Origin of the sequence: Shewanella sp. SM74, assembly GCF_025653725.1 — a bacterium.
In the GTDB taxonomy this organism is placed as follows: Bacteria; Pseudomonadota; Gammaproteobacteria; order Enterobacterales; family Shewanellaceae; genus Shewanella; species Shewanella oncorhynchi.
In genome coordinates, this window is sequence record NZ_JAKKRZ010000006.1 from 115,343 (window position 1) to 208,937 (window position 93,595).

The window sequence follows — 93,595 nt, forward strand, 5'->3', positions numbered from 1 at the left end:
TAGCGACTTCTAAATAGTCTTTACCATCGGCGGTCAGTTCACCGTCGGCCAGTGGATAACGCAGATGCCACATGTGGCCCTGTTTTTCTTTGCTTTCCACTTCTAAATCAGAGATAGCTGTGTGCAGCTTTGGATCCCAGTTGACCAAACGCTTACCGCGATAAATCAACTCGTCTTCGTACAGACGTACAAATACTTCTTGCACGGCCTTGGACAAGCCTTCGTCCATAGTGAAACGCTCGCGGTCCCAATCAACAGAAGCGCCCATACGACGTAGCTGCTTAGTGATAGTGCCGCCCGATTGCGCTTTCCATTCCCACACTTTATCCATAAAGGCATCGCGACCTAGGTCATGACGATTTTTGCCTTCTTCGGCTTCAAGCTTACGCTCAACCAACATTTGGGTGGCGATACCCGCATGGTCAGTACCGACTTGCCATAGGGTATTTTTGCCTTTCATCCGTTGGTAACGGGTCAAAGTATCCATAATGGTGTCTTGGAAGGCGTGGCCCATGTGCAAGCTGCCCGTCACGTTTGGTGGCGGGATCATGATGCAATAATTGCCTTGGGATTCATCGCCGTGTGGCTTGAAGTAACCTTGCTCTTCCCAATTTTGGTAAAGCGTTTGCTCGATGGACTGCGGATCGTATGTTTTTTCCATGGGAACGTGTCTGTCTCAAACTAATTAAGTGGATGTGTTGCTAAGTCTTGGGTCTGTAAATTGACCCCTAAGCCGCGATACTGTCGATAACGTTCGCGAGCGACCGCTTTATGCTGATCGTCATTGGCAACAAAATCGATAATGTGGCCAAAGTTTACCGCAAATGGGGGCGCTTGGTCTGCAAGATTAATCAGAACTTGGCGACTTTTGTTGGCGCCGAGGCGATCAAAACCGATTTCAACCGGCGATCCCGTCATCGGGCCTTCACCTTTGAGGTTATGGGGTACAAAGGCACTTGGCTCAAACTGCCATAAAAGTTCATCAATTGCATGGGCTTGCTGTTTATCTTGGCAATGGATATAGACCCATTGTTGCTTCACAAAAGCCTGCTGCGCCAGTTGGCATGCCAGAAGATGCATCTCGCAAAGTGCAGGGTTCGCATTCGCGGTTGCAACAGGTGAATCAGCCTTGGTTTTGGCAGGCGATGCCACTGGCGGCATAAGATAAAACAGCACTTGAGTCATGATTTCAATGCCTTGCTTCACTTGTTTTAGTGGCGAACGAGAGCAGCAGTTTACACTAAAAGTCAGTATGGGTTAATGCTTAGGGCAAACCTTACGGTGAGGTTTTATCTATCACTGTCTGGCGGGACTTAATGGGATGCTTTCAAACCGTTGGAGATGAAGAGGGTAGAACTATAACTCTTTGAAAAATGATTCTAAAACCATTAGTTGTTCAGTTTTTTTATTTTCTTAATTTATTCAGGAAATCGATTTTCTGATTAAATTAAGAAAATAAAAAAGGCGAAGATTTTCATCTTCGCCTTTCATTTATCGAGCCTTTAACACACTAAGGCCGGATAGTTGGTTATTCGCCGAGTTCGACGCCAGCACGATTGATCAGGAACTGAGTCAATAGTGGCACTGGACGGCCCGTAGAACCTTTGTTAGCACCGCTATTCCAAGCTGTGCCTGCAACGTCTAAGTGAGCCCAGTTGTACTTTTTAGCAAAGCGCGAAAGGAAACATGCTGCAGTGATAGCTCCAGCAGGACGGCCACCTAAGTTGGTCATGTCAGCAAATGGGCTGTCGAGCATATCTTGATACTCATCCCACAATGGCATGCGCCATGCGCGGTCACCACTTTGCTCACCGGCACTTAATAGCTCGTGTGCCAGAGGGTTATGCGATGAGAACAGACCCGATGCGTGTTTACCAAGGGCAATCACACACGCGCCAGTCAGGGTTGCAGTATCGATAACTAATTCAGGATCGAAACGCTCAACATAGGTTAATACGTCACATAGGACTAGACGGCCTTCCGCATCGGTATTTAACACTTCAACGGTTTGACCTGACATAGTGGTCAGAATGTCACCTGGACGGTAAGCATTACCCGATGGCATGTTTTCACAGCCAGCCAGAATACCCACAACGTTGATAGGTAACTTCATATCACAGATGGCTTTCATGGTGCCGATAACACCTGCTGCGCCGCCCATGTCGTACTTCATTTCGTCCATGGCTTCGCCAGGCTTCAATGAAATACCACCCGAGTCGAAGGTTAACCCTTTACCGACTAATACGATGGGTTTTTCTGTGCTATCGACAGCGCCCTTGTATTCCATCACCGTCATGATGGATTCATTGGCACTGGCGCGACCGACTGCAAGGTATGAGTTCATGCCCAGTTTGGCCATTTGCTCTTCACCGATAGTGGTGACATGCAGAGTGTCGTGTATTTCAGCCATTTGGCGAGCTTGAGAAGCTAAATAGGCTGGATTACAGATGTTCGGTGGCATGTTTGCTACATCGCGACATAAATGCATGCCAGCAGATACTGCCATACCATGCTCGATGGCGCGCTCACCTAAGGTTAATTCACGGCGAGTCGGGACATTGAATACTAATTTACGCAGTGGACGGCGAGTTTCACCTTTGCGGGTCTTCAGGGCATCAAAGCTATAAAGACTGCTATTAGTGGTTTCAACCGCTTGACGTACTTTCCAATACGTATCGCGTCCTTTCACGTGCAGTTCAGTTAAGAAGCAAACGGCTTCCATTGAACCCGTTTCGTTAAGGGTGTTGATTGTCTTAGTGATGATTTGTTTGTATTGGCGTTCGTCTAATTCTCGTTCTTTGCCACAACCTACTAATAATACACGTTCACTCAATACGTTAGGAACATGGTGCAGCAATAACATCTGGCCAGGTTTACCTTCCAGATCGCCGCGACGCAGTAGGTTACTGATATAACCTTCGCTAATTTTATCTAATTGCTCCGCGATACCCGACAGACGACGGGGTTCATAAACACCGACCACGATACAGGCTGAGCGTTGTTTTTCGGGGCTACCGCTCTTTACGCTAAACTCCATGAGCACTCCTAGATTCTTAAAGACAAATTTTTATATTTATTGGATAATGTCTGCTTGTCCCGAAAAGGGCCTAAGTTATTACTCCAAAGGTGATTTATTCTCGGCGCTTGAGTCACGCATTTCGTGACGTTAAGTTTACCAAGAACCCCTGAAGCTGGTCAGAAAACTATCAAAAGTAAACAGTTTACATGAAAGTTAGTCTGTTACCAGCAAAAAGATAAGTTTAGAGACCGGATCCTGCCTGTGATTGTATTTAAATACCTTATTCGAGAAGTTTTAAAGGCACAAATTGCGGTACTTTTAGTGCTGTTAACTATTTTTATTAGCCAGCATTTCGTGCGTATACTGGCCGATGCCTCCGACGGCGATTTTCCCGCCTCTTTAATCATGACTCTGATTGGGCTTAACTTGCCTTATCTGGTGATCTTAGTGCTGCCGCTAAGTTTGTTCTTGGGTATTTTACTGGCCCACGGCCGTATGTATTCCGAAAATGAAATGGTCATTCTCCACGGTGTTGGGGTTAGTGAGTGGTATGTCACCCGCGTGACGCTGATCCTCGCCGTGATCAATATGCTGTTTACTGGCTATTTATCGCTTTATGTTGCCCCCTGGGCAGAAGAACAGCAAAACCAAGTGCTCGAAAAAGCCCAGTCCGAAGCGGGTCTTGCTGCCTTAATCCAAGGGCGTTTTCAGGCGAGTCCCAATGGTCGCGCGGTATTATTTGTTGAGCGTATTGGTAAAGATAACGAGTTAGATAAAGTGTTTGTAGCCCAGTTGCCAGATCCTGATGATGAAACTGGCGTGACCAATGTCGTGGTGGCTAAAGGTGGACGAGTACAGGAAGATAGTTCAGGTGCTCAACAATTGAACTTGAATGACGGCGTGCGTTATCAAGGCAGCCCGAAGGCAAAGGACTACCAAATGATCGAATTTGGTGGTTATAAAATGCAAATTAAAGAGCAGCAAGTTGATGAGCGTCGCCGTAAGTTATCTGCACTGCCCGTTGATGAACTCGTGAAAATTGAAGGTGCTGAAGCCGCGGCTGAATTCCATTGGCGTCTTGCTATCCCACTCGCGATTCCAATTATGACACTGATTGCTGTGCCGTTAGCGCGGGTGAATGTGCGCCAAGGTAAGTTTGCTAAGATGTTCCCGGCAGTTCTTTTGTACCTTGGCTATTTTGGACTAATGGTCGCGGGACGTAAGGCATTGCAAGATGGGATTATTCCACTGTATTTAGGTATGTGGTGGATCCATGTTTCTGCGCTCTTGATGGGGTTATTCTTGCTCGGCAAAGATAGGCCTATTTTCAGTCGTATATCGTCCTTGTTTGCCAATAAGAAGGTGGCAGCATGAAGATATTAGACCTTTATATCGCCAGAATATTGTTAAGCACTTCAGCGCTTTGTTTGCTGGTGTTGACTGGTTTATCAGGGATTATCAAATGGGTTGATCAGCTGCGTTTAGTTGGCCGTGGCACCTACAGCATGATGGATGCTGGCATCTATGTTTTATTTTTAGTGCCACGGGATATTGAAATGTTTTTCCCTATGGCCGTCTTGCTAGGCGCTTTGATTGGTATGGGAATGTTGGCATCGAATTCCGAACTTGTGGTGATGCAAGCTTCTGGCATGTCACGTTTGCAGATCACTATGTCGGCGATGAAAACTGCTGTGCCTTTGATGTTATTGGTGATGGTTTTAGGGGAGTGGGGCGCACCGATTGCTGAGCAAAAAGCGAATGAGTTACAAGCTGTTAAACTCTCTGGCGGGAGTTTAATTAAGTCCCATCGTGGAATTTGGGCAAAGGATGGTGATTTGTTCGTTAATATTGGTGAAGTTGAAAACATCAATAAACTCAGCAATATCACGCTTTATAAATTCAATAGCGAACTTAAGCTCACCAACGTGGTTCACGCAGACCGAGCGGTATTTTCCCAAGATCGCTGGCGTTTATTTGACGTTAAACGTACTGATTTAAGCTATGAAAAAGTCGTGCTTGAGTATCTTGAAGAAGACCAATGGCAGTCGAGTTTAACGCCAGATAAGCTCAGTGTGGTTTCGATTAAACCCGAGGCGTTATCTATACGTGGTCTGGTCGGTTATCTTGATTACCTTAAAACTAACAGTCAAGATCCCAGCCGTTATGAGCTTGCTTTATGGCGCAAGGTGATGCAACCCGTGACGGTCGCAGTGATGATGTTAGTGGCACTGTCGTTTGTATTTGGTCCGCTGCGGACTGTGACTATGGGCGCGCGCGTATTACTTGGGGTCGTAGCAGGTTTTAGCTTTTATATCAGTAATGAGATTTTTGGCCCCATGAGTATAGTGTATGAGCTACCCGCTTATGTGGGGGCTGTTGCGCCAAGCTTGTTGTTTACTGGCGTTGCCTTCTACTTTATCCGGCGATGATACGCAGCTTATTACTCCTTACTCCGGATTCCGTCAATTAAAAATAGCCCATAAAAAACGACGCTGTTGCGTCGTTTTTTGTATTTCGGATTTACTTAAGAATAAACTTATGCCCCATGCCAGTTACGCATTTGGTTGGCTTCTTTAGACAGCACGACCACTTCTGAGCGAGTCATCATATCCTGCAGTGCGCGTTTATCATCATTGATTAAAATCCATAAATTGCCAATGCCGAGCAGTGACCAAATGATGCGAGCATAGGCAGTGATCAGGCTTAAGTTTTGGCCATTAGGATGTTGAATTTTAAGCCGCCAAGCGCGCATCCCTAAGGTTTGACCGCCCTTACTCCAGAATAATGCGTAGAAAGTGCCGACACACAAGGCAAGCCAGAGTTGATAAATTCCCTGATAAACCGGCGTGCCATTGAGTGCATCTGAGACATGCTCAAAGCCATTCATGCCAGCCAGTCCTGAAGCTGTGAGGCCGTAGAAAATCCCAAAGCCCATTGCGCCAGCAACCATATAGACGGCCACTGCTAACATCGAATCGTAAACTGCAGCGCCTAGGCGGCGGAAGAATCCTGCGCGGGGGAAGTTAGCATGTTCGGTATTGAGCATTACAGTGTCCTGTTATTGAAGTGCTTACAGCTAATACAAAAAACAATTAATACATTAGCCTAGGCTTCAGGTTCTTCATCTCTGACAAAGTGGATATTGCTAAAACCAAAGCGGGCAAACTCTACTTTCCTGAATTCTTTTTCAGCCTTAGCACCTTTACGAGATGTCATGGCGACTTGTTGTTCCATTGCCAAAAATTTGGTCAGATCTATGCCTTCGGCTTCGGCCACAGCTTCATATAAATCATGGTGTTTGTCGTAGCTAAAGGCGATAGTTTTAGTCTTACCTTTGAAGGTATAAGTGACTTGACGGGCCATGGGGAGCTCTCCTGAAATAAGTCTGAAATTAATTAAATTCACTTCTAAAAATAAAATACACAGCACCTAAGATGCACAGTCCTGCCCACAGATAATCGAGCTTCAATGGTTCTTTCATATAGAAATAGGCAAAGGGGACAAACAAACTTAAGGTGATGACTTCTTGTAAAATTTTTAACTGGCCGACATTCATTACTGTGTAGCCGATACGGTTAGCAGGCACTTGCAGCAAGTATTCAAATAGGGCGATACCCCAGCTCACTAAGGCCGCAATAATCCAAGGTTTTGAGCCTAGCGTTTTCAAATGCCCGTACCAAGCAAAGGTCATAAAAATATTACTTAAGCAAAGTAAACCGATAGTGGTTAGGGTTGGATTCATTTTTCATCTCTATGATTAAATTTATAAATCATATACATAGCATCGTCAGTATAGCTGCCAAGACATTTATCGATTGCCTTAGGTTTAAAACCCATTTTAAGCCAATAGCTGTCGGCACCTTGTACGGCTACGAGGGATAAGGAATTGAGATTATAGCGATCCGCCAATAGTGTTAGGCGGGTCAGCGCCTTAGCGCCAGCGCCTAAACCTTGGGCTTTAGCCGAAATCGCAATATCGTGTAGGTATAAGGTATCAGCCTTGGGTAAATGGGTGATGGGCTGATATAGCGCGGGCGGCATATTGGCGGTCCATGGGTGAGCCAAGCAATAACCGACAACCGACTTATCCACTTCGAACACAAAACAGGACTGAGGTGATACCTGCCATTTACTTTGCAGTACGTGCAGTGGCTCAGGATCCAGTTGTGAGTAACACTCGTCTTGGATCGCTAAAATGGCATCCCAATCCTCTGGGGTGATTGCACGCAGTAACATGGCCGACATTTATCCTGTTTCAAGAGTCCTGTTGAAGGAACTCCGTGGAAAGAGTCCTGATTCAAATAAGCTCGGCATTATAACCTCAAGCGGCTTCAAAATGCAGGCTCCAGCGGCAATATAAAGCGCTTTAAAAACCCGTATAAACTGAGCTTTCAGCGCTTGTATACCCAAACAACCTGAAGATACAGGATTCAGCGGGAATTTAACGCACTTTAGGCAAGGCGGTTATTTGCAGACCTAGCGGGCTAAGTTAAAAATAACCAACACAGCATAAAGTGCGTTAAAACCCGCCGGGACGGAGCGCCTAGGGCACTCCACTTCCGTGTTGCATCAATTCAAAAGGTGGCCGACATTCTGTCATTGATGCGCCTTGAATTGAAGCACCCTAGGCGTTCTGAAACTCGACTCTTCAGGTAGCTTGGGTATAAGCATTAGCAGCGGTTAAATGCCCAGATATCGTTGGCGCAGGTGACGCTCAAGATATTGACCATTTAGGGTTTCGCCCGTTGCTTGGCGGATCAGTTCATCGGTGGTGAGCAAGGATCCCTTAGACCAAATGTGCTCGCGCAGCCATTGGAATACCGAGTCCAACTTGCCTGCATCGATTAGGGCTTCAATCGGTCCTAAGGCTTTTTCCATCGCAAAACGACATTGAGCGGCATACATGGCACCTAAGGTGTAACTTGGGAAATACCCTAGTTCACCAACGGCCCAATGAATATCCTGCATGCAACCGTCTCGGTAGTTGCCATCGGTATTAATCCCCAGTAGTTGTTGCATCTGCGTCGACCAAAAATCAGGCAAATCCTCTACGGTTAAGCTGCCGTCGATAAAGGCTTTTTCTGCCTCAAAGCGCAGTAAAATATGGCAAGGATAGGTGACTTCATCGGCATCGACGCGGATAAGTCCGGGCGCTACGCGGGTGTAATGCTGTGCTAATTCTTGGGCGCTAAAATGACAATTAAGATGTTGCGCAATTTTAGGCTGCAATTGGCGTAAAAATGCCGGATTTGCCCCGAGTTGCATTTCGCAGAATAGACTCTGGCTCTCGTGGATACCCATAGAACGCGCCAGTCCCGCAGGTTGTCCACGCCACGCTTTAGGTAAACCTTGCTCATATCTGGCATGGCCTGTTTCATGAACTATGCCCATGATTGCACTACTGAAATCAGCCTCATTGTAGCGAGTCGTTATCCGCACATCGCTTGGCACGCCGCCACAGAATGGATGGCTGCTGATATCCAGCCTACCGTGGTTAAAGTCAAACCCCAGAAAATCCATTACGTCTCGGCCAAGGGCTTGCTGCGCGCTAACATCGAAGGGACCATTTAGCGTTAACTTAGGCTCGTTTGCCTGTTTAGCCAGCACTTCTTGGATAAGTGTCGGTAGCCAATCTTTCAGTCCGCCAAAGGTTTGCTCTAGCTTTGCCGAGGTCATTCCCGGCTCAAATTTATTGAGCAGGGCATCATAGGGGGAAATATTCTGGGCTTCGCCGCGGATCTGCGCTTCTTCCTTGGCAAGTGCAATTACGGCTTTGAGGTTTGGTTTAAAGCCTTGCCAGTCATTATTTTTACGTTGTTCACGCCACGCATTCTCACATTGATAGGCCATTTTAGTTTTGGCTTGCACGAGAGCGCCGGGCACTAAATTTGCCTGTTGATATTGGTACTGCATTTCCCGCAGGTTGGCTTGTTGTTCCGTTGTGAGAGATTCGTCCGTCGCGCCGTGTAAGTGTTCGGCTAAGACGGTTGAGGTTTTGAGTGTGTGGATATGTCGCGCCAGTTCAGCCATTGCATCGCCGCGAACGCTATTACCGCCCATAGGCATCATAGCTGCTTGATCCCAGTCACCTAGAGCGCTGAAATGTTCAAAGTGAGAAATTTTTTGAAAATGTGCTGTCAGTTTATCGTAACTTGGTGTTGGTACTTTGCTCTTGGGTGAGTCCATGGAATTTCCCTTCTGGCGCATCAAATCCTGCGCGAATAAATAACAATAACAGGATGATAATACAATGACGTCAACAGTATACTCAAACAACCTAAAGATGCAGGACTCAGTGGGCTGACCTTAACGCGATAGTAATGCACTTGAGGCAAGGCCATTTATTGCTCCTGAATAAATGGCATCCACGCCATATATGGCGATTGCGGCTATTTGCAGCGCTAGCGCTAAGCTAAAAAGGGAGTTGTAGTGTTAAAGTGGTTTTCTATAGGGAACTAGTAGCGAAGATGGTCACGCGATTTTGGCGCAGCAGAGCGATAGTCAAAATCCGTTTTAGGGACAATTTTTAGTTTGGAAATTGTGCTTGCCTTGCTATTCTGTTGTGGTTAAGTCGATAATTACAGTGAAATAAATGGAATGCTGTATTGTTCAAGGAGATGATTATGTGGGCGTTTTTAGTTGAACAGCCTAATTTACCTTACACCATAGCTTTTGCCTGCGTACTGGCCCTTGGTGTGTTTGAAGTCTTCGCATTATTCATAGGTTTAAGCATGTTAAGTGCGTTAGACCAATGGGTGCCTGCTGATGTGGAATATGATGCTGATGTGGGCGCGGGTGGACTCACGGGCATTGCCGGTTGGCTGTGTCTAAATAGACTCCCATTACTTATTTGGTTTGTGCTTGCGCTGACCAGTTTTGCGATTGCGGGTTATATCGTCAATTTTATTAGTGTTAGTCTTGCCGGTTTTTTACTGCCGCAACTGTTCACTTTACCCATTGCTATTGTCGCTAGTGCATTTTCTTGCCGTTATTTTGGTCGAGTGCTTGCAGATCATTTGCCTAAAAATGAATCGAGTGCGATCTCGCTAGATGATCTTAGCGGCTATGTCGGCACTATCACCTTAGGTTGCGCAATTAAAGGCATGCCCTCTGAAGCCGTCGTTCGCGATAAACATCAACAAAAACATTATGTTTTAGTCGAGCCCGAAACTTCGGATATCGAGTTTGCCTCAGGCACTCAAGTCGTGCTGCTTAAGCGAGAAGGCCGAGTCTGGTCTGCTACGCGTTTTGATAATTAATCTTCCCAAGCCATAAATCAATTGAAAGGAAATCAAATGGATGTGTTAACAAACGTAGGTTCATCCGGTAGTTTTATTTTGCTCGTTGCGGGTATGGTGCTACTCGGCCTCATTGTGATCGGGTTAATTTTCGCCAAGCTATATAAACGTGCAACCAAAGAAATGGCCTTTGTGCGTACCGGCTTTGGTGGTGAGAAAATCATTAAAGATGGCGGCGCTATTGTGTTGCCTGTATTACATGAAACCATCTCGGTAAACATGAACACTCTGCGTATCGAAGTGGAGAAAACCCAGAAAGATGCGCTAATCACTAAGGACAGAATGCGTGTCGATGTGAAGGCCGATTTCTACTTGCGTGTCGCCCCACATTCCGATGGTATTTCAATGGCAGCGCAAACCTTAGGCACGCGTACAAACCGCGTTGAAGAGCTTAAAAAGCTGATGGAGTCTAAGTTTGTTGACGTGCTGCGTGCCGTGGCCGCCGAAATGACCATGACAGAAATGCATGAGCAGCGTGCCGATTTTGTGCAACGGGTGCAAAATAACGTCGCCAACGATCTGGAGAAAAACGGTCTCGAACTCGAATCGGTTTCATTAACGGGTTTCGATCAAACTGATTTGCAGTTTTTTAATGAAAACAACGCATTTGACGCCGAAGGTCGTGCGCGTCTGGCGAAGATTATCGAAGAGAAACGCAAAGAAACCAACGATATTCAGCAGGAAAACCGCATTAAGATCGAGCAGCGTAACCTTGAAGCTGAAAAGGAATCCTTAGAGATTGAAAAGTCGGAAGAAGAAGCGCGCCTGATCCAGCAACAGTCGTTAGAATTTAAACGCGCCGATCAAAAAGCGGAGATTATTAAGCAGAAAGAAAACAAGGCCCGTGAAGAACGCGAAGCCGAGATTGCCAAAGAGCGCGCCATTGAAACCGCTGAAATCGAAAAGACCAAAGATATCGAAACCCGTGAGATTGAAAAGTATAAGTCGATTGAGCAATCGCGCATTCAACAGCAAAGGGATATTGAAGTTTCTGAGCAGGAAAAACGCATTGCGGTTGCGGCCAAATCTGAAGAAGAATCAGCTGCCCGTGCTCGTGCAGCTGAAGCCGAAAAACTGAAAGTTGAAAAAGAAGAAGCGGTAATCACAGCGCGCCAAGTGGCAGAAGCTAATCGTCGCAAAGAGATTGAAGTGATTGATGCTCGTAAGGAAGCTGAGCGTGATGCTGTCGGCGTAACAGTGCAGGCCGAAGCTGAGAAACGTGCCGCTGAAGACAGATCGAGTGCTATTCTGATTGAAGCGCGCGCCAGTGCCGATGCGAAAAAACTGCAGGCTGAAGCGGATGAAAAAGTCTATGCCGTTGAAGCTGCAGGTAAACAAGCACTTTATGAAGCAGAAAACGTCTTGAGTGATGAGCAGATCGCCCTGCAAAAATCCCTCGCCATTTTGAAGGCCTTGCCTGAAATCGTGGCTCAAGCGGTTAAGCCGTTAGAAAATATCGAAGGTATTAAGATTCTTCAGGGTTATGGTGCAGGTCATCAATTTGCTGTGGGTGGCGAAGGTGCTCACCATCAAGGTGGCATCGCAGAGCAAGTGACCAGTGCAGCGTTAAACTATCGCGCCAATGCGCCTGTTATCGATGCCATGCTCAGGGAGTTAGGGTTAGTGAATGGCGACTCTGGAACTTTGAATGATTTATTGAACGGTAATAACACCTTAACCGCCGAAGCCTTAAGTGGTGTTACCTTGCCGAACTCTAGACCTAAGGACTATAGCCAAACGCAGGTAGTAGAGAGCCAAAGTGTGCTCAAGCCTTAATCTCAACGACATTAAACTAAGTCAAATCAAGTAAAGCGCTCGCCGTTGCTCTTTTGAGCCTTATGCGGATAAAAGATTGATAAATAGGACGAATGAAATAAAACCGCTCACCATTATGGTGAGCGGTTTTTTTTTGGGGCATTAAATCAAATCTAACGGCTTATTTGTGTACCTTGTCGACCCCCGATGAGCGACCTTCGGCATGACAGGTTGCGCATGATTCCTGTCCTGATTGGTAAATTCGACCACCGCTGGCATCACTTTGGTAAACCCCGCCAAAGCTGCGTGCATGGACGACTAAACTATCGATAAGTGTGTGACAAGCCGTGCAGGTTGCTAAGGTCGGTGAGTACTCGGCAATTTGCCCTATGTTGGCTGCATCGGGTGTCGCAACTAACAGGGATTGCTGTGCACTTAGCCCCTCGAGACTGAGCTGTCCTGTGTTATGACAAACACTGCAGTTATTTTTTGCATTAGGGTAAGTGAGTTCGGGACGTGGGTTATCAAAACCCACTACAGTGCGGGTTCCCGCATGCAGTGAATGCACCATTTCCCTGTAGCTCAAAGTATTGTTGATGGTGCGATAGGGCTTGATTTGGCTGGCCCCAGGAGTATGCATCACATTGGCATTGAGATACATAATCGCATCATTACTGTGGCAACTTTGACATTGCCCATCGGTTAGTGCGGTGGCCGTTTGCGGTGCATGACAGGTGCCACAGCTGCTATTGGGTTCAAAAATTCCTTTCATTTGATGCGCCGACAGAACTCTATCTTCTAATCCTTGATCATGACATTGGCGACAGGCCTGTTCATCGACCTTAGCTTTTGCAGTAACAGCTTGACCTTGCAGGCTTAGCAAATTAATGGCACTGAGACTCACTTCTTGATTTGCGATATTACAGTTAACGGCAAAGCCGGTATTTTTATCGGCACAGAGCACTAGTTTACTGTAGAGTTTTGACTGACTCAGATCGCCAAAATCGGCAGCCGACAGGTTAGATATAGTGACTGTTAGCTGATTGGGTGCGGTAATTTTTAAGGCGACGTCGCTCGTGTTTACTAATAAATCCCACACTTTACGCTGGCCGTTATTGATTGGCATGTTCGCGCTATTTGTTTCACCTGTGGCAATCAACCAGAAGGATTTTATCATAGGCTGACTGGCGGGCAGTTGCTCCATTTGCTGCACTTGCAATGTCACCGCAAGGGTTTTAGCTTCAACGCTTAGCTGCGAACTCAGTAACTTAACTTGGAAATCGCTCACCAGCTTAGTGGCTGTTTTCACGGCGGCATTGTGGAAAAGCCCAACACCTTCAGGATTAGTGCTATCAGGGTGGCAGCCGCTACAGCCCAGTGTCCATGGGTTGGCAAAAATTTCCCTATTGTGGAATAACCCCGCTACAGTGCCATTCCAATCTGCGGGAATTTGCGCTTTGTGACAGTCAAGACACGCGGTTTTACTGGGGATATTACTATTGCCACTTTGCGCCGTTGCGCCGGGAATATGGCATTGCTGACATTGGGTCATATCACCGGGAAAGGTCACATTGGCGTAGTCATATAGCTGTCCCTTGTAACCGACAATTTGATATTTGGCTTGGTGGATCTGGTGTGTCAATGTCGCCATATCAAGGCTATTACCCGTTTCAGGATCGCCAGAGTAAGTCGTGTGACAGACAACGCAGCCCTCAAAGGCAAAACGTTTATTGCCGTGCATCAAAAGGCGAGTATCGGTATTGGCTAAGTCTGGGTTGTGGCATCGAAAACAGGCTTGTTCCGGCGCGATCACTTTACGGCCCATATCCGCCGCGACTGTCTGTCCTGTGGCGGGCACAAAATCGTACACGCTGTTGATCAACTGAGTGTCGATTGGGCTATTTGCGAACGGTTTTAACTCTAGGTAAATTCTGTGGGTGAGCTCAGGCGAGTACTGGGTATCTATCCCCGTAAATTGGGAGTAACCCGTGAGTGGTTTACTCAAAGTGTAACGGTATTGGCCCGCGCCTAAGGAGGTTAGACACGCCGTTTTACAGTTGCTTTCAATGCCTGCTTGCCACTGAGTCTGTGCATTCGCTTGGGCATTTGTGGCAGGTTCTACTTGATTATTGATGTAACTGGTCCATTGCAACGCAGCATCTGTCGCGCTTGCTGCAGAGTTAGTGACTTCTGTGCCAGTTGTTGCCATAGCATTCGCCGCGGCTTGGGTGATTTGATAGTGCTCCTGCGGCGGTGCTAATTTGGCAATACCGACACCTAAGGTATCTAGCTCCTTCAGGTTTTCTAGCCCTGTGACCGCAATACCATTGGCATTGCTGAGGAAGAAATCGACCTGCACATGAGTTTGTGCATCGATAACCACATTTTCTATTGTCGCTTTGAGTGTATCCGCTTGTTCAATGCTGATACTCACAATCCCTGGTGGACCTTCTTTCCCATCGTCACCATCGGAACAGGCTGTCATCAGACAGACTGCGACTGCCATTGGCGTAAAGATTTTCCATTGAGAACGGGTATTCGTTTTCATCATTTTCCATTCCTTTTTAATTAGATTCTGTCGGGACTCTAATCGGAATGTATGCGGTATAGATATTAACTTAGTTATGAGTCGAGTTGCACTTAATTAACCAAATTTAAAAGTTATTTGTTAATTATATTAAGGTAATTTGAAGTGAGGCATTATTTAAATTTGCTAGATGTTGAATTGTTAATTCTTGAAAACGTTACTCTGATGCATGTCGTGTAACTTGATCTAATAATGCCCCAATATGGGTAATTGTGACGCAGGTTAAAAATCAAAGACATAATTACTTTAGCATAAATTGTCGGGAATCAAAGTGTATGCATATTTTAATTATATTGCTTTGACTAATAAAGGATCAAATATGATTACCAGAAGAGGAATGCTTAAAGGCGGTATGGGCGTTGCTGTCGGTACAGTTTATAGCGGAACATTAATAAGTTTTCTGACCGGTTGTGGCAGTGACAGTAATAGCCAAGAGATAGTAGAAGTCATGCCTGGTGGACTCATGGTGGTGAACCCTACGGTTTGTGTTAGCTGCAGACGCTGTGAAATTGCCTGTGGTTGGAACCATGAAGGGGATAGCAGTCCGACACTTGCCCGCGTCAAAGTAGAAAGAAATATGAACTATGGCCCACATGGTGTGCAATTTGACTATGAAATACAACGAGGAGAATGCGGCGATAAAACCGTTGTTCCTTCCACTTGTCGCCACTGCGAAGTTTGCACTGAAGTTTGTCCACAGCAAGCTATTTCAACGAACGAACAAACTGGCGCCAAAGTGATTGATGAAGAACGTTGTGTCGGATGTGGTTATTGTGCAGATAAGTGTCCTCAACAAGTCATTAAAGTTGTTCGCAGTAAAATGAAAGCCGTCAAATGTGATTTATGTAACGGTAAACCTGCCTGCGCGCAAGTTTGTCCTACAGGTGCAATTAAATTTTATAACTGGGAAGAGGCTGAAGCTGCATTAGAACAATACGAAAAATATACCGGCTTAGTTTCTTAAATTCAGGAGAAATAATATGAGTGATAAAATAGGTGGTTGGGCGGGTAAAGTCCTCAGAGTTAATTTAACAACTAATCATATATGGTATGAGCCAATCAATAAATATTATGACTATATCGGTGGTATGGGGATTGGTTATAAAATATTGTGGGATGATCATAAGGATAATATTACAGCAATCGACCCAGATAATATTATTGTCTTTTCTGCGGGGCCATTAACGGGTTCAGGCGTTATTTGTACTGGACGAACAACCATTACTTCCCGTAGTCCCGTAATTGAAAAACATCTGATTGCCGATGGTCACTTTGGTGGGCATTTTTCACCCGCAATGAAATTTGCGGGTTTCGATGCTATTGCGATAGAAGGCAAAGCGAGCAGCCCTGTGTGGCTTAAAATTGTGGATGATAAGGTCACGATTGAACCTGCTGACGCCCTATGGGGCAAAGGTATATTTGATACCCACGCTATGATCGCGCAAATGATGGGACCCAATGCACAAGTCGCTGCGATTGGCCAAGCGGGTGAAAACCAAGTGCCTCTTTCTGTGATTATGACTCAGGGCGGGCACTCAGCAGGTGGTCATGGCTCGGTAATGGGGTCCAAAAATTGTAAAGGGATCGGCATTATCGGCACTGGCGCCGTTAAAATCGCCGCCAATAATGAAAAGATGCGTGCCTTAGATGACCATATTTTAGGTATTATCGGTGCCAACAATAATGGTGTCGTTCCTTCAACGCCGCAATCTTGGGCTGAGTACTCAGCACCCATCAGCCGCTGGAAATCTCGGCCCGGTTTGAAGTGGGGCGCTGCCGATCAAGAAATTGATTTAGGCGAAGTGCCATGGAATGAACGCAATCGTATTGGGTTTCGAACTTCAATGGCAGAAAGCTACATAGGTGTGGAATATGCCAATAAGTGGATGAAGCGTACGGGAGGCTGTCATTCATGCCCAATACGTTGCTTCTGCGAGCTAAAAGTCCCTGAATTGAAAAGCAAATACGGTCGTAAAACCGAACATATATCTAACGTCTGTATGGGATTCCTCGTACCACAGTATTTAATGGGCACCAAAAATGGTACAGAAGCACACGCGATGGCGGGCGCTTTAGGGGCTCATATTCTCGATGACTATGGTATTTGGTGTAACTATGGCTCCATTTCTCATCTATTTAAATTCCTAAAAACAAAGGATATGTTTAAGCATTTATTACCTGAAGATGAATTTAACAGTATTCCTTGGGCGCTTTGGGATAATCAAGATCCCGCTTTCTTACTTGATTTTTATCGCCGAGTGGCGTTTAAAGAAGGTGAAATTTCCCATATGGCCGACGGCTTATATGATTTGATCAAGCGCTGGGGTTTAGATGGAACCAATCCCAAGTTAGGTAATTGGGATATTCATAAAGAAAGTGCCACTAAGGTATTCAACAAGAAAACCAATGCTGCCGTGCACCATGCCAGTGAAACCGCGGGTCAGGTGGGTACGTTAATCAACGTGGTCTTTAACCGTGATGCTCAGTGCCATTCCCACATCAACATAGTTAACAGTGGGTTGCCACACGATATGACAGTGGCGATTGCCGAGAAAAAATGGGGTGAAGGTGCATTCGATAAGGTGAATTGGTATACCCCAATCAATGCGGCTAAGATCCGTTTTGCAAAATGGTCGCTGGTGAAAAACGTATTACATGACTCTCTGACACTGTGTAATTGGATGTTCCCACTACTGGCATCACCGGATAAAAATCGTAACTATGAAGGCGATAGCACCATTGAATCGCAGATGTTCAGTTTAGTGACTGGGATTGAAACCACAGAAACGGAATTGGACTTTAAGGCGGAAAGAGTGCTGCATTTACACCGTGCCTTAACCGTATTGCAAATGAATGAAAGCAATATGCGCGAAGAGCATGATGTGCTCAGTGACTGGGTTTATGATTTGAATCCAGATAAAAACTTCGGTCAAGAGGGCACCATCAAGATGGACCGCGCTGACATGCAAACGGCGCTGGACATGTTCTATGAAGCCTTTGGTTGGGATATTCAAACTGGTGCGCCAACTCGGGCCACGCTCGACAAGTTTAGCCTAGGTTTTGTTGCCGATAGATTGGCGGCGCGAGGCCTGTTACCCAGTTGAACACTATAGTTGGACACTATGATTGAACTTGTCGGTTATATCAGGGTATTTAGCCAACACGGACGCTTAGTCACGGCGGAGCAAATCGCCGCCGTGGCAGGGCTCGAGTGGGATAGTGAGCAAACGGTTAACAGTTATATTCGCCTGATCCTCAATGAGGCTTACAAGGATGTGCAGATGCGTTTGTCGGATAAGCGGTGTTTCTTCTATTCCGACAGAAGCATAGTTGAACGTTACGCTGAGCAATGGTTAGCGTTGGAGCGGGGTGAAGCGTTTGAGGCGATTATTGTCCAGATTCGTCGCAATAGTTGCCGCCATACTGAGGTCTATCTGGAGAGTGTACTGACGTTTGCCCCCTATCTTTATGATGAGCCTACATTAGCCAATGTGCGTGAGCAATTACCACAACAGCTTGGGGCCGAGGATATCCATTATGCAGTGGACAATCAGGGGAAAGGTTATTACTACTCTACTCTGGGATTGAGTCACAGCTATGCGGCCGTCCTCGCTAATTATGATCCTTGTGAATGGTCAAACTGAGATTCTGCGACCTCATTGATATTGATTAAGCGCCTTCGGGCGCTTTTTATCGCAAATATCTCATATAGCTAGCGTGAGATTAGCTTGCCAGCGTTTGAGTGTACTTTTTGATGATTTCGTCAATTTTACCATTGGCCTTCAGTGTCGCTATGGCTTGATTGATGGCAGGAAGCAAATCGGCATGTTCTTTTCGCAACCTAAACACTAAGTCACCATCAGAATGCACTGCCGCCAGTGCGACAGGGATCCGCAACTGAGTCGACCAATACAACGCCGGGTAATTACCAGCAATAACAGCGTTGACTCTGTGTTTATCTAAGGCTTTGATCAGCTCTTGCTCTGAGGTAAAGTCTGCGCGGATAAAATCTTTATCGTCGTGATATAAATAACCGCGCACTGTACCTATTTCTTGGCCTTTTATCTGGCTGATATCTTTATATTTACTGACATTCTCTGGTAATGTGACCACATATTCAGTGATTTGCATTATGGGGGCCGATTTGACAAACAGCGGCCCTAAATCCTGCTTTTCAAACCAACTGGGGCTGACGATATCAAAGTCGAGTTGACCGGTTTCTAGCGCATTATTGGTGCGCTTGGGCGGCAGGGCGAGGATTTCACCTTTGATTTCAGCCATAGATAAAATCATCGGAATAAGCTCAGTGATCATCCCCGGCGCATCGGCTTGATCACCGATAAAATACGGATACCAAGAATAGGAGCCAGTGATATTGTATTTGAGCTGTTCCGCAAAGGCGTGCTGTTGAGTCAAGCAAAGGGTGAACAAGGCAAATCGAACTAAGTGTTTATACTGCAAACATCGCTTAACCATATTGCTTTTATCCTTGTTATCTCTGCTTTAGCTAAGACCTATCCGATGGTCATTCTATCTAAACTGTGTGAATGAATTGTTTATTGGATCACAATCAGTCACATCCGCCATATTTAAGCTATTTTCTGCTTTTCGCTATTACACCTTAAGCCAATAGCTGACACAAAGCTGGCTGCTGATTATTAGGGAAAATTTGATAGGTTTTATGGTGCTTAATCAAACTGGTTTTCTTGTTGCCTTGGCTGAGCAATAACCCATGGGACAGGGCGATACGCGTTAGTGTCTGTTCATCGGCGCGGACATATAAGTTGATTGGCTTGATCAGCTGATTGTCTTTAATATGTTGATTAAATTCTTTGGCATCAATCACTAAGCTAGATTGACCATCACCATCGAGTTTCAGCTTGGCACTGATTTCAGTGTCAGTAAAGACCAACCATTCGGCTTGCTTTAAGGTTGCTATCATGGCATTTAATGCCGTACCTAAAGCTTGCTCTGATGTCTCAACTGTTTGATATTGATGCACAATCCTTTCTAGCAAACGCTTGAGTTCGGCGCCCGCACCTTGGCTGCGAGCCAAACGTATCCAAGCCGTGAGATCCTCGGCTACCAGTTTAGAAAAGCGTTTTTCCTTTAAGGACTCGACCATCCAATTACACAAAAAATGACTTTCCTGCGCAGAAGTGCGCTGGGCTTTCTTGGTCTGTGCTGAAGCGGTTAAATCGGCAAGACCCGCAAGGGCGAGTTCGAGCACAGCTTGGTTATAGGTTTGAGAATTCATTATGACTCCGCCGCGGGCTGAAGTGATGTTATCTATTTGAACTTGGACGATATTGATTGCGGCGGAGCTAGTTTAGCAAAGCGGTCGATAAACCGATATTTATTCTTGCGATCCCACCAAACTCGCGGCGGTTAAAATCAGCTTTGGCGCGGGCCTCACTTTGTAGTTAGGGTTGATATATTGAAAATGAATCAATCCTTTGTCGTCGCTGATATAAATGGCGGGTACAGGTAAGACTAAACGTTTGGCACCTTCAGGGGTGATCCATAAAGGATTCTCGAGCTTAAGGCGTGCGGTATAGGTTTCAGTCACTTTTTCGCTAGTGTAAAAAGCTAAACCAAAGGCTTGGGATGCCAGCATTTTTTCATCGGAAAGCAGCAGATATTTAAGTTCATTTTTTGCCGCCGAAGCCTTAAGTTGAGCAGGCGTATCGGGTGAAATCCCCACTAACTGAAAGCCCATTTTTAATAACTCAGGCTCAATCGCTTTTAGTTGCCCCATTTGATTGTTACAAAATGGGCACCAGCCACCGCGGTAAAAGAAAAAGATGGTCGGTTTTTGCTGGGTTAATTCTGCTAAATCGACCGTTTTGTCATTGATATCTTGTAAGTTTACCTTAGGGATTTGCTGACCATTAAGTAGCGGACTGATGGAAAACTCATCCTTAGCAATGGGTTGCGCCATAGCCGTTAGACTTGTTAGTAGTAAGATGGTTGTGCAGTAAAACCTGTTTAACATCGAAGCGGTTTGCATATAAAGTCCTTAATTTGGTTTTGTTTTCTTCGTTTTTTAAGTCGTTGTTGTTAATATTTCCCTCGTTTTAGACAAAGAGATATTGCGTAAATCTGTATTTTTTATGTCTTACTTGCTTAAGAGTGGTTCGAGTTAGCACTAAACGGGTATGAGCATTAAAAGAGCGGCAATTGCCGAACATTCTTACAAGCCAATGCAGATGATTGCACCAATGTGACACCGATGGGGTTGGTTGGTGAGGTATTTATAACGGTAACCATTTGGATTTTATCGCGATTACAGCGTAGTGTTGGAGTGGTTAAAACGAGTGAACGACAAGCTGATGGGGCAAGCCTTAATTGATGCAGTGGTAAAACACGATATTATTACCGTAAAACAGTTGATCAAACAGGGTGTTGATGTCGAATATGTCGACTCACAAAATATGACGGCTTTATTGCATTGCTGCCAACTTCAATTACTCGATATTCTCATGTTACTGTTTGAAGCTGGAGCCGATGTCAACCATGCCAATAACTTAGGTCACCTTCCTGTTGAACTGGCCCATTGGCATGGCGAATTTCATATGGGGAGTTATACCGCCACGAGTCAAAAAATGGTGAAGTATTTGGAGCGCTATGGTGGCGTTTAACGTGGTCATCGATAAATTGTATTGTACTTCAATATTCAATCACGGGAGCTGTAAATGGATAAGGGATTATTTAAAATATTAAAGAAAATCTATTTTAAAAAGTCTTATATCAAAGACGAAAATGGATATATGCAAAGAATAGATAATGGGGACCAGTTTGATTGTGAGTCTGGGACTACACACTATTCTAATGACGGTTTATCTAATGCAGAAATACTAACACTTGAACAAAGTGGTTATCCTGTCAATCAGATAATCAAATATAATCATGATGAATGTATTAATGCTTATAAAATGTTGCTTGAGCATCCTCACTTATCGATTGAGAATTTGATTTCGGCATATATATGTGGCTTTTCAAGTTTTCCAAGAGGAAGACAACCCATATTAAGTTATTTGTTCGCTCAAGCGGTTCCCGAACATAAAATGGTCAGCGAAGGAGATGTTTGTCCCGTTTGCTCTATAAGAAGAAATGTTTGGATAGAAAAAGGACATAAAATATTCAGTTGCTATGCCGGGAGTGTATGGAATGAAAGGTGGTGTGGTAATCTTTTTGAATTAGAAGAATTTACTGCCATTGCACCTTGTACTCCTACACCAGAGGATATCAGTATATTGATATCGTTAATCGATATGATCCGTCAAGCTCCTCAAGATGAAACACCCGGAAAATTAGAACAGCGCATCAAGAAAGCTAAAATTATTCCTAACTATGAAAAATATAGTTTTCGCGGACAATTACTGGTATTGGCTGAATTGGGGATTATGCCAAATCCTTATGTAAAACCTTTATATGATGGATTCACCCATTTTACCGATATCTGTAGTGTGAAATACCCTGGAAGTACTCGATCGGATATTATGCTTCCTCTCGCGGGGTGGCGAGGCGAAAATAGTATAAATGAAACAAGGCTTCAAGCGTTATTGGGTAACATAATACGGTGAGATAAAGGTTACCAAGGTTATTATTGAGTAAGTATAAAAAAGCGTCCGGTTATGGACGCTTTAAAATCGCTGTTTTATCAATATTGACAAACACTGATAATATCAATCAACGGATAATTACTTAAGTTTTTTGGCCTTGCTAGGAGCTTGACCTACTTTGACTTTTACGCGGCGACCTTGCATGTTTTTCTCTGCCGCAACTTGAGCGCCGACGTTGTCGGTTCTTTGTTGCTTTTTGGCAAAACTGCGGCGGGTTTGCAATTGCTTTAATAGCAATTCGCGGCTGCCAACTTCATAACCTGGCACAGTGACGCGGCGAATCTGTTGGCCAATCAATTTTTCGATATCGGCTAACGTGCGCTCTTCTTCGCGGCTCACAAATGAAATGGCTACGCCTGTTTTTCCTGCACGGCCTGTACGACCGATACGGTGTACATAATCTTCTGCGAGGAAAGGTAAGTCATAGTTGACTACGTATTCAAGGCTTGGAATATCCAGACCACGGGCGGCGACTTCGGTGGCAACTAGCACCCGTACATCACCCGCCACAAACTCACGCAGTGCTCGGCGACGACTGCCTTGGCCTTTTTCACCGTGGACCACTTCAGATGGGATACCATCTAAGTTTAATTCTTTGACTAGCGTATCGGCGGCTTCACGGGTCGCAGTAAATACCAACACTTGTTGCCAGTTTTTCTTGCCGATAAGCTCAGAAAGCAGTTCGCGTTTACGGCGTTGTTCAACCGGATAAACTACTTGGCTAACGGTGTCGGCTGTAGTGTTTTGTTTATCAACGCTGATTACTTGCGGTTTAACCATCATGTCGTTGGCGAGTTTTTTCACCGCACTTGAGAAAGTGGCCGAGAATAACAAGTTTTGACGTTTCTTATTTACCGCTTGAAGGATTTTTTGGATATCGGCGCTAAAGCCCATGTCGAGCATTCGATCGGCTTCGTCTAGCACTAAAAAGTCGACGTTCGACAGGCTTAAGTTACAGGCGGTAAGGTGCTCAAGTAAGCGACCTGGGGTGGCAACAATCACATCGGCGCCGCGTTTCAGCTTTTGCGCTTGAGTCTCAATCTTTACGCCGCCGTAAATGGTTAAGACGCTGAAGTTTAAGTATTTGCAGTAAGCCGTAACGTTGTCAGCCACTTGAGCGGCAAGCTCACGGGTTGGCGTAAGGATTAATACGCGGGCATTCGACTTTAGCGTTTCGCTTGGCTTTTCAACCATCTTTTGCAGGATCGGCAGCGCGAAAGCGGCGGTTTTACCCGTACCGGTTTGGGCACTGGCTAAGACATCTTGGCCGCGGCGGATAGCAGGTATCGCTTGCTGCTGAATAGGCGTCATTTGTTGATAACCGCAATCTGAGATAGCGCGCAAAATCTCGGGGGAAAAACTAAAAGATTCAAATCTCATTTTGGATTCCTATCGTTCACTTATTCAAACATTCAAGCGCCACTAGCCTCTTTATCACTCGTCTAAAGGAGAGAGGTGTACCGGCTGGCTCATTCTTCCACACAGATTTTATAAGAAAAATGGCGGGCGCGGAGTATAGCAAAAATTTCGGTTAAAACCTGTACTTTTTAGTGTTTTGGCATTTTATCTGCATCATTTCATCAGGAGGGGATAAAGGGCTTGGCACTGGTTCAGGTGGGTAAGGTCTTATTGATCTATACAAGGGTTGAGTAAAATATGGACTCAACAATAAGGATTAAAGCTCGCTATATTAGAGAATACCGCAACCTAGGCTGCGGTATTTTGGATCTTTTACTTATTGTTCAGCCGAAGGTGCGCCTCAGGCCAAGGGCTTTTTCGGCATTGTGTTTAAGAAGATGGGCTGCATCACCAATCAGATGGGTTGCGGCTAAGTTCTCGGCGCTGGCATGGGTGATGGAGTGAATATTACTGGCGATCTCATTGACCACTTGACGCTGTTGATCGGCTGCCACTGCATTTTGTTGGGCAAAGGTGTGGATATCACTCACTTCTTGGTAAATGGTGTTTACATTGTCGGCGGACAGTTGAATATCGCTGGCACAACGCTCCGCGTGTTGGCGGCTTTGTTCCATTTCTTTGGCCCATGCGTTGAGCATAGTGAACATCTTATCGACACTCTTAGAAATACTGTTGGTTGATAGCTGGGTTCTGCTCGATAGGGCGCGAACCTCATCGGCGACCACGGCAAACCCACGGCCTTGTTCACCCGCACGGGCAGCTTCAATCGCGGCATTGAGGGCGAGGAGATTAGTTTGCTCGGCAATAGAGTCAATTTCGCCCATCGCATTAGCGACTTGCTCGGCTTCTTTATTTAATTGATGGGCATTGTTGGTTGCATCGGCAACAGACTTTGCCAGTTGCTCCATTTTTTGAGTGTTGGCCTTCATGTTGGCACTGCTTTTAAGGCAAAGATCATAGGCGGTATTGATGCTGGTGGACGTGAGATGGGTATTCTGCGCCACTTCTGTGATGGTTGAACTCATTTCTTCCATCGCGCCAGATAGCTGTTCTAGCTGACTTTTCTCTTGATCTAGGCTGACATAGGTTTGCTCGGTCGCGACCACTAATTGATCGGCAATTGCATGTAATTGATTGGCTTGATCTTGGGTGCGCCCAAGTACGCCATTCATTTTAGCCTGCAGCATGATGAGCTGGAAATCGAGGATAGAAGAGGTATCTGCACCCGAGTAAATGTAACGACTGATAGAGTCATATTTGGTTTGCATTTCAATCAGTTTAGCGGGAATACGAAAGGCCTCATCGTAGAAAATGGCGAGGTTTAAACTCATCAGAATTGCCCCTGCGATAATTACGCCCCAGCCCCAAAAGTAGCCAGCGATCAGTAAACCTGTGGAGGCTACAACCGCAGATACGATACGTTTTTGCATTAAACTTAAGGGTTTAGGAATGGATCTGTCTAATTTGAGTCTTTGGTAAATCTCATTAGCTTTCGTGACGTAGGCGGCTTGAGGCTGAATGCGCACCGATTGGTAACCGATAATAGTGCCGTTTTCAAACAAGGGCGAAACAAAGGCATCAACCCAATAGAAGCCACCATTCTTACAGCGGTTCTTGACTATGCCGCGCCAAGATTGGCCTGACTTAAGTTTTTCCCACATTTCTTTAAAGGCGGCGCTCGGCATATCCGGATGGCGCACCATATTGTGTGCACTGCCAATCAATTCTTGATCGCTATAGCCTGATACTTCGGCAAAGCGGGCATTGACGTAAGTGATGATACCGCGAGTATCAGTGGTGGAAATGAGTTCATCTTGTGGTGTTAAGCGGATTTCTTGATCTGATCTCTGTGTATTAACTATTTTATTCGCTGAGGCGTTACTCTGGCTCATTTAGTGTGTCCATTCAGGGCCGATGTGGTTCATTAGGGTTCAGGACGCGGTGTTAGGCGCGAATTTTCTTGTGCTGACTCTCATCGGAGTAAGCTTGTTATGTGATAAGAGTATCATTTTTGTGTGGGTATAGGAGAGCGGTTTCTCATGGCTGACTGGTGAAAATCAATCGTTCGTCGTATTTATAAGCTATTGCAATATATAAAGTTTTTAAGTAGCGAGAATGTGGAGTTAAACGAGCGTTTATCCTGTTAAATCGTTAATTCTAGTATTTTGTATAGGGTTATTCTTTTATGTCTTGAGTGGGTATTTGTCATTCATCTTAAATATAAATTATGTTCGATGATATTGGACTAATGTCCTTGATTCGGCTTGATATCGCAGTATTCATGGAGCGCTTTATTGGGCTTAGTCTATTCTTTAATGGGCAACAAAAGATGGCTTATTTTTCCTTGCTTCAGTGGTGTATCTTGATTTTGCTCTTTTAGTTTATTAGCTCACAGCGGGAATGCTACATAAGAGGAACTTCCCATGGCGATATCACTTAGGCGTGGTGTAACTAAATTAGCCACAGTGTCCTTGGGAACAGCGGCGGCACTGCCACATTGGCGACGTTTGATTTTTGAACGTTTATTTGGCTTTCTAGCGATTCTCTGCGTGCCTGTATACATCACTAGTGTGTATTTATGCGTCATCGCCGAACTCTGGTTTATGGTGGTATTTGATACGCTGGCTTATCTATTTTTACTGCTTTTACTGTTTTTTCCTAAGCTTGCTGATAGTACGCGTTTTGGCTGTGGCTGCTTGCTAGGTTTTGCTATTGGCATCGGTTTTTTAATTGCGATTGGCCCTTCGGGAGCTGGTTTTTTCTGGTTATTTATTTTCCCGCCGTTAGTCGGTATTTTTTTAGGAAATCGAGCCAGCTTATATGCCCAGTGTTTGAATGGGCTAAGTTTGGTATTGATTGGTTTTGCCTATCATTTTAATTGGCTCAATTGGCCTGAAACCCAAGGTTATAGCATCGGTATTTGGGCCGTTGTGGTGGTCAATTTTATCGTGACCAATGCCATGTTGACGTTAACTATTACTTATTTATTAGGTAAGTTGGCTGACGCACTCGATTCAACCTTAGCATCACGCCAAGCTACCGTATTAGGCTTAGCTAAACTCGCCGAATACAGAGATAACGAAACAGGCGCGCATTTGCTACGTATGCGGCAGTATTCGAAAATGCTCGCGTCGCAGCGACTACTGGCCGCCAATCCTCCTGCAGAATTGAACGAAGATTATATTCAAGACATTAGTTTGTCGGCCATTTTGCACGATATAGGTAAAGTCGGTATTGCCGATGCGATTTTGCTTAAACCGGGTAAATTAACGCCGCAGGAGTTTGAGCAAATTAAAGCTCATCCTGTGATCGGTGGACAAGTGCTATGCAGTTTGTTGGAATATGCGCCCCAATGTACTTTTATTCAGATGGGCCGCGATATTGCTTCGGGTCACCATGAAAAGTGGGATGGTAGTGGTTATCCCCTTGGTTTGAAAGGTGAAGATATTCCGCTTTCGGCAAGGATAGTGGCCCTAGTTGATGTTTATGACGCGCTGACTTCTCCCCGATGTTATAAGCGGCCCTTTAGCCACCAAGAGGCTATCGACTTAATTATTGAAGGCAAAGGTCAGCATTTCGACCCTGAATTAGTCGATTGTTTTATGGCAATTCATCAGGACTTTGAAGTGTTGTCTAAAGCATCGCTGGATGATGCTTACCAGCCGATGGCACAACCTACTATGGTTTAGCGATTCATGTTTTTAAATCGTGTTTTGAAATCATGGTTTTGAAATAAGACGTGGGTTTTAAAACACACTGATAGCGCTAAAAAAACGCCCAATGCTAATTGCCTTGGGCGTTCTATTTTATAGCGCGTAAGTGACTAAAATAACGACTTAAATTGCTACTTATCAGCGGAGTGCTAAATTGCTTTAGTCACTTGAGTTAACCAAGCCAATTCATCCCCTGACATCAACGGAGAAAGTGTATTGAATACTTGCTGATGATAAGCATTAAACCAGTCTATTTCCCCTTGCGTTAACAGGCTCTTATCAATAAGGCGTGCATCCATAGGGATCATAGTCAGTGCATCGAACTCATATATCTCACGCTCAGCCCCTTTAAGTGCTTCACAGTGTTGCACTACGACGAGGTTTTCTAGGCGAATACCGAAATCGTCGGCGCGGTAGTAACCCGGCTCGTTGGAAAGCACCATGCCTGGCATCAGGGCAATAGCGTTAACATTCTTGCCTATGCGCTGCGGACCTTCGTGCACACTTAAAAAATGACCCACACCATGGCCTGTACCGTGATCGTAATCAAAACCATGTTGCCATAAATATTGGCGGGCGAAGGCGTCGAGCTGCTGGCCTGAAGTACCTTTTGGGAAGCGAGCTTGGTCTAGCGCGATATGACCTTTTAGCACCAGCGTGACCATTTTTTTATGCTCATCGGTCACTTCACCAATCGCAATAGTACGGGTCACATCTGTGGTGCCGTCAATATACTGAGCGCCAGAATCCACTAAGTAGATGCTGTCCATTGTCATCATGGCTGGTGTGCCATTGTTGTGATTGTAATGGCACATAGCGGCATTAGGACCGGCAGCTGAAATCGTGTCGAAACTTGGCTCGCGGTAACGCTCATCTTCTAGGCGAAAGCTTTCCAATTTATCCGCAAGGGTGCCTTCATTGTGCATGCGATTGGCTGCCACTTCGGCATCGAGCCATGCAAGGAATCGACTCACGGCGACGCCATCGCGGATATGGCAGGCACGCATGCCGGCCAGTTCTGCGGCGTTTTTCTGCGCTTTAGGTAAAGCGACAGGATCGATTCCAGCTATCAATTTTGCTCCTGCCTCACGGGCAATGTTTTGTGCCCAAGCGTTTGCAGAATTCGGATCGGCAAGTAGTTTTACGTCCTGCATGCTGGCGAGTGTATCGGCAAGAGATGCCTCGCCCTTAAAGCTTACGCCAGCACCAACATGCTCCTCAATGCCCTCTGGGAGTTTGCTTAAATCGGTGAAAAGCTGCATATCGCCATTGGCGTGGAGCAGGGCACTGCCGAGTACAACGGGCAGGCGCGGTACATCATTGCCGCGAATGTTGAGTAGCCAGCAGAAAGAATCTAACGCGGCGATTAAGGCGACATCACCACCGGCTTTTTTTACTAATGCACCAATTTCAATGCGTTTTTGCAGGCTGGTTTTACCTGCACTCTCGTTGCTAAACAAAGTGATAGGCGCATTCGACTGTGCTGGGCGATTCTGCCAATGCAAATCGATAGGGTTTTGCTCAACTGCAACTAATTCGATTTGGGATTTATTTAAAGTTGCTTTGGCATTTTCATACCAAGCTAAGGTGTGTAAGCGCGCATCGAAGCCGACGCGTGACCCCGCTGGTAGCGTGTCACATAACCACTCAATTTGTGGTGTATCGGTTAGGCTTTCATAACTGAAAAGTGTGGCATCGACTTGCAAACGAACTTGAACCGTATAGCGGCCATCGGTAAATATTGCGGCTTTATCTTTCAATACGATAGCCATACCCGCCGAACCGGTAAAGTTGGTTGCCCAGTGCAAACGTTCGTTATGTGCTGGCACATATTCGCCCAGATATTCGTCGGCACGGGGAATAATAAAAGCATCGAGATTAGCAGATGTTAATTCGTTACGAATAGCACCGAGACGGTTAGCGATTGATTGTGACATAAGGGCTCCAATTGAGACTGGCATGCTATGCGAGTCGGTAGGCGAAGATCACCTAAGGATGAATGGTTTATACCCAAACAACCTGAAGATGCAGGATTCAGCGGTAATTTAACGCACTTTAGGCAAGGCGGTTATTTGCAGACCTAGTGGGCTAAGTTAAAAATAACCAACGCAGTATAAAGTGCGTTAAAAACCGCCGGGACGGAGCGTCTAGGGCACTTCACTTCCGTGTTGCATCAATTCAAAAGGTAGCCGACATTCTGTCATTGATACGCCTTGAATTGAAGCACCCTAGGCGCTCTGAAACTCGTATCTTCAGGTAGCTTGGGTATATGTTGATTTGAGTTTTAACCGGCTCGGATTATCGCAAGTCTAGCGCGCTAGATGCAAGGGTAGCGAATAAAGGATTTTGTATACAATCGTGAATTTGTGCAGGTAAGACGCTTGAGATTATGGGGTTTGTTGTTAATTTATTTATGTGATTTTGAGCATGAAAAGTGAATTAAATAAAAGGTTGGTCATGTTTTAATTAGGACTTGTTCCTTAAAAATTAGCAACTTAAGTTTTATTCAATCGCTAACATTTGGACCCTATGCTAACATTTGCCATCTCTACTCGGGGTCAGAGTGGGGCACATGTATCAGTGGAGTAAGCGATGCAAATACTAACAATAGATGTGGGCGGTACCAAAGCCCTGTTCGAACTTCAGCTCGCGGGGCATACAGAACAATATAAAATCCCCACAGGTGAAGGTTTTAAAATTGAAGAGTTAAATAATCAAATTGCGGCGTTTGAACGTGATTATGATTTACAGCATTACCAACTAGCGATTGCCGTACCTGGACTGGTACAAAATAATCGTTTGGTTTCTTGTAAATCTTTACCCGGACTCAATGGATTGAGCTTCGATACAGTCAAAACCCAGGGTGAGCTTAAGTTTATCTGCAACGATATCGATGCGGGTATGCAAGCGACTTGTGATGCCAAATATGCCTGTGAGTTATTGGTCATGTGCGGCACTGGGATCGGTATGTCTATTGCTTTTAATGGACAAGTCTTTACGGGAGCGACGGGCGTGGCGGGGGAGTTGGGGCCTTGTCGCGTGATGACAGAATCTGGTGAGTTTAGTTTAGAGCAACTGGCCAGTGGCGATTCAGTGCGCAGCCGCAAAATCTCCACTCAGGATGATTTATATCGCGCGGGCAGTTATCTCGGCATGGGATTAGCGTGGGCGGTTAATTTATTTAATCCCAATCGAATTTGGCTTGCTGGCGGTATGATGAATAGCGCTCCTTACTACAAAGGCTGCCTCGAAAGCTTAAAGCAAATGGCATTGAGCGCGCCCTTAGCTGAGATGAAAATCAATCGTGTCGATGATATGGAAACCTTGGTTTGCCGCGGTTTATCTGTGATGCTCGCAAGGGACTATCCTCGTGCATAAGGATCATAAATAACCCCGTGTATAAGGATCATAAATGCCCCGCGCATAAGGATCATCATGTTGCTCGACAATGGTTTGCGCCATGAATGTTTAGTGATTGGGTTTTAGCTGCATAAGTGACGTAAATTGTGAAATATAAAGCAGGACTTGTGATGCCTTTGGCATATCGAGTCCTGTTTTTTATTCTTAAAGTATTCAGATAATCCTCATTACCCAAAGTAAATATTAGCGATAGTTTAATTTGCATAATTCCTTTCTTATCAGATGACTAGTTCTATTTACGATTTTAGCCAATAACGCAGTTGATAATATTTTGTTGCAATTTTATTGCGCTTACGCTTATGCTGATATTTACAATGACAACGTTGTCATTGTGTGTAAAAGGCAAACCAGTTGAAAAACTGGGACGCAAAGCCTCCGGTCTAAGGGTTCGTCTGTACCTATGATAGCGGGGATACCACAGGTTTTTCTTCGTGCAGTTGTCAGTCGTTTTGCATGGTTTTAAGAGAGTGCTGTTTCCTGTCTACGCTTTGTTTGCCTTATTGATTCATATAAAAATTCAATAGGGATATCTCATGTTCAAGACTCAAATTTCAACATCAGCCTTGCTAGTGGCATCAGCGCTGGCATCTACCATCAGTGCCAGTGTTTTTGCAGCGGCGCCCGGTAAACCGACTTTAGGTTGGGGCGAAACTAAGTTCGCTATTATTGAAGTGAATCAAGCGGCTACCGCTTACAATCAATTAGTTACGGTGAAAGATGCCGCCGATGTCTCCGTCAGTTGGAACCTTTGGAGTGGCGATGTGGGCAATAGAGCCCAAGTGTTACTCAACGGCAATGTAGTTTGGGAAGGCCCATCTGGCGCGTCGGGAACCGCTAACTTTAAGGTGAACAAGGGCGGCCGTTATCAGATACAAGTACAACTGTGTAACAGCGATGGCTGTACGGCGAGCGATGCTAAACAAATCCTCGTGGCTGATACCGACGGCAGCCATTTAGTGCCACTCAATGCTCCCCTAAAAGAAAACAACCGTCCCTATGCTAATAAATCAGGCAAAGTGGTGGGCGGTTACTTTGTCGAATGGGGCGTATACGGTCGTAAATTCCCGGTCGATAAGATACCTGCACAAAACTTAACCCATATTTTATATGGCTTTACCCCAATTTGTGGTGGTGATGGCATCAATGATAGCTTGAAAGAAATCGAAGGTAGTTTCGAAGCGTTGCAACGTGCCTGTAGTGGTCGTGGTGATTTTAAAGTTGCGATTCACGATCCTTGGGCAGCGATTCAAATACCGCAGGCGGGAGTGAGTGAGCATTCAGATCCTTACAAAGGTAACTTCGGTCAATTGATGGCACTTAAGCAAGCACATCCAGATTTGAAGATTTTACCTTCGGTCGGTGGTTGGACCCTCTCGGATCCCTTCTTTTTCTTCGGTGATAAAACCAAGCGCGATATCTTTGTCGCTTCGGTGAAAGAGTTTCTACAGACATGGAAATTCTTCGATGGCGTGGATATCGACTGGGAATTTCCAGGGGGAAATGGCGCTAACCCAAATTTAGGTAATGCCAATGACGGTGAAACCTATGTGACTCTGATGCGTGAACTGCGGGCTATGCTTGATGAACTAAGCGCCGAAACGGGTCGTACCTATGAGCTGACCTCAGCTATTAGCGCTGGTGACGATAAAATTCAAAAAGTCGATTATCAGGCTGCTCAGCAGTACATGGATTACATCTTCTTGATGAGTTACGACTTTAATGGTGGTTGGACTAATACTGAACTCGGCCATCAAACCAATCTGTATGAAGCGAGTTGGGATCCCAATACCCGTTACACCACAGCTAATGGCGTTAATGCGCTGTTAGGCCAAGGTGTGACCCCAGGGAAAATTGTGGTCGGTGCCGCTATGTATGGCCGCGGTTGGACAGGTGTCAATGGCTACAGTGGTAATAATCCTTTCACGGGGACGGCAACGGGCAAAGTAAAAGGTACTTGGGAAGCTGGTGTGGTGGATTATCGTCAGATAGCGAACGATTACATGGGAAGTGGTTGGACTTACAGCTATGACGAAACGGCCGAGGCGCCATCTTTGTTCAAGGCATCTACTGGCGATTTAATCACTTTCGATGATGCTCGTTCAGTTAAAGCCAAGGGGCAATATGTGCTTTCTAATCAACTTGGTGGGCTTTTTGCGTGGGAACTTGATGCCGATAATGGTGACATTCTGAATGCCATGCACGAAGGTTTAGGTCATGGTGAAGGCACCACTCCGCCAGTGAATAAAGCGCCCATTGCCAATGCGGGCGCGGATGTGAATGTCACCGGTCCCGCCGATGTTACGCTCAATGGTAGCGGTTCGCGCGATCCTGAAAACGCTGCCTTAAGCTATCTCTGGACTCAAGTCTCTGGGCCAAGTGTTGCCATCGCGAATGCGGATATGGCGAATGCGACTATTCAACTGGGAGCAACCCAAACCGATGTCGCCTATGGTTTTAGCCTTAAAGCCACCGATCCTGAAGGGTTATCTGCCACAGATTCAGTGACAGTAACCAACAAGGCTGATACGCCTAATCAAGCACCTGTAGTGACTCTGGCTCCGACTGCGACAGTTGAAGCGGGTAAAACCGTCAGTATAGTAGCGAGTGCCTCCGATGCAGATGGTGATGCCTTAACCTACGCTTGGACTGTGCCCGCAGGCGTGTCGGCAACCGGGCAAAATAGTGCCACGTTAGTGGTTACTGGCCCCAATGTTACCGAAGCGACCCTCTATGGTTTGAGCGTGCTGGTTTCCGATGGTGCCTTAGATGCAAGCGCATCGACTAATCTGACTGTGACGCCAAAAGTGGTTGGTGGTGGGTGCGATGCAACCGATCCCAATGCCGGTAACTATCCTGCTTGGCAAACCAGTGTGGTGTATAACACGGGCGATACTGTGAGTCATAGTCAGTTGGTATGGAAAGCAAAGTATTGGACGCAGGGTAATACGCCATCTCGCACCGCAGACCAATGGCAGCTACTCAGCCAAGTTGATCTCGGTTGGGATGCGGGTGTGGTGTATAACGGCGGTCAAACTACTAGCTATAACGGTCGTGTGTGGAAGGCGAGTTACTGGACTAAAGGTGATGTACCGGGTGTTGCAGCAGTATGGGTTGATATTGGCGCGGCAACCTGCCAGTAATTATCCCAAATTTTGATATTATTGGTTAAAAAATAAAGCCCTGCGAAGTTTCAGGGCTTTTTTCTTTATTAAGCGTTAGGTTTTTTTATGAATACAGCCGAATGCGTTAAGACAGACTCATTGAAGACTGATTTAATCAATCTTAAGCAGTTCCACATCAAAAATTAACACAGAACCACCACCAATCTTGCCCGTGCTACGGTTACCGTAGGCGAGTTCACTGGGAATAAAAAACCGCATTTTATCGCCAACAACCATAAGCTGTACGCCCTCAGTCCAACCTTTAATCACCCGATTAAGCGGAAATGCGATGGGTTCGCCGCGATCAACCGAACTGTCAAACACAGTACCGTCAATCAAAGTGCCATGGTAATGGACTGTCACTGTATCGCTGGCTTTAGGATGAACTGTGCCATCGCCCTGAGTTAATACTTGATATTGCAAACCTGAAGCTGTGGTGATCACACCTTCTTTGGTTTTGTTTTGTGTTAAAAACTCATTGCCTAAACGGATATTTTCTTGGGCGGCTTTTTGGCCGTTCATCGAGGTAAAGAAGTAAAAAATCACCCCAGCAATCACCACAACGGCAAGTAACATTTTCATATAAAGAGCACCTTAGTTAATTTTTGCCATATTATCAGTTTTTTAGCATCAGATGCTATCGGCACTCGCGTGTGCGTTGAGCTGGATATCTGGTGCTACCAGTTCAAACCGTTAAAAACTCCCTCAAGACTTTATCCTGCTTTAGAGATCGCTTAATCTGTGGGCTTAAGACTCAATAAAAATTCAATAAAAACAAATAAGAACTAGGGCGTGTTGACGTTTTAGTTCAGATAATAAACAAGGAAAGTCTATGTTAAACAAAGCGGCAAAACCTCTGGTCAAACTCGTCGACCGATATCTACCCGATCCTTATATTTTCGTGCTTTTACTTACCTTAGTCGTATTAATTGCTGCTGTGGTTGCCGAACATAAAACCCCGCTGGAAGTCATCAATTATTGGGGCGATGGCTTTTGGACGCTGTTAAGTTTTTCGATGCAGATGCTGTTAGTGCTGGTGGCAGGATTTATGTTGGCAAGCTCGCCGCCGATTAAAAAGCTGCTCGATGCCATTGCTGGATTGGCTAAGTCGGCACCACAAGCCATTATTTTAGTGACTTTGGTGTCACTGGCCGCCAGTTGGATTAACTGGGGTTTTGGGCTAGTGGTGGGCGCGTTATTTGCCAAAGCCTTAGCTCGCAAAGTGAAAGTGGATTATCGATTGCTGGTCGCCAGCGCCTATTCCGGCTTTGTGGTTTGGCATGGTGGGCTTGCGGGTTCGATCCCATTAACCATAGCGACGGTGGGGCATTTCTCTGAATCGCAAATCGGTATCATCCCCACCAGTGACACCATTTTCGCGAGTTATAATTTATTGTTAGTGGCAATTCTGTTTGTGGTCATGCCCTTAGTAAATCGCTTTATGTTGCCAGAAGAAAAAGACAGTGTTTATGTCGACCCAAGCGCCCTTGATGACAAAGACGCTGAACTTGATTCTTCGGCGTTAGAGCTTAACTTTGCAAATATGAGCGAGCGTCAGCCTGAAAGCCGTCCTGCGGATAAGTTAGAAAATAGTCGTTTACTCGGCTGGAGCGTCGGTGGCGCTGGGCTTGTATATTTAGGTTATTACTTTTGGGTGCAGGGCGGTAGCTTAAACCTCAATTTAGTGAACTTCTTATTTTTATTCCTCGCCATACTGTTACATCAAACACCACGCAGTTTATTAACCAGTTTGAATGAGGCCATTAAGGGCGGCGCAGGTATTGTTATCCAATTTCCCTTTTATGCGGGCATTATGGCTGTGATGGTGCAATCGGGTTTAGCTCAAAGTATTTCGGAAGGTTTTGTGGCCATCGCTAGCGCCGAGAGCCTGCCATTTTGGAGCTTTATCAGTGCAGGAATTGTGAATATTTTTGTGCCATCGGGAGGTGGCCAATGGGCCGTGCAGGCGCCGATTATGTTACCCGCCGCACAAGCTTTAGGTGCAGATGTCGCTCGGGTCGCAATGGCCGTTGCTTGGGGAGATGCGTGGACTAATTTGATTCAACCTTTCTGGGCACTGCCCGTGCTGGCGATTGCAGGCTTAAAAGCGCGGGATATTATGGGCTTTTGTTTAATGCAATTGATGATCACTGGCGTGATTATCAGTATCGCATTGAGCTGGTTTTAAAGGCAAAATGACAGCCAATTTTGCATTTTAGAGTAAAGTGTAGGGCAATTTAAAATTGCCCTTTTTTATTGGCGATGAATGATTAAAACCACTTTTGTGGGTATTGCCGGCGGCAAAGTAAGTTGTGATACAGCCAACCAAAAGCCAGAATGAGTGCAACACCACTGGCGACGGGCATATACAGAAAATCCCAGTGCTGCGCCGTGAGCATAACGACCAGAGGATTCGCTCCCGCGGGTGGATGCACTGTATGAGTTAACATCATAACCGCTATGCCTAATCCGACCGCAAGCCCTAAGGCTAGCGGGGATACTCCTAAAGTATTTAGAATGATCAGTCCAACCAAACTCGTGAGTAAGTGGCCGCAGAGAATGTTTCTCGGTTGAGCGAGTGGACTTTCTGGCAAGGCAAACAACAACACCATAGTGGCACCAAAGGGGGCCATCAACCAAATGGTTTGCGGTGTTAGCTGTTCAAGCGTTGCTAAACTACTGATACATAACATGGCTCCACACCCTGCGAGCAAGGCCATCTTTAGATTCTGTGGATTGATTCTTTGCATCTTCTCTCCTATTAATGGCTTGTGTTAAGCCCTTATTTTGATAATGAATTGTGGACGTGAATGTTCAGCAAACCATCGCCGCTAACATGCTGTGGTGTTCCGTGTTCACTCTTGATTTCACTATTAACTTAATTTCGTTACCGAGGTAGACAGATTTGTCTACCGCTGTGAATGTTCTCACGAGTAGACTGACTTGTCTACTCGTGAGACGATAGGACTCATATTTGTTAGCTAAGATTTGCTAACGAATGTTTGCCAAAGAAGAGGAATGAGTTGATGCAGGGCACTGAGATTCAGGCAGGTACGCCATCGGATAAACGGCAGCAATTGGTCACTACCGCATTTAAACTGTTTTATTTTCAAAGTGTGCATGGGGTGGGGATTAACCAGATTTTGCAGGAATCGGCGATCGCCAAAAAAACCCTGTACCACCACTTTGCCAGTAAAGATGAGTTAGTTGAAGCCGTGGTTCGCTATCGTGATGAGGTTTTTTATCAATGGCTTAGCGAGCGAGTGAACGCATCGCCAGCGGGACGAGAGGGCATTGGTGGGTTATTTATCGCGCTCGATGATTGGTTTAATCAAAGAGTGCCGCAACTGTGTGAGTTTCGCGGCTGTTTTTTTATCAATGTCAGCGCCGAATTTACTGAGCCGAGCCATCCTGTGCACCAACTCTGCGCCCTGCATAAACAGCGAGTGGCGAGTTTAATTGAGCAGCAAGTCTCTGCATTGGGCTTGCCTAAAGCTAAGACCCAATTTCTCGTTGCAGCAATAGGTTTACTCAAAGAGGGGGCGATAGTGTCGGCACAATTAAAAGGTGACACTCAGTCTGCACTGTTGGCGTTGTCTGTGGTTGATCAGTTGATCGATACCGCGACTCATGCTGCTTAGAGTGCCACCCTTAGATAGCGATTCTTAGATAAGGCGCCTCATATAAAGGCCTTTGTATAAAAGCCCTTAAATAAGAGCATTAGATAAACATATCTACGGCGCCGGTTTTTATGCCATAACCCAGCACGGCTAAGTTAGCGACAACGGTGAGCCAAAAGACGTTTCTAAATGAGGCTTTAACGGACTTGTGTCTTAACAGGTTTTGGGCAAATAGAGCGCCTGGCCAACCGCCCATGAGGGCGAGCAGATGTAATGTGCTTTCTTTAGTGCGCCATTTGTTACGTTTAGCGGCGGATTTATCGATGGCATAGGCGATAAAGGTGAGCAGGCTTAGTGTGAGGTATATGCCCGCAATCCCGACTGGCAGCATATGTTGCTGCGCTGCGCCGATTAAGCTAGCAAGAAAAATCACCACCAATAACAGCGGCATAAGGCTTGAGCCTGAAGCGGCTGTATTGGATTTTTGAGCGCGACTACTTTGTGTGCGACTGTTCTGAGCGCGACTACTTTGTGTGCGACTGTTCTGAGCGCGACCGCTTTGTGCTCGACTCTTTTGCGGGCGATTGGTTTGAGGTGAAGCGCTGTTGCCCGTTTTAGTAGTTTTTTTGTTCGTCATTATTTGGTATCAATCTCGTGTCAGTGTTTTTAAGCTTGCTTGTGTTCTTGTGATGCCGTGTATTTTTTAAACACGAGGTGGCGCCACAGTTTCTCTAGCGGCCCTTGCTTGAAATAGCGTAAGTACAGGCTGGCTAACAGTAGTTGCACTACTGAATAAACCAGCGCCATGGCCATGTATCCCCATCTATCTAAGCTCAATAGCAATTCGGGAGCTAAGTGTCTAAACACTAACACGCCAATGATGGATTGCAGAATATAGAGACTAAACGCGAGTTTGCCTACATTTTGCAACGAAGTCAGTATATTAGGATTATTCTGGCAAACCTTAACTATAATGTGGATGTAAATCAGCGCCATAGGAATAGCACTTAGCATGATTAACACATCTGAAAACGCAACGAGAATAGTATTTTTCGTTAAACCTAAGATGGTATCAAGCAGTGATAGCGTTACGCTTGCTAGCACTAACTTTACCAGTACCGATTTACTAAAACCTTGCTCAAAAGTCCCTTGTTGATACAAAGCCATTCCGAGCAACATCAAGCCAGCCGTAAACCACATTATGGTAAAAGGGATCACCAGTGCCATATAGCCAACTTGCATCAATTGCAGTAACAGTTGGTCGGCATAGCCAGAGGTCCATGCACTGTATTGCTCTGCAAATAGACTCGATTCTCGAGTGAAAGGTTCATCGCTGCCCGTAAGGCTAACCAGCGTAATGATAACTAAGGCGCTTAAAATAAAAATATTCGCTTTGCGCTTAAGGGCTTCAATACTTAAATCTTTGTAACACAAAGCTAAAAATCCGCTGATGCCATAGGTGAACAAAATATCACCTGACCAAATAAAAATGCCGTGGAGTAGGCCAAATACAATTAACCATTTTAAACGTGTTCGCAGTAGGGGATAAGCTTCTAGGCCTTTGGCGCTAAATCGCTGATATTGAATAAAAAGCCCGACACCAAACAGGATGGAAAATAGACTGATAAAGCGTGCCTCGATGAAAAAGTTACTGAACACTTTGATAATGTGATCCGACAGCGGCTGTGTTTCATGGGGCGCATAGCCAAAAAAAGTAATGCCCATAAAATAGATATTCATAAAAAATATCCCCAACACAGCTAAGCCGCGAATAGCATCGAGGTTGGCATTACGCTGTGCGGGTATAGTCATTACAACAGGCTGCGTGGAGTCTGATCTTGACCAAGGGTCTTTAGGTAAGTTGGCTGACACGTTAGCTGAGTTCCTTTCGCTAGTAGACATGTTCCACTTTTCACTGGAATTTGGGAGGGCTAGCCTAGCAGGCGCTAGCCCCCAATGAAATACAGTCAACACAAAAAGTAAAATACAGGAAAGGTAGAAAGTGAACTAGCGCCAACGTAAAAAGTGAAATACAAAAATGCAGAAACGGATTGAGAAGACTGTCGAACCATTACTCGCCGATATCTTCGTTCCAGAGTGTGGGATTACTGGCGATAAAGTCCTGCATCAATTGTTTGCACTCGGCATTATCGACCACAGTGACATCCACACCGCGGGATTTAACATAGGCTTCAGGCCCTTGGAAGGTAGCGTTTTCACCGACGATGACTTTTGGTATGCCATAAAGTAATACTGCGCCGCTGCACATATCGCAGGGCGATAGGGTGGAATACAAGGTCGCCCTTTGGTACTCGGCGGCGCTAAATCGGCCGGCATTTTCGAGACAATCCATTTCGGCATGCAGTACTGAACTGCCTTTTTGTACCCGTTTATTGTGGCCGCGCCCGACGATTTTACCATCGATCACTAATACCGAACCAATGGGGATGCCGCCCTCGGCGAGTCCTTGTTTGGCTTCTTCAATGGCTGCCGCTAAAAATTCATCCATCTTGATATCCTTAAAATATGAACCCTGAGTATTGCACTCAGCATAGCACTCGTTTGGGAGACAATCTAAATGGTTTTGATTTGTTGCTTCAATAAGTTCCTCAGGCTATCGATAATCGGCAGCGAAGCTATTTCTGGCCGATAAATCAGGCAGATATCGGCGGGGATGGTTTGTTTTAACTTAATAAACTTTACCCTAGGCCAAGGTTGTGAAGCATAACTTTGCGGCACTATGGATACCCTGTTATCGGCAGCGATGATGGCCATCAAGCTATTGGGCTCGACCATTTCCTGTACTAATTGCGGCATAAATTCTGCGGCCTGACAGCTGGCGATAATTAAATCGCTAGAGGCAGAATTGGCACGGCTGAGTAAGGTAAAAGGCTCATCTTTGAGTTCACTCAAGTCGATGCTTTTGCGTCTGGCTAAGGGATGCTTACTTGCCAGTGCTAACACCATAGGTTCGCTGGTGATAGTTTCGGCGAGAAGGTGCGGCAAATTTAAGGTGTCGGCGTAGCGCACTAGGCCAAAATCGATTTCTTGATGTGCTAAGGCGACTTTTTGAGTTTCAGGTGATAACTCTTGAAATATCAGCTCATTATCAGGGCATTGCTTACGAAAGCTTTTCAGTATGTCACCAAATCCCATCCAAAACAGCGAGCTCATGATGCCAATCCGAATATGGTTTCTATCGAGTCGCCCAAGCTGAGCCACTTGTTCCAATGAGGTATTCACCAGTTCGAATATTTGCTCGCACTTCTCTCTTAACAATTGGCCATAGGGAGTGAGCTCGACCTGACGAGTGCTGCGGGTGAATAGCTCAACGCCAAGGAGCGATTCTAACTCTTTGATTTGTGCGCTCAGCGGAGATTTCGATAGATGCAGTTGTTCGGCGGCAGCGGTAAAGTTTTTCACTTCAGCCACTCGATGAAAATACCGCAGCATCTTCAAGGTGACGAGTTCTGATGCGTTTATCGTGCTCATTTTAGGCTCACTATTTTCAGATATTGTCCTTTTTATCAGCACAATAGTGCGGTTAATCGCGATTATTTGCAACCCTAAGCCCGCTTATACTGAGGGTCGTTTACTCTTTCATTCCTTTGCTATGAGGTACCTTGTATGAGCAATGATCCTGTTATTAATGCCCTTGCGACGATTCGTGCCCGTAAACCGAATTTCTCTCCCCGCGCTGCTATGATTTTGGGCTCAGGGCTTGGCGCGTTTGCTGATAATTTAGATAACAAAGTAGTGATCCCCTATGAAGAGTTAGACGGCTTTCCTGTGAGTACCGTCGTTGGCCACTCGGGAGAGCTTGTGCTCGGCAGCTTACATGGCATCGATATAGTGTGCATGAAAGGCCGCGGGCATTTTTACGAGCACCAAAGCATGAAGGTGATGACGACGCCTGTGCGTACTTTCAAACGTTTAGGGTGTGAATTGTTACTCGTGACTAACGCTGCGGGGTCATTACGGCCAGAGCGGATCGGCGTGGGATCATTAGTGATTTTCAGCGATCACATCAACACTATGCCGGGTACGCCCATGACGGGCGCAAATGATGATAGCTACGGCCCACGCTTTTTTAGCCTAGCCAATGCTTATGATAAAGACCTGAGAGCAGAAGCCTTAAGTGTTGCAAAAGCCGCAGGCATTGAAGTGAATCAAGGGGTCTTTGTGTCTTACTCTGGCCCGTGTTTTGAAACCGCGGCTGAAATCCGCATGATGCAAATCATCGGTGGCGATGTAGTGGGAATGTCCGTGGTGCCAGAGGTGATTTCGGCGGCGCATTGTGGTTTGCCCGTGTTGGCTGTGTGCGCCATTACCAATATGGCAGAAGGGTTGGGGGACGTGCAGTTATCCCATGAACAAACCTTAAAATGTGCCAAGCTTGCTGAAGCCGACTTTATCCTTTTAATTGAGCAATTTACCGCAAGCCATTTCGCTTAATATTTTGCATAACTGTGCAGCTATATTGCGATATGGCTGGGATTTTAAGAGCTCGTATCTAACAGTCGTACTTAAACGTGAGCGAGCAAGGCGCCGCGCAATTCAGTTCACCGAATGTTTTTGCGAAATACGGCTGAAGGTTAAAAAGTAAAGGGAGCAAAGCTCCCTTTTTAAATGCTGACATTATAAGTCTTGATTCAAATCGTTTATTTTTGCGGTTTTTCTGAAATCCACAATTTGATATGTCCTTTCACCACAACCACTCCTTGGGTGTCGTAGGCGGTAACGGGGACCAGCATATCGCCAGGAGTCCATTGCTCTGGTGTCACTTCGGCGATACATAAAATATCGCTGCCTGCTTTAGCCGTATAATCCAAACTCATGCCCTTAGGGATCCAACGTAAATGTTTTGGAATAGAGGCTTCGGCCATCACGCCCATGGCCATTTCTAGACCATTACAAATCGCAATCACATGCACAGTTTTTATATGATTATGAACGGCATGGCGTTTTTTAATTAAACAGGCGCAATGATTAAGGCGTAATTCAGTGATCAGTGGTTTGATGGTGCCGAAATAGGGCGCCATGCGTGAAACCATCATTGAAAACAGTTTTTGGCCGAAGGGATAACGGCGAGTCTTATGGTAGAGCGCGAGCACTTTATTAGGTTTTTGTTCTGCAGTGCTAGAAGAGTCTGTCTGGCTCATGGTCATCCTTAATAATGGTGCAAAGGGGTATGGTTAGCTTGAGCCTGTTCCAAGTTGAGCTTGGGTTGCTCTGGTCGGACGAGTGTAACATTAGGATAACAACAAATACCAGTCGGCTTAATTAAGTAAACTTCATTTCGCGGTTTTAAGTGTAACACCGTATAATTGCGGCCAATTTGTCGTGTAGCGGCAATGGCATGTTGATTTAACTACAAGGACTCACAGTGAAATATTTGCTGACGTATTTTAAGGGAATGGCCATGGGCGCTGCTGATGTTGTGCCTGGCGTTTCGGGCGGCACCATAGCGTTTATTACGGGTATTCTCGATACTTTGCTCGATAGTGTAAAACGCATTAATCCTTCCCTTTGGGGCGTAATCAAGTCGCAGGGCATAAAAGGGGCATTTGCCCATATTAATGGTGGCTTTTTAGTGAGTCTGCTGGCGGGGATCCTGACCAGTATTTTTACCTTTGCGAAGCTGATTTCTTGGTTGTTGGCGGTACATCCCATCCCGATATGGTCGTTCTTTTTTGGGCTTATTCTTATCTCTGTCGTGCATATGCTTAAGCAAGTGAGTGGTTTCACTGTGGCACGTTTAGGGTTATTTGCGCTTGGTGTGCTGGCGGCATGGGCGATTACTGTACTGAATCCGGTCGCGGTAGAAGCCAGTTACATGAATATCTTTTTCGGCGGCGCGATTGCGATTTGCGCTATGGTATTGCCGGGAATTTCAGGCAGTTTCATCTTATTATTGTTAGGGTTATATCCTGTGGTTCTCGCAGCCGCTAAAAATATTCAGCTGGATATTTTGGCCTGTTTTGCTGCTGGTGCCGTGATGGGATTACTGACGTTCAGCCATTTATTGTCGGCGCTGCTGCGTAAATACCATGATGCCACTATCGTGTTTCTAACCGGATTAATGTTAGGTACCTTAGGTAAAATTTGGCCATGGAAAGAAATCTTAACTTGGCGGACCAACTCCCACGGCGAACAAGTACCTTTACTGGAGCAAAATATTTCCCCGCTTAATTTTGAGCAAGTAACGGGTCAGCCTTCACAACTGCTGTTCGCCATTGTGTGTATGTTAGCGGCGATTGCACTGGTTTGGGGGTTAGAGAAAGTGGGCAAAAGAGATTAACCCTTTGTTACCTCAACATCATATTCAATAAAAGCAGCGAGATACGCTGCTTTTATTTTTTTGCTCATATGTTCATCTTACTTGAATCAGGTCAGCTTTCGACTTTAGGGCAATGTCATTTTAGCCCTGTTTTGGTTACAATCACAGTTCACATTTAGCGTACTCAGTCGACGTTATGTTCCAGTTTAAACTCAGTGAGAGTTTGCAGTTACGATAAGGATATACTTGTGGATAAAAAACAGGTCTCGTGGGGCGGTGTAGCGCTGGCGATTTTTGCTTTGGGTCATGTGGTTAACTTACTTATAGATAAACAGGATTCTGATATATCGCCCGAATTAAAACAGCAAATTTCTGACACGATCTTGGCTCACAGATCACCATCCACCACGAATAATTCATTAACGTCCATCCCGAGCAATCTTGAGGTGGCCGACGATTCTACCAAAATCCCTATGCCTGCCCAGTTAGCCCAAGTGAGTCAAATCTACAGTAATCTCAGTGCATTTGCGGCACTCAAGCAAGACGGTACTGTGGTGGCATGGGGCGATGCTGAATGTGGTGGCGATATCAATAATGCCGCAGAGCCTCTGGTCAATGTAAAAGAGTTATACGCGGCGGAGAATACCTGTGGTTTTGCGGCCTTAACCCGTGATGACAAACTTATCCCTTGGGGGATGGGGATGAAGCAAGTGCTGACAGGCGTTCGTTCTTTTGTGTTGGCAGAAGGGCTTTATGCGGCCATCAAACAAGATGGTAGTGTAGTCAGTTGGTCTAATCTGGATTCAACACCAGCCGAACTGCTCTCGGGTCAATATGCTGCGCCTGCGATGACCAATATTGATTTTGTGTTGATTAATAAAGGTGCCTTTGCTGCCTTAAAGCAGGGGGGAGCAGTAGTGACTTGGGGCGATGCCGCTTATGGTGGCGATAGTCGCCACGTGGCCTCTGAGCTTAACCATGTCGATCTGCTCTATGCCAACAATAATGCTTTTACCGCGAGGACGGCGACGGGAAAATTAGTGTCTTGGGGCGGGGTCAGCGATGATCAAAAAGGCCGCGAACAACTGGCAAAACTCAGCCAATTAGCGCCTGCCGTGAAAGTTGTCAACACGGATCATGGGTTTGCGGCGCTGCTGGCGGATGGCAGCGTATATACCTGGGGTGAGGGCGAATTGACTGAGTATCATGTCGCGTTTCCAGCGCGTTTATCTACTACAAAACGCGCCAATAAAGTGATTGATATTTATGCAAATCGTGGCGCGTTTGCCGCACTAACCATCAGTCGTCAACTGCACGTATGGGGCAGTAAATTCAATGGTGCCGATACATCAGTCCTACAGGATAAGTTGCAAAAAGTGCACAAGGTTTATCCCTTTGAGGAGGGTTTTGTCGCGTTACGCAGGGATAATACGGCCATTGCTTGGGAAGGTTGGGACTTGGTAGACAAGCAGCCACGTTATCAAGAAGTCACTCAGGTGAGCAAAGTGGTGACCTATGAGCGGGAGTTTGCCTTTTTAAAACAGGATGGCACTGTGGTTGATGGCCACTCTGGACCCAAAACTGAAATTACCCAAGCAACGGATATTTTCCCGACAGGTTTAGGGTTTACGGTTAAACGCCAAGATGGTTCGATTGCGGTGTGGATGGGAGGCGAGGCTGCGTTAACATTAGATAAACAAGCCGTTGATTTGAGCCAAATGCGCGACATTCGCAGCAATTTGCTCGATGCCATTGCCTTAATGGCCGATGGAACAGTGCAGGCATGGAATATGATGGGCTTTAGCGGACAAGCTACGCAATAACAAGCGCAAAACAATAAAACCAAAGGGCTAAGGTTATTTACACCTTAGCCCTTTCTATTTAGGCGAGTTTTTTCTCGCTTTAAGCTTGATTGGCTTTGATTTCCCGCAGATAGCGATAAATCGAATGCACCGAAATCCCCAATCGAGTTGCTGCGACTTGGGCACTGTCCTTGAGTTCGAAAATCCCTAACTCATGCAATTGATTGACGATTTCGCGACTCTTTTGTGAAGTTGAAATCGCGGGATTCGCGCGAACCTCATGGTTCACACTGTCGATAGTGCTATGGAGCGCTTCATCAATATTGCGGGCAAACACTTCGGGCGAGCTGGTCAGTTCGCTGCCAAGGAGTTGCTCTGGCATCATAGTGCGCAGTACTGATTGCAGTGGTGCATCCATGTCGCTGTTAATACACAGTAACCCTATGGGTTGATTTTTACTGTTACGGATCACCGTCGTAATTGATCTTAGCGTTTTACCATTGGCACATTTAGTCAGGTAAGAGTTGGAAATATCCTGACCGGTTTTGAGCTTGAGCAAGGCAAGGTTGGTTATTGGAGCACCCACTTCACGGCCTGTGACATGGCCATTGGCAATTTTGACCACAGACGGATGTTTCGCATCTAGGCTGTGCAATACCACTTCTGTGTGTTGACCATACATGGCAGCGATGCCATCGACGATATTTTCGATGGATTTCAGAATATCCAGATCACTTTGCGTTAAATCTTGCAGTTTCACAATTTCAACCTTTAGTTATTAACCCGCAAATATTCAGCGGGTTAAAATCATCATGCCGACATAATATCGATAATAGTGACATCTGTGGATGACATGCCATTGAGGATCATTTTGCCAATGTTTTTAATGGTTTTCTCTACATCGGTAGCAATAATACCTTGGCCTGAGACATTGTGACTACTGAGCGCCATCAAAAATGAGCGCACGGCCGCACTGGATGAAGTGCTAACCTTCATGGCGCAGGACGCTTTAGCGCCGTCACACACCATTCCAGAGCTGTCGCTGATCACGTTTTGAATCGCGAAACAGGATTGTTCGAACGAGCCACCGGCTAAATACACCATGGCCATAGAAGCGGCTGCGCTGGTGACGGTATTGCCACAAAATGCCGACAGTGGTGGATAATGGGACTTGATATAAATCGCCCCTAGATGGCTCATAATCAAGGCGCGGGCGAGTTTTTCTTCCGAAACCTTATAACATTGTGCCGTCAATACCACAGGAATAGTTGCCGCTATGCCTTGATTACCACTGCCAAGATTACTCATGGCGGGCAAGTTTGCCCCGCCCATGCGAGCATCGGATGCTGCAGCAGTTAACATGACGATTTTATTCAGTAAGTCTTCACCGATAATGCCGGCGGCTATGCCGCTTTTCATGGTGCGGCCGACTTCAAGCCCATAGGGATTCGCCATGCCTTCATCGGATAATTTGCCGTTTAGCTCAGAGGCTTCGAGAATGAATTTGATCTCTTCGAAGGGGACTTCTTCGGCGAAGCGATAAATGGACTCGATAGTGATATCCACGCCTTCACAGATGGAACCAGTGGCTTTAGCTTGCGTGCTATCGACACTGAAGACGGATTCGCCGTTGAGGCGCTTCTCGGCGATCAGTGTATGGCCGCCGCAGATTTTCACTAGGGCTTCGCGGTCGCCTTTTTTCGCGATGACACAACAATAGATAAATTCTGCTGTTTCGGTGCGCTCGACCGTCACCTTGCCCGCATCGATAAGGGCCTGTGCTCTGGCGACTTGTTCTGGCTTGATCACAGCCAATACTTCTAAGCCCGCATCAGGATTACCCGCAATGGCGCCTGCTGCAGCGGCAATTGCCAGACCGATTTTGCCTGTGCCAGGCACAAACACGCCCATAGAGTTTTTATAAAGATTGTCAGACACTTGTACTGCAATTGAATCGGGTTCAACACCCAGCAAGGCGCGGGCGACGGCGGCGGCGTAAGCGGCGGCGATGGGCTCTGTGCAGCCTAATGCGGGCTTAACCACTTGTTTAATGATTTGAATATACTGCTGCCATTGGGGTTTCATGAGCTTACAACCTTATGTTAATGCTTAGATTTTAACGTGTGCTATCGCTTCAACTTCTACTTTAACGCCCAGCGGAAGGTCCTTCACTGCAAAACAGCTACGAGCTGGGCAGTCGGTTTTAAAATAGGTTTTATACACTTCGTTAAAGGCGGCAAAGTCATTGATCTCTGCAAGATAACAAGTGGTTTTAAGAATCGTTTCTAAGCTGCCACCACCCGCTTCGAGTACGTATTTGAGATTCTCTAATGATTGAATCGATTGCTCAGTAATCCCACCGTCAACTACGCTGCCTTTCTTTTTACAAACAGGGAGTTGGCCAGAGGTAAAAATGAGGTTGCCATAGGCTGTGCCATGGGAATAAGGGCCAATGGCCGCGGGAGCGCGTTCTGCGTGAATAATGGTTTTCATAGTCTCTCCAACTTGCAAATAAAATTGAATGCCTAGGTCGGCGTATGTGCAACATTATTTGTATTTTTATGTTTTATTGCAATTATTTTTTAATGAATTTCATTTGTCACTGCAGTTTGTGCGCTATTTATCTCGTTTTCAATCAAGTTGTGAGCTTTAACTCTTTGTTCAACAAAAGTTGAGTATTTTGATTGCTGAGTTTGTTTTGTTCAAATATATTTGCACAAAATAATACCAACTAGGTAAAGGTGAAATGATGGATGCAACAATTACTGCTGCACAGTGGAAAGCAGATACCCGCTTCGATAGTACGGATTGGGGCTGGATTATCATGAGTATCGGAATGGCGATTGGCGCGGGGATCGTATTCTTGCCTGTGCAGGTCGGTTTGATGGGGTTATGGGTTTTCTTACTGTCTGGCATTATTGGCTATCCTGCCATGTATATGTTCCAACGGTTGTTTATCAATACCTTAGCGGAATCTCCAGAATGTAAGGATTACCCGAGTGTGATTTCGGGTTATTTAGGTAAAAACTGGGGTATGTTGTTGGGTGGTTTGTATTTCATCATGCTGGTCATTTGGGTGTTCGTTTATTCAACGGCCATTACAAACGACAGTGCTTCATTTTTGCAAAGTTTTGGGGTCACTAAAGCGTTATTGTCAGAAAATCCTTTCTATGGTTTAGCCTTGATCTGCGGTCTTGTTGCTTTAGCCTCCCGCGGTGAGAATCTTTTGTTTAAGATCTCTACTTTTATGGTACTGACTAAGTTGGGCGTTGTCGCCGTGCTAGGGTTATTGATGGTGGATAAATGGGATATCAATAATATCGGCGCTATCCCAGCAACGGGAGATTGGTTAAAAGATGCGGTCGTTATGCTGCCCTTTACGCTAACATCGATTCTGTTTATTCAAAGTTTAAGCCCTATGGTGATTTCATACCGTTCGCGGGAAAAATCCCTTGCGGTAGCGCGCTTTAAAGCGATGCGCGCCATGAACATTGCCTTTGGCGTCTTGTTTGTCGTGGTGTTCTTTTATGCCGTGTCATTCACCCTAGCAATGGGACATGATCAGGCCGTGCGTGCATCGGAAGAAAATATCTCGGCTCTTGCTATGGTTGCCCAAGGTATGCAGGGACAAACACTGAAATTGCTGAGTTTAACCTTGAATATTTTTGCGGTGATGACGGCTTACTTTGGCGTATATCTCGGTTTTAGGGAAGCTTGCCAAGGATTGACCATGAATATGCTGCGCCGTTATATGCCTGAAGATCGTATCAACAAAAAGCTTGTTGGTTACGGCATTATGATTTTTACCATTCTATTATCTTGGGGCGCGATTGTGTTGAATGCGCCAGTGCTGAGCTTTACGTCGATTTGTAGTCCAATTTTTGGTTTAGTGGGTTGCTTGATCCCCGCTTATTTAGTGTACCAAGTACCTGCATTACATAAGTACAAGGGCGTGTCGCTGTACATCATTATTATCACAGGCTTATTGCTGTGCGTATCCCCCTTCTTAGCGTTTAGTTAACACGGATTAAGTGGTACAAAAAGATAAGCTTTAAGGAATTAAAAAACCGGTATTAAGTGTAAACTCAATACTGGCTTTCTGTGTTGAGCAATTATCTCGATAATGCTCTATGGTCAAAGTTTGAATTGAGATGTGGCGTTTTTTAGTTCATCGGCAAAATCGACTAATCCCTCAGAAACATTGCGAACCTGCGACAGAATTTGCAATGTCTGTTCAAATGAAGCGTTCATATTGACGACGTTATCGACCACTTGAGAAGCGACCGAGGCTTGCTCCTCCGTTGCCGAGGCGATGTGAGTATTCATACTATTGATACTGACAATCTGCTGTTGAATTGATTTCAGTGCACTCCCTGTATTTTGAGCATTGGTTTCATTTTCCGATGACTTCGACATCGCCACATTCATGGTATTGACCGAGGAAATGGCCGCCGTTTTAAGGTTTTGTAACACATGACGAATTTCAGTGGTTGCATCGGCTGTTTTAGAGGCGAGAGCGCGGACCTCATCAGCGACTACGGCAAAGCCTCGTCCTTGCTCACCCGCGCGGGCGGCTTCGATGGCGGCATTAAGTGCCAACAGGTTGGTTTGCTCGGCAATAGAGGTAATCACATTTAAGATAGAAGTGACATTTTCAGTATCTCTGGCGAGCTCGTTGATCGAGTTAGAAGCCGCCTGAATTCCTGTATTTAATTGCTGTGAAATATCGATTGTGCGCTGAACGACTGTCATACCTTGCATCGCTTCTTTCTCCGCGACCTGTGCTGCACTGGCGGCTTGGCGGGCATTTTGTGAGATTTCGATGACAGAGTGACGCATGTCTTCCATTGAGACTTGTACTGCGCTGGCATCATGGCTTTGCCGCTGGGTGGCATGCGTCGCATCTTCCATGCGCTGTTTCAGTGAGCGCGAGCTATCAAGCAAGGGATCGGTAACATTCACCACCCTTCGAATAGAATCTCCGAGCAAGCGAAGAAATCGATTGAAGTTACTTGATACTTGGCCGAGTTCATCACTACCAGATACTTTGAGCTGATGACTAAGATCGCCTTTTCCATCGGCCAGCTCACTCAGTGACTGGGCGACATTACGCGCAGATGAGCTGATAGCACGTGCAATGGCAATAGTGACAATCAACATCACGATCAGCAAAGCGATGCCGATGGAGAGGGTGAGCCACAAACTTTGCGCAGATCTGTCGCCAGCTTCTTTTATCGATTGTTTAAATTCGAGTACTTTGCTTTGTTTGTAATCTTGTATTTCATTAAGTACAGCTTCATAGGCTTGGGATTTTTCTTGGCTGATCTGGCCAATGTTTGCCATATCAATCGTACCCGCCAACATGCCTTTAGCCAGCTTAATCGTCATGTCGTTATAGCGGGTTAATTTAGCGGATAGATTACTGAGTTTATTGGCTTGCGAGGGATCGACACTATCTAATTGTTGTAGGTTTTTACGTAGAGATTCATACATAGTACCTGCATTCGTTAACAGGTCTTCGTCGGCAAAAGAAACCGATTGAGTGTAAAGTTCATCGAGTCGTTGGATAAAAAACACGTTTTGATTGGCGAGTTCAACTCTTTGGTAAACTTGCTGCTCCATATAATTAAGTGTGGTGCGATTTTTATTTATGGAGATGACACTAATGCTTAAGTTTAAAGCGAAAATGATGACAGCTAAAATAAATATCGCGATAACTTTTTTAAAAATAGAAATATCATTAAAGAAATTCATCCCTTGCCCCCAAGTTGTGCCGAGCTTGAGCTCGGCACTCCAATCTAAAACTCGGCAATAACTTTTACCGAATCATTGGCCTCACTACTATCAATATAGCCAATAATATTGGGGTTCGATGCAACTAATTTTATCATCTCCGCCCCACTAGTGACTTCCTTGGGTGGCGTTCCTTTACCTGTAAATACTTTTTGTGACCAATATGACTTAAGTTGGCTGGATGACTTGCCCAGCACTTTAGTATCAAAGGTTTCCCTTAAGGGCATAGCACTGTCAAGATTGACTGGCACGGCCTGCGCTCCACCAGGAAAGGTCTTTGTTTTCCCTAGAAAAATATTTTCAATAACCTTTTGGTCGACAGTGTCAGCATTACTGGGATGAACGATGACAACCACACCAGCAAATAGTGGCATTGAGACTAAGCTGAGTAGGATTAAGCAAAGTAACTTATTCATTTCTCTCTCCTAAAATACTAAGTCAATGCCAAGACTGATGGATTTCGAATCCCCTGCGACTTTCATGCCTGGGCCACCGTCATCTTTAACGTCATCATACTGAATTTTAAAGGCCGCCGAAGGATGGAAATCCCAACGTATACCTGCAGAACTTGTATGGTGAACTTCACCGCCTTCACCATCATTGAAGTCTGAATAGGAAATGTAAGGCATCACTGAATCGATACGATAGCCGAACGAGAGAAGATAAGTATCTAGATTACTCCCATCGAGATCTAAGCGGTTAAGCTCAGATAAAAAAAGGAAATTCTCATAATCTATATTAACGGATAGGCCATAAAACTTACCCGTACGTTGGTTGCTACCATTCCATTCCTGCTGAATACCACCAATATAACGTTCGTTAGTGTATTGCATATGCGTGAGGCGAATATCTAACCAATCTTTATTGAATTGAACAACAATACCGCCTATATCCTTCCATACTTCTCGGGTATTTTCGAGGAAGAAAAAATCAGATAAAAGCTTATTAGGTTCGCTATCTTCGCTACCGTAATAAACTTGTCCAGACATAGTCCAGTCGCCAATTAAATAGTTATATAAGGCGCTGACACCTGTGTAGTTAAATATTTGCCATGTGTAATTATCTGCGGGTGGACGTATCCAAGGATAAGCATATCCCACATCAAAAAAGTCACTGTAATAGTAGAGCGGTAAGCGTTTCTTACCTCCTTGTACTGTCCAATGATCATTGATCTCATAGGACAGATAAGCCCATTCAAAACTTGCCGAAAAGTCATCAGCCCCGCGGGAAACAACCTGTGCAGTGGCAGATAAACCTTCGAGCAAATCCGCTGAGAATTGAATACCAAATAAGGTATCGGGTTTGAAACTAATATCTTCATCATAGGCACCAACGAGTGGATAGTCGGCGAGAAAGGTGGGTCCTAAATCAAACTCTGCAACGCCCGAACCTTCGAGAACTTGACCAGCAACAACTGAAGCAAAACCTGAAATGTTGACTTCTGCATAAGCGGTGGAGCTGAGCAAAAGTGAGCAAAGACCTAATGAAAGCTTATGTTTCATAAAAAAGCCCTTTAAGTGAGTATATTCGTTTTTAAGCCTAGAACAGGTACAAACATACGCAAACTTTTATTAAACATTTTTGCAACATGGTGGTCTGGCTCCCATTTTGAAAGATAAGTTTGATATTTTATGAGTAAAAAGCGTTAGGTAATTCGAGCTAACTTAAGTCAAAACTGTAAGTTCAATATTCTAAATTTGGAATGATTACTCAGCCATACCCATTAAACTGTTCAGGTGAGACTGTGATCTCCCTGAAAACTGTTTCGAAAATTTGCCAAAGAATATTACTGATTTTGCTAAATGAGAGACTCAAAGCTTGAGTGAAAAGTGGTGAGATAATTATCTTTATTAACAACATTAGCCAAAGCTAAATATGGTTGTTACTTAGCCTTTAGATTATAAAAATAACGTAATTGATACTTTTTTATTAAACTAAAATTGTTTTTTTACATAAAAATGCTCTAAATCTATCATTGATTATGCTTGTTAAGTCAACGTCGATATTTATTCCATTTTCATGTGTATGCCAGCGCTGTAGCATATTTTACTGAGTCTTTTTCTCCGATGTAGTGGTTTTATACTGTATGGTTAGCGGCTTGATTGCTGCACAGTGCTATAGCACCTATAATCTTGCTCTCTTATGTTGAGTTTCTCTTCTTCCTAAACATGATCCAATAAAAGGAATGTCATAATGCAAAGACGCAATTTTTTAAAAAGTGCGGCTATTTTGTCGACTGCGGGTTTTATCACGCCGGTACTGGCATCTTCCTCTAAACCGAGTGTCGTTGAACATAGCTCAAGCGATGGACGCCGCCGTTTTATCTTAACCAACACTTACCATCTTGTTGCCCCAGAAGGGTCTGAGGGTGTGGTTAAGTTGTGGATCCCTTTGCCCGAAGACACGCAATTCCAATTGGTGAGTCAGCTGAATTTTACGGGCAGTTTTAAAGACGCCTATATCAGCTCAAACAACAGTTATGGTGCCAAAACCCTGTTTGCGACTTGGCCCGATGCCAAAGCGAACATGACAATAACGGTTGAGCTTGATATTGAAACGATAGATTGGGAACCCGTTAAAAGCGGCGCCTTAACCCATTACCGCACCCCAGAGCAGATACATTATCCTGCAGATGTTGAACGTTATTTGCTGCCGACTAAACACATGCCGATTAATGGTATTGTGAAGCAAACAGCAGATAAGATCGTTGGCAGCGAGACTGAACCACTGAAGCAAGCACGACTGATTTATCTTTGGGTTAGCGCTAATATGTTCCGCGATAATAGCGTGATTGGTTGTGGTACGGGTGATGTAGCAAGTATCCTCGAAAGTGGCAAGTTAGGCGGTAAGTGTACCGATATTAACTCAGTATTTGTGGCGTTAATGCGCGCAGTGGGGATCCCTGCCCGTGAGATGTTTGGGATTCGCTTAGGTCAGGCGATCAAGATGGGCGAATACTCTAAAAAGGCCTTTGGTAGTGCCGATGACAAAGGGGTTGCCGATGTCAGTGGTGGTCAACATTGTCGCGCTATGTTCTATTTAGCGGGTTATGGTTGGTTGCCGGCCGATCCTGCCGATGTGACAAAAATGCGTTTGACGGAGAAAAAAGAACACAGCGATCTCGCAGTTCAGGCCGTGAATGATTACCTCTTTGGCAATTGGGAAATGAACTGGGTTGGCTTTAACTATGGCCGCGACTTTGATTTATTCCCTACAGCCGAACAGACACCACTGAATAATTTTGGCTACCCGTATGCCGAAGTTGATGGCGATCCCGTGAACTATTATGAGCCTAAAGTGTTTGCCTATGACTACCAGTCAACCGAACAACGCTAAGGGCCTCTTCGCGACTATGGCCGCCGCAGTGGTTGCTGCGGTTGTTTCAAGCCTATGCTGTATTGCACCGCTTATTTATCTGGTGTTCGGGGTGTCGGCCGCAAGTCTGTCGGGGATTGAGCAACTGAGCTGGCTGCAAGTGCCCATGTTGATACTGTCGACTGGGCTGATTCTGATGGGATTTTGGCGGCTCTATTTTGCTAAAAAGCCACTGTGTACCGCGACGTTGAGTCGTACTCAGATGCTGTGGCTGTACTGGTTAACTGTACCTGTTGTGCTGGTATTTCAGTCATATCCTTTTGTATTACCTTGGTTATTAGAGATGCTTGAATGAAGTTAGTGTTATTTCTCGCCTTAAGTCTGTGTTCAGCGTCGAGCTGGGCGGCAAACGTGCTGGTCACCTTAGATGTTAAGGGCATGACTTGTCCGCTGTGTGTCACTGTCGTGAATAAAGCCCTGCGTAAAACCGATGGGGTGATTAAGGCCAAAGCTTCGTTAAAAACGGAGCAAGCAATAGTGACTGTGCCAGAGAATTTTAATCTAGATAGTTTGCTTAAGGCCGTCGACGAAACTGGGTATAAGGGCAGTATTAATAAGGTAGAAAAACAATCCTAAGCGTCGGTGTCTTTAGTAACGGATTGAGCGACATTATAAAATATCAGTCTAGCTTCAAATGATTAGACTGATATTTCACCGAGAAAATACACTCTGTATCCCACCTGTTACTTCCTTCACTGCCTACTTTTTCCTTTGCGGGTCATTTCTTCGTTAGCTGTAATACACCTCGGGCTCGATACGACGTTGCCGCTCTTCATTTTTCTCCGATGATTCTTTAATCAGATCCAATTTTTGCGCTTGCAGTAATTCTAGTTGCTTGGCTTTTTGTTCTTCAGATAGATTTTCATCGGCTGCAACCTTCGCCATTTCTTCATCTATCTTATTAATTTTATCCCTATCGACTCCTGTACGGTTATCTAAAATAGCCTGCATGGCTTTGTCCAACCTGTTGATGCTTTTGTCTGGTTCAGGCGTGCCTGCAATGGCTTGCAGATTACCCGTGTAGCCTTGTTTAGCGTTAGGGGCCAGATGGCTATAGGTATCGGCAGTCGTTACCGATGCTGCAGAGGAGAGCGTTACAGTATCTTGGCTTATTGATGATGTTAGATTCGTCGCCGTCATTGAATTTGCACGAGTTCCTAGGCCATTTGTGCTCGGCTCGACTTGCTTGAGTGGCACATTGGCATAACTTTTCGCAAAGGTATTGGTATAACTATTAGGGTTAATTGTGCTCATATCCGACTCCTTTATATATGAATCTGTCCCTTGGCCACCAGCGGTTTAAAATGTTGAGCGGTTAACTAATGGGTGTTGCTGGACGTTTCAATATTATCTGATGACAACTTTGCAATTTGAATTAGCAAGTTATAGGCCAAGTTAGGTTTATTTGTGGTTGATTTATCAGGAGTCACTGTTAAACGATACTTTTAAAAAATATTTATACAAAAACTTGATCCTTGTACAACTATGGTCCGTAATTAAAGGCATAGTGATACAAGGAGTCTACTTATGTACAAGTTTAACCCGCAGCGAATTCAGATTGGGATCAGCGCTTGTCTATTGGGGGAGAAGGTTCGTTTTGATGGCGGACATAAAAATTCGACCTATTGTAATCAAGAGATTAAGCAATTTTTCGATTATGTGCCTATCTGTCCAGAAATAGCGATTGGCTTAGGTGCGCCCCGTAAAAGTATCCGACTAGTCCGTGATGGGGAAACCATCTTAGTTCAGAGTGGTGACGGTAGCTTAGATGTGACCGATAAGCTCAATGAATACAGCGAAAACAAGGTTGAAGAGCTCGATTTCCTCGGAGGATACTTACTTTGCGCTAAGTCGCCAACCTGCGGCATGGAGCGGGTAAAAGAGTATAAAATTGGCACTAACAATGGTTCTAAGTCTGGCATTGGTGTATTTGCTCGCAAGTTGATGGAACGGTATCCACTATTGCCCGTGGAAGAAGAAGGCCGCTTGCATGACATGGTGCTGCGGGAGAACTTTTTCACCCGCGTTTATGCCTATCACGATTGGCACCTGATGAAACATGAAGGGCTGACTAAGCATAAGTTAGTGAAGTTTCATTCCCGCTATAAATACCTATTAATGGCACACAGCCCGACATGGTATCGCGAGCTTGGGCCGATAGTGGCCAATATTGAGGATCTTGAGCAAAGCGCGACCCGCTACTTTGAAGGCTTTATGACGGCGCTGAAAATTAATGCGACCCGTAAAAATCATACCAGTACGCTGCAGCATATTCAGGGTTACTTTAAAAAGCATTTGAGCAAAGAGCAAAAGATAGAACTGTCTGAAGCGATTATGAAATATCGCCAAGGTCTATTGCCGTTATTAGTACCTATCACGCTCATTAACCATTATTTACGCGAATTTCCAACACCTTATATTGAAGAGCAAGTGTACTTAAACCCTCATCCTGAGGCGTTAAAGCTGCGCTATGCCTATTAACGTTTATCTAATCGCATTCAGTTGATTTTAGCTTTTGATTTAGTGAGTTATTACTGAAATATGAAACAAACTATAGAGAACACGGCCCACACAGAACCCAATGGTGAGATATTACTCCCCATCGGTGAAGTGTCGGCCTTAACGGGCGTGAATGCCGTGACCTTAAGGGCATGGCAGCGCCGTTTTGGTTTAGTGATCCCTGCACGTACACCCAAGGGACACAGATTATATACGAGCGAAAATATCCAAGAAATCCATGAGATTAATGCATGGCTAGCTAAAGGTGTTGCGATCAGTAAGGTTAAACCTTTGCTGATGAGTGCTGCTAAATCTTCATTTACAGAAATAGTTCAAACTCAAGCCATTGATTTATGGTGCGAGCAAGTCACTGCGCTCAATACGGCATTATTCGATTTCAATCAGCACAAATTACAGCAGATATTAGATGATGCATTTGGCTTATATCCTTTCCAATTGGTGAAAGAAAAGTTGCTACAACCTTGGCTTAATCAACTCGAGGACTTAGTGAATGAGCGGCTTGATGCCGAGTTAATTATTGCTTGGTTAAAGAGCGAGTTACTTAACCGAGTGGGTGGACGTCATGCCTTTAATGGACAGGCCGTGACGGCGAGAATCGCTGTGGTGAGTCTATCCCGTGGGGTACATACCTCGCTTAATTCCACCCGCACTAACATTTTGTTTTCTCTACTTCTATCGCTCGAGTTAGCGTCGCTGCGGGTATCGGTTATTGATCTTGGCGAGCAAGCCATGGGCAGTTTACCTTTGCTGCGAGGCAGGCTTAACGTCGATGCACTTTTGCTTATTCCCGACTCAAATCATTCGGGTTCTGAACAGACTGAAATGCTGACTGTATTGGAACAAATGACTTTCCCATGCTGGTTTATGGGTCCTTTTGCGCCAACGTTAAGCTCTTTATCTGCTTTTTTGGCGTCTTCGACGACGGACTTGATTGGAAAAATGTCATCTCGTTTAGCGGGGAAGGTGAATAGAAGCCTTAAGTACAGTGGAAAGATGAATACCGTGAATCAAAGCGAGCAGATAAATAGCGAGAAAAACAATGACATTAGCTAACGATTCAATGCCAATAGATTCAATTCCAATAAAAGTGCAGGGCAATAATGCGCTGATGTGGTTTCGCCAAGATTTACGCCTTGCCGATAATCAGGCATTAACCGCCGCTTGCGATTGGGCGCGGGAGAATGGCGTGGCACTTAAGGCCATTTACATTGCTACGCCAGCTCAGTGGCAGCGCCATGACGTTGCGCCCATTCAGTTGGATTTTATCGAACGTCATATCAATTTACTTGCCCAAGGACTGGCGAGTCTTGGTATTGGATTCGAGTTAATTCAGTTAGATACCTTTGCTGATGTACCTGAGTTTATCGGTCACTATTGCCAGCAACTGGGGATTGGTCGAGTGTTTGCTGGTCGCGAGCCTGAGATTAACGAGCAACAGCGCGACCAAGCCTGTATTCAATCGGGGATTCCTCTGGTGTTAACCGATGAGCATTGTTTGCTTAAGCCGGGCACTGTGCTGAATTTGTCCGGCGACATGTACAAGGTTTTCACTCCTTTTAGCCGTAAGTGGCGAGAAATTGCCGCCCGCTATGCCATTTTGCCGCTTCCTGTTCCGGCGCCACTTGGACCTGTGTTGGCCGAGCCAAAGCCGCTTTTGTTTAACAATGTCACTAAAGTGTCGAGTGAACTTTGGGCTGCGGGAGAAGGGCAGGCAAAGCGTTTGCTCTCGGCATTTATTCAGCAGAAAGTGCAGGATTATAAGCAAGATAGGGATTTCCCCGCCATTGATGGTACTAGCTCAATTTCACCTTATCTTGCCATTGGTGTGGTGAGCCCAAGACAATGCGTTGCCGCGCTACTGCATCAATTCCCTGAGGTGATTGTCGACGACACTAGCCCTGCTCGTACTTGGTTAAATGAGCTTACTTGGCGTGAGTTTTACCGTCATTTGCTGGTGGCATTTCCCGATTTATCTAAGAATCACAATTTCAATCGTCAAGCCGACCATGTGCAGTGGCGTAATAACCCGCAGGAGTTTGCTGCTTGGTGTGAAGGTCGTACTGGCTATCCGATTGTGGATGCGGCTATGCGCCAACTCAATCAAACGGGTTGGATGCACAATCGGCTGCGTATGGTGGTGGCGAGTTTCCTGACTAAACATCTGCTGATTGACTGGCGCTGGGGCGAGCGCTATTTCCGCCAAAAACTGATTGATGGTGACTTAGCCGCGAATAATGGCGGCTGGCAGTGGTCTGCGGGTTGTGGCTGCGATGCTCAGCCTTATTTCCGTATTTTTAATCCTATAAGCCAGAGTGAAAAGTTTGATCCAGATGGCAGCTTTATCCGTAAGTATTTACCAGAGCTCGCATCTTGGGGAATTAAGCAATTACATCAACCCAGTACAGCGCAGACACCGTCCTTGTTTGAACCGCCGTTATTCAACACTAAAACGGCTTATCCAAGTGCGATTGTCGAGCACAGTGCAGCAAGAGCAAGGGCATTAACCGTATTAGGCGTATTGAAAAAGGCCACGGCCCAATAAATAGGATCAGGAGCAATAACAAGATGATAAACCAAGCGACGACTGAGACTAATACGCTTGTTGATGATTTTATTCAGCTTTATCAAGCTTTGAATAAAGATAACTTGCATCTGTTAGGTCGGGTTTACGACGACAGTATTAGTTTTACCGATCCTATGCATCAAATCACAGGGCTAGCGTCGTTAACTCAGTACTTCGCGAAGTTATATAAGAATGTTAAGCATATTCAGTTTGAGATCAAAGAAGTGCAGCAGGATGCGAACCAAGCCGCGCTGTTTTGGCAGATGCAATATTGCCACCCTAAGTTGAATAAAGGCGAACTTATCCGTGTTGACGGCATGAGTCAACTTAAGTTCGACGACAAGATTTATTTTCACAGGGATTACTTCGACTTAGGGCAAATGTTGTACGAGCATTTGCCTTGCATGGGCGGGCTTATCCGTTTGCTCAAAGATAGGGCGGCAAAATAATGAGCGCTGTTAAGCCATTGAAAATAAATACCGTGCTGATTACGGGTGCAAGCTCAGGCATTGGGCTGCGACTGGCTCAGGATTATTTAGCCTTAGGTTGGCATGTCATTGCCTGTGGCCGATCGCAAGAAAGGTTAGAGTCGTTAGCCTTGAATGAACTAGTCGGTGCTACGTTGTTTATCTTCGATATATCCCAGCGCGACCAAGTTCAACAAGCTGGCCAAAATGTAGCTGAGCTATTGGCGAAAACAGATTCTCAGCTCGATTTGGTCATTTTGAATGCGGGCAGTTGTGAATATATTGATGATGCTAAGGCTTTCGATGATGTGTTGTTCGAGCGCGTTATCCATACCAATCTAATTGCAATGGGATATTGCCTCGGGGCATTTTTACCTTTAATGCCAAGGGGTTCACGTATTGGCTTAATGAGTTCCAGCGCTATTTATTTACCTTTCCCTCGCGCTGAAGCTTACGGCGCCTCTAAAGCCGGCGTGCAGTATTTAGCCTCGAGTCTTGCGCTCGATCTTGCCAAGAACGACATAGGCGTGAGCTTGATTTGCCCTGGTTTTGTGGCGACACCACTGACCGCAAAAAATGATTTTTCTATGCCAATGCAAGTGAGTGTACAAACCGCTTCTAAGGCGATACGTAATGGGCTGAAAGGTGGCAAGCGCGAGATCCATTTTCCGCGACGCTTTACTTATCTATTGAAGTTGATGTCGTTTTTACCTGCCTTTGTGTGGCAAAAAATGATTGCAAACGATACTCAAGCCAAGCCGCTAAAGGACAATAGTTTATGAAAAATATCGCCATCATCGGCACCGGCATTTCTGGATTAACCTGTGGCCATCTATTAAGTGAGTCGCACAGGGTTACAGTGTTTGAGGCCAATGACTATATCGGCGGCCACACGGCGACAGTCGATGTGGAGCATCAAGGGCAAACCTACGCTATAGACACAGGTTTCATCGTGTTTAATGACAGAACATATCCACGATTTGAACGTTTATTGGCTCGCCTTAATGTCACCATATTACCGACTGAGATGAGTTTTAGCGTGCACAATGCGCTGACTGGGCTTGAATACAACGGCCACAATTTAGGTAGTTTGTTTGCCCAAAAGCGTAACCTCCTGAATCCACGCTTTTGGGCCTTTTTAAAAGAAATTTTGCGCTTCAATAAAGGCTGTAAGGCACTCTATCAACAGGATATTTATCCCGAAGGTAACTTAGGTGATTATTTAGACAATGAACACTTCTCACCATTTTTCGCTGAGCATTACATTTTGCCCATGGGCGCAGCGATTTGGTCTTCGAGCATAGAAGATATGCGCGCGTTTTCGTTGAAGTTTTTTATTCGTTTCTTCCAGCACCATGGTTTATTAAATGTCAGTGATAGACCCCAGTGGTATGTGCTAAAGGGGGGCTCGCGTAGCTATATTCCTGATCTTATTGCGCCCTTTAAAGACAATATCCGCCTTAACTCACCCGTGACAGGTATTGAGCGCCATGGCCATGGGGTGAAGTTACAAGTCCACGGTGAATGGTTGGAATTTGATGAGGTAATTTTAGCCTGTCACAGCGACCAAGCACTGCGGATGTTAAACGATCCTACGCCAACAGAACGCGCCATTTTAGGCGATCTCAGCTACCAGAATAACGATGTGGTGCTGCACATGGATACGCGTATTTTACCTAAGCGAAAAGCAGCCTGGGCGAGTTGGAATTATAGGTTAGATGGTAATCTAAAACGTCCAGCGTCAGTGACTTACAACATGAACATACTGCAACAGTTGCCAGCCAATGCGCCGACCTTTTGTGTCACCTTGAATCAGTCAGAGTTGATTGATGAGTCGAAAGTGATACGCCGCTTCAATTATGCCCACCCAGTGTTTAACGAAGCCAGTCTTAAGGCTCAGGGCCGCCGTGAGGAAATATCTGGGCAAAATCATACCCATTTTGCTGGCGCCTATTGGCACAATGGTTTCCATGAAGATGGCGTTCGCAGTGCACTTGATGTGTGTGCCCATTTTGGTGTCAGCCTATGACAGGTTTAAATGTGACAGGTCTAAATATGACAGAGCTCAATAGCGGTATTTATTACGGTACTGTATCCCACAGCCGTTTTACACCGATTAAACATAGCTTTAGTTATGCCATGGCGCTGTTGGCGATTGATTTAGATGAAGTCGATAAGATCAGTGCCATGGGGCGAGTTTTTGCCAGCCAGCGCCGCGCTTTACTGAGATTCAATCCTAAAGACTATTTAACTTCTTTTACGACTAAATCCAATGACAGCGGTGAAGTGGCTGTTGTCGATCCGAGCGCAGCTGCACTCAAGAGTCGCGTATTGACTCAAGTGGCAGCGTTAGGCGCAGATAAACTGTGCGATCGAGTTTTGTTTGTGGGTCAGATCCGTCATTTTGGCGTGTATTTTAGCCCAGTAAATTTCTACTTTTGTTATCAAGATCAAACGCCTTTATACATGTTGGCCGAGGTGAGTAACACGCCTTGGGATCAGCGCCATTGCTATTTAGTCGATTTAGCCGCGCCCAAACCTTCTGACAAAGTGTTTCACGTGTCTCCCTTTATGACTCTCGATATGCGTTATCTCTGGCATGTGTCTGCGCCGAGTGAAGACTTAAACATTGGTATTGAAAACAAGTCGATGCAAGAGAATGGCAAAAAACTGTTTAATGCCAATTTAGTGATGAAACGCCAACCGATCACGGCGGCCAATTTACGGACGCTTTTGTTTCGCTTCCCTTTTATGACTCTCAAGATCTTCTTCGGGATTTATTGGCAAGCGCTAAAACTCTTTTTTAAACGTGTGCCCTTTGTGCCGCATCCAGCTCAGATGGAGAAATAACATGGAAAATACGGCTTCGCAAACCTCAGTCACCACAGGGAAACTGCCCGACAGTATTGCGCGTAAAGTCTTGCTTAAGGCGCTGGAAAGTCTCCCACATGGCTGCTTGACCTTGGTTGAGGGCGACAAGAGTTATCGTTTTGGTGAGAGTCATACCGACTTGCACGCTACGCTTGTGGTTAAACACCCGAGTTTTTATCGTCAAATAATGCTTTCAGGCTCCATTGGTGCGGGTGAAGGTTATATTCAAGGCCATTGGACGAGCCCTGATCTCACCAAAGTCGTACAACTGTTTGCCCGTAATTTAGCCTTACTCGATAAGATTGAAGCCAAATTCTCTTGGTTAACTGGCACGATAAACCGTGTGAAGCATGTGCTGAATCGCAATTCTCAAGAGGGCTCAAAGCGGAATATTCTCGCCCACTATGATTTGGGTAATGCTATGTATGAGCAATTCCTCGACCGTGAAATGTTGTATTCCAGCGCGCTTTATCCACATGAGGAAGCCAGTTTGCAGGAAGCGCAGTTGTTTAAGCTGATGACTATTTGTGAACGACTCGATTTACAGCCAGGTCAAACCTTGCTTGAGATTGGTACAGGCTGGGGCGCGCTGGCTATTTATGCGGCTAAGCATTATGGCGTACACGTTACAACAACAACGATTTCAGATGCGCAATATGCCTATACCAAAGCCCGTGTCGAACGCGAAGGGCTAAGCGATAAAGTGACGCTGTTGACAGAGGACTATCGCAATCTCACTGGAGAATACGACAGGGTTGTTTCTATCGAGATGATTGAAGCGGTAGGGCATGAGTATTTACCAGGCTTCTTTAAAAAGTTGGAAACATTGTTAAAACCCAATGGGCGCATGCTGCTACAGGCGATAACGATTGCCGATCAACGTTACGACAGTTATCGCAAAAGTGTGGATTTTATTCAGCGTTATATTTTCCCCGGTGGCTGCTTACCCTCAGTGAGCCAAATGGTCGGTCACATTGCTAAACAGACGGACATGGTGGTCTGGTCGCTCAATGATATGGGGCTCGATTACGCTAAAACCTTAAAACATTGGCATGAGAATTTTGATCATGCGATAGGCGAAATCCAAGCTTTAGGTTATGGCGATGATTTTATTCGGATGTGGAAATTTTACCTAAGTTATTGTGAAGGTGGATTTTTAGAACGTACCACAAGCACTGTGCATTTAGTGGCTGTGCGTCCGGACTATCGCATTGCTAGCCATCATCCCCCAAGCCATAGCCCTAATGCGATGTAATCTGTTTTGATTAAGCAGTCACTTTAGTGGAAATAACCATTTTCGTTGGAATGAGCCGCTTTGTTTGCAGCAAGATAAAAGTGAGGCAAAGATGAAGTCCATGTTAGCTAACTCTCGGGTTCCTTTTAAACATCAGGGCTTTATTCTCTATAACGCCTTGAGTTTTCAGGCTGTGTGGTGGTCTAGTGTACTTTGGCTTAACACCTCACTGTTGTTAACTATCCCTTTGTTATTATTTCACTTTATCCTGCTAGCTTCCTTAGGTAAGCCCGAGTATCGCAAAGTGGATTTGCTATTGATGCTAAAGGTTGCAGCCTTAGGAATAGGCGTCGATACCGTACTCTCTGTTTTAGGGGTGTTTGAGTTTGCTCTTTTCCCTTGGTGGCTTGGTTGCCTGTGGCTGCATTTTGCTTTGACCCTGAATCATAGCTTGGCCTTTATGCGACCTTTACCGCTGATATTTCAGGCGTTACTCGGGGGCATTTTTGGCGGGTTAAGCTATTTGGCTGGCGCACAATTTAATGCCGTGAGTTTGCCCTATGGCAATGTCATTTCTGCTGTGGTGTTATTTTTGGTTTGGCTAGTCTTGTTGCCATTTTTAACCCAACTTGCTAATCCCTATGGATTTAATCGAAGCACTAAAGCGCGTTCTTTTACTGTGTTTGGGCGTTAATTATTGAGTTGTAGGAATTGATCGCGGTTAAGTCATTATGCTGTTTTTAGTTAAGTACCAGTTGTAAGACATTATGCAGTAAAAGGGGGATCCCATGTCGTCAGTTCGTAATCGTAGCCCAAATCTTGGTTTTTCATTTTTGAACTCAAGCTGCTTAAGTCTATTGGCCCTTAGTTTATTGGCCGCACCTTTAAAAGCGTTAGAGGCGAAAACGCCTGATTTTGAAAATATTACTATCGAACTGAATGATGCCGCCGATGTGACGCAGACTTTTCAGGAAGTGGGCCGCGGGGAAATGGATTGGCTGTGGTTTAGTTTGTATAAGGCGAGACTGATGACGGTAAATGGCCGTTATCAACAGGGGCAATATCCTCTGCTGTTAGATATTGAATATTATCGAGATATTGAGTCAGAGGATTTGCTCGAAGCGACAAAAGATCAATGGAAGCATCTAGCGTTTGCCGAAAATGATATCCAACGTTGGTTGGGTTCATTAAATGCGACTTGGCCCGATGTGAAGCAGGGCGACCATTTAAGTTTTAAGGTGATAGATGGACAAACGAGTCAGTTTTTCTTTAATCATCAACCACTCGACATTATCCATGATGCTAATTTTGCTGAGGCATTTTTAGCGATTTGGTTATCGAAAGCTACTAGTCGTCCTGATTTGCGGGCGCAATTACTCGGAGAAAAACCATGCGATTGTTGAAACGGCTTGTCGGCCGAAAGTTATTTTTAGGTTTAATAATGATAGGGCTGTTGTCGAGTTGTTCATCGGTGGAAGTGACTGATTATAAAGATACTCATCCGACATTGGTTTTGGAGTCATTTTTTAATGGGCCATTAAAAGCCTCTGGGGTCGTACAAGATTTTAGTGGCAAAGTAATCCGCAAATTCAATGTCATTATGGAAGCCAGTTGGCAGGGAAGTGAGGGAGTCATTAATGAATGGTTTGTGTATGATGATGGTGAAACTCAAACTCGTGTGTGGCGCATCAAGGCACTAGGGGAAGGGCGATACTCAGGAACTGCAGGTGACATTATCGGTACTGCCGATGGCCAATCTAGCGGCAGTGCGCTACGTTGGAAATACGATATGTTATTGCCTGTGGATGGTGAGGAATATCAAGTTCATTTCGACGATTGGATGTTCTTAGTGAATGATAATACCATTATAAATCAGAGCGATATTATTAAGTTTGGCATCACAGTTGCTAAAGTCACTTTAGTTATTCAAAAATAGTCTCAGCAATTTTTAGTTAAGTTGGCTTACCCCAGCTTGTCTTGGATTAACTCTGTTGATTAAGACTTAAATTGGCTTAAACAGTATAGCTTGGCTAATAACCCCCTTTTTTCTGCATTAAAGTGTTGAAGTCAAACCAAAGTTGCAGTTAGGCATTTTTGCTAGTGGCATAAGTGATATATGGGGGTAAGGTTATTGCAACCAATTGTTTAAATTTAATTAATCTGAGCTTAAGTCTAAGTCTAAGTCTAAATAGATAGGGGGTAGTCGATGAAAAAACACGTTGTTTTATGGGGAGTATTTTTAAGTCTGTCGTTAACTGCTTGTTCATCTTTTGACTTTAAGTTTGAGGATCATTCTGAGAAACAAGTCGATCCTCATCAACCCGCAAGCGATCCTATGGTGCAAGATAATGAACGTCGTATTCGAGATGCGAGAAAAGACGGTCAGTTAGAATCCGATTTTCTAAAACCTAGGTATCCAGTTAAGTTTAAATAAGAAAATGCCTTAGGAACTCACTTCAACCTCAATACTTAACTATCAATAGCAAGTATTAAGGTTGTTAGGGGAGAGGCGAAGAACTAACCCGCTTGACGACTGTTATCTATCGATTTTTTGTCATAATATTCAAACGGAAACAGATTACGAATCCTTTGCTTTACATTGTCACTCACGTTGGCAGAAATATGTAAGCGTACATCTCCTGATTTTTCAGCCCTAACAGTACAAGTCAGTTTTTCGGTTTTAGCGATTTGGCGACATTCCCGTTCGAATCGTTCGGGGATCTTGCCCTTATGCTGAGTCATACGGCCATCTTTAAAATGCATTTCAAAAATAGTCAGACCTTTCTTGCCACCAAATATCAGTTTGTAAACGAGAAATATACCAATAGCGACAAAAATGAGTTTGAAAATATCGGCTGTCATAACGCCTCCTATCTTATGTTTATAGAACCAAGATACTCCCGAGTTAGTTGTTTTAACAGTGCGCTAACGCGCAATTTTGAATTGGCAATAAAATGATTCCAGCCTAGACTTAACTGGCTAAGGAAAAGTAACCCCTCAGTTAAGGAAAACGCCATGTACTTATCAAATGCAGATCGTTGGTCATTATTGTGTAAGAAGCAAATCGATGTTATCGAAAAACTTGCTACACATTTCCCCGAGAGAAAAGCACATCTAAGTGAGCTCACTCAAGGGTGGCGCCATGTTCAACATCAAGTTCAAGCAGGTGATAGGCCTATGCCACTCGAGCTCATCAAATAAGCACGATTGAGTCATTTGGAACTAGATAGTTTGTATAAGAACGCAAAGCCACTCAATAATGAGTGGCTTTTTTATGTGGCGAATATAAAACTATCATTTATAGGGGTAAAGGATGAAGTGATTGTCTGTTGCGTGAAGTCAATAAATTATCTTAACGCTCAATTTGAGCGCTTATTGTGCCAGTATTGAGGGCGCTATCGTTATTATTGAGGAAAGTCAGTTGTGTTTTGCTTTGAAACGATTCAAATTTCATATACAAAAAAGCCACTCATTGAGTGGCTTCGTTGTTTATATGGTGCCGGCACCAAGAGTCGAACTCGGGACCTGCTGAAATTATCGAGAGTAAGTCAGTTGCGCTTTGTACTGAACACTTCAAATTTCAGATACAAAAAACAGATACAAAAAAGCCACTCACTGAGTGGCTTCATTGTTGATATGGTGCCGGCACCAAGAGTCGAACTCGGGACCTACTGATTACAAGTCAGTTGCTCTACCAACTGAGCTATGCCGGCGTAAAGCACAGTAATAAACCCAATCGAATTCATTACCTTAAAGGTGGTGCCCGAACCCGGAATCGAACCAGGGACACGAGGATTTTCAATCCTCTGCTCTACCGACTGAGCTATTCGGGCAACTAAACTAAGCGTTAGTTAACTACTCTGAACTAAGTCGTGAAGACCTTGTTCGTTCGAAGTGCGCGTATAATATAGTGCTCGCTTTAGCTGTGCAAGCCCTTTTTAAGTGACTGATTAACTATTAAACAAAATGCGCTTATTTATTTGATTCTTTCGTTTTACCCTTATTTTACCGCTGAAAGTTTCAGCACTTTAACGCCAGTAGGTGTTCCTTTTGGCTGTTTATCCTAACTTCCTCATTTATTTATCTTCTATTTTGGAGAGAAAAATTAAGGTTTAAGCTCATTTGTTGCAAGCAAGGAGCTGTGGAGCGCAGTGGGTATTGTTGAGCTTTGATTGATGGAAGCGGAGCAACTAAGAGTAAGCGAGTGGCTTCATTGTTTTATATAGTGCCGGCGGCACCAAGAGTCGAACTCGGGACCTACTGATATTATCAAGAGTAAGTCAGTTGCGATTGACCACAGACTTTATTAGTTATTATTCAAATTTCAGATACAAAAAAGCCACTCATTGAGTGGCTTCATTGTTTTATATGGTGCCGGCACCAAGAGTCGAACTCGGGCCCTACTGGTATTATCAAGAGTAAGTCAGTTGCGATTGACCACAGACTTTGTTGGTTATTATTCAAATTTCAGATACAAAAAAACCACTCATTGAGTGGTTTCATTGTTTTATATGGTGCCGGCACCAAGAGTCGAACTCGGGACCTACTGATTACAAGTCAGTTGCTCTACCAACTGAGCTATGCCGGCTTAAATCTTTACTGCTAATTTTTACTACAGAATAATGGTGCCCGAACCCGGAATCGAACCAGGGACACGAGGATTTTCAATCCTCTGCTCTACCGACTGAGCTATTCGGGCAACTAAACTAAGCGTTAGTTAACTACTTTGAATTTGTTGGCTAAGCCGTATCGTTCGAAGTGGGGCTATATTAGCTAGGGTGTTTGACCTCTGCAAGTGCTTTTTCCTGATAAATCACTCGTTCGGCTGTTTAATGCACATCTTGAGTGTTTTTTATCTCTTATTTTGCGAATTCAGCTCAATTTCATTCGTTGACTGTAGTTTTCAAGTCAGAGGGATACTGATGTTTACTATAGCGTTGTGCTTACAGATCATGATTTTTGGCTTACTTTCTAAAATTTAGAAAGATATAAGCGATTTTTACTGATTTTAGTTTTTAAATTTAGATTTATGATAATGAATATTATTTCATGGATAGCATGAAGAAAACGCGAGTACGGAGTCGCAGTATGTTTCGAAATAGTCAGTTTGCTTATGGAATTACCGCCATTGTGACCCATTGGTTGAGTGCGTTCGTCGTGATTGGGTTATTTGCAGTCGGTGTGTGGATGGTGGAGTTAACCTACTACAGTACTTGGTACAAGACTGCGCCGCATCTACATAAAAGTATTGGGATTCTGTTATTGGCGGCGACAATATTTCGTTTGGTATGGCGCTTAGTTAATCCCAAGCCAGTACCTGAGGCGAGTCATAAACCGTGGGAAAAGACGGCCGCACATTTGGCGCATTTTATTATTTATATCTTGCTCTTTGTCATCATGACTGCTGGCATTTTAATCTCAACCGCAGATGGCCGTGGTATCTGGGTGTTTGATTGGTTTGAACTACCAGGATTGGGACTTTTGTTTGAAAACCAAGCTGATATCGCGGGTGATATTCACCAATATGCGGCTTACAGTTTGATCGCGCTGGTCGTTATTCACGCCGCGGGCGCATTAAAACATCACTTTATCGATAAAGATGCCACCCTACTTAGAATGATTAAATTTAAACGAGGATAATACAATGAAAAAGCAACTGTTAAGCGCACTGATTGGTGTATCTCTATTGGCTCCTGTGGCGGCTTCAGCGGCTGACTATGTGATTGATCATGAAGGCGCTCACGCTTCTATTACATTTAAAGTTAATCACTTAGGTTATAGCTATGTGGTGGGGCGTTTTAATGATTTTAGCGGCGATTTTAGCTACGATGCGGCTAAACCAGCTGCGATGAAAGTGAATGTCACTGTGAATACATTAAGTGTCGATTCAAACCATGCTGAGCGTGATAAACATATTCGCGGTGAAGATTTCCTTAATACTGGCAAATTCGCTAAAGCGACCTTTGCATCTACTTCGGTAGAAGACAAAGGAAATGGCGATTTAGTGATTAACGGCAACTTAACTTTAAATGGTGTGACTAAACCATTAGCGATTAAGGCCCATGCTGTGGGTGAAGGTCAGGATCCTTGGGGTGGCTACCGTGCCGGTTTTACGGGCACAACCACCTTTGCGATGAAAGATTTCGGTATCAAGATGGATTTAGGTCCAGCATCTAGCCATGTTGAGTTAGATCTAGTGGTTGAAGGCGTTCGTAAGTAACTCTTTATTCTGTCATTTAGATGAACAAAAAGCGCCGAAAGGCGCTTTTTTGTAAGCTTTATACTTAGAGCCGACTAACGACCAGAATTAATCTTGGTCTTTTTCTGGTACAAAACCTTCAATTTCTACTTCTTTACCTTCAAATAGGAAAGAGGTCATTTGTTCTTCAAGAAATTTACGATCATCAACATTCATCATGTTGAGTTTTTTCTCGTTGATCAGCATGGTTTGCTTTTTTTGCCATAGGCCCCAAGCTTCTTTGCTGATGTTATCAAAAATGCGCTTACCTAAATCACCTGGATACAGTTGAAAGTCTAGGCCGTCGGCTTCTTTATTTAAATATACGCAATTGACTGTACGCGCCATGATTATTCCTTACTGACTGCGGATTGAACGAGTGATCCCAAATTGGCTAGCACGCGCTCGGTGGCGGCGGCGAGTCCCACTTTGGAAGGATGACTTATGTTATACCAGAGAGACTGGTTTTGTTCCATGACAGCACCCACGCTCTGTTTATTGCCGAGGGTTTTATCGCCGTGAGTTTTATCTAAGTTAAGCATCATGGGCTGAATATCTAAATGAAAGTGGCTAAATGTGTGCCTAAAGCCAGTTAACCATTCGAGTTGCTGCGCATCAAACCCTTGCTCTTCAAGATGAGTTTCAAGGGCAGCTTGGGTAGCGAATTCAGGGAAACACCAGAGCCCGCCCCAAATTCCCGCTGGCGGACGTTTAGCTAGAAAGACTTGGTTGTCTTGCATCATCACTAACATCCACGCCGCTTTGGTTGGTATGGTTTTTTTAGGCTTTTTGCCAGGGAAATCGGTTTGTCTGCCAATCAGTTGAGCTTTGCAATCAATCGCTACAGGGCAAGCGGCACAGTTAGGTTTGCTACGAGTGCAAATACTGGCGCCGATATCCATCATGGCTTGATTATATTTCTGAATATCTTGCTGCGGTGTGAAGGCATCCGTCAGTTGCCAAAGTTGCTCTTCAACCGTCTTTTGCCCTGGCCAACCTGCGATTGCCCCATGTCTTGCTAATACACGTTTTACGTTGCCATCGAGAATGGGGTGATGTTGCCCAAGTGACAATGACAATACTGCGCCTGCAGTCGAGCGGCCGATGCCAGGTAGGGCGAGCACTTGTTCAAAATGTGTTGGAAATAATCCCTGATAATCATCGCGGATTATTTTGGCTGCTTTATGCAGATTACGCGCCCTAGCGTAATAGCCAAGGCCGGTCCAATGATGCAACACCTCATCGTCTGGCGCGTTAGCAAGTGCTAACACATCGGGGAAACGCGCCATAAATTTAAGATAATAGGGAATAACAGTCGCAACCTGAGTTTGTTGCAGCATGATTTCAGAAACCCATACGCGATATGGGGTTTTATCTTGCTGCCAAGGGAGAGTTTTACGACCGTGATTGTCGTACCAAGAGATGATACGTGTAGCGAAGGAGGCTGTAGATTTCATCGGCGCAGTGTAGCGGCAGTTATCTTCTTAGACAAGCGTCAAAGATAAGTTGGCAAGGGATCTAAAGCTAAAAATCGCTGCTAAATTCGCACTCTTAAATAATCTTGGTATACTTTCGCCCCATTAGTGCTTGCACTGTATGTTGAACTTTGGATAATGCCCTTCTTTTATGATGGTGTTGTCCACTAGACGAGGCAAAAATGAGCGAAGTCACTACCGCTGAATTTAATGAAGAAGGCAAGTATCTGCGCAAGATCAGAAGCTTTGTCCTGAGAGAAGGTCGCCTAACCAAAGGCCAAGCACACGCTATTGAAAGCCAGTGGCCAACAATGGGTTTAGATTACAGCCCAGTGCCATTGGTACTAAGCGACGTTTTTGGTCGTGAAGCTGATACTGTGCTGGAAATTGGCTTTGGCATGGGCGCCTCTTTAGTACAAATGGCTAAAGATGCACCAGAGCAAAATTTCATTGGTATTGAAGTACATAAACCGGGTGTAGGCTCTTGCCTCAGTGATGCCGCCATTGCTGGTGTGACTAATTTACGTGTGTATCATCACGATGCCATGGAAGTATTAGAACATGCGATTGCTGACGGTTCATTAGCCCGAGTGCAATTGTTCTTCCCAGATCCTTGGCATAAAAAACGTCACCATAAACGCCGCATCGTACAAGCTGAATTTGCCGAACTTATTCGTCGCAAGCTAAAAATTGGCGGTGTGTTCCATATGGCCACTGACTGGGAAGAGTACAGCGAGCATATGTTAGAGGTGATGCAAGCCGCACCGGGTTATCAAAACCAGTCGGCCGACGGCAGTGTGGTGCCGCGTCCTGATCATCGTCCATTGACAAAGTTTGAAGCCCGCGGCCATAGACTGGGTCACGGTGTATGGGATCTGATGTTTGAGCGTATCGCTTAATCACGAACTCAATTTTAGCTAATTTTAAACACAAAAGGGAAAATCACTATGGCAACTAATCGTAGCCGTCGTTTACGTAAGAAAATGCGCGTTGATGAATTCCAAGAGTTAGGTTTCGATATGGCTTGGACTTTTGATGCATCAGTATCTGAAGCCGATATCGATGCAACTGTAGATAAATTCATCGATGAAGTGATCGAAACCCGTAAATTAGGTTTCCATGGCGGCGGCCACATCGAATGGGAAGGCATTATCGCCACCCAAACGATTGGTAAATGTACCGAAGAAGATATTGCTGCAGTTAAGGCATTCTGGGCGACCCAAAAAGTGTCTCAGGTTGAAGTTAGCGAACTGTACGACATTTGGTGGGGTTAATGCCCGAGTTGGCATTACTTGAGGAAGTGGTCGAGAAAGTTCGACCCTTGCTCGGCCAAGGAAGGGTTGCAAATTATATCCCCGCACTGGCCAGCGTTGATGCTGGCAAATTAGGCATTGCCGTCACGACTGTTGACGGTGAAACTTTAGGTGCGGGCGATTACCTTGAGCAGTTTTCGATTCAAAGTATCTCCAAAGTTTTCAGCTTAACCTTAGCGTTAACTTTATATGAAGAAGCCGAAATCTGGAGCCGTGTTGGCAAAGAACCTTCGGGTCATTCATTCAACTCTTTAGTACAAGTCGAGTTAGAACGTGGCAAGCCGCGCAACCCATTTATCAATGCTGGCGCGTTAGTGATTGCTGACTTATTGCAGAGTCGTTTAGGCGCACCTAAACACAGAATGCTTGAGTTAGTCAGGCAACTAAGCCAAAACGATAAAGTGTGTTTCGATAAACAAGTAGCAGATTCAGAATATCAGCATAGTGCGCGCAATGCGGCTATCGCTTATTTGATGAAGTCGTTTGGTAATTTTCAAGGCGATGTTGATACTGTGCTGCGCACCTATTTTCATTATTGCGCCTTGAAGATGAATTGTGCTGACTTGTCTAAGGCCATGTTGTATTTGGCTAATCGCGGCAAAAGTATCACAGGGTCTGAGCTTATCTCTCAAGTGCAAACTCGACAACTTAACGCTCTGTTGGCAACCTCGGGCTTATACGATGGTGCGGGTGAGTTTGCTTATCGTGTTGGTATGCCAGGTAAAAGTGGCGTCGGCGGCGGTATTATTGCCGTGATCCCTGGAGAACTGTCGATTTGTGTATGGTCGCCAGAACTCGATAATAATGGCAACTCACTTGCGGGCACTGCGATGCTTGAGCATCTAAGTCAGCGTCTCGGCCGTTCTATTTTCTAGCTTTACCTCACGTTTTATTAGCACTATCAGACTAAATGTTAGCGAATTTCGCTAATGACCTTTTAGTGCTAACTTTCAAAATTCAACATAATCATATTGTTATAAAATTGGCACGTCTCATGCTATAAGCTATTCAGTAGTTTAGGTTTATCGAATTATTCAGATTAAAGGACGAACAAAAATGAAATTAAATAAGTTATTAACTGGATTTGCATTATCTGGCGTGATTTTAGGAACATCTAGTGTGCAGCTGGCGCAAGCACAAACAGAGCCAGAAATAGATGAACGCTGTGAAGTTTCCTTAAATTATGACGTTATGGTTGAGCCTAAAAAATTAGTCATGAGCGAGAAGGGCACAGAAAAGTATCGTATCGAAGTTGACAAGTTATTCGTGGAAGGTAAGCAAGTTAACTTAACCGACAAGCAGAAAAAATTGGTTACTCAATATGCCGATGAAGTTTCGACTCAAGTGCCAGAAGTGATTGAACTGGTGAATGAGGCAGTATCTCTTGCTTCCAAAGCTGTTGGTATGGCCTTAACACCTTTAATGGGTGATGCCGCTGGTGCAAAATTTGATGAAATGATGGCTGGCGTTCAAAAACGGGTTGACTCAGTGGCTTACAAGAATGGTGATAGCTTCTATTTAGGGGCGACTGAAGACTCGATGCAAAGTACATTTAACGATGAATTTGAGCTGGAAATGGAACAAATTGTCCAGAATTCAATTGGCGCAATTATGATGAACCTAGGTGGCCAAATCATGTCTGGTGGCGGTGAGAATTTTGAAGCCAAGATGGATACCTTCTCCAAAAAAATGGACAATTTAGGCCAAGATATTGAGCAACAAGTTGAGAGCCAATCTAAGGGATTAGAAGCTAAGGCTGACCGTTTGTGCGACCGATTTGAAAATTTGTTAGTGCTTGAAAATCAATTGCGCCAAGAAGTGCCAGAACTAGCACCTTATGTGTTGACACAAAACTCAACCAAGGAACTGCGTGAATAGTTCTTGTAAATAGTTCTTGCGAATCGCCCTTAGTTTTAACTGCAATAACTTCTATCTCCTTGTGCATGAGTCAAACTTGAATGCTACGCCCCTAGTCAATTTATCGACTAGGGGCTTTTTTATTGGCTACGGTTTAATCGTGGCTACAACCCTTATGGCTAAGTTGATGTGGCTTAATAGGCTAGGCTTGCAGGGATTTAGTTCGGAATGTTACAGTCTAGAGACGAATATTTGGTATACTCTTAAAATATAATTAAAAGCTGGCATATCAGTCAGATATAACCCCCTACTTTAGTGGACTTTTTCGGTCTAAATCTCTGCGTTATGTCATTTTGATGCGAGATATCAATGCTATGGTTATTTTTAAGCGATGATTACGCTAACCACTGCTATTCACCGAAAGTTAATATCATTGTCGTAAACAGCTTAAGGCGACTTCCATGTTAGAACTGTTAGAACCTATTGCGATTTTTACTCATGTGGCCAGAGCAGGTAGTTTTAGTGCCGCCGCAAGAAGGCTTGGGATCTCTAAGTCTAAGGTCAGTACACAAGTCGCCGATCTTGAACATAGACTTGGTGTTCAATTAATTCAACGTACCACCCGCAGCTTAAGCCTGACTGAAGCAGGGCATTTGCTGTATCTGCAAGGTGAAGAACTGCTGCGTGACGCTGAACAAGCGATAGCCAGCGTGCATAACTTAAATGATGCGACCCGCGGCGTGCTTAAGGTTGGAATTTCCCAATCCTTTGGGGTGATGCATATCATTCCTGCGTTGCCATCTTTTATGGCAAAACATCCTGAGCTTGAGCTACAAGTGAGCTTACTGGACCATAAAGTGGATGTCGTGAGCGAAGGCTTAGACTTACTATTAACTATGTCTGAGCAATTACCGCTTGGCATGGTTGCTAGACCTCTGATGAAGTGCCAATTCCTGTTAGTTGCTTCGCCTGGCTATATTGCTCAACATGGCGAGCCAACTCGACCTGAGCAGCTAGTTGACCACAACTGTTTGGTCTATCAAGGCGAGTGGCACGAGCACAGCATGTGGCAATTTAAGAAGGGTGATGACTACTGTGAAATTGGCGTATCGGGTAATTTCAGGGTGGATAATGCGCCTGCATTAAAATCTGCTGCAATCAGTGGTCTTGGCGTTGTGTATCTTGCGAGTTATCTGATGGAAGATGAAATTGCTAAAGGGACATTAGTGCCTTTACTGAAGGATTGGCAATTGACCCACCATCTGCCATTGCAGGCGGTTTATCCCCGTCGTAAGCACTTAGCACCTAAGGTCAGTTCTTTTATCGAATTCATCAAAGATCACATAGGAACGCCACCGTATTGGGATGCTCCCTATGTCGAATTATTCAGTAAACGTCAGTAAAATAGGAAACATTGTTCTCAAAAGCAGTCTTATGTGGTTTTAAATTGGGCAGATACTTTTCTGGTCATTTAAAATCAATACTTTAGATCGAGTTGATGAGTACATTTGTTGATGGTTTTTTAGGGGTTACTAAAGCACTTTTTTATAACATCCTTGAACTCTGTTCTTAATTGAATACAATGGTAACAGTTGATTCGGAATGATCTGAGTCCTATACGTTTATTGGAAATGACCCCTTTCAATTTTTGTATACAGGTCGGCGTTAATGCAGTTTTGGATCACAGCCAACAGAAGTTTGAGAACTAAAACAATGTTGGCTCTTTAAACCATCATCCTAGTTTTTGGTTTACCTCAGCCTTATCGCTGAGGTAATTTTTTTATTGATGGTTTGTAGCCTTGAGCACAAGTTTTGTCTCCCTGTACCCTAAAGTCGCAACTGTGTGTTAAATGATGTGAAGGCGAGTGCTAAAGCATATATTAATGCAACAAATATAGTGACCCACAGTGAGAAGGGTTCTGTTATCTAACGGGATAATGGTACCAATAAAAAAGCCACTTTCTAGTGGCTTTTTTATTGGGCGCAGCTTAAGACTTTCACTTATGTCGCTTTAGTCGTGAAGCAAGTTAACAATGCTTCACGGCTCAGCATTAAGGCATTAGGCCTGCTTCTTACTGGCTATCCAGAGATCGACTTGTTGTTCTAGTACATCCAGTGGTAATGCGCCGTTAGCAAGTACTAGCGTATGGAAGTCGCGGATATCAAATTGACTGCCAAGCTGTTGCTCTGCTTTATGTCTTAGCTCTAGTAGTTTAATCATACCTACTTTATAAGCTGTCGCTTGCGATGGCATAACGATATGGCGTTCAACCATTTTCACCGCATCTGATTTAGCATTTGGCGTATTGTCCACGTAATAGGCAATGCCTTGCTCGCGGGTCCACTTTTTAGCGTGGATACCAGTATCAACGACTAAGCGACAGGCACGCCACAACTCCATTGCTAGGCGACCAAAGTCAGAATAGGGATCGGCGTAGAGTCCCATTTCTTTTGGGAAAGATTCGCTATATAAACCCCAGCCCTCAATATACGCGGTATAGCCCCCAAACTTACGGAACTTAGGAATATTTTGCAGCTCTTGGGAAATGGCTATCTGCATATGGTGACCCGGAATACCTTCGTGGTAGGCCAGCGCCTCCATTTGGTATTTTGGCATGGCTTTCATGTCATATAGGTTTGCATAGTAGCTACCTGGACGCGAACCATCCGGTGCCGGTTGTTCATAGAAGGCTTTACCAGCAGATTTTTCTCTAAAGGCTTCAACCTGCTTCACTACCATGGAGGCCTTAGGTTTTACTTTGAACACTTCATCCAAGCGCGACTTCATATTGTCGATGAACTTAGTCGCCTCAGCTAAATAGGCGGCTTTGCCTTCGGCGGTATTGGGGTAGTAGAACTGGGGATCATCACGCATAAAGCTAAAAAATTGCTGCAAATTGCCTTTAAAGTTGACCTTCTTCATAATGGCGCGCATTTCATTGTGGATACGCTCCACCTCAGAAAGTCCTAAGTCATGGATTTGATCGGCGCTCATGTTTGTCGTGGTAGTACGGGCCAAGGCATTATTGTAATAGGCGGCTCCGTTAGGGAGTTTCCACGCACCATCGCGGTCATCAGCTTTGGCAGCTAAGGTTTTTACGTAACTAATGAGTTTGTTATAGGCGGGCTCGACTTGAGTAACGAGTGCTTGCTCAGCCTGTTGAAGCAGTGCTTGCTTTTCCGTTTCTTTAATCGCTAATGCGTTAACTTTACGGCGAAAATCTGCGAGTAACGCGCTGTCGTCGCCCTTATCAAAAGGCGCGCCTTTGATGATGTTTTGGCTGTCTGAAATCACATAAGCGAATACGAACTTAGGCGCGATAATGCCTTTATCTGCGCGAACGGCTAATACTGTCTGTAGTTGATTTAAGCGTTTGGGAACGCCATTCAAGCGGCTGATATAGGCCATAGCATCGCTGACATCTGTGATTTGATGTTGGTTAATCAAGAAGGAGGCGATCATAGAGTGGCCGCCATACATTTGATTTACAGGATAATTATGATAGCGCCATTGGTCATCTTCGATGTCATTTTGCAGATTTTGTTTTAGTAAGGTAAGGCTGAGGTTTGTTTGTGGATCGAGCTTGGCCGCATCAATCTGATTGACCCGCTCCAGTTGTTTTTTTGTGCGCGCTAGGGTTTTATCATCGGCGGCATCACCCAGTTCATCCCATTTATCATAGTCTTGCTTGATCCCCATATAGGTCTGCGAAATGGGGCTCGCCATGATGTTTTCCATGAAGATGGTTTCGAACAGAGCATTGGCTTTTTCTGATTCGGTTTGCGCTACTGCATTCACAGGTTCGCTTGCACTGTGTAAGGCTGGCGCAGTTGATGCTGCATACGCGGGAATGGTCAGTAGAGCTGAAAGGGTCAGTGCGACTAAGCTGATTTTAGTTTTTATTGGCATGATCAGGCTTCCTAGATTGATTTGCATCAATACTAAAGAAGCGGAACAAGAATGTATGGATATTAGTGTTAGAAAATGTGTTAGCAGTAATAGTGTTAAACGGCACTATTTGTTACTAACACATTATTTATATAGATGTTTTAACGGCTAACTCAGCAAAATTGTGTCAGTAAATCATTAACAAACATATGACCTTTACTGGTTAATTGCCAATGTTCAGCGGATTCTGTGAGTAAACCGCGTTGTTTGGCCTTTTCCATTCCTTCGGTCAATGTGTCTCTGTGTTGTCCGGTACGCAGTTCAAATTCTTGCTTAGGAATAGGTGTCATCAGACGCAGGCGATTCATTAAATATTCGAGCGCGCGGTCTTCCTCTGCAACTTCAATCGATTCGAAGGTGTAGTTGTGGGCACTCAGATATCCCTTGGGATGTTTAATTTTTACTGTGCGTATGATGCGGTTTTCTTCTGGCAGCGTCACTTTGCCGTGGGCGCCACAGCCTATGCCTAGATAATCACCAAACTGCCAGTAGTTGAGATTGTGCCTACATTGGTAACCTGGTTTTGCATAGGCGGATATTTCGTATTGCTCATACCCTAATGCGGCCAGCTTTTGTTGACCTTGCTCATAGATATGCCAGAGCGCTTCGTCATCGGGCAGCTGTGGCGGTTTTGAGTGGAATAGGGTATTGGGCTCAATCGTTAACTGGTACCAAGATAGGTGTGGCGGATTCAGCGCCGCTGCCGTGTCGATATCGGCCATAGCTTCAGCAAAGCTTTGATTGGGTAATCCATGCATTAAATCGAGGTTAAAACTCAAGTATCCCGCTTGGCTGGCTTTTTGAGCGGCGACTTGTGCCTCGTTTTGATCGTGAATACGTCCAAGTAAGTTGAGTTTATCCTTAGAAAAGCTCTGCACACCAATAGATAAACGAGTGACGCCCGCTGCACGATAAGCACTAAAGTCATCGTGTTCTAAAGTGCCAGGGTTAGCTTCCATAGTGATTTCGATATTGTCACTAAAGGGGATTAGCGCATTGGTACCATCGAGTATGCGTTTGATTTGCAAAGCATCGAATAAGGATGGCGTGCCGCCACCGATAAAGATGGTATGGATCTGCCGCCCTTGGACGAGATGTAAATCTTGGCGTAAGTCTTCCAATAGCGCATCAACATAAGCCTCTTGTGGCAGTTCGCCATTTTGGCCATGGGAATTAAAGTCACAATAGGGACACTTTTGTACGCACCAGGGAATATGGATATACAGACTGAGTGGTGGCAGTTCGAGCTTCATCGTAGTAGTCATGGCAGTTGACGACATTATTGTGCATTCCCGCCTGTTAATACGCCTTGGGCTTGCATGGCGGCGATGAGTTGCACTAGGGCTTTACCGCGATGACTTAAGGCATTTTTCTCGTTGCTGCTCAGCTCTGCCGCGCTACATTGATAATTTTCAGGGATAAAAATCGGATCGTAACCATGGCCATTAGCGCCGCGTTGGCTAAAGTTGATTTGGCCTTCCCATGAGGCTTGGCAAATAATCGGGGTAGGGTCTTTCGCATGGCGCATATATACCAGTACGCATTGGAATCTTGCCCCGCGAGGTGCTGGCTGGTCTTTTAACGTCTCAAGTAGTTTCAATACGTTGTCTTGATCTTTGGCATTTTCGCCTGCGTAACGTGCTGAATAAATGCCTGGAGCGCCTTGGAGTAAATCCACTTCTAAACCCGAATCATCGGCAATGGCCGCAAGTCCGGTGATTTCGGCGGCATGCCTTGCTTTGATAATGGCATTCTCTACAAAAGTGGTACCCGTTTCTGCTACTTCGCTGACATTAAACTGGCTCTGCGGCAGTACAGTGACACCGTAGCTTGCGAGCATTTGATCGAATTCGGCGAGTTTGCCTTTATTACCGCTGGCGAGGACGATTTGTTGCATGGAATACCTATCATAAATGGGGCGACGTGCGTTGGCACTATGATACCCAAGCTCAATAGTAAAGGACAGGGAAAGGGGGGGCGCTACAGGAAAGCAACGCCAACAAAGGTATAAAATAGATTTATTCAACGTAGAATTTTTGCTTAAACTGTAAGTTAGTGTTCAGTTGATTGCCATATTTAATTGCGATATTGAAGTTGATTTCCTGATCATCGCGGTAGGGCACTTCGGCAATGTAATAAATCGCATCACCTTCGCGGATCTCTTTAAACGTTAGATTGATTCGCGCATCTAACAAATTATTAGCAACTCCAGTAATTTCAACTGGTACTGCGGGCTTATTCGCTTCGCTAATATCTAATACGGCAATATTGATGATGCCAGTGTAGCTACTGCGCTTAATTCCATAGGATTTGGCTATGCTAGGCGTTAAAAATGTACTGCCAAGTGCCATGTAATGAATATCAAAATTGCCGACAGTTTCTTTTTGCTCGGCATTTGCAACACCGCAAAGGCTGGCCGTGAGGGCTAATACAGCGAGAAGATTACGGAACATGATGGATACCTCATATTAGGGAATGTTGGATTATAGGGCCGCTGTGACTATTTTTTTCAATAAATTAATAGCATTCAAAGGATTAATTCGTTTTCAGTTGTACGATTATTTAACTGATTGATCTTTCAACTGAATTACTTTTCACTATCTTGCCCCATCAGTTCAGTAATGACACTTGGGATGATCTTAGGGTCAATAATGCGGATTTGTTTATGTCGGCCAAGTTCACCTTTTATTATGTGAATGTCGCTCTTTGGCACTTTAAAAGCTTTTGCTAAGTACTTGCTTAAATGGGCATTCGCTTTGCCATCAATAGGCGGCGCAGTGATGGCTACTTTTAGCTCATCACCGTGCAATCCTACAATTTGATCTCGGCTAGCCTTAGGCTGAATGTAGAGATTAAGCAGCAAGTCACCTTGCTGCAAAGTCACTGCACTCATTAGATCACAGCCCAATAAGGGATATATTGAGCAAGTAACATATTGAGGAAATTCATACCAATAATGACCAGCATTACGGATAAATCTAAACCACCAATTGGCGGTATGATACGACGTATTGGTGCTAATACGGGTTCAGTTAACTGACCCATGATCATTACAATTGGATTATAGCCTTGGTTAAACCAGCTTAAGATTGCGCGTATTAATAGCATCCAAAATAGCAGTACCCCTGCTTTTTTGACCACAGATACAACGGCAAACAGCAAAAATAACAGTATGTCTATGCCACCGCCCGCAATGAGGCTAATTAGTAGCAGCTTGGCTATCACAACCAATAATGCGAGGACGAAAGATGCGGTATCAAATCGCCCTAAGGAAGGCAAAATACGGCGCATTGGTGCGATGAGCGGGTGAGTTGCTTTAACAATAAATTGGCTAAAAGGATTGTAAAAATCAGCCCTTGCCAGTTGTAACCAAATCCGCAAAATCACCACCATCAAATAGAGATCGAATAGAGTGGTGATTAAAAAGGTAAATGCATTCATCGAGATTTCTACCTATTAAAGTTCGATATAAAAACGTGTTAGTGGATCAAAATGTTTTAGCCATTTCTTCTGCACGATTAATACAGTTTTCCATGGCTTTTTTTACTAAGCCGCGCATATCCGCAGCTTCAAATGTCGCCAGCGCTTGTGCGGTGGTGCCGCCCTTTGAAGTAACATTCTCCCTTAAATTACCTAAGGTCAGTTGTGGGTTTTGCTTTGCCATCATAGCAGCGCCAAGCGCAGCTTGCTGCACTAAACTTCTGGCTTTTGTTTCATCCATTCCCATTTCTTTGCCTGCATCTATCATAGACTCCATTAGCAAAAAGAAATAAGCCGGTGAACTGCCCGATAGTGCAATCACTTGATCTAAATCTGACTCTTCATTTACCCACACTATTTCGCCGCCGCTTGACATCAAACGATCGCAAATGGCTTTCTGCTCGGTAGTAATGCTTTGAGGCGCATAGAGGCCAGTCATACCAACACTAATTTGCATCGGCGTATTTGGCATGGCGCGGATAAGCTTGATGTCTTGTGCCAGATAGTCGGTATATCGCTTTGCTTTAATGCCCGCAGCGATAGTGATGACTAACTTATTCGACAGCTCGACTGTCTGTAATGCTTCACAAACTTGTTGCATCAATTGTGGTTTTACTGAAAGTACTATTACATCGGCAGCTTGCGCCGCTGCCAAATTATCCTGAGAAACCAAAATCCCAAAATCGTCTTTTAGTGCATCAAGTTTACCTTGGCTGGGATTAGTCGCTTGGATGAGTTGAGCTGGATAGCCGCTATTGATTAAGCCACTGATGATGCTGCGCGTCATATTGCCGGCACCGATAAAGCAGATTTTCTGTTGATCCATTTGATTCTCTTCAGTGTGTTAACCGTTAACTTGTAACATCTTCACCTTAAATTAAGATGATAAAACGGTTAGTCATTTGAATGACTGAGCCTGATTATCGACTCTCGCTAATTGCTCTTAAATCGTTAATGTTCGGTGTTCTTAAATACAGTATTTGGGCATAAAGTGCTAAAAACAAGGTTAAACTGACCTCTAACTAAATGCCGAACGTGGATTTTACGCAGCGTAATTGCGCTCACCAAAAATGGCACTGCCAATACGCACCATAGTTGAACCGCAGCTAATCGCTGTATCTAGGTCATTACTCATCCCCATTGAAAGCGTATCTACAGCGGGATAATGCGTTTTAAGTTCTTGAAATAGATTGTTTAACATGGAAAACTCTTTAAGCTGTAACTCTGTATCTGCGGTAGCCGTTGGAATTGCCATTAGGCCCCTCAGTGCTAAGTTAGGTAGCTGAGCTATCAGTTCGGCCAGTGGCAGCATTTGAGCCGCATCTATGCCAGATTTTGTGTCTTCAGCACTGATATTAATTTGAATACAGACGTTTAATGGCGCCAATTCGGCCGGACGTTGCTCATTGAGACGTAGGGCAATTTTGTCGCGTGAAACGGTATGCATCCAATCGAAATGCTGGGCGACTATGCTGGTTTTATTGGATTGGAGTGGGCCGATAAAATGCCATTCTATGTCTGGGAAATCCCCCTTGAGCGCAGTAATTTTTTCAGCGCCTTCTTGGACATAGTTTTCGCCAAAGCAACGCTGACCCGCTTGGTAGGCTGCTATAATGTCTTCAATAGGTTTAGTCTTGCTGACGGCAAGTAAGCGAATACTGCTGGGGTGGCGGGCACATTTTTGCGCTGCTTGTGTGATCCTGCGCTGGGCGATTGCGAGTCTGTCTGCTATTGTTGTCATGATGTAATTATCTAGTTGCAAGGATATCCCAAACGATGGAAATCACTGAGTTATTGGCATTTAGTGTAAAACACAAAGCCTCGGATCTACACCTTTCTGCAGGGATATCTCCCATGATCCGTGTTGACGGTGAAGTGAGAAAAATTAACCTGCCCGCGCTCGATCATCAAGGTGTACACAGCTTAGTGTACGACATAATGAATGATAAGCAGCGCAAGGACTACGAAGAACATTTAGAAATCGATTTCTCGTTCGAAGTCCCTAATCTTGCACGCTTTCGTGTTAACGCATTCAATCAATCCCGTGGTGCAGCGGCTGTGTTTCGTACCATTCCAAGTGACATTTTGTCACTTGAGCAATTAGGTGCGCCGGAAATTTTTAAAAAAATTGCCAGTTTCCCTCGCGGATTAGTCCTAGTGACTGGACCTACGGGGTCGGGTAAGAGTACCACACTTGCCGCCATGGTGGATTACGTGAATGAAAATCGACATGATCATATCTTAACCATTGAAGATCCTATCGAATTCGTTCACCAAAATAAGCAATGTTTGATTAACCAACGTGAAGTTCACCGCCATACCCACAGCTTTAATGCGGCGCTTAGAAGCGCACTACGTGAAGACCCAGACGTGATTTTAGTCGGTGAGATGCGTGACCTTGAGACCATTCGTTTGGCGATGACCGCCGCTGAAACAGGCCACTTAGTGTTTGGTACCTTGCATACTACTTCTGCCGCGAAAACGATTGACCGTGTGGTCGACGTATTCCCTGCTGGTGAAAAAGACATGGTGCGCACTATGTTGTCTGAATCGCTGCAAGCGGTTATTTCGCAAACCCTGATTAAAAAGGTGGGAGGAGGCCGTGTCGCCGCCCATGAAATCATGATGGGCACGCCCGCTATCCGCAACTTAATTCGTGAAGACAAAGTGGCGCAGATGTATTCGGCAATTCAAACAGGTATGGCCCATGGAATGCAGACCTTAGAGCAATGTTTACAGAACTTAGTCAATCGCGGTCTTATCACTCGTGAAGATGCAATGGCGAAAAGTTCGAATAAACAAGCGACATTTTAAGGATTTATGATGGATGTTCGTCCGTTTTTAAAAGTGATAGTGGAACGCAAAGCCTCCGACTTGTTCATCACAGCGGGTTTTCCGCCGAGTGCCAAGATTGACGGTGAATTGCGTCCCTTGGCAGAAAGTGCGTTTACACCAGCACAATCACTGGATTTTGTTGAGTCGTTAATGACAGAGGCGCAGAAGCAAGAGTTTCATTCCACTCGTGAGTGTAACTTCGCTTTTGCGGCAAAGGATTTAGGTCGTTTTCGGGTGAGCGCTTTTTGGCAGCGTGAATCGCCTGGCTGTGTGATGCGCCGTATCGAGACTAAAATCCCGGATGTCGATGATTTAAAATTGCCGCCAATTCTAAAAGATCTGGTGATGAGTAAACGTGGCCTCATCATTATGGTAGGCGGAACGGGAACGGGTAAGTCAACGTCTTTGGCGGCCTTGGTGGGTTATCGCAATGGTCATGCTCGTGGGCATATTTTGACTATTGAAGATCCGGTTGAATTCGTTCATGACCACAGAAAAAGCATAATCACTCAGCGAGAAGTGGGTATAGATACTGAGTCTTTTGATGCGGCGCTAAAAAGCTCCCTTCGCCAAGCTCCCGATGTGATCTTGATTGGTGAAATTCGTACCCAAGAGACGATGGAGTTTGCGCTGTCATTTGCAGAAACGGGTCACCTTTGTATGGCAACCTTGCATGCCAACAACGCCAACCAAGCGTTAGACCGGATTATGCATCTCGTGCCTGAGAGTAAGCATCAACAGTTATTGTTCGATTTATCATTGAATTTACGCGGTATTGTGGCGCAGCAATTGATACCGAAAGTCGATGGCACAGGGCGTCGCGCCGCGATTGAAGTATTGATTAACACCCCAAGGGTGGCGAGTTTAATTGCGAAGAACGAGCTGCATTTGCTCAAAGAAACCATGGCAAAATCCAACGAGCAGGGCATGCAGACGTTCGATCAGGCCTTGCTGAAACTTTATGTCGATGGCGAGATTAGTTACGCCGATGCGCTGCACCATGCTGATTCACCAAACGATTTACGTTTGATGATTAAATTGCAGAATAAAGAATCCACGGGCTCAGGTTTTATGGAAGGTGTCACCTTAGACATGGACTAGCGTGATAGTCCGGTTCTGGGTTAGGCAGCTCTTTATGGGCTGCTTTTTGTTTGTGTATTAGATTTTCGTTCAGCTCAATCGGTTCTACTTTATCGCTATGTTGCCATTATCCATAGCTTTTATTTTTTAATTCAATATGATCTTTACCTAGTGCGTTTACGTAATGTACTGGTAAAGGAGAAAGCAATGAAAAAATTACCTATGATATTCGCTATGACAGCGAGCTTGACGAGTGTTGGCGCTATGGCGGCCACTTGTCCCGAGTATCTGAACCTTGAAGTACGAAAATTACATTCTGAAGAGACGGTTAATCTGTGTGAATTGACTCAGGGAAAACCAGTGTTGATTGTTAACACGGCCAGTAACTGTGGTTACACCCCGCAGTTTAAAGCGCTCGAAACATTGCATGAAAACTACAAAGATAAAGGCTTAGTGGTCATTGGTTTCCCATCGGATGATTTTTTCCAAGAAGAAAATGATGAGAAAGATACGGCTAAGGTGTGTTACATCAATTACGGTGTCACCTTTACTATGCTGTCAACATCGCCAGTACGTGGTAGTGACGCTAATAGTGTCTTCAAATACTTAGCTGAAAAAACTGGTGCGCCTAAGTGGAATTTTTATAAGTATGTCGTCAGCGGTGATGGTGCGGTTGTGCAACAGTTCAATTCTAAAGTGAAGCCAGATAGTGAAGAGCTTAAGCACGCGATAGAATCTGTACTTTAATCTTACGAATATTTATTAATTAAGAGGCTGTTTTGGCTAAATTTTCAGGCTTATCCAAAGAAGTTGGACACGGGCAGCGCGGCAAAGTAGGCGTGTTGTTGTTGAATTTAGGTACTCCAGATGAACCCACAGCATCTGCTGTTAGACGTTATCTTGCAGAGTTTTTAGCAGATCCCCGAGTCGTCGAGATCCCTAAGTTAGTGTGGATGTTGATTTTACACGGGATTATTTTGCGGGTACGGCCAGCAAAATCGGCAGCATTATACCAAAAGGTATGGACTGCGGCAGGTTCACCGTTAATGGACATTAGTTTGCGTCAAACGGCAAAGTTAGCGGATAAGCTTAAAGCCGATAACTATGATGTCTCTGTCCATTTAGCCATGCGTTACGGTAATCCGTCGGTTGCTAGCACCTTGCAGAATATGCATCAAAATGGCATAGATAAAATCGTGGTGTTACCTCTGTATCCCCAATATGCGGCGCCAACCACAGGTTCTGCATTTGATGCGATTGCGGCTGAGTTGTCCAAGTGGCGCTATATTCCAGCACTGCATTTTATTAATACTTATCATGACAATGCTGACTTTATTAATGCTTTAGCCAATTCGATCTCGGCTGATTTTGAAGCCCATGGTAAACCGCAAAAATTGGTGTTGTCATACCATGGTATGCCTGAACGTAATTTGCATTTAGGCGATCCGTATTACTGCTTCTGCATGAAAACGACTCGACTGGTTACCGAGAAGCTTGGGTTAGGTAAAGATGAGTTTGTGATGACATTTCAATCGCGTTTCGGTAAAGCCAAATGGCTACAACCTTATACCGATGCGACTTTGAAAGCGTTGCCGCAACAAGGCGTGCGTGATATTGCTATCGTCTGCCCAGCTTTTAGCGCCGATTGTTTAGAAACGCTGGAAGAAATTGTTGGGGAAAATGGTCATCTCTTTGCCGAGGCGGGTGGTGAGAAGTTCCGCTACATTGCTGCATTAAATGATGATGATGCGCACATTACTATGATGGCAAACTTAGTGAAGCCACATTTTTGATCTGGTAATTTATCGGGTTAAATATCAAACTAAAAGGATAAGGCAACTTATCCTTTTCTTTTTATTGTAGTTTTATTTATTGTGGCATTACTTGCTGAAGTTATTTTCGAAGTAGCTTTCGATGATAAGGACGGCAGACACCGCATCGACTTGACCTTTGGTCAGTGCCTTAAACCCGCCCAATTCGAATAATCTGGCCTTAGCATCAGTGGTAGTTAATCGCTCATCTTGAGTGGCTATTTTGACTTTGAACTTAGCATTGATGCGATTAGCAAATTTACGCGCCCTGTGGGTCATATCTTGCTCTGTGCCATCCATGTTTAAGGGCAGGCCAACGACGACTAAGTCGGGTTGCCACTCCTTGATTAAGTCGCCTATCTGATCCCAATTTGGGATCCCATCGACGGCTTTAATTGACAACAATGGCGTGGCGCTAGCGGTGATTTCTTGGCCTATAGCCACACCAATGCTCTTAGTGCCAAAATCAAAGCCTAATACGGTTTTCGAATTCATAGTGTGCTGACTTATATTAATAAATAGACTTAAGCGTGACCCGCTTGAGCTGAAACTTGCCAAGCATCAAATCCGAGAGCACGACTGGCCTGTGGCCAACGGTCTTCGTGTTTAATGTCAAACAAGAGCGCATTCGTTGCTGGAATTGTGAGCCAAGAATTATCGGCAAGCTCTTGTTCGAGCTGATCTTTACTCCACCCTGCATAACCTAAGGCGACGAGGAACTTCTCGGGCGATCTGTTGCTTCCAATCGCGGTTAACACATCACGGGAAGTGGTTAGCATTAAACCACAACCCAGATCTGTGCTATTGGCCCAATAGGGCTGAGAGGTATGCAGCACAAAGCCGCGATCTTGGGAGACGGGGCCGCCCATCATGACATTGGTATTGAGCACTAAATCCGCGGAGACTTGCTCTGCCAGCAAATCCATTTGTTCTAATAGCGAATTAACTTCGATACCGAGCGGTTTATTGATCACCAGCCCCATGGCGCCTTTGGCATCATGTTCACAGATATAAATGACTGAGCGTTCAAAAAACGTACCGTGTAGTGAGGGCATAGCAATTAAGAAATGGTTCTGCAAACTCTCCATTAAACTACTCCGTTTGATGTGGCTAAGTTGATCTAGCTTGCTGCTATATTGCTAAGTCGGGCGAGATTAACCGCCAGCTAATTTAACTTTGTAGTTTTGTTTCTCAAGTAATATCTTTAATTGCTCGCGGTTGTCCGTTTGGACTTCAATAGTGAAATCTTTAACCGTACCACCACAACCACATTGTTTCTTAAGGGTTTGTGCCATTGCTTTTAACGCTGCTTCATCGAGACCTAACCCAGAGATAATCGAAACGCCTTTACCTTTGCGGCCTTTACTGTCTCTATGGATCCTGACTATGCCATCGGATTCAGGAATCGCTTTAGTGACGGGCTCTGCATTTATACGGCCTTTGTCGGTACTGTACACTAAGGATACATTAGGATCTGCTTTCATCGGTTTCATTCATTGATATTAGAAGGTGACTTATACCGACTCAGTTTATCAAATTTGCAGAGGTTCTGGGAGGTAAAAAAAGACCACTTGAGGATTCTCCTTAAGTGGCCAATACAAAATGCTAACTCTTTGCAGGGAAGTAAGCATATTTTTGAAAAGTAAGCTTAAAGCTCGGGATTAATTCATTCGCATGAATACCATGGCTATCAGCGCCACAGCGGTGAGTAATGCACTGGGCATAATAAATTTATGTAACTTAGGTAACGCAATTAAGCAGGCTGTTGTAACAAAACCAAATGCGGCGACTGTCGCATAGTTAGTACCATTAGCAATGGTATCAATAACCAACCAGCCAAGCACTAGGAGGGGTAATATCAGTAAACTGGTAGGCAAATGACGTTTAATTTTGGCGTTATTGGCCTCGAGAGAAATTTTTTCTGGTGCAAGGAAAAAAATGGCAGATGCAACCATAAACGCGCTAATAAACCAGTACATTTCAACACCCCTCTAAATCTCAATTGATAATCATTATCATCTTTGATTTTGCTGAAGTCAAGCTGAATGAGATGCCGCTTTTTAATCAATTGAGTTGTAGATTAGGCTATTGCTCTGTAAGCTAAATTCATATCTCTGATACTTGTCTTTGTTCGGGTCGAACATCTGAGGAAATTAAGATGAAAAATATTTTTGTAGCATTAGCTGTGTTGGCACTCAGTGCCTGTAGTTCGATGAAGTCAGGTTGGGATTTTGATCCTAGCGCCAATTTTACCCAATATAAAACCTATGCTTGGGTTGCTCAGAAAACGGATTCTGCTGGATATCATCTAGATGGCTTGATGGACCAACGGGTCAGAGAAGCGGTGAATAGCCAGTTAGCGAGTAAGGGGATGACATTAGTTGATGCAAAAGATGCTGATGTACTTGTTAATTATCTGACCAAAGTTGATAAGAAGATTAATGTTGATACCTTCAATAGTAATTTTGGCTACAACCCATACTATGGTCCAGGATGGGGTTGGGGCGGCAATATGCAGACCCAAACCACAGTAAGAGAATATGAAGTTGGCACCCTGATTATTGATTTGGTTGATAATAAAACCACTAAACTGATCTGGCGTGGTTCTGTTGCCGATACCATTCGCGACAAAAATACCCCAGAAGAAAGAGTACAGATCATCAATCAAGCAGTGGGCAGTGTAATGGCAAATTATCCACCTAAGCCTGACACTAAGTAGTTCTGATTCAGTTTGAATGAACATTAAGCGGCCTAAGGGCCGCTTTTTTGTGGTTGATTTTTATGCATTTGTCTACGGTATTAGATGATCTGCAGTTATTTATCATCTGATTGGATTTACGTTATTAATACTTATTAAAAATTCTATTTTCATAGATGACAATGTGAAAGTAACATTTTTATAACTGACTATTTTGTATAATATTTATCCTATAACTTAATAATGTAATAGGAGTCTGCATCAGATTGTTAATAAGATGATGAATTAATTTTTCTAATGATGAATTCAAAATAAAATCATTATAGAACTGAGAGGTTATCAGGCAGAATCAATTCTTTGAGTTGTTGGTAGTAGCAAAGATGCATGAGACGCAGATTATTGGATTACTTTGGCTGATTGGGATTATTGCCGAGGCGATGACGGGCGCTCTGGCGGCTGGCCGCAAGCAGATGGATTTGTTTGGTGTGGTGATCATTGGCTGCGCAACGGCAATTGGTGGCGGCACACTAAGGGATATGATGCTCGGAAATTACCCCTTAATTTGGGTTGAGCATGTGCATTACCTTATTGCGATTGCATTCGCTTCTTTGCTCACTGTCGCTATCGCCCCTGTGATGCGTTATCTGTCTAAGTTATTTTTGGCTATTGATGCCTTAGGTTTAGCCGTATTCTCCATAGTGGGCGCACAAAAGACGTTAATGCTGGGATTTAGCCCAACAATTGCCGTAGTCATGGGATTGGTCACTGGTGTCTTTGGTGGCGTTATCCGCGATATTCTGTGTAACCAAGTGCCTTTGATTTTTAAAAAAGAACTCTATGCGGTGATTTCATTACTGACGGCAGGTTTGTATATCGTCTTAAAAGCCTATCAGTTAACGGAATGGATTAATCTGGTTATTTGTTTAAGCGTTGGTTTTAGCTTACGGATGTTGGCGCTGCGATATCATTGGTCTATGCCGACCTTTGACTACCAATCCAGTGGCGATCAGCATACACATTAAATCGTAAAACCAAATCGTAGAAATAGAACCGTTAAACAAAAGGGCAGCTAAGGCTGCCCTGTTTTTTAGCGGTGAATTACTGCTGGGCTTGCAGGGTTTTCAAGGCTTCAAGGGCAGCATCATAGTTAGGATGCTCTGTGATGTTTGGTACTAACTCTTGGTAGTGGAGCTTACCTTCTGCATCTATGATGAAAATGGCTCTAGCCAGCAAGCCGTAATCTTGAATTAACAAACCATACTTTTCACCAAAATCGCGCCACACGCTATCTGATAGCACTTTGATTTTATCTACGTTTTCCACTTTACAGAAACGCTTCTGTGCGAAGGGTAAATCGGTACTGATCGTTAGCATGATGACGTCATCGGAAAAATGGCCAACTTCGCTGTTGAAGCGCTTCGTCTGCAGTGCGCAAACACCTGTATCTAGGCTTGGCACGGCACTTATCAGTACAGTTTTACCCTTAAAATCACTTAGCATCACTGGCGTGAAATGCTCATCAACGACTTTAAACCCCGGCGCCATTTGCGACAATTTTGGTCTTTTCCCTTCTAATGTGACTGTTTTTTCACCCATTAAAACCTGTGTTTTCTCACTGGCGAGTGTATTGGGACTCATCAGAACTAGGCTATAAATACAGCTTGCGGCTAAAAATGAAACATATTTTTGCATTGGATTTCCTCACACATGAATATCTGTGCCTTCGCTAATATCTGTCCATTAAGGTACGCTAAAATGATGCGTAGAACCATAAAAAAAGGCCGGTAATTACCGACCTTTTTTATCCACTAATTGTTATTTGCTTAGCGGTAATTCTTTGACATGGATATCCATTTGTGGGAATGGAATACCTATATCTGCAGCGTCTAATGCATTTTTTATTTGCTCAAGCAGTTGGAAACGTGCAGTCCAATAATCAGATGTTTTTACCCAAGGACGAACCACGAAATTGATTGAAGAGCTAGCCAATTCAGAAAGTCCAACTGTATATGCTGGATCTTTTAACACATACTGGTTGTTATCTAAAATATCGGTCAATACTTTTTTAGTGAGTGCGATATCGGCGGAACCAGAATTCAGATAATAACTGCGACACTCTAATCGAGGTGTAGAAGAAGCCAACTGCTGAAAAGTGGTACGCTTTATCTCGCCAAAGTAAAAGAGTATCACCATGAATTATCAACAGTTGACCGAAGCAAGACGATACCAGATTTCCGTGCTGTTAGAACAGGGCTTTTCGATAGCACACATAGCTAAATGCATTGATTGTCATCGCTCTAGTGTCTATAGGGAAGTTAAACGATGCCAAGGGCAATC

At 44.7% G+C, this 93,595-nt stretch carries 93 protein-coding genes, 4 tRNA genes, 1 pseudogene and 1 riboswitch (1 of these 99 only partly in view); of the genes and pseudogenes, 48 read left to right on the plus strand and 50 right to left on the minus strand.

Going from position 1 to position 93,595, the window contains the following annotated elements; all coding sequences use genetic code 11:
• The 3 genes from L5M49_RS08365 to pepA form a co-directional block, all read right to left on the minus strand.
• Nucleotides 1-661 carry the 5' end (the start) of a valine--tRNA ligase gene (locus L5M49_RS08365; protein ID WP_263265822.1) on the minus strand. 2,216 nt of this gene lie to the left of the window's left edge, so 661 of the gene's 2,877 nt are visible here — the first part of the coding sequence; it begins with the start codon at nucleotides 659-661; its stop codon lies beyond the left edge, outside the window.
• 20 nt (nucleotides 662-681) lie between these two features.
• The gene (locus tag L5M49_RS08370) at nucleotides 682-1,185 is read right to left on the minus strand and encodes a DNA polymerase III subunit chi (RefSeq protein ID WP_263140268.1); all 504 of its coding nucleotides are present in this window, start codon (nucleotides 1,183-1,185) and stop codon (nucleotides 682-684) included.
• 343 nt (nucleotides 1,186-1,528) lie between these two features.
• Nucleotides 1,529-3,037 (minus strand): leucyl aminopeptidase, encoded by a 1,509-nt coding sequence (pepA, locus tag L5M49_RS08375; protein ID WP_006082597.1) that lies wholly within the window; start codon nucleotides 3,035-3,037, stop codon nucleotides 1,529-1,531.
• Nucleotides 3,038-3,280: 243 nt separating this feature from the next.
• Between pepA and lptF the strand changes: the two genes are divergently transcribed.
• Both lptF and lptG read left to right on the plus strand, forming a co-directional pair.
• Complete coding sequence (gene lptF / locus L5M49_RS08380; protein ID WP_113939369.1) at nucleotides 3,281-4,393, plus strand: LPS export ABC transporter permease LptF; 1,113 nt, start codon at nucleotides 3,281-3,283, stop codon at nucleotides 4,391-4,393.
• Nucleotides 4,390-5,448 carry an LPS export ABC transporter permease LptG gene (gene lptG / locus L5M49_RS08385; protein ID WP_105251819.1) on the plus strand — a complete coding sequence of 353 codons (1,059 nt, stop codon included), beginning with the start codon at nucleotides 4,390-4,392 and terminating at the stop codon, nucleotides 5,446-5,448. Before lptF ends, lptG begins: the two co-directional genes overlap by 4 nt.
• Nucleotides 5,449-5,555: 107 nt before the next feature.
• Here lptG and L5M49_RS08390 read toward each other — a convergent pair whose 3' ends face one another.
• The 5 genes from L5M49_RS08390 to L5M49_RS08410 form a co-directional block, all read right to left on the minus strand.
• Nucleotides 5,556-6,065, minus strand: coding sequence for an RDD family protein (locus L5M49_RS08390; RefSeq protein WP_028761351.1), 510 nt, complete (start codon nucleotides 6,063-6,065; stop codon nucleotides 5,556-5,558).
• Between the two features lie 59 nt (nucleotides 6,066-6,124).
• Complete coding sequence (locus L5M49_RS08395) at nucleotides 6,125-6,382, minus strand: DUF2960 domain-containing protein (RefSeq protein WP_006082593.1); 258 nt, start codon at nucleotides 6,380-6,382, stop codon at nucleotides 6,125-6,127.
• Between the two features lie 28 nt (nucleotides 6,383-6,410).
• Entirely contained in the window at nucleotides 6,411-6,761 is a 351-nt protein-coding gene (locus L5M49_RS08400; protein ID WP_006082592.1) for a DMT family protein, read from the minus strand.
• Nucleotides 6,758-7,255: a GNAT family N-acetyltransferase gene (locus L5M49_RS08405; RefSeq protein ID WP_113939489.1), complete on the minus strand. Its 498-nt coding sequence runs from the start codon at nucleotides 7,253-7,255 to the stop codon at nucleotides 6,758-6,760. Before L5M49_RS08405 ends, L5M49_RS08400 begins: the two co-directional genes overlap by 4 nt.
• 444 nt (nucleotides 7,256-7,699) lie before the next feature.
• Nucleotides 7,700-9,205 (minus strand): carboxypeptidase M32, encoded by a 1,506-nt coding sequence (locus L5M49_RS08410; protein WP_263265823.1) that lies wholly within the window; start codon nucleotides 9,203-9,205, stop codon nucleotides 7,700-7,702.
• A gap of 437 nt (nucleotides 9,206-9,642) precedes the next feature.
• Here L5M49_RS08410 and L5M49_RS08415 point away from each other — a divergent pair, with 437 nt between their 5' ends.
• Nucleotides 9,643-10,278, plus strand: coding sequence for a YqiJ family protein (locus L5M49_RS08415; protein ID WP_028761348.1), 636 nt, complete (start codon nucleotides 9,643-9,645; stop codon nucleotides 10,276-10,278).
• Nucleotides 10,279-10,314: 36 nt separating this feature from the next.
• Nucleotides 10,315-12,093 carry a flotillin family protein gene (locus L5M49_RS08420; RefSeq protein WP_263265824.1) on the plus strand — a complete coding sequence of 593 codons (1,779 nt, stop codon included), beginning with the start codon at nucleotides 10,315-10,317 and terminating at the stop codon, nucleotides 12,091-12,093.
• 160 nt (nucleotides 12,094-12,253) lie between these two features.
• On the opposite strand, the gene L5M49_RS08425 is transcribed toward L5M49_RS08420, so the two are convergent.
• Nucleotides 12,254-14,623, minus strand: a complete 2,370-nt coding sequence (locus L5M49_RS08425; RefSeq protein ID WP_263265825.1) for an OmcA/MtrC family decaheme c-type cytochrome — start codon at nucleotides 14,621-14,623, stop codon at nucleotides 12,254-12,256.
• 355 nt (nucleotides 14,624-14,978) lie between these two features.
• On the opposite strand from L5M49_RS08425, the gene L5M49_RS08430 reads away from it, so the two are divergent.
• The 3 genes from L5M49_RS08430 to L5M49_RS08440 are packed head-to-tail and all read left to right on the plus strand — an operon-like array spanning nucleotide 14,979 to nucleotide 18,303.
• Complete coding sequence (locus L5M49_RS08430) at nucleotides 14,979-15,623, plus strand: 4Fe-4S dicluster domain-containing protein (RefSeq protein ID WP_105251824.1); 645 nt, start codon at nucleotides 14,979-14,981, stop codon at nucleotides 15,621-15,623.
• Between the two features lie 16 nt (nucleotides 15,624-15,639).
• A complete protein-coding gene (locus L5M49_RS08435) occupies nucleotides 15,640-17,763 on the plus strand; it encodes an aldehyde ferredoxin oxidoreductase (protein WP_105251825.1) in 2,124 nt (707 codons plus the stop codon).
• 18 nt (nucleotides 17,764-17,781) lie between these two features.
• On the plus strand, nucleotides 17,782-18,303 hold the full coding sequence (locus L5M49_RS08440) for a hypothetical protein (protein ID WP_263265826.1): 522 nt from the start codon (nucleotides 17,782-17,784) through the stop codon (nucleotides 18,301-18,303).
• A 79-nt stretch (nucleotides 18,304-18,382) separates the two neighbouring features.
• On the opposite strand, the gene L5M49_RS08445 is transcribed toward L5M49_RS08440, so the two are convergent.
• The 3 genes from L5M49_RS08445 to L5M49_RS08455 form a co-directional block, all read right to left on the minus strand.
• The gene (locus L5M49_RS08445; protein ID WP_105251827.1) at nucleotides 18,383-19,135 is read right to left on the minus strand and encodes a substrate-binding periplasmic protein; all 753 of its coding nucleotides are present in this window, start codon (nucleotides 19,133-19,135) and stop codon (nucleotides 18,383-18,385) included.
• Between the two features lie 145 nt (nucleotides 19,136-19,280).
• Entirely contained in the window at nucleotides 19,281-19,916 is a 636-nt protein-coding gene (locus L5M49_RS08450; protein WP_263265827.1) for a DUF2913 family protein, read from the minus strand.
• A 99-nt stretch (nucleotides 19,917-20,015) separates the two neighbouring features.
• On the minus strand, nucleotides 20,016-20,669 hold the full coding sequence (locus L5M49_RS08455; RefSeq protein ID WP_263265828.1) for a peroxiredoxin-like family protein: 654 nt from the start codon (nucleotides 20,667-20,669) through the stop codon (nucleotides 20,016-20,018).
• A 307-nt stretch (nucleotides 20,670-20,976) separates the two neighbouring features.
• Here L5M49_RS08455 and L5M49_RS08460 point away from each other — a divergent pair, with 307 nt between their 5' ends.
• Together L5M49_RS08460 and L5M49_RS08465 are read left to right on the plus strand one after the other, a co-directional pair.
• Entirely contained in the window at nucleotides 20,977-21,300 is a 324-nt protein-coding gene (locus tag L5M49_RS08460) for an ankyrin repeat domain-containing protein (RefSeq protein WP_263265829.1), read from the plus strand.
• Nucleotides 21,301-21,354: 54 nt separating this feature from the next.
• Nucleotides 21,355-22,245, plus strand: coding sequence for a hypothetical protein (locus L5M49_RS08465; RefSeq protein ID WP_263265830.1), 891 nt, complete (start codon nucleotides 21,355-21,357; stop codon nucleotides 22,243-22,245).
• A 117-nt stretch (nucleotides 22,246-22,362) separates the two neighbouring features.
• On the opposite strand, the gene L5M49_RS08470 is transcribed toward L5M49_RS08465, so the two are convergent.
• Nucleotides 22,363-23,664: a DEAD/DEAH box helicase gene (locus L5M49_RS08470; RefSeq protein ID WP_263265831.1), complete on the minus strand. Its 1,302-nt coding sequence runs from the start codon at nucleotides 23,662-23,664 to the stop codon at nucleotides 22,363-22,365.
• A gap of 362 nt (nucleotides 23,665-24,026) precedes the next feature.
• Nucleotides 24,027-25,595, minus strand: a complete 1,569-nt coding sequence (locus L5M49_RS08475; protein WP_263265832.1) for a methyl-accepting chemotaxis protein — start codon at nucleotides 25,593-25,595, stop codon at nucleotides 24,027-24,029.
• 531 nt (nucleotides 25,596-26,126) lie between these two features.
• Here L5M49_RS08475 and L5M49_RS08480 point away from each other — a divergent pair.
• Nucleotides 26,127-27,392 carry an HD-GYP domain-containing protein gene (locus L5M49_RS08480; RefSeq protein WP_263265833.1) on the plus strand — a complete coding sequence of 422 codons (1,266 nt, stop codon included), beginning with the start codon at nucleotides 26,127-26,129 and terminating at the stop codon, nucleotides 27,390-27,392.
• A gap of 173 nt (nucleotides 27,393-27,565) precedes the next feature.
• On the opposite strand, the gene L5M49_RS08485 is transcribed toward L5M49_RS08480, so the two are convergent.
• On the minus strand, nucleotides 27,566-29,353 hold the full coding sequence (locus L5M49_RS08485) for an aminopeptidase P family protein (protein ID WP_263265834.1): 1,788 nt from the start codon (nucleotides 29,351-29,353) through the stop codon (nucleotides 27,566-27,568).
• A 655-nt stretch (nucleotides 29,354-30,008) separates the two neighbouring features.
• Here L5M49_RS08485 and L5M49_RS08490 point away from each other — a divergent pair.
• Nucleotides 30,009-30,794 carry an ROK family protein gene (locus L5M49_RS08490; protein WP_028761333.1) on the plus strand — a complete coding sequence of 262 codons (786 nt, stop codon included), beginning with the start codon at nucleotides 30,009-30,011 and terminating at the stop codon, nucleotides 30,792-30,794.
• 373 nt (nucleotides 30,795-31,167) lie between these two features.
• A riboswitch (cyclic di-GMP riboswitch) is annotated at nucleotides 31,168-31,256 on the plus strand.
• A gap of 113 nt (nucleotides 31,257-31,369) precedes the next feature.
• Nucleotides 31,370-33,976, plus strand: a complete 2,607-nt coding sequence (locus tag L5M49_RS08495; protein WP_131523612.1) for a glycosyl hydrolase family 18 protein — start codon at nucleotides 31,370-31,372, stop codon at nucleotides 33,974-33,976.
• 132 nt (nucleotides 33,977-34,108) lie between these two features.
• On the opposite strand, the gene L5M49_RS08500 is transcribed toward L5M49_RS08495, so the two are convergent.
• Nucleotides 34,109-34,579 (minus strand): FKBP-type peptidyl-prolyl cis-trans isomerase, encoded by a 471-nt coding sequence (locus tag L5M49_RS08500; RefSeq protein ID WP_028761331.1) that lies wholly within the window; start codon nucleotides 34,577-34,579, stop codon nucleotides 34,109-34,111.
• Between the two features lie 250 nt (nucleotides 34,580-34,829).
• On the opposite strand from L5M49_RS08500, the gene L5M49_RS08505 reads away from it, so the two are divergent.
• On the plus strand, nucleotides 34,830-36,185 hold the full coding sequence (locus L5M49_RS08505; RefSeq protein WP_131523613.1) for a short-chain fatty acid transporter: 1,356 nt from the start codon (nucleotides 34,830-34,832) through the stop codon (nucleotides 36,183-36,185).
• Between the two features lie 82 nt (nucleotides 36,186-36,267).
• Here the strand turns inward: L5M49_RS08505 and L5M49_RS08510 are convergent, their stop codons facing one another.
• Nucleotides 36,268-36,747: an HPP family protein gene (locus L5M49_RS08510; protein ID WP_263265835.1), complete on the minus strand. Its 480-nt coding sequence runs from the start codon at nucleotides 36,745-36,747 to the stop codon at nucleotides 36,268-36,270.
• Between the two features lie 276 nt (nucleotides 36,748-37,023).
• Here L5M49_RS08510 and L5M49_RS08515 point away from each other — a divergent pair, with 276 nt between their 5' ends.
• Nucleotides 37,024-37,638, plus strand: coding sequence for a TetR/AcrR family transcriptional regulator (locus tag L5M49_RS08515; protein ID WP_263265836.1), 615 nt, complete (start codon nucleotides 37,024-37,026; stop codon nucleotides 37,636-37,638).
• A 79-nt stretch (nucleotides 37,639-37,717) separates the two neighbouring features.
• Here L5M49_RS08515 and L5M49_RS08520 read toward each other — a convergent pair whose 3' ends face one another.
• The 4 genes from L5M49_RS08520 to L5M49_RS08535 all read right to left on the minus strand — a co-directional run bounded on the left by L5M49_RS08520 (nucleotide 37,718) and on the right by L5M49_RS08535 (nucleotide 41,109).
• The gene (locus tag L5M49_RS08520) at nucleotides 37,718-38,254 is read right to left on the minus strand and encodes a DUF1294 domain-containing protein (RefSeq protein ID WP_263265837.1); all 537 of its coding nucleotides are present in this window, start codon (nucleotides 38,252-38,254) and stop codon (nucleotides 37,718-37,720) included.
• Nucleotides 38,255-38,283: 29 nt separating this feature from the next.
• Nucleotides 38,284-39,489 (minus strand): DUF418 domain-containing protein, encoded by a 1,206-nt coding sequence (locus L5M49_RS08525; protein ID WP_263265838.1) that lies wholly within the window; start codon nucleotides 39,487-39,489, stop codon nucleotides 38,284-38,286.
• Nucleotides 39,490-39,688: 199 nt separating this feature from the next.
• On the minus strand, nucleotides 39,689-40,126 hold the full coding sequence (locus L5M49_RS08530; RefSeq protein WP_028761325.1) for a nucleoside deaminase: 438 nt from the start codon (nucleotides 40,124-40,126) through the stop codon (nucleotides 39,689-39,691).
• Nucleotides 40,127-40,191: 65 nt separating this feature from the next.
• Nucleotides 40,192-41,109, minus strand: coding sequence for a LysR family transcriptional regulator (locus tag L5M49_RS08535; RefSeq protein WP_263265839.1), 918 nt, complete (start codon nucleotides 41,107-41,109; stop codon nucleotides 40,192-40,194).
• Between the two features lie 135 nt (nucleotides 41,110-41,244).
• On the opposite strand from L5M49_RS08535, the gene xapA reads away from it, so the two are divergent.
• Nucleotides 41,245-42,072, plus strand: coding sequence for a xanthosine phosphorylase (xapA, locus tag L5M49_RS08540; RefSeq protein ID WP_263265840.1), 828 nt, complete (start codon nucleotides 41,245-41,247; stop codon nucleotides 42,070-42,072).
• Between the two features lie 206 nt (nucleotides 42,073-42,278).
• Here the strand turns inward: xapA and L5M49_RS08545 are convergent, their stop codons facing one another.
• Nucleotides 42,279-42,779, minus strand: a complete 501-nt coding sequence (locus L5M49_RS08545; RefSeq protein ID WP_263265841.1) for a hotdog fold domain-containing protein — start codon at nucleotides 42,777-42,779, stop codon at nucleotides 42,279-42,281.
• Nucleotides 42,780-43,003: 224 nt separating this feature from the next.
• Here L5M49_RS08545 and L5M49_RS08550 point away from each other — a divergent pair, with 224 nt between their 5' ends.
• A complete protein-coding gene (locus L5M49_RS08550; RefSeq protein ID WP_168823005.1) occupies nucleotides 43,004-43,918 on the plus strand; it encodes a DUF368 domain-containing protein in 915 nt (304 codons plus the stop codon).
• A gap of 227 nt (nucleotides 43,919-44,145) precedes the next feature.
• Complete coding sequence (locus tag L5M49_RS08555) at nucleotides 44,146-45,720, plus strand: hypothetical protein (RefSeq protein WP_263265842.1); 1,575 nt, start codon at nucleotides 44,146-44,148, stop codon at nucleotides 45,718-45,720.
• A gap of 79 nt (nucleotides 45,721-45,799) precedes the next feature.
• Here the strand turns inward: L5M49_RS08555 and L5M49_RS08560 are convergent, their stop codons facing one another.
• Genes L5M49_RS08560 through L5M49_RS08570 form a run of 3 tightly spaced genes read right to left on the minus strand, consistent with a single transcriptional unit; the run spans nucleotide 45,800 to nucleotide 48,192 of the window.
• Nucleotides 45,800-46,459 (minus strand): transcriptional regulator, encoded by a 660-nt coding sequence (locus L5M49_RS08560; protein WP_263265843.1) that lies wholly within the window; start codon nucleotides 46,457-46,459, stop codon nucleotides 45,800-45,802.
• Nucleotides 46,460-46,509: 50 nt separating this feature from the next.
• Nucleotides 46,510-47,784 carry a serine dehydratase subunit alpha family protein gene (locus L5M49_RS08565; RefSeq protein ID WP_263265844.1) on the minus strand — a complete coding sequence of 425 codons (1,275 nt, stop codon included), beginning with the start codon at nucleotides 47,782-47,784 and terminating at the stop codon, nucleotides 46,510-46,512.
• Nucleotides 47,785-47,808: 24 nt separating this feature from the next.
• Nucleotides 47,809-48,192, minus strand: coding sequence for a RidA family protein (locus L5M49_RS08570; RefSeq protein ID WP_028761317.1), 384 nt, complete (start codon nucleotides 48,190-48,192; stop codon nucleotides 47,809-47,811).
• A gap of 256 nt (nucleotides 48,193-48,448) precedes the next feature.
• Between L5M49_RS08570 and L5M49_RS08575 the strand changes: the two genes are divergently transcribed.
• Nucleotides 48,449-49,720, plus strand: coding sequence for an amino acid permease (locus L5M49_RS08575; protein ID WP_028761316.1), 1,272 nt, complete (start codon nucleotides 48,449-48,451; stop codon nucleotides 49,718-49,720).
• A gap of 113 nt (nucleotides 49,721-49,833) precedes the next feature.
• On the opposite strand, the gene L5M49_RS08580 is transcribed toward L5M49_RS08575, so the two are convergent.
• Genes L5M49_RS08580 through L5M49_RS08590 form a run of 3 tightly spaced genes read right to left on the minus strand, consistent with a single transcriptional unit; the run spans nucleotide 49,834 to nucleotide 52,994 of the window.
• Nucleotides 49,834-51,453 carry a methyl-accepting chemotaxis protein gene (locus L5M49_RS08580; RefSeq protein WP_168823013.1) on the minus strand — a complete coding sequence of 540 codons (1,620 nt, stop codon included), beginning with the start codon at nucleotides 51,451-51,453 and terminating at the stop codon, nucleotides 49,834-49,836.
• A 44-nt stretch (nucleotides 51,454-51,497) separates the two neighbouring features.
• Nucleotides 51,498-51,908, minus strand: coding sequence for a phosphate ABC transporter substrate-binding protein (locus tag L5M49_RS08585; RefSeq protein ID WP_105251847.1), 411 nt, complete (start codon nucleotides 51,906-51,908; stop codon nucleotides 51,498-51,500).
• Nucleotides 51,909-51,917: 9 nt separating this feature from the next.
• Nucleotides 51,918-52,994, minus strand: a complete 1,077-nt coding sequence (locus L5M49_RS08590) for a porin (RefSeq protein WP_168823015.1) — start codon at nucleotides 52,992-52,994, stop codon at nucleotides 51,918-51,920.
• A 691-nt stretch (nucleotides 52,995-53,685) separates the two neighbouring features.
• Between L5M49_RS08590 and L5M49_RS08595 the strand changes: the two genes are divergently transcribed.
• From L5M49_RS08595 to L5M49_RS08605, 3 genes are read left to right on the plus strand one after another with little or no spacing between them, the layout of a single operon-like run.
• Nucleotides 53,686-54,828 (plus strand): transglutaminase-like domain-containing protein, encoded by a 1,143-nt coding sequence (locus L5M49_RS08595; RefSeq protein ID WP_263265845.1) that lies wholly within the window; start codon nucleotides 53,686-53,688, stop codon nucleotides 54,826-54,828.
• 16 nt (nucleotides 54,829-54,844) lie between these two features.
• Nucleotides 54,845-55,162, plus strand: coding sequence for a hypothetical protein (locus tag L5M49_RS08600; protein ID WP_317630117.1), 318 nt, complete (start codon nucleotides 54,845-54,847; stop codon nucleotides 55,160-55,162).
• A complete protein-coding gene (locus L5M49_RS08605; RefSeq protein WP_263265847.1) occupies nucleotides 55,159-55,443 on the plus strand; it encodes a heavy-metal-associated domain-containing protein in 285 nt (94 codons plus the stop codon). The genes L5M49_RS08600 and L5M49_RS08605 overlap by 4 nt, the downstream gene beginning before the upstream one ends.
• 153 nt (nucleotides 55,444-55,596) lie before the next feature.
• Here the strand turns inward: L5M49_RS08605 and L5M49_RS08610 are convergent, their stop codons facing one another.
• Nucleotides 55,597-56,121 carry a hypothetical protein gene (locus L5M49_RS08610; RefSeq protein WP_131523634.1) on the minus strand — a complete coding sequence of 175 codons (525 nt, stop codon included), beginning with the start codon at nucleotides 56,119-56,121 and terminating at the stop codon, nucleotides 55,597-55,599.
• Nucleotides 56,122-56,394: 273 nt separating this feature from the next.
• On the opposite strand from L5M49_RS08610, the gene L5M49_RS08615 reads away from it, so the two are divergent.
• From L5M49_RS08615 to L5M49_RS08670, 12 genes are all read left to right on the plus strand, one after another.
• Complete coding sequence (locus L5M49_RS08615; protein WP_263265848.1) at nucleotides 56,395-57,348, plus strand: YbgA family protein; 954 nt, start codon at nucleotides 56,395-56,397, stop codon at nucleotides 57,346-57,348.
• Nucleotides 57,349-57,408: 60 nt separating this feature from the next.
• Nucleotides 57,409-58,440, plus strand: coding sequence for a MerR family transcriptional regulator (locus L5M49_RS08620; RefSeq protein ID WP_198573744.1), 1,032 nt, complete (start codon nucleotides 57,409-57,411; stop codon nucleotides 58,438-58,440).
• Entirely contained in the window at nucleotides 58,427-59,929 is a 1,503-nt protein-coding gene (gene phrB / locus L5M49_RS08625) for a deoxyribodipyrimidine photo-lyase (protein WP_263235786.1), read from the plus strand. The genes L5M49_RS08620 and phrB overlap by 14 nt, the downstream gene beginning before the upstream one ends.
• Before the next feature lie 23 nt (nucleotides 59,930-59,952).
• A complete protein-coding gene (locus tag L5M49_RS08630) occupies nucleotides 59,953-60,399 on the plus strand; it encodes a nuclear transport factor 2 family protein (RefSeq protein ID WP_173243599.1) in 447 nt (148 codons plus the stop codon).
• Nucleotides 60,399-61,199, plus strand: a complete 801-nt coding sequence (locus L5M49_RS08635; RefSeq protein WP_173497571.1) for an SDR family NAD(P)-dependent oxidoreductase — start codon at nucleotides 60,399-60,401, stop codon at nucleotides 61,197-61,199. The genes L5M49_RS08630 and L5M49_RS08635 overlap by 1 nt, the downstream gene beginning before the upstream one ends.
• Entirely contained in the window at nucleotides 61,196-62,446 is a 1,251-nt protein-coding gene (locus L5M49_RS08640; protein WP_263265849.1) for an NAD(P)/FAD-dependent oxidoreductase, read from the plus strand. Before L5M49_RS08635 ends, L5M49_RS08640 begins: the two co-directional genes overlap by 4 nt.
• A complete protein-coding gene (locus tag L5M49_RS08645) occupies nucleotides 62,443-63,267 on the plus strand; it encodes a DUF1365 domain-containing protein (protein ID WP_198573741.1) in 825 nt (274 codons plus the stop codon). The genes L5M49_RS08640 and L5M49_RS08645 overlap by 4 nt, the downstream gene beginning before the upstream one ends.
• A gap of 1 nt (nucleotide 63,268) precedes the next feature.
• Nucleotides 63,269-64,543, plus strand: a complete 1,275-nt coding sequence (locus L5M49_RS08650; RefSeq protein ID WP_173497574.1) for an SAM-dependent methyltransferase — start codon at nucleotides 63,269-63,271, stop codon at nucleotides 64,541-64,543.
• Between the two features lie 91 nt (nucleotides 64,544-64,634).
• The gene (locus L5M49_RS08655; protein ID WP_173497575.1) at nucleotides 64,635-65,216 is read left to right on the plus strand and encodes a DUF2878 domain-containing protein; all 582 of its coding nucleotides are present in this window, start codon (nucleotides 64,635-64,637) and stop codon (nucleotides 65,214-65,216) included.
• A 94-nt stretch (nucleotides 65,217-65,310) separates the two neighbouring features.
• On the plus strand, nucleotides 65,311-65,925 hold the full coding sequence (locus L5M49_RS08660) for a chalcone isomerase family protein (RefSeq protein WP_173497576.1): 615 nt from the start codon (nucleotides 65,311-65,313) through the stop codon (nucleotides 65,923-65,925).
• The gene (locus tag L5M49_RS08665; protein ID WP_105251860.1) at nucleotides 65,913-66,458 is read left to right on the plus strand and encodes a DUF3833 domain-containing protein; all 546 of its coding nucleotides are present in this window, start codon (nucleotides 65,913-65,915) and stop codon (nucleotides 66,456-66,458) included. Before L5M49_RS08660 ends, L5M49_RS08665 begins: the two co-directional genes overlap by 13 nt.
• A 270-nt stretch (nucleotides 66,459-66,728) precedes the next feature.
• Nucleotides 66,729-66,956, plus strand: a complete 228-nt coding sequence (locus tag L5M49_RS08670; protein WP_113939410.1) for a hypothetical protein — start codon at nucleotides 66,729-66,731, stop codon at nucleotides 66,954-66,956.
• Nucleotides 66,957-67,039: 83 nt separating this feature from the next.
• Here L5M49_RS08670 and L5M49_RS08675 read toward each other — a convergent pair whose 3' ends face one another.
• Nucleotides 67,040-67,384 (minus strand): DUF3634 family protein, encoded by a 345-nt coding sequence (locus tag L5M49_RS08675; protein ID WP_105251862.1) that lies wholly within the window; start codon nucleotides 67,382-67,384, stop codon nucleotides 67,040-67,042.
• A 153-nt stretch (nucleotides 67,385-67,537) separates the two neighbouring features.
• On the opposite strand from L5M49_RS08675, the gene L5M49_RS08680 reads away from it, so the two are divergent.
• Nucleotides 67,538-67,723: a hypothetical protein gene (locus L5M49_RS08680; protein ID WP_105251863.1), complete on the plus strand. Its 186-nt coding sequence runs from the start codon at nucleotides 67,538-67,540 to the stop codon at nucleotides 67,721-67,723.
• Between the two features lie 436 nt (nucleotides 67,724-68,159).
• Here the strand turns inward: L5M49_RS08680 and L5M49_RS08685 are convergent.
• The 4 genes from L5M49_RS08685 to L5M49_RS08700 form a co-directional block, all read right to left on the minus strand.
• Nucleotides 68,160-68,235 (minus strand) — tRNA-Thr (locus L5M49_RS08685).
• 44 nt (nucleotides 68,236-68,279) lie between these two features.
• A tRNA-Phe gene (locus tag L5M49_RS08690) sits at nucleotides 68,280-68,355 on the minus strand.
• Between the two features lie 679 nt (nucleotides 68,356-69,034).
• Nucleotides 69,035-69,110, minus strand: a tRNA-Thr gene (locus L5M49_RS08695).
• A gap of 35 nt (nucleotides 69,111-69,145) precedes the next feature.
• Nucleotides 69,146-69,221 (minus strand) — tRNA-Phe (locus L5M49_RS08700).
• Between the two features lie 389 nt (nucleotides 69,222-69,610).
• Between L5M49_RS08700 and L5M49_RS08705 the strand changes: the two genes are divergently transcribed.
• The gene (locus tag L5M49_RS08705) at nucleotides 69,611-70,162 is read left to right on the plus strand and encodes a cytochrome b (RefSeq protein WP_263265850.1); all 552 of its coding nucleotides are present in this window, start codon (nucleotides 69,611-69,613) and stop codon (nucleotides 70,160-70,162) included.
• Nucleotides 70,163-70,166: 4 nt separating this feature from the next.
• Nucleotides 70,167-70,742 (plus strand): YceI family protein, encoded by a 576-nt coding sequence (locus L5M49_RS08710; protein ID WP_263265851.1) that lies wholly within the window; start codon nucleotides 70,167-70,169, stop codon nucleotides 70,740-70,742.
• 87 nt (nucleotides 70,743-70,829) lie between these two features.
• Here L5M49_RS08710 and L5M49_RS08715 read toward each other — a convergent pair whose 3' ends face one another.
• Both L5M49_RS08715 and mutY read right to left on the minus strand, forming a co-directional pair.
• Entirely contained in the window at nucleotides 70,830-71,108 is a 279-nt protein-coding gene (locus L5M49_RS08715; protein WP_006082532.1) for an oxidative damage protection protein, read from the minus strand.
• Nucleotides 71,109-71,110: 2 nt separating this feature from the next.
• Nucleotides 71,111-72,217, minus strand: coding sequence for an A/G-specific adenine glycosylase (gene mutY / locus L5M49_RS08720; protein WP_263265852.1), 1,107 nt, complete (start codon nucleotides 72,215-72,217; stop codon nucleotides 71,111-71,113).
• A gap of 200 nt (nucleotides 72,218-72,417) precedes the next feature.
• Here mutY and trmB point away from each other — a divergent pair, with 200 nt between their 5' ends.
• The 5 genes from trmB (at nucleotide 72,418) to L5M49_RS08745 (ending at nucleotide 76,808) form a co-directional block, all read left to right on the plus strand.
• A complete protein-coding gene (gene trmB / locus L5M49_RS08725) occupies nucleotides 72,418-73,134 on the plus strand; it encodes a tRNA (guanosine(46)-N7)-methyltransferase TrmB (RefSeq protein ID WP_105251866.1) in 717 nt (238 codons plus the stop codon).
• Nucleotides 73,135-73,182: 48 nt separating this feature from the next.
• Nucleotides 73,183-73,509 carry a YggL family protein gene (locus L5M49_RS08730; protein WP_028761293.1) on the plus strand — a complete coding sequence of 109 codons (327 nt, stop codon included), beginning with the start codon at nucleotides 73,183-73,185 and terminating at the stop codon, nucleotides 73,507-73,509.
• Nucleotides 73,509-74,423, plus strand: a complete 915-nt coding sequence (glsB, locus tag L5M49_RS08735; protein WP_263265853.1) for a glutaminase B — start codon at nucleotides 73,509-73,511, stop codon at nucleotides 74,421-74,423. The genes L5M49_RS08730 and glsB overlap by 1 nt, the downstream gene beginning before the upstream one ends.
• Nucleotides 74,424-74,604: 181 nt before the next feature.
• Complete coding sequence (locus L5M49_RS08740; RefSeq protein ID WP_263177050.1) at nucleotides 74,605-75,426, plus strand: YggN family protein; 822 nt, start codon at nucleotides 74,605-74,607, stop codon at nucleotides 75,424-75,426.
• Nucleotides 75,427-75,866: 440 nt separating this feature from the next.
• Nucleotides 75,867-76,808, plus strand: coding sequence for a LysR family transcriptional regulator (locus L5M49_RS08745; RefSeq protein ID WP_006082526.1), 942 nt, complete (start codon nucleotides 75,867-75,869; stop codon nucleotides 76,806-76,808).
• 656 nt (nucleotides 76,809-77,464) lie between these two features.
• Here L5M49_RS08745 and L5M49_RS08750 read toward each other — a convergent pair.
• The 8 genes from L5M49_RS08750 to L5M49_RS08785 all read right to left on the minus strand — a co-directional run bounded on the left by L5M49_RS08750 (nucleotide 77,465) and on the right by L5M49_RS08785 (nucleotide 84,575).
• Nucleotides 77,465-79,315 (minus strand): DUF885 domain-containing protein, encoded by a 1,851-nt coding sequence (locus L5M49_RS08750; RefSeq protein WP_263265854.1) that lies wholly within the window; start codon nucleotides 79,313-79,315, stop codon nucleotides 77,465-77,467.
• 152 nt (nucleotides 79,316-79,467) lie between these two features.
• The gene (hemW, locus tag L5M49_RS08755; RefSeq protein ID WP_263265855.1) at nucleotides 79,468-80,634 is read right to left on the minus strand and encodes a radical SAM family heme chaperone HemW; all 1,167 of its coding nucleotides are present in this window, start codon (nucleotides 80,632-80,634) and stop codon (nucleotides 79,468-79,470) included.
• Complete coding sequence (gene rdgB / locus L5M49_RS08760; protein ID WP_219251292.1) at nucleotides 80,634-81,251, minus strand: RdgB/HAM1 family non-canonical purine NTP pyrophosphatase; 618 nt, start codon at nucleotides 81,249-81,251, stop codon at nucleotides 80,634-80,636. Before rdgB ends, hemW begins: the two co-directional genes overlap by 1 nt.
• A gap of 121 nt (nucleotides 81,252-81,372) precedes the next feature.
• Nucleotides 81,373-81,807, minus strand: coding sequence for a DUF4426 domain-containing protein (locus tag L5M49_RS08765; protein ID WP_113939419.1), 435 nt, complete (start codon nucleotides 81,805-81,807; stop codon nucleotides 81,373-81,375).
• Nucleotides 81,808-81,941: 134 nt separating this feature from the next.
• On the minus strand, nucleotides 81,942-82,247 hold the full coding sequence (gene yggU, locus L5M49_RS08770) for a DUF167 family protein YggU (RefSeq protein WP_028761286.1): 306 nt from the start codon (nucleotides 82,245-82,247) through the stop codon (nucleotides 81,942-81,944).
• Entirely contained in the window at nucleotides 82,247-82,795 is a 549-nt protein-coding gene (locus L5M49_RS08775) for a YggT family protein (RefSeq protein WP_105251874.1), read from the minus strand. The genes yggU and L5M49_RS08775 overlap by 1 nt, the downstream gene beginning before the upstream one ends.
• Nucleotides 82,796-82,841: 46 nt before the next feature.
• Complete coding sequence (proC, locus tag L5M49_RS08780; protein WP_173497619.1) at nucleotides 82,842-83,660, minus strand: pyrroline-5-carboxylate reductase; 819 nt, start codon at nucleotides 83,658-83,660, stop codon at nucleotides 82,842-82,844.
• Between the two features lie 216 nt (nucleotides 83,661-83,876).
• Nucleotides 83,877-84,575, minus strand: a complete 699-nt coding sequence (locus L5M49_RS08785) for a YggS family pyridoxal phosphate-dependent enzyme (protein ID WP_028761283.1) — start codon at nucleotides 84,573-84,575, stop codon at nucleotides 83,877-83,879.
• Between the two features lie 35 nt (nucleotides 84,576-84,610).
• Between L5M49_RS08785 and L5M49_RS08790 the strand changes: the two genes are divergently transcribed.
• From L5M49_RS08790 to hemH, 4 genes are all read left to right on the plus strand, one after another.
• Nucleotides 84,611-85,648 (plus strand): type IV pilus twitching motility protein PilT, encoded by a 1,038-nt coding sequence (locus L5M49_RS08790; protein ID WP_006082517.1) that lies wholly within the window; start codon nucleotides 84,611-84,613, stop codon nucleotides 85,646-85,648.
• A 9-nt stretch (nucleotides 85,649-85,657) separates the two neighbouring features.
• A complete protein-coding gene (locus L5M49_RS08795) occupies nucleotides 85,658-86,770 on the plus strand; it encodes a PilT/PilU family type 4a pilus ATPase (protein WP_028761282.1) in 1,113 nt (370 codons plus the stop codon).
• Between the two features lie 186 nt (nucleotides 86,771-86,956).
• Nucleotides 86,957-87,496: a glutathione peroxidase gene (locus L5M49_RS08800; protein ID WP_263142372.1), complete on the plus strand. Its 540-nt coding sequence runs from the start codon at nucleotides 86,957-86,959 to the stop codon at nucleotides 87,494-87,496.
• 32 nt (nucleotides 87,497-87,528) lie between these two features.
• Nucleotides 87,529-88,542 carry a ferrochelatase gene (gene hemH / locus L5M49_RS08805; protein WP_263142371.1) on the plus strand — a complete coding sequence of 338 codons (1,014 nt, stop codon included), beginning with the start codon at nucleotides 87,529-87,531 and terminating at the stop codon, nucleotides 88,540-88,542.
• A gap of 87 nt (nucleotides 88,543-88,629) precedes the next feature.
• On the opposite strand, the gene ruvX is transcribed toward hemH, so the two are convergent.
• The 4 genes from ruvX to L5M49_RS08825 form a co-directional block, all read right to left on the minus strand.
• Nucleotides 88,630-89,055: a Holliday junction resolvase RuvX gene (ruvX, locus tag L5M49_RS08810; RefSeq protein WP_006082513.1), complete on the minus strand. Its 426-nt coding sequence runs from the start codon at nucleotides 89,053-89,055 to the stop codon at nucleotides 88,630-88,632.
• Between the two features lie 29 nt (nucleotides 89,056-89,084).
• On the minus strand, nucleotides 89,085-89,648 hold the full coding sequence (locus L5M49_RS08815; RefSeq protein ID WP_263265856.1) for a YqgE/AlgH family protein: 564 nt from the start codon (nucleotides 89,646-89,648) through the stop codon (nucleotides 89,085-89,087).
• Nucleotides 89,649-89,714: 66 nt separating this feature from the next.
• Complete coding sequence (gene yciH / locus L5M49_RS08820) at nucleotides 89,715-90,044, minus strand: stress response translation initiation inhibitor YciH (protein WP_263223408.1); 330 nt, start codon at nucleotides 90,042-90,044, stop codon at nucleotides 89,715-89,717.
• A 177-nt stretch (nucleotides 90,045-90,221) separates the two neighbouring features.
• Nucleotides 90,222-90,539 (minus strand): hypothetical protein, encoded by a 318-nt coding sequence (locus L5M49_RS08825; protein ID WP_105253083.1) that lies wholly within the window; start codon nucleotides 90,537-90,539, stop codon nucleotides 90,222-90,224.
• A 179-nt stretch (nucleotides 90,540-90,718) separates the two neighbouring features.
• Between L5M49_RS08825 and L5M49_RS08830 the strand changes: the two genes are divergently transcribed.
• Nucleotides 90,719-91,279 carry a DUF4136 domain-containing protein gene (locus L5M49_RS08830; protein WP_028761276.1) on the plus strand — a complete coding sequence of 187 codons (561 nt, stop codon included), beginning with the start codon at nucleotides 90,719-90,721 and terminating at the stop codon, nucleotides 91,277-91,279.
• A 359-nt stretch (nucleotides 91,280-91,638) separates the two neighbouring features.
• A complete protein-coding gene (locus L5M49_RS08835) occupies nucleotides 91,639-92,280 on the plus strand; it encodes a trimeric intracellular cation channel family protein (protein ID WP_028761275.1) in 642 nt (213 codons plus the stop codon).
• Between the two features lie 76 nt (nucleotides 92,281-92,356).
• Here the strand turns inward: L5M49_RS08835 and tpx are convergent, their stop codons facing one another.
• Both tpx and L5M49_RS08845 read right to left on the minus strand, forming a co-directional pair.
• Nucleotides 92,357-92,950: a thiol peroxidase gene (gene tpx, locus L5M49_RS08840; protein WP_263265857.1), complete on the minus strand. Its 594-nt coding sequence runs from the start codon at nucleotides 92,948-92,950 to the stop codon at nucleotides 92,357-92,359.
• A gap of 123 nt (nucleotides 92,951-93,073) precedes the next feature.
• Nucleotides 93,074-93,352 (minus strand): annotated as a pseudogene (locus tag L5M49_RS08845) (mechanosensitive ion channel family protein); the annotation flags it as partial.
• Nucleotides 93,353-93,449: 97 nt separating this feature from the next.
• On the opposite strand from L5M49_RS08845, the gene L5M49_RS08850 reads away from it, so the two are divergent.
• On the plus strand, nucleotides 93,450-93,595 hold a 146-nt coding region (locus L5M49_RS08850), incomplete at its 3' end, for a helix-turn-helix domain-containing protein (protein WP_263148938.1).

Coding starts and splice junctions, on each gene's coding strand:
- yciH (WP_263223408.1), bottom strand. CDS start 90,044: ATGAAAGCAGATCCTAATGTATCCTTAGTGTACAGTACCGACAAAGGC.
- L5M49_RS08615 (WP_263265848.1), top strand. CDS start 56,395: ATGTACAAGTTTAACCCGCAGCGAATTCAGATTGGGATCAGCGCTTGT.
- L5M49_RS08535 (WP_263265839.1), bottom strand. CDS start 41,109: ATGAGCACGATAAACGCATCAGAACTCGTCACCTTGAAGATGCTGCGG.
- lptG (WP_105251819.1), top strand. CDS start 4,390: ATGAAGATATTAGACCTTTATATCGCCAGAATATTGTTAAGCACTTCA.
- L5M49_RS08630 (WP_173243599.1), top strand. CDS start 59,953: ATGATAAACCAAGCGACGACTGAGACTAATACGCTTGTTGATGATTTT.
- L5M49_RS08595 (WP_263265845.1), top strand. CDS start 53,686: ATGCAAAGACGCAATTTTTTAAAAAGTGCGGCTATTTTGTCGACTGCG.
- L5M49_RS08390 (WP_028761351.1), bottom strand. CDS start 6,065: ATGCTCAATACCGAACATGCTAACTTCCCCCGCGCAGGATTCTTCCGC.
- L5M49_RS08480 (WP_263265833.1), top strand. CDS start 26,127: ATGGCGATATCACTTAGGCGTGGTGTAACTAAATTAGCCACAGTGTCC.
- L5M49_RS08565 (WP_263265844.1), bottom strand. CDS start 47,784: ATGAAACCCCAATGGCAGCAGTATATTCAAATCATTAAACAAGTGGTT.
- hemW (WP_263265855.1), bottom strand. CDS start 80,634: ATGTCGTCAACTGCCATGACTACTACGATGAAGCTCGAACTGCCACCA.
- proC (WP_173497619.1), bottom strand. CDS start 83,660: ATGGATCAACAGAAAATCTGCTTTATCGGTGCCGGCAATATGACGCGC.
- L5M49_RS08765 (WP_113939419.1), bottom strand. CDS start 81,807: ATGTTCCGTAATCTTCTCGCTGTATTAGCCCTCACGGCCAGCCTTTGC.
- L5M49_RS08500 (WP_028761331.1), bottom strand. CDS start 34,579: ATGAAAATGTTACTTGCCGTTGTGGTGATTGCTGGGGTGATTTTTTAC.
- L5M49_RS08505 (WP_131523613.1), top strand. CDS start 34,830: ATGTTAAACAAAGCGGCAAAACCTCTGGTCAAACTCGTCGACCGATAT.
- L5M49_RS08510 (WP_263265835.1), bottom strand. CDS start 36,747: ATGCAAAGAATCAATCCACAGAATCTAAAGATGGCCTTGCTCGCAGGG.
- L5M49_RS08430 (WP_105251824.1), top strand. CDS start 14,979: ATGATTACCAGAAGAGGAATGCTTAAAGGCGGTATGGGCGTTGCTGTC.
- glsB (WP_263265853.1), top strand. CDS start 73,509: ATGCCCGAGTTGGCATTACTTGAGGAAGTGGTCGAGAAAGTTCGACCC.
- L5M49_RS08650 (WP_173497574.1), top strand. CDS start 63,269: ATGGAAAATACGGCTTCGCAAACCTCAGTCACCACAGGGAAACTGCCC.
- L5M49_RS08465 (WP_263265830.1), top strand. CDS start 21,355: ATGGATAAGGGATTATTTAAAATATTAAAGAAAATCTATTTTAAAAAG.
- L5M49_RS08605 (WP_263265847.1), top strand. CDS start 55,159: ATGAAGTTAGTGTTATTTCTCGCCTTAAGTCTGTGTTCAGCGTCGAGC.
- L5M49_RS08585 (WP_105251847.1), bottom strand. CDS start 51,908: ATGAATAAGTTACTTTGCTTAATCCTACTCAGCTTAGTCTCAATGCCA.
- L5M49_RS08415 (WP_028761348.1), top strand. CDS start 9,643: ATGTGGGCGTTTTTAGTTGAACAGCCTAATTTACCTTACACCATAGCT.
- L5M49_RS08610 (WP_131523634.1), bottom strand. CDS start 56,121: ATGAGCACAATTAACCCTAATAGTTATACCAATACCTTTGCGAAAAGT.
- L5M49_RS08750 (WP_263265854.1), bottom strand. CDS start 79,315: ATGCCAATAAAAACTAAAATCAGCTTAGTCGCACTGACCCTTTCAGCT.
- L5M49_RS08400 (WP_006082592.1), bottom strand. CDS start 6,761: ATGAATCCAACCCTAACCACTATCGGTTTACTTTGCTTAAGTAATATT.
- L5M49_RS08495 (WP_131523612.1), top strand. CDS start 31,370: ATGTTCAAGACTCAAATTTCAACATCAGCCTTGCTAGTGGCATCAGCG.
- L5M49_RS08660 (WP_173497576.1), top strand. CDS start 65,311: ATGTCGTCAGTTCGTAATCGTAGCCCAAATCTTGGTTTTTCATTTTTG.
- L5M49_RS08740 (WP_263177050.1), top strand. CDS start 74,605: ATGAAATTAAATAAGTTATTAACTGGATTTGCATTATCTGGCGTGATT.
- L5M49_RS08580 (WP_168823013.1), bottom strand. CDS start 51,453: ATGAATTTCTTTAATGATATTTCTATTTTTAAAAAAGTTATCGCGATA.
- ruvX (WP_006082513.1), bottom strand. CDS start 89,055: ATGAATTCGAAAACCGTATTAGGCTTTGATTTTGGCACTAAGAGCATT.
- L5M49_RS08825 (WP_105253083.1), bottom strand. CDS start 90,539: ATGTACTGGTTTATTAGCGCGTTTATGGTTGCATCTGCCATTTTTTTC.
- L5M49_RS08435 (WP_105251825.1), top strand. CDS start 15,640: ATGAGTGATAAAATAGGTGGTTGGGCGGGTAAAGTCCTCAGAGTTAAT.
- xapA (WP_263265840.1), top strand. CDS start 41,245: ATGAGCAATGATCCTGTTATTAATGCCCTTGCGACGATTCGTGCCCGT.
- L5M49_RS08515 (WP_263265836.1), top strand. CDS start 37,024: ATGCAGGGCACTGAGATTCAGGCAGGTACGCCATCGGATAAACGGCAG.
- L5M49_RS08835 (WP_028761275.1), top strand. CDS start 91,639: ATGCATGAGACGCAGATTATTGGATTACTTTGGCTGATTGGGATTATT.
- pepA (WP_006082597.1), bottom strand. CDS start 3,037: ATGGAGTTTAGCGTAAAGAGCGGTAGCCCCGAAAAACAACGCTCAGCC.
- L5M49_RS08445 (WP_105251827.1), bottom strand. CDS start 19,135: ATGGTTAAGCGATGTTTGCAGTATAAACACTTAGTTCGATTTGCCTTG.
- L5M49_RS08775 (WP_105251874.1), bottom strand. CDS start 82,795: ATGAATGCATTTACCTTTTTAATCACCACTCTATTCGATCTCTATTTG.
- L5M49_RS08405 (WP_113939489.1), bottom strand. CDS start 7,255: ATGTTACTGCGTGCAATCACCCCAGAGGATTGGGATGCCATTTTAGCG.
- L5M49_RS08575 (WP_028761316.1), top strand. CDS start 48,449: ATGGATGCAACAATTACTGCTGCACAGTGGAAAGCAGATACCCGCTTC.
- L5M49_RS08710 (WP_263265851.1), top strand. CDS start 70,167: ATGAAAAAGCAACTGTTAAGCGCACTGATTGGTGTATCTCTATTGGCT.
- tpx (WP_263265857.1), bottom strand. CDS start 92,950: ATGCAAAAATATGTTTCATTTTTAGCCGCAAGCTGTATTTATAGCCTA.
- L5M49_RS08785 (WP_028761283.1), bottom strand. CDS start 84,575: ATGACAACAATAGCAGACAGACTCGCAATCGCCCAGCGCAGGATCACA.
- rdgB (WP_219251292.1), bottom strand. CDS start 81,251: ATGCAACAAATCGTCCTCGCCAGCGGTAATAAAGGCAAACTCGCCGAA.
- yggU (WP_028761286.1), bottom strand. CDS start 82,247: ATGAGTGCAGTGACTTTGCAGCAAGGTGACTTGCTGCTTAATCTCTAC.
- mutY (WP_263265852.1), bottom strand. CDS start 72,217: ATGAAATCTACAGCCTCCTTCGCTACACGTATCATCTCTTGGTACGAC.
- L5M49_RS08475 (WP_263265832.1), bottom strand. CDS start 25,595: ATGAGCCAGAGTAACGCCTCAGCGAATAAAATAGTTAATACACAGAGA.
- L5M49_RS08705 (WP_263265850.1), top strand. CDS start 69,611: ATGTTTCGAAATAGTCAGTTTGCTTATGGAATTACCGCCATTGTGACC.
- L5M49_RS08655 (WP_173497575.1), top strand. CDS start 64,635: ATGAAGTCCATGTTAGCTAACTCTCGGGTTCCTTTTAAACATCAGGGC.
- L5M49_RS08485 (WP_263265834.1), bottom strand. CDS start 29,353: ATGTCACAATCAATCGCTAACCGTCTCGGTGCTATTCGTAACGAATTA.
- L5M49_RS08425 (WP_263265825.1), bottom strand. CDS start 14,623: ATGATGAAAACGAATACCCGTTCTCAATGGAAAATCTTTACGCCAATG.
- L5M49_RS08670 (WP_113939410.1), top strand. CDS start 66,729: ATGAAAAAACACGTTGTTTTATGGGGAGTATTTTTAAGTCTGTCGTTA.
- L5M49_RS08665 (WP_105251860.1), top strand. CDS start 65,913: ATGCGATTGTTGAAACGGCTTGTCGGCCGAAAGTTATTTTTAGGTTTA.
- L5M49_RS08790 (WP_006082517.1), top strand. CDS start 84,611: ATGGAAATCACTGAGTTATTGGCATTTAGTGTAAAACACAAAGCCTCG.
- L5M49_RS08640 (WP_263265849.1), top strand. CDS start 61,196: ATGAAAAATATCGCCATCATCGGCACCGGCATTTCTGGATTAACCTGT.
- L5M49_RS08620 (WP_198573744.1), top strand. CDS start 57,409: ATGAAACAAACTATAGAGAACACGGCCCACACAGAACCCAATGGTGAG.
- L5M49_RS08800 (WP_263142372.1), top strand. CDS start 86,957: ATGAAAAAATTACCTATGATATTCGCTATGACAGCGAGCTTGACGAGT.
- L5M49_RS08680 (WP_105251863.1), top strand. CDS start 67,538: ATGTACTTATCAAATGCAGATCGTTGGTCATTATTGTGTAAGAAGCAA.
- L5M49_RS08530 (WP_028761325.1), bottom strand. CDS start 40,126: ATGGATGAATTTTTAGCGGCAGCCATTGAAGAAGCCAAACAAGGACTC.
- L5M49_RS08470 (WP_263265831.1), bottom strand. CDS start 23,664: ATGAGATTTGAATCTTTTAGTTTTTCCCCCGAGATTTTGCGCGCTATC.
- L5M49_RS08715 (WP_006082532.1), bottom strand. CDS start 71,108: ATGGCGCGTACAGTCAATTGCGTATATTTAAATAAAGAAGCCGACGGC.
- trmB (WP_105251866.1), top strand. CDS start 72,418: ATGAGCGAAGTCACTACCGCTGAATTTAATGAAGAAGGCAAGTATCTG.
- L5M49_RS08635 (WP_173497571.1), top strand. CDS start 60,399: ATGAGCGCTGTTAAGCCATTGAAAATAAATACCGTGCTGATTACGGGT.
- L5M49_RS08420 (WP_263265824.1), top strand. CDS start 10,315: ATGGATGTGTTAACAAACGTAGGTTCATCCGGTAGTTTTATTTTGCTC.
- L5M49_RS08570 (WP_028761317.1), bottom strand. CDS start 48,192: ATGAAAACCATTATTCACGCAGAACGCGCTCCCGCGGCCATTGGCCCT.
- L5M49_RS08490 (WP_028761333.1), top strand. CDS start 30,009: ATGCAAATACTAACAATAGATGTGGGCGGTACCAAAGCCCTGTTCGAA.
- L5M49_RS08830 (WP_028761276.1), top strand. CDS start 90,719: ATGAAAAATATTTTTGTAGCATTAGCTGTGTTGGCACTCAGTGCCTGT.
- L5M49_RS08675 (WP_105251862.1), bottom strand. CDS start 67,384: ATGACAGCCGATATTTTCAAACTCATTTTTGTCGCTATTGGTATATTT.
- L5M49_RS08745 (WP_006082526.1), top strand. CDS start 75,867: ATGTTAGAACTGTTAGAACCTATTGCGATTTTTACTCATGTGGCCAGA.
- L5M49_RS08440 (WP_263265826.1), top strand. CDS start 17,782: ATGATTGAACTTGTCGGTTATATCAGGGTATTTAGCCAACACGGACGC.
- L5M49_RS08520 (WP_263265837.1), bottom strand. CDS start 38,254: ATGACGAACAAAAAAACTACTAAAACGGGCAACAGCGCTTCACCTCAA.
- L5M49_RS08450 (WP_263265827.1), bottom strand. CDS start 19,916: ATGAATTCTCAAACCTATAACCAAGCTGTGCTCGAACTCGCCCTTGCG.
- L5M49_RS08815 (WP_263265856.1), bottom strand. CDS start 89,648: ATGGAGAGTTTGCAGAACCATTTCTTAATTGCTATGCCCTCACTACAC.
- L5M49_RS08545 (WP_263265841.1), bottom strand. CDS start 42,779: ATGAGCCAGACAGACTCTTCTAGCACTGCAGAACAAAAACCTAATAAA.
- L5M49_RS08795 (WP_028761282.1), top strand. CDS start 85,658: ATGGATGTTCGTCCGTTTTTAAAAGTGATAGTGGAACGCAAAGCCTCC.
- L5M49_RS08730 (WP_028761293.1), top strand. CDS start 73,183: ATGGCAACTAATCGTAGCCGTCGTTTACGTAAGAAAATGCGCGTTGAT.
- L5M49_RS08645 (WP_198573741.1), top strand. CDS start 62,443: ATGACAGGTTTAAATGTGACAGGTCTAAATATGACAGAGCTCAATAGC.
- L5M49_RS08410 (WP_263265823.1), bottom strand. CDS start 9,205: ATGGACTCACCCAAGAGCAAAGTACCAACACCAAGTTACGATAAACTG.
- L5M49_RS08395 (WP_006082593.1), bottom strand. CDS start 6,382: ATGGCCCGTCAAGTCACTTATACCTTCAAAGGTAAGACTAAAACTATC.
- L5M49_RS08455 (WP_263265828.1), bottom strand. CDS start 20,669: ATGCAAACCGCTTCGATGTTAAACAGGTTTTACTGCACAACCATCTTA.
- L5M49_RS08590 (WP_168823015.1), bottom strand. CDS start 52,994: ATGAAACATAAGCTTTCATTAGGTCTTTGCTCACTTTTGCTCAGCTCC.
- L5M49_RS08600 (WP_317630117.1), top strand. CDS start 54,845: ATGGCCGCCGCAGTGGTTGCTGCGGTTGTTTCAAGCCTATGCTGTATT.
- L5M49_RS08370 (WP_263140268.1), bottom strand. CDS start 1,185: ATGACTCAAGTGCTGTTTTATCTTATGCCGCCAGTGGCATCGCCTGCC.
- phrB (WP_263235786.1), top strand. CDS start 58,427: ATGACATTAGCTAACGATTCAATGCCAATAGATTCAATTCCAATAAAA.